Origin of the sequence: Halomonas dongshanensis (genome assembly GCF_024790395.1) — a bacterium.
In the GTDB taxonomy this organism is placed as follows: domain Bacteria; phylum Pseudomonadota; class Gammaproteobacteria; order Pseudomonadales; family Halomonadaceae; genus Vreelandella; species Vreelandella dongshanensis.
The window spans coordinates 227,542-340,901 of the sequence record NZ_JAJISC010000004.1 but is presented as its reverse complement, the minus strand read 5'-3'; the positions used below and the strand labels follow the sequence as shown (position 1 = coordinate 340,901).

Annotated in this window: 107 protein-coding genes and 1 tRNA gene (2 of these 108 only partly in view); 71 read left to right on the top strand and 37 right to left on the bottom strand. The window is 60.0% G+C overall.

The window, feature by feature from the left end; translation table 11 throughout:
- Positions 1-191: the beginning of an efflux RND transporter periplasmic adaptor subunit gene (locus LLY24_RS10655; protein ID WP_259036270.1), read on the bottom strand. The gene continues 1,036 nt to the left of window position 1, outside the view; 191 of the gene's 1,227 nt are visible here — the first part of the coding sequence; it begins with the start codon at positions 189-191; the stop codon falls past the left edge of the window.
- Between the two features lie 305 nt (positions 192-496).
- Between LLY24_RS10655 and LLY24_RS10650 the strand changes: the two genes are divergently transcribed.
- The 4 genes from LLY24_RS10650 to LLY24_RS10635 all read left to right on the top strand — a co-directional run bounded on the left by LLY24_RS10650 (position 497) and on the right by LLY24_RS10635 (position 5,179).
- Positions 497-1,093, top strand: coding sequence for a TetR/AcrR family transcriptional regulator (locus tag LLY24_RS10650; RefSeq protein ID WP_259036269.1), 597 nt, complete (start codon positions 497-499; stop codon positions 1,091-1,093).
- Between the two features lie 71 nt (positions 1,094-1,164).
- Complete coding sequence (locus LLY24_RS10645; protein WP_259036268.1) at positions 1,165-3,351, top strand: OsmC domain/YcaO domain-containing protein; 2,187 nt, start codon at positions 1,165-1,167, stop codon at positions 3,349-3,351.
- Complete coding sequence (locus LLY24_RS10640) at positions 3,348-4,562, top strand: serine hydrolase domain-containing protein (RefSeq protein ID WP_259036267.1); 1,215 nt, start codon at positions 3,348-3,350, stop codon at positions 4,560-4,562. Before LLY24_RS10645 ends, LLY24_RS10640 begins: the two co-directional genes overlap by 4 nt.
- Positions 4,563-4,600: 38 nt before the next feature.
- Positions 4,601-5,179 (top strand): GNAT family N-acetyltransferase, encoded by a 579-nt coding sequence (locus LLY24_RS10635; RefSeq protein ID WP_259036266.1) that lies wholly within the window; start codon positions 4,601-4,603, stop codon positions 5,177-5,179.
- Positions 5,180-5,241: 62 nt separating this feature from the next.
- Here LLY24_RS10635 and LLY24_RS18395 read toward each other — a convergent pair whose 3' ends face one another.
- Positions 5,242-5,415, bottom strand: a complete 174-nt coding sequence (locus LLY24_RS18395; RefSeq protein WP_427854554.1) for a cysteine hydrolase family protein — start codon at positions 5,413-5,415, stop codon at positions 5,242-5,244.
- 4 nt (positions 5,416-5,419) lie between these two features.
- Complete coding sequence (locus LLY24_RS10630; protein WP_259036265.1) at positions 5,420-6,310, bottom strand: LysR family transcriptional regulator; 891 nt, start codon at positions 6,308-6,310, stop codon at positions 5,420-5,422.
- Between the two features lie 105 nt (positions 6,311-6,415).
- On the opposite strand from LLY24_RS10630, the gene LLY24_RS10625 reads away from it, so the two are divergent.
- The 6 genes from LLY24_RS10625 (at position 6,416) to LLY24_RS10600 (ending at position 12,156) form a co-directional block, all read left to right on the top strand.
- Positions 6,416-7,090 (top strand): RraA family protein, encoded by a 675-nt coding sequence (locus LLY24_RS10625; RefSeq protein ID WP_259036264.1) that lies wholly within the window; start codon positions 6,416-6,418, stop codon positions 7,088-7,090.
- A gap of 71 nt (positions 7,091-7,161) precedes the next feature.
- Positions 7,162-8,139, top strand: a complete 978-nt coding sequence (locus LLY24_RS10620; protein ID WP_259036263.1) for a Bug family tripartite tricarboxylate transporter substrate binding protein — start codon at positions 7,162-7,164, stop codon at positions 8,137-8,139.
- Positions 8,140-8,637, top strand: coding sequence for a tripartite tricarboxylate transporter TctB family protein (locus LLY24_RS10615; protein ID WP_259036262.1), 498 nt, complete (start codon positions 8,140-8,142; stop codon positions 8,635-8,637). It begins immediately after the preceding gene.
- Positions 8,638-8,669: 32 nt separating this feature from the next.
- Entirely contained in the window at positions 8,670-10,193 is a 1,524-nt protein-coding gene (locus LLY24_RS10610) for a tripartite tricarboxylate transporter permease (RefSeq protein ID WP_259036261.1), read from the top strand.
- Positions 10,190-11,089: an NAD(P)-dependent oxidoreductase gene (locus LLY24_RS10605; protein WP_259036260.1), complete on the top strand. Its 900-nt coding sequence runs from the start codon at positions 10,190-10,192 to the stop codon at positions 11,087-11,089. The genes LLY24_RS10610 and LLY24_RS10605 overlap by 4 nt, the downstream gene beginning before the upstream one ends.
- Positions 11,086-12,156 carry an Ldh family oxidoreductase gene (locus LLY24_RS10600; protein ID WP_259036259.1) on the top strand — a complete coding sequence of 357 codons (1,071 nt, stop codon included), beginning with the start codon at positions 11,086-11,088 and terminating at the stop codon, positions 12,154-12,156. Before LLY24_RS10605 ends, LLY24_RS10600 begins: the two co-directional genes overlap by 4 nt.
- Before the next feature lie 117 nt (positions 12,157-12,273).
- Here LLY24_RS10600 and LLY24_RS10595 read toward each other — a convergent pair whose 3' ends face one another.
- The 4 genes from LLY24_RS10595 to LLY24_RS10580 all read right to left on the bottom strand — a co-directional run bounded on the left by LLY24_RS10595 (position 12,274) and on the right by LLY24_RS10580 (position 15,599).
- Positions 12,274-12,819 (bottom strand): cysteine hydrolase family protein, encoded by a 546-nt coding sequence (locus LLY24_RS10595; RefSeq protein WP_259036258.1) that lies wholly within the window; start codon positions 12,817-12,819, stop codon positions 12,274-12,276.
- A 42-nt stretch (positions 12,820-12,861) separates the two neighbouring features.
- Positions 12,862-13,788, bottom strand: a complete 927-nt coding sequence (locus tag LLY24_RS10590) for a LysO family transporter (RefSeq protein ID WP_259036257.1) — start codon at positions 13,786-13,788, stop codon at positions 12,862-12,864.
- Positions 13,789-13,885: 97 nt separating this feature from the next.
- Positions 13,886-14,593, bottom strand: coding sequence for a hypothetical protein (locus LLY24_RS10585; protein WP_259036256.1), 708 nt, complete (start codon positions 14,591-14,593; stop codon positions 13,886-13,888).
- 70 nt (positions 14,594-14,663) lie between these two features.
- Complete coding sequence (locus tag LLY24_RS10580; RefSeq protein WP_259036255.1) at positions 14,664-15,599, bottom strand: 2-hydroxyacid dehydrogenase; 936 nt, start codon at positions 15,597-15,599, stop codon at positions 14,664-14,666.
- A 149-nt stretch (positions 15,600-15,748) separates the two neighbouring features.
- On the opposite strand from LLY24_RS10580, the gene LLY24_RS10575 reads away from it, so the two are divergent.
- The 6 genes from LLY24_RS10575 (at position 15,749) to LLY24_RS10550 (ending at position 22,897) form a co-directional block, all read left to right on the top strand.
- On the top strand, positions 15,749-16,759 hold the full coding sequence (locus tag LLY24_RS10575; protein ID WP_259036254.1) for a DNA topoisomerase IB: 1,011 nt from the start codon (positions 15,749-15,751) through the stop codon (positions 16,757-16,759).
- A 190-nt stretch (positions 16,760-16,949) separates the two neighbouring features.
- On the top strand, positions 16,950-18,149 hold the full coding sequence (doeA, locus tag LLY24_RS10570) for an ectoine hydrolase DoeA (protein WP_259036253.1): 1,200 nt from the start codon (positions 16,950-16,952) through the stop codon (positions 18,147-18,149).
- Positions 18,150-18,180: 31 nt separating this feature from the next.
- A complete protein-coding gene (gene doeB, locus LLY24_RS10565; RefSeq protein ID WP_259036252.1) occupies positions 18,181-19,197 on the top strand; it encodes a N(2)-acetyl-L-2,4-diaminobutanoate deacetylase DoeB in 1,017 nt (338 codons plus the stop codon).
- A 32-nt stretch (positions 19,198-19,229) separates the two neighbouring features.
- Positions 19,230-19,703 carry an Lrp/AsnC family transcriptional regulator gene (locus LLY24_RS10560; RefSeq protein WP_259036251.1) on the top strand — a complete coding sequence of 158 codons (474 nt, stop codon included), beginning with the start codon at positions 19,230-19,232 and terminating at the stop codon, positions 19,701-19,703.
- A gap of 194 nt (positions 19,704-19,897) precedes the next feature.
- Entirely contained in the window at positions 19,898-21,394 is a 1,497-nt protein-coding gene (locus LLY24_RS10555) for an NAD-dependent succinate-semialdehyde dehydrogenase (protein WP_259036250.1), read from the top strand.
- Positions 21,395-21,463: 69 nt separating this feature from the next.
- Positions 21,464-22,897, top strand: coding sequence for an aminotransferase (locus LLY24_RS10550; protein ID WP_259036249.1), 1,434 nt, complete (start codon positions 21,464-21,466; stop codon positions 22,895-22,897).
- A 23-nt stretch (positions 22,898-22,920) separates the two neighbouring features.
- Here LLY24_RS10550 and LLY24_RS10545 read toward each other — a convergent pair whose 3' ends face one another.
- A complete protein-coding gene (locus tag LLY24_RS10545; protein ID WP_259036248.1) occupies positions 22,921-23,565 on the bottom strand; it encodes a DUF1826 domain-containing protein in 645 nt (214 codons plus the stop codon).
- 216 nt (positions 23,566-23,781) lie between these two features.
- On the opposite strand from LLY24_RS10545, the gene dksA reads away from it, so the two are divergent.
- The 3 genes from dksA to LLY24_RS10530 all read left to right on the top strand — a co-directional run bounded on the left by dksA (position 23,782) and on the right by LLY24_RS10530 (position 26,080).
- Positions 23,782-24,267 carry an RNA polymerase-binding protein DksA gene (dksA, locus tag LLY24_RS10540; protein WP_259036247.1) on the top strand — a complete coding sequence of 162 codons (486 nt, stop codon included), beginning with the start codon at positions 23,782-23,784 and terminating at the stop codon, positions 24,265-24,267.
- Positions 24,264-25,307 carry a CobW family GTP-binding protein gene (locus LLY24_RS10535; protein WP_259036246.1) on the top strand — a complete coding sequence of 348 codons (1,044 nt, stop codon included), beginning with the start codon at positions 24,264-24,266 and terminating at the stop codon, positions 25,305-25,307. The genes dksA and LLY24_RS10535 overlap by 4 nt, the downstream gene beginning before the upstream one ends.
- Before the next feature lie 122 nt (positions 25,308-25,429).
- The gene (locus LLY24_RS10530) at positions 25,430-26,080 is read left to right on the top strand and encodes a peroxiredoxin (protein WP_259036245.1); all 651 of its coding nucleotides are present in this window, start codon (positions 25,430-25,432) and stop codon (positions 26,078-26,080) included.
- A gap of 76 nt (positions 26,081-26,156) precedes the next feature.
- Here the strand turns inward: LLY24_RS10530 and LLY24_RS10525 are convergent, their stop codons facing one another.
- A complete protein-coding gene (locus LLY24_RS10525; RefSeq protein WP_259036244.1) occupies positions 26,157-27,425 on the bottom strand; it encodes a methyl-accepting chemotaxis protein in 1,269 nt (422 codons plus the stop codon).
- A gap of 351 nt (positions 27,426-27,776) precedes the next feature.
- Here LLY24_RS10525 and LLY24_RS10520 point away from each other — a divergent pair, with 351 nt between their 5' ends.
- The 3 genes from LLY24_RS10520 to LLY24_RS10510 all read left to right on the top strand — a co-directional run bounded on the left by LLY24_RS10520 (position 27,777) and on the right by LLY24_RS10510 (position 32,755).
- Positions 27,777-29,951, top strand: a complete 2,175-nt coding sequence (locus LLY24_RS10520; protein ID WP_259036243.1) for a TonB-dependent receptor — start codon at positions 27,777-27,779, stop codon at positions 29,949-29,951.
- 298 nt (positions 29,952-30,249) lie between these two features.
- Positions 30,250-31,728, top strand: coding sequence for a SulP family inorganic anion transporter (locus LLY24_RS10515; protein ID WP_259036242.1), 1,479 nt, complete (start codon positions 30,250-30,252; stop codon positions 31,726-31,728).
- Positions 31,729-31,738: 10 nt separating this feature from the next.
- Positions 31,739-32,755: an arsenic resistance protein gene (locus tag LLY24_RS10510; protein WP_259036241.1), complete on the top strand. Its 1,017-nt coding sequence runs from the start codon at positions 31,739-31,741 to the stop codon at positions 32,753-32,755.
- Here LLY24_RS10510 and cfa read toward each other — a convergent pair.
- From cfa to LLY24_RS10490, 4 genes are all read right to left on the bottom strand, one after another.
- Positions 32,752-33,912, bottom strand: a complete 1,161-nt coding sequence (cfa, locus tag LLY24_RS10505) for a cyclopropane fatty acyl phospholipid synthase (RefSeq protein ID WP_259036240.1) — start codon at positions 33,910-33,912, stop codon at positions 32,752-32,754. The two genes, LLY24_RS10510 and cfa, sit on opposite strands and share 4 nt — an antisense overlap.
- Before the next feature lie 218 nt (positions 33,913-34,130).
- Positions 34,131-34,541: a fluoride efflux transporter FluC gene (locus tag LLY24_RS10500; RefSeq protein WP_259036239.1), complete on the bottom strand. Its 411-nt coding sequence runs from the start codon at positions 34,539-34,541 to the stop codon at positions 34,131-34,133.
- Positions 34,538-34,915: a fluoride efflux transporter FluC gene (locus LLY24_RS10495; protein WP_267135280.1), complete on the bottom strand. Its 378-nt coding sequence runs from the start codon at positions 34,913-34,915 to the stop codon at positions 34,538-34,540. The genes LLY24_RS10500 and LLY24_RS10495 overlap by 4 nt, the downstream gene beginning before the upstream one ends.
- Positions 34,916-34,926: 11 nt before the next feature.
- The gene (locus LLY24_RS10490) at positions 34,927-36,612 is read right to left on the bottom strand and encodes a 2-isopropylmalate synthase (protein ID WP_259036238.1); all 1,686 of its coding nucleotides are present in this window, start codon (positions 36,610-36,612) and stop codon (positions 34,927-34,929) included.
- Between the two features lie 221 nt (positions 36,613-36,833).
- Here LLY24_RS10490 and LLY24_RS10485 point away from each other — a divergent pair, with 221 nt between their 5' ends.
- Entirely contained in the window at positions 36,834-37,313 is a 480-nt protein-coding gene (locus LLY24_RS10485) for an Lrp/AsnC family transcriptional regulator (protein WP_259036237.1), read from the top strand.
- A 119-nt stretch (positions 37,314-37,432) separates the two neighbouring features.
- Entirely contained in the window at positions 37,433-37,789 is a 357-nt protein-coding gene (locus tag LLY24_RS10480) for a RidA family protein (RefSeq protein WP_259036236.1), read from the top strand.
- A 30-nt stretch (positions 37,790-37,819) separates the two neighbouring features.
- Here LLY24_RS10480 and hexR read toward each other — a convergent pair whose 3' ends face one another.
- Genes hexR through LLY24_RS10465 form a run of 3 tightly spaced genes read right to left on the bottom strand, consistent with a single transcriptional unit; the run spans position 37,820 to position 43,171 of the window.
- Positions 37,820-38,761 carry a transcriptional regulator HexR gene (gene hexR, locus LLY24_RS10475; RefSeq protein WP_282563387.1) on the bottom strand — a complete coding sequence of 314 codons (942 nt, stop codon included), beginning with the start codon at positions 38,759-38,761 and terminating at the stop codon, positions 37,820-37,822.
- Positions 38,761-40,566 carry an EAL domain-containing response regulator gene (locus LLY24_RS10470; protein WP_259036235.1) on the bottom strand — a complete coding sequence of 602 codons (1,806 nt, stop codon included), beginning with the start codon at positions 40,564-40,566 and terminating at the stop codon, positions 38,761-38,763. Before LLY24_RS10470 ends, hexR begins: the two co-directional genes overlap by 1 nt.
- 4 nt (positions 40,567-40,570) lie before the next feature.
- Positions 40,571-43,171: a GAF domain-containing protein gene (locus LLY24_RS10465; protein WP_259036234.1), complete on the bottom strand. Its 2,601-nt coding sequence runs from the start codon at positions 43,169-43,171 to the stop codon at positions 40,571-40,573.
- A gap of 95 nt (positions 43,172-43,266) precedes the next feature.
- Here LLY24_RS10465 and LLY24_RS10460 point away from each other — a divergent pair, with 95 nt between their 5' ends.
- The 12 genes from LLY24_RS10460 to lpxL all read left to right on the top strand — a co-directional run bounded on the left by LLY24_RS10460 (position 43,267) and on the right by lpxL (position 54,127).
- Positions 43,267-44,424 (top strand): GNAT family N-acetyltransferase, encoded by a 1,158-nt coding sequence (locus LLY24_RS10460; RefSeq protein WP_259036233.1) that lies wholly within the window; start codon positions 43,267-43,269, stop codon positions 44,422-44,424.
- A 72-nt stretch (positions 44,425-44,496) separates the two neighbouring features.
- Positions 44,497-44,838 (top strand): cell division protein FtsB, encoded by a 342-nt coding sequence (gene ftsB, locus LLY24_RS10455; RefSeq protein WP_259036232.1) that lies wholly within the window; start codon positions 44,497-44,499, stop codon positions 44,836-44,838.
- Complete coding sequence (ispD, locus tag LLY24_RS10450; RefSeq protein WP_259036231.1) at positions 44,835-45,578, top strand: 2-C-methyl-D-erythritol 4-phosphate cytidylyltransferase; 744 nt, start codon at positions 44,835-44,837, stop codon at positions 45,576-45,578. Before ftsB ends, ispD begins: the two co-directional genes overlap by 4 nt.
- Before the next feature lie 27 nt (positions 45,579-45,605).
- Entirely contained in the window at positions 45,606-46,079 is a 474-nt protein-coding gene (gene ispF, locus LLY24_RS10445) for a 2-C-methyl-D-erythritol 2,4-cyclodiphosphate synthase (protein WP_259036230.1), read from the top strand.
- A complete protein-coding gene (gene truD / locus LLY24_RS10440; protein WP_259036229.1) occupies positions 46,070-47,155 on the top strand; it encodes a tRNA pseudouridine(13) synthase TruD in 1,086 nt (361 codons plus the stop codon). The genes ispF and truD overlap by 10 nt, the downstream gene beginning before the upstream one ends.
- An 18-nt stretch (positions 47,156-47,173) precedes the next feature.
- Positions 47,174-47,920 carry a 5'/3'-nucleotidase SurE gene (gene surE / locus LLY24_RS10435; RefSeq protein ID WP_259036228.1) on the top strand — a complete coding sequence of 249 codons (747 nt, stop codon included), beginning with the start codon at positions 47,174-47,176 and terminating at the stop codon, positions 47,918-47,920.
- Positions 47,907-48,584, top strand: a complete 678-nt coding sequence (locus LLY24_RS10430) for a protein-L-isoaspartate(D-aspartate) O-methyltransferase (RefSeq protein ID WP_259036227.1) — start codon at positions 47,907-47,909, stop codon at positions 48,582-48,584. The genes surE and LLY24_RS10430 overlap by 14 nt, the downstream gene beginning before the upstream one ends.
- Positions 48,581-49,576, top strand: coding sequence for a DUF368 domain-containing protein (locus LLY24_RS10425; RefSeq protein ID WP_259036226.1), 996 nt, complete (start codon positions 48,581-48,583; stop codon positions 49,574-49,576). The genes LLY24_RS10430 and LLY24_RS10425 overlap by 4 nt, the downstream gene beginning before the upstream one ends.
- A gap of 127 nt (positions 49,577-49,703) precedes the next feature.
- Positions 49,704-50,813 carry a peptidoglycan DD-metalloendopeptidase family protein gene (locus LLY24_RS10420; protein WP_259036225.1) on the top strand — a complete coding sequence of 370 codons (1,110 nt, stop codon included), beginning with the start codon at positions 49,704-49,706 and terminating at the stop codon, positions 50,811-50,813.
- Between the two features lie 172 nt (positions 50,814-50,985).
- Entirely contained in the window at positions 50,986-51,963 is a 978-nt protein-coding gene (gene rpoS, locus LLY24_RS10415; RefSeq protein ID WP_259036224.1) for an RNA polymerase sigma factor RpoS, read from the top strand.
- 132 nt (positions 51,964-52,095) lie between these two features.
- Positions 52,096-53,199 (top strand): alanine racemase, encoded by a 1,104-nt coding sequence (alr, locus tag LLY24_RS10410; protein WP_259036223.1) that lies wholly within the window; start codon positions 52,096-52,098, stop codon positions 53,197-53,199.
- A gap of 13 nt (positions 53,200-53,212) precedes the next feature.
- On the top strand, positions 53,213-54,127 hold the full coding sequence (lpxL, locus tag LLY24_RS10405) for an LpxL/LpxP family Kdo(2)-lipid IV(A) lauroyl/palmitoleoyl acyltransferase (RefSeq protein WP_259036222.1): 915 nt from the start codon (positions 53,213-53,215) through the stop codon (positions 54,125-54,127).
- Positions 54,128-54,186: 59 nt separating this feature from the next.
- Here lpxL and speD read toward each other — a convergent pair whose 3' ends face one another.
- The 4 genes from speD to LLY24_RS10385 form a co-directional block, all read right to left on the bottom strand.
- Positions 54,187-54,981: an adenosylmethionine decarboxylase gene (speD, locus tag LLY24_RS10400; RefSeq protein WP_259036221.1), complete on the bottom strand. Its 795-nt coding sequence runs from the start codon at positions 54,979-54,981 to the stop codon at positions 54,187-54,189.
- A gap of 230 nt (positions 54,982-55,211) precedes the next feature.
- A complete protein-coding gene (locus LLY24_RS10395; protein ID WP_259036220.1) occupies positions 55,212-55,631 on the bottom strand; it encodes an OsmC family protein in 420 nt (139 codons plus the stop codon).
- 165 nt (positions 55,632-55,796) lie between these two features.
- Complete coding sequence (gene murU, locus LLY24_RS10390; protein ID WP_259036219.1) at positions 55,797-56,471, bottom strand: N-acetylmuramate alpha-1-phosphate uridylyltransferase MurU; 675 nt, start codon at positions 56,469-56,471, stop codon at positions 55,797-55,799.
- A complete protein-coding gene (locus tag LLY24_RS10385) occupies positions 56,468-57,484 on the bottom strand; it encodes an aminoglycoside phosphotransferase family protein (RefSeq protein ID WP_259036218.1) in 1,017 nt (338 codons plus the stop codon). Before LLY24_RS10385 ends, murU begins: the two co-directional genes overlap by 4 nt.
- A 70-nt stretch (positions 57,485-57,554) precedes the next feature.
- Here LLY24_RS10385 and LLY24_RS10380 point away from each other — a divergent pair, with 70 nt between their 5' ends.
- The 7 genes from LLY24_RS10380 to LLY24_RS10350 all read left to right on the top strand — a co-directional run bounded on the left by LLY24_RS10380 (position 57,555) and on the right by LLY24_RS10350 (position 65,425).
- Entirely contained in the window at positions 57,555-60,005 is a 2,451-nt protein-coding gene (locus LLY24_RS10380) for an LPS-assembly protein LptD (RefSeq protein ID WP_259036217.1), read from the top strand.
- 37 nt (positions 60,006-60,042) lie between these two features.
- Positions 60,043-61,059 carry a peptidylprolyl isomerase gene (locus LLY24_RS10375; RefSeq protein WP_259036216.1) on the top strand — a complete coding sequence of 339 codons (1,017 nt, stop codon included), beginning with the start codon at positions 60,043-60,045 and terminating at the stop codon, positions 61,057-61,059.
- Entirely contained in the window at positions 61,059-62,114 is a 1,056-nt protein-coding gene (gene pdxA / locus LLY24_RS10370; protein ID WP_259036215.1) for a 4-hydroxythreonine-4-phosphate dehydrogenase PdxA, read from the top strand. Before LLY24_RS10375 ends, pdxA begins: the two co-directional genes overlap by 1 nt.
- 49 nt (positions 62,115-62,163) lie before the next feature.
- The gene (gene rsmA, locus LLY24_RS10365; protein ID WP_259036214.1) at positions 62,164-63,015 is read left to right on the top strand and encodes a 16S rRNA (adenine(1518)-N(6)/adenine(1519)-N(6))-dimethyltransferase RsmA; all 852 of its coding nucleotides are present in this window, start codon (positions 62,164-62,166) and stop codon (positions 63,013-63,015) included.
- Positions 62,969-63,385: a Co2+/Mg2+ efflux protein ApaG gene (apaG, locus tag LLY24_RS10360; protein WP_427854553.1), complete on the top strand. Its 417-nt coding sequence runs from the start codon at positions 62,969-62,971 to the stop codon at positions 63,383-63,385. The genes rsmA and apaG overlap by 47 nt, the downstream gene beginning before the upstream one ends.
- A 66-nt stretch (positions 63,386-63,451) precedes the next feature.
- Positions 63,452-64,264, top strand: a complete 813-nt coding sequence (locus tag LLY24_RS10355) for a symmetrical bis(5'-nucleosyl)-tetraphosphatase (protein WP_259036213.1) — start codon at positions 63,452-63,454, stop codon at positions 64,262-64,264.
- A gap of 27 nt (positions 64,265-64,291) precedes the next feature.
- Positions 64,292-65,425: a tRNA nucleotidyltransferase/poly(A) polymerase-related protein gene (locus LLY24_RS10350; RefSeq protein WP_259036212.1), complete on the top strand. Its 1,134-nt coding sequence runs from the start codon at positions 64,292-64,294 to the stop codon at positions 65,423-65,425.
- A 17-nt stretch (positions 65,426-65,442) separates the two neighbouring features.
- On the opposite strand, the gene folK is transcribed toward LLY24_RS10350, so the two are convergent.
- On the bottom strand, positions 65,443-65,955 hold the full coding sequence (gene folK, locus LLY24_RS10345; protein ID WP_259036211.1) for a 2-amino-4-hydroxy-6-hydroxymethyldihydropteridine diphosphokinase: 513 nt from the start codon (positions 65,953-65,955) through the stop codon (positions 65,443-65,445).
- A complete protein-coding gene (gene folB, locus LLY24_RS10340; RefSeq protein WP_259036210.1) occupies positions 65,955-66,320 on the bottom strand; it encodes a dihydroneopterin aldolase in 366 nt (121 codons plus the stop codon). Before folB ends, folK begins: the two co-directional genes overlap by 1 nt.
- 73 nt (positions 66,321-66,393) lie before the next feature.
- On the opposite strand from folB, the gene plsY reads away from it, so the two are divergent.
- Positions 66,394-67,008, top strand: coding sequence for a glycerol-3-phosphate 1-O-acyltransferase PlsY (gene plsY, locus LLY24_RS10335; RefSeq protein ID WP_267135279.1), 615 nt, complete (start codon positions 66,394-66,396; stop codon positions 67,006-67,008).
- Between the two features lie 11 nt (positions 67,009-67,019).
- On the opposite strand, the gene tsaD is transcribed toward plsY, so the two are convergent.
- Entirely contained in the window at positions 67,020-68,063 is a 1,044-nt protein-coding gene (gene tsaD, locus LLY24_RS10330) for a tRNA (adenosine(37)-N6)-threonylcarbamoyltransferase complex transferase subunit TsaD (protein ID WP_259036209.1), read from the bottom strand.
- A 205-nt stretch (positions 68,064-68,268) separates the two neighbouring features.
- On the opposite strand from tsaD, the gene LLY24_RS10325 reads away from it, so the two are divergent.
- From LLY24_RS10325 to rpoD, 4 genes are all read left to right on the top strand, one after another.
- A complete protein-coding gene (locus LLY24_RS10325) occupies positions 68,269-69,714 on the top strand; it encodes an amidohydrolase family protein (protein WP_259036208.1) in 1,446 nt (481 codons plus the stop codon).
- 193 nt (positions 69,715-69,907) lie between these two features.
- A complete protein-coding gene (gene rpsU, locus LLY24_RS10320; protein ID WP_259036207.1) occupies positions 69,908-70,123 on the top strand; it encodes a 30S ribosomal protein S21 in 216 nt (71 codons plus the stop codon).
- Between the two features lie 173 nt (positions 70,124-70,296).
- Positions 70,297-72,126: a DNA primase gene (gene dnaG, locus LLY24_RS10315; protein ID WP_259036206.1), complete on the top strand. Its 1,830-nt coding sequence runs from the start codon at positions 70,297-70,299 to the stop codon at positions 72,124-72,126.
- A gap of 263 nt (positions 72,127-72,389) precedes the next feature.
- Complete coding sequence (gene rpoD, locus LLY24_RS10310) at positions 72,390-74,249, top strand: RNA polymerase sigma factor RpoD (RefSeq protein ID WP_259036205.1); 1,860 nt, start codon at positions 72,390-72,392, stop codon at positions 74,247-74,249.
- A gap of 136 nt (positions 74,250-74,385) precedes the next feature.
- Here the strand turns inward: rpoD and LLY24_RS10305 are convergent, their stop codons facing one another.
- Together LLY24_RS10305 and LLY24_RS10300 are read right to left on the bottom strand one after the other, a co-directional pair.
- Complete coding sequence (locus LLY24_RS10305) at positions 74,386-75,957, bottom strand: AbgT family transporter (RefSeq protein WP_259036204.1); 1,572 nt, start codon at positions 75,955-75,957, stop codon at positions 74,386-74,388.
- Positions 75,958-76,142: 185 nt separating this feature from the next.
- Positions 76,143-76,796: a hypothetical protein gene (locus tag LLY24_RS10300; RefSeq protein WP_259036203.1), complete on the bottom strand. Its 654-nt coding sequence runs from the start codon at positions 76,794-76,796 to the stop codon at positions 76,143-76,145.
- A 282-nt stretch (positions 76,797-77,078) separates the two neighbouring features.
- On the opposite strand from LLY24_RS10300, the gene LLY24_RS10295 reads away from it, so the two are divergent.
- A complete protein-coding gene (locus LLY24_RS10295; RefSeq protein ID WP_259036202.1) occupies positions 77,079-78,446 on the top strand; it encodes an L-serine ammonia-lyase in 1,368 nt (455 codons plus the stop codon).
- Here the strand turns inward: LLY24_RS10295 and LLY24_RS10290 are convergent.
- Positions 78,443-79,336, bottom strand: coding sequence for a LysR family transcriptional regulator (locus tag LLY24_RS10290; RefSeq protein WP_259036201.1), 894 nt, complete (start codon positions 79,334-79,336; stop codon positions 78,443-78,445). The two genes, LLY24_RS10295 and LLY24_RS10290, sit on opposite strands and share 4 nt — an antisense overlap.
- 129 nt (positions 79,337-79,465) lie before the next feature.
- Here LLY24_RS10290 and LLY24_RS10285 point away from each other — a divergent pair, with 129 nt between their 5' ends.
- The 6 genes from LLY24_RS10285 (at position 79,466) to LLY24_RS10260 (ending at position 85,671) form a co-directional block, all read left to right on the top strand.
- The gene (locus tag LLY24_RS10285) at positions 79,466-80,575 is read left to right on the top strand and encodes an S-(hydroxymethyl)glutathione dehydrogenase/class III alcohol dehydrogenase (RefSeq protein ID WP_259036200.1); all 1,110 of its coding nucleotides are present in this window, start codon (positions 79,466-79,468) and stop codon (positions 80,573-80,575) included.
- A 118-nt stretch (positions 80,576-80,693) separates the two neighbouring features.
- Complete coding sequence (gene fghA / locus LLY24_RS10280) at positions 80,694-81,548, top strand: S-formylglutathione hydrolase (RefSeq protein WP_259036199.1); 855 nt, start codon at positions 80,694-80,696, stop codon at positions 81,546-81,548.
- Between the two features lie 11 nt (positions 81,549-81,559).
- Positions 81,560-82,279, top strand: a complete 720-nt coding sequence (mtgA, locus tag LLY24_RS10275; RefSeq protein WP_259036198.1) for a monofunctional biosynthetic peptidoglycan transglycosylase — start codon at positions 81,560-81,562, stop codon at positions 82,277-82,279.
- Positions 82,280-82,380: 101 nt separating this feature from the next.
- Positions 82,381-82,770 (top strand): DUF4168 domain-containing protein, encoded by a 390-nt coding sequence (locus LLY24_RS10270; RefSeq protein ID WP_259036197.1) that lies wholly within the window; start codon positions 82,381-82,383, stop codon positions 82,768-82,770.
- 263 nt (positions 82,771-83,033) lie between these two features.
- On the top strand, positions 83,034-84,944 hold the full coding sequence (locus tag LLY24_RS10265; RefSeq protein ID WP_259036196.1) for a DUF294 nucleotidyltransferase-like domain-containing protein: 1,911 nt from the start codon (positions 83,034-83,036) through the stop codon (positions 84,942-84,944).
- A gap of 1 nt (position 84,945) precedes the next feature.
- Entirely contained in the window at positions 84,946-85,671 is a 726-nt protein-coding gene (locus LLY24_RS10260) for a 3'-5' exonuclease (protein ID WP_259036195.1), read from the top strand.
- A gap of 70 nt (positions 85,672-85,741) precedes the next feature.
- Here LLY24_RS10260 and LLY24_RS10255 read toward each other — a convergent pair whose 3' ends face one another.
- The 4 genes from LLY24_RS10255 to LLY24_RS10240 all read right to left on the bottom strand — a co-directional run bounded on the left by LLY24_RS10255 (position 85,742) and on the right by LLY24_RS10240 (position 90,631).
- Positions 85,742-87,385 (bottom strand): BCCT family transporter, encoded by a 1,644-nt coding sequence (locus LLY24_RS10255; RefSeq protein ID WP_259036194.1) that lies wholly within the window; start codon positions 87,383-87,385, stop codon positions 85,742-85,744.
- 229 nt (positions 87,386-87,614) lie between these two features.
- The gene (locus tag LLY24_RS10250; protein ID WP_259036193.1) at positions 87,615-88,487 is read right to left on the bottom strand and encodes a glycine betaine ABC transporter substrate-binding protein; all 873 of its coding nucleotides are present in this window, start codon (positions 88,485-88,487) and stop codon (positions 87,615-87,617) included.
- 114 nt (positions 88,488-88,601) lie between these two features.
- The gene (locus LLY24_RS10245; protein WP_259036192.1) at positions 88,602-89,429 is read right to left on the bottom strand and encodes an ABC transporter permease; all 828 of its coding nucleotides are present in this window, start codon (positions 89,427-89,429) and stop codon (positions 88,602-88,604) included.
- Entirely contained in the window at positions 89,429-90,631 is a 1,203-nt protein-coding gene (locus LLY24_RS10240; protein ID WP_259036191.1) for a quaternary amine ABC transporter ATP-binding protein, read from the bottom strand. The genes LLY24_RS10245 and LLY24_RS10240 overlap by 1 nt, the downstream gene beginning before the upstream one ends.
- 383 nt (positions 90,632-91,014) lie before the next feature.
- Here LLY24_RS10240 and LLY24_RS10235 point away from each other — a divergent pair, with 383 nt between their 5' ends.
- Positions 91,015-91,467 carry a hypothetical protein gene (locus LLY24_RS10235; protein WP_259036190.1) on the top strand — a complete coding sequence of 151 codons (453 nt, stop codon included), beginning with the start codon at positions 91,015-91,017 and terminating at the stop codon, positions 91,465-91,467.
- Between the two features lie 392 nt (positions 91,468-91,859).
- Positions 91,860-92,060, top strand: coding sequence for a hypothetical protein (locus LLY24_RS10230; protein WP_259036189.1), 201 nt, complete (start codon positions 91,860-91,862; stop codon positions 92,058-92,060).
- A 70-nt stretch (positions 92,061-92,130) separates the two neighbouring features.
- On the opposite strand, the gene LLY24_RS10225 is transcribed toward LLY24_RS10230, so the two are convergent.
- From LLY24_RS10225 to LLY24_RS10205, 5 genes are all read right to left on the bottom strand, one after another.
- Positions 92,131-93,531, bottom strand: coding sequence for a sigma-54-dependent transcriptional regulator (locus tag LLY24_RS10225; protein WP_259036188.1), 1,401 nt, complete (start codon positions 93,529-93,531; stop codon positions 92,131-92,133).
- Positions 93,532-93,535: 4 nt separating this feature from the next.
- The gene (locus tag LLY24_RS10220) at positions 93,536-94,993 is read right to left on the bottom strand and encodes an ATP-binding protein (protein ID WP_259036187.1); all 1,458 of its coding nucleotides are present in this window, start codon (positions 94,991-94,993) and stop codon (positions 93,536-93,538) included.
- Between the two features lie 32 nt (positions 94,994-95,025).
- Positions 95,026-96,222, bottom strand: coding sequence for a PQQ-dependent sugar dehydrogenase (locus LLY24_RS10215; protein WP_259036186.1), 1,197 nt, complete (start codon positions 96,220-96,222; stop codon positions 95,026-95,028).
- Between the two features lie 80 nt (positions 96,223-96,302).
- The gene (locus LLY24_RS10210; RefSeq protein WP_259036185.1) at positions 96,303-97,184 is read right to left on the bottom strand and encodes an AEC family transporter; all 882 of its coding nucleotides are present in this window, start codon (positions 97,182-97,184) and stop codon (positions 96,303-96,305) included.
- Between the two features lie 78 nt (positions 97,185-97,262).
- Positions 97,263-98,168 (bottom strand): LysR family transcriptional regulator, encoded by a 906-nt coding sequence (locus tag LLY24_RS10205; protein WP_259036184.1) that lies wholly within the window; start codon positions 98,166-98,168, stop codon positions 97,263-97,265.
- A gap of 241 nt (positions 98,169-98,409) precedes the next feature.
- Between LLY24_RS10205 and LLY24_RS10200 the strand changes: the two genes are divergently transcribed.
- Positions 98,410-100,365, top strand: a complete 1,956-nt coding sequence (locus LLY24_RS10200; protein WP_259036183.1) for a ligand-gated channel protein — start codon at positions 98,410-98,412, stop codon at positions 100,363-100,365.
- A gap of 81 nt (positions 100,366-100,446) precedes the next feature.
- On the opposite strand, the gene LLY24_RS10195 is transcribed toward LLY24_RS10200, so the two are convergent.
- On the bottom strand, positions 100,447-102,666 hold the full coding sequence (locus tag LLY24_RS10195; protein WP_259036182.1) for a TonB-dependent receptor domain-containing protein: 2,220 nt from the start codon (positions 102,664-102,666) through the stop codon (positions 100,447-100,449).
- 322 nt (positions 102,667-102,988) lie between these two features.
- Between LLY24_RS10195 and LLY24_RS10190 the strand changes: the two genes are divergently transcribed.
- The 4 genes from LLY24_RS10190 to LLY24_RS10175 all read left to right on the top strand — a co-directional run bounded on the left by LLY24_RS10190 (position 102,989) and on the right by LLY24_RS10175 (position 106,903).
- Positions 102,989-103,912 carry an ABC transporter substrate-binding protein gene (locus LLY24_RS10190; RefSeq protein ID WP_259036181.1) on the top strand — a complete coding sequence of 308 codons (924 nt, stop codon included), beginning with the start codon at positions 102,989-102,991 and terminating at the stop codon, positions 103,910-103,912.
- 41 nt (positions 103,913-103,953) lie between these two features.
- Positions 103,954-104,922: a FecCD family ABC transporter permease gene (locus LLY24_RS10185; RefSeq protein ID WP_427854560.1), complete on the top strand. Its 969-nt coding sequence runs from the start codon at positions 103,954-103,956 to the stop codon at positions 104,920-104,922.
- 104 nt (positions 104,923-105,026) lie between these two features.
- The gene (locus LLY24_RS10180) at positions 105,027-106,091 is read left to right on the top strand and encodes a FecCD family ABC transporter permease (RefSeq protein WP_427854559.1); all 1,065 of its coding nucleotides are present in this window, start codon (positions 105,027-105,029) and stop codon (positions 106,089-106,091) included.
- Positions 106,088-106,903, top strand: a complete 816-nt coding sequence (locus tag LLY24_RS10175; RefSeq protein ID WP_259036179.1) for an ABC transporter ATP-binding protein — start codon at positions 106,088-106,090, stop codon at positions 106,901-106,903. The genes LLY24_RS10180 and LLY24_RS10175 overlap by 4 nt, the downstream gene beginning before the upstream one ends.
- A 22-nt stretch (positions 106,904-106,925) precedes the next feature.
- Here LLY24_RS10175 and LLY24_RS10170 read toward each other — a convergent pair whose 3' ends face one another.
- Positions 106,926-107,495, bottom strand: coding sequence for a hypothetical protein (locus LLY24_RS10170; protein WP_259036368.1), 570 nt, complete (start codon positions 107,493-107,495; stop codon positions 106,926-106,928).
- A gap of 211 nt (positions 107,496-107,706) precedes the next feature.
- On the opposite strand from LLY24_RS10170, the gene LLY24_RS10165 reads away from it, so the two are divergent.
- From LLY24_RS10165 to traI, 9 genes are all read left to right on the top strand, one after another.
- Positions 107,707-107,783: transfer RNA gene (locus LLY24_RS10165), tRNA-Ile, on the top strand.
- Between the two features lie 97 nt (positions 107,784-107,880).
- Positions 107,881-108,942: a tyrosine-type recombinase/integrase gene (locus LLY24_RS10160; RefSeq protein ID WP_259036178.1), complete on the top strand. Its 1,062-nt coding sequence runs from the start codon at positions 107,881-107,883 to the stop codon at positions 108,940-108,942.
- 112 nt (positions 108,943-109,054) lie between these two features.
- Positions 109,055-109,969 (top strand): DUF2806 domain-containing protein, encoded by a 915-nt coding sequence (locus LLY24_RS10155; protein WP_259036177.1) that lies wholly within the window; start codon positions 109,055-109,057, stop codon positions 109,967-109,969.
- A 75-nt stretch (positions 109,970-110,044) separates the two neighbouring features.
- The gene (locus LLY24_RS10150) at positions 110,045-110,563 is read left to right on the top strand and encodes a hypothetical protein (RefSeq protein WP_259036176.1); all 519 of its coding nucleotides are present in this window, start codon (positions 110,045-110,047) and stop codon (positions 110,561-110,563) included.
- 643 nt (positions 110,564-111,206) lie between these two features.
- A complete protein-coding gene (locus tag LLY24_RS10145) occupies positions 111,207-111,419 on the top strand; it encodes a DNA-binding protein (protein ID WP_222515911.1) in 213 nt (70 codons plus the stop codon).
- Positions 111,420-111,429: 10 nt separating this feature from the next.
- Positions 111,430-111,807 carry a hypothetical protein gene (locus LLY24_RS10140; protein ID WP_259036175.1) on the top strand — a complete coding sequence of 126 codons (378 nt, stop codon included), beginning with the start codon at positions 111,430-111,432 and terminating at the stop codon, positions 111,805-111,807.
- 287 nt (positions 111,808-112,094) lie between these two features.
- Complete coding sequence (locus LLY24_RS10135; RefSeq protein WP_259036174.1) at positions 112,095-112,301, top strand: hypothetical protein; 207 nt, start codon at positions 112,095-112,097, stop codon at positions 112,299-112,301.
- A 112-nt stretch (positions 112,302-112,413) separates the two neighbouring features.
- Positions 112,414-112,785, top strand: a complete 372-nt coding sequence (traJ, locus tag LLY24_RS10130; protein WP_259036173.1) for a conjugal transfer transcriptional regulator TraJ — start codon at positions 112,414-112,416, stop codon at positions 112,783-112,785.
- 34 nt (positions 112,786-112,819) lie between these two features.
- Positions 112,820-113,360 carry the beginning of a TraI/MobA(P) family conjugative relaxase gene (traI, locus tag LLY24_RS10125; RefSeq protein ID WP_259036172.1) on the top strand. It continues 1,241 nt past the right edge of the window, so the window shows 541 of its 1,782 coding nt (coding positions 1-541); the start codon lies at positions 112,820-112,822; the stop codon falls past the right edge of the window.

The window sequence follows — 113,360 nt, the reverse complement described above, 5'->3', positions numbered from 1 at the left end:
AAACCGTAGAGGCTCGGCGCCAGCGAACCCTGGGTCGTGGTGATGACATCGACCACCGGCGGCGGCGTAGGCAGCACCGGGCGCCGCTCGATACGCGGCGGCTGAGTGAGAATCCACCACGCCAGCGCCAGCCCGCCGAACAGCACCGCGAGGCCAAGCAGCAAGCCGAGACGAATCCGGCCAGCCTGCATGGCGCCTGCAACGGTGGCTTCAGCAGGTGAAGCGCCATCTTTAGAAGGCGACGCTTGAGAGCAAGGCGCTTGAGGGCAGGGCTCCTGCGAGGTAGATAAGGAAGAGCGAGGCAGTGTCATACGTGGGGCATATCCGTTTGATGGCGCGTCGATTCCGCAGAGATCGGTATGATGCTAGCATCTCACTACGGACGCGCAGCGATTGGGAACGCATTGTGCAATGAATGTGCAACCTCGCCCGCTCGCGGATCACGCAGTGAGCGAACGCGAGCAGGGCGGTGAACGGGCAAATGGGTTTACACAAGGTGAGTACGACAAAAAACAGCGCAACGCGCGACAAGCTGATCGACACCGGGGCTCGCCTGTTCGGCCAGCAGGGCTATAACGCGACCGGCATCAATGCGGTGCTAAACGGCTGCGGTGTGCCCAAGGGCTCTTTCTATCACTACTTCGCCAGCAAAGAGCTCTTTGGCTTGGCGGTGATCGAATGCTTTGCCGCCCACTACGAAAAGAACATGATTGCCCAGCTCGACGACACCACGCGCCCACCGTTGGAGCGCCTTGAGTGCTACTTTGCCGCCGGGCGCGCCGATATGCAGAAGTGCGATCATACCCAGGGCTGTTTGATTGGCAACCTTGGCCAGGAGCTTTCCGGCCAGAGTGACAGCTTCCGCGATGCCCTGGACGATGTCTTCAAACGCTGGGAAGGACACTTCGTCACCTGTTTGGCTGCCGCTCGCGACAGCGGCGATATCGCAGACGATCTCGATCTCGACGATCTGGCAAGCTTCATTCTCGCGGGCTGGCAGGGCGCCATGCTGCGCGCCAAGACGCTGAAATCGGTCAGGCCCATGGAGCAGTTCGAACGGCTTTTGTTTCAGCGCGTACTGGCGTCGCCTTAAGGGGGTAAAAGCTGGATAATGGCGGCCATGCGCCTTTGGCCGCCACATTCATCTATACCCGGACGCCGTTCATGGAAATCAAGGTCAACTACCTCGACAACCTTCGCCTCGAGGCGAAGTTCGACGACTTCACGGTCATCTCCGATCAGCCGATTCGCTACAAAGGCGACGGCTCTGCTCCCGGCCCCTTCGACTACTTCCTGGCGTCCTCCGCCATGTGCGCGGCCTACTTCGTCAAGGTGTACTGCAACGCGCGGGACATCCCCACTGAGAACATCCGGCTCTCCCAGAACAACATCGTCGACCCGGAAGATCGCTATAAGCAGATCTTCAAGATTCAGGTCGAGCTGCCCGAGGACATCTCAGAGAAGGATCGCCAGGGCATCCTGCGCTCCATCGACCGCTGCACGGTGAAGAAGGTCGTGCAGACGGGCCCGGAGTTTCAGATCGAGGTGGTCGAAAACATCGATGAGGATGCCCAGGCGCTGCTGATGGGCGCGCCTACGGGTAGCCAAACGTTTATCGAAGGCAAGGATGCGCCGCTGGAGCAGACCATCGCCAACATGAGCGCGATACTGGCCGGGCTCGGCATGAAGATCGAGATCGCCTCCTGGCGCAACATCGTGCCCCACGTGTGGTCGCTGCACATTCGCGACGCCGCCTCACCCATGTGCTTCACCAACGGTAAGGGCGCGACCAAAGAGAGCGCGCTCTGCTCGGCGCTGGGCGAGTTCATCGAGCGTCTTTCCTGCAACTTCTTCTATAACGATCAGTTCTTCGGCGAAGCGATCGGCGCCGCCGAGTTCGTCCACTACCCCAACGAAAAGTGGTTTCAGCCGGGGCCCAATGACGAGCTGCCCGAAGAGATCCTCGACGAGCACTGCCTCTCCCTCTACAACCCGGAGGGCGAACTCAAGGGCTCGCACCTTTTCGACACCAACTCAGGACGCCCCGATCGCGGTATCGTCTCGCTGCCGTTCGTGCGTCAACGTGATGGTGAGACGGTCTACTTCCCGTCGAATCTGATCGAGAACCTCTTTTTGAGCAATGGCATGAGCGCGGGCAATACGCTGGTAGAAGCCCAGGTGCAGTGCCTTTCCGAGATATTCGAGCGCGCGGTGAAGCGCGAGATTCTCGAGCAGGAGCTCACGCTTCCGGACGTGCCTCTGGAGGTGCTGGCGCAGTATCCCAACATCCAGGAAGGCATTGCCGCGCTCGAAGCCCAGGGCTTTCCGGTGCTGGTCAAGGACGCGTCTCTCGGCGGGCAGTTCCCGGTGATGTGCGTGACCCTAATGAACCCGCGCACCGGTGGTGTTTTTGCCTCCTTCGGCGCCCACCCGAGCTTTGAGGTGGCGCTTGAGCGCAGCCTGACTGAACTGCTACAGGGGCGTAGCTTTGAGGGCTTGAACGATCTGCCGCTGCCGACCTTCAACTCGCAAACCGTCTCCGAGCCCAATAACTTCGTCGAGCACTTCATCGACTCCGTGGGCGTGGTGTCTTGGCGCTTCTTTAGCGCCACACCTGACTTCGACTTCGTCGAGTGGGATTTCTCCGGCAGCAACGAGGAGGAGGTCGAGACCCTGATGGGCATCTTCGAGGAGCTCGACGCCGAGGTCTACATGGCGGTTCACGAGGATCTCGGTGCGCCGGTGTGCCGCATTCTGGTGCCGGGCTACTCCGAGGTCTACCCGATCGAGGATCTGGTGTGGGACAACACCAACAAGGCCCTCGACTACCGCGAGGAGATCCTCAATCTGCACCGGCTTGACGACGAGCAGCTGCTCGATTTGGTCGAACGCCTGGACGACAGTCAGATGGACGACCATACCGATATCATCACCTTGATCGGTATCGAGTTCGACGAGAACACTGTTTGGGGGCAGTTGACCATTCTCGAACTCAAGCTGTTGATCGATTTGGCGCTCGGTCGGCTCGAAGAGGCGCTGGAGCGCGTCGAGATATTCCTGCAGTACAACGACAACACCGTCGAGCGCGGACTCTTCTATCGTGCGGTCAACGCGGTGTTGGAGATCGCCCTGGACGACGATCTCGAACTCGACGACTATTTGACCAACTTCACCCGTATGTTCGGGGAGACGACCATGGCCGCGGTGGTGGGCTCCGTCGAGGGCACGGTACGTTTTCACGGCCTCACGCCGACGAGCCTTGGGCTCGAAGGGCTGGAGCGTCATCAGCGCCTGATCGAAAGCTATACGAAACTCCACGCCGCCCGTGCTGCCAAGGCGGGACTCGCTTGACCCATTCGGACGCAAACGACATGACACCAACGCTATTTCGCACCTCACTGATCGCCACTGCGCTGGCCTTCGCTCCCTACGCGCTGGCGCAAAGCTCCGAAGAGAGTCAGCGCGACGTGCGCAAGCTCTACAGCGGCCGCATGATGCCCGACGAGCAGGTCGAGCTCTCGCGCCATATCGACCGGCTCTTTCCGACCCGCACGGTCGAGGCGGCGGCCGAGCCGCATCAGTTTGGCCAGCGCGACGCCTCGCTCGAGGATTTTTCGCTGACTCACGACGGCGTCACCTACGACATTTATGACTTCATGGCGCTCAATCGCGTCAGCGGACTCATCGCGGTGCACGCAAACGACGTGGTGTTCGAGCAGTACGCGCTGGGTAACACCCCAGAGACGCCTTGGATGTCGATGTCGATCGCCAAGTCGATCTCATCGACGCTAATAGGTGCGGCGCTCAACGATGGCTATATCGATAGCCTCGATGACCCGGTCACCCGCTACGTGCCTGCGCTGACGGGCAGCGTCTACGATGACGTCACCGTCGAGCAGATTCTGCGTATGGCCTCCGGCGTGGCCTGGGACGAGACCTACGAAGACCCTAACTCCCAGCGTCGCCAGATGCTCGAGATCCAGCTCGACCAGCGCCCCGGTGCGCTGCTCGACTTCATGGGCGGGCTTGAGCGCGCCGCCGAGCCGGGCACGGTATGGAACTACAGCACCGGCGAAACCCAGCTTTTGTCGGCCATCGTCAACGGTGCGGTGGGCAAGAGCGCTTCTGAGTACCTCTCGGAGAAGATCTGGTCGGGCTATGGCATGGCGCACGATGCCCAGTGGTGGCTCGACAGCGAAGAGGGCCAGGAGATTGGCGGCAGCGGTCTGCTCGTGACGCTCAGGGACTACGCGCGTTTTGGTCAATTCGCGCTCGATGAGTACCATGCGCCCAACGTGCTGCCCGAAGGCTGGATGCAGGAGGCGGGCCGCCCCCACGAGATTGGCGGTGAGGAGGTCGAGTACGGCTACTCCTGGTGGCCCGAGGGCGATGGCGCTTTCTCGGCGGTAGGCATCTTCGGTCAGTGGGTGTTCATCGACCCCGTCAACGATATGGTCATTGCCATGACCGGCGCCCAGCCCAAAGCCGAAGCCTTCGAAATCGTCCCGGTCACCCAGTTCTTCCACGCCCTGAGCGATCATCTGGCCGCTCAGGCGCAGTGAGATCACGACAAGCTAAATAGAGAACGAGGAGGCCGCCGATGTTGATTAAGGAGCAGTGCTTGGAGGGGCGCCATGTGGCGCTCGAACACCTGCATGCAGGCCATATCGAGCCGCTCGAACGCGCCGTCGAAGAGGGGCAGGCGTGGAAGCTCTGGTACGCAAACGTGCCTAAGCCTGCCGACATGGCCGCCTACGTAGAGCGTGCCATGGAGGCGGCCAAGACGGGTGATGTGGCCTACGCCGTACGCCATAAGGCCAGCGGCGACATCGTCGGCACCACGCGGTTCTATCAGGTAGATGCTCCCAACCGCCGGGCGCTTCTCGGCTACACCTGGTACGCTCAAAGCGTACGCCGCACGGCAGTGAACACCGAGTGTAAGTTGCTGATGCTCTCGAACCTGTTCGAAGCCTCCCACGCCGTCGCCTGCGAGTTACGTACTCACTTCTTCAATCATGCCTCACGAGCTGCCATCGAACGTCTGGGCGCCAAGCAGGACGGCATTTTACGCTCTCACATGATCCTACCCGACGGCTCGCTGCGCGACACCGTGGTCTACTCGATCATCGCCTCCGAATGGCCTGCGGTGCGTATGAACTTGCAGAGCAAGCTGGCGTAGTTTGGAGACCTATGGCAGTAGCGTGCCAATAGTGTGGCGGCGCAGTTCTCGTTGAGAGCTGGTCACATCACGCTCGCGCCCAGCACGTTTTTAAAGTGCGAGAGCGCCCAGGCGTGGCTGTTTGGGTCGCAGCTTGCCACGGCGTTCTGGTGAACGACGATCCGAAAGCCCTTGTTGTAGGCATCCACGGCAGTGTGCAGTACGCAGATATCGGTGCATTCACCCGCCAGATGCACTCAGCTAATGGCTAGGAAAAAGCGAAGCCGCGCATTCACGAAAAGCGCGGAGAATGGAAGATTCATCCGAGCGTCGCCACGCAAGAGCGACTTGTACCGGAGGTGGGGCATTCTCTATTTCCAGACAGCTGACTTCCGGCATGTTCAAGTTACGTGCAACGCTTGGAACAATCGAAATACCCATGTTGGCACTGATTAACCCCATGACCGTATGAATTTGTGTTGCCTGTTGCGCCACGCGAGGAACGAATCCGGCTCTCTCGCACATGGCAATAATACGGGAGTAAAACAGCGGGCTCATATGTTGTGAAAAGAGAATGAATCTTTCCTCCTTCAACTTTTCAAGTGCGACAATGCCATGTTCTGCCAAAGGGTGGCTGGCCGGGACGGCTAGAATGAACGTTTCATCGCAAAGGGTATGCGTTTGCAAACGAATATCAGAAATGGGCGGGCGTAAAATACCCACGTCCAGTTTCTCGGCTTGTAATCCTGCGATTTGATCGGCAATGGTCATTTCCGACAGATCCAATTCCACCTCGGGGTAGCGATCTCTAAAAAGGCGCAACACCTTGGGCGTGATACCGTAAGTCGAAGAGTGAATGAAGCCTACCGATAAAAGCCCCGCCTCTCCTGCGTTGACACGTTTCACTTCGCTTGCCGCGTAATGTATATCAGCAATAATTTGGCAGGCGCGCGTATAAAAGTGCCGCCCGGCCGAGGTAAGTATCACTTTCCGCTGGGTGCGTTCCAACAGTACCACTCCGAGTTTTTCTTCCAACTGTTTGATCTGACGGGTCAATGCGGGCTGAGCGATATGCAATCGCAGAGCGGCGCGGCCAAAGTGCAGCTCTTCGGCAACGCAGATGAAGGATTTGAGTAGCCGGGTTTCGATCATGAGTATTGATGCCTATAGAGCATTAATAACAAGCAAATAAGATATTGGATGAATCAAAGTAACGCCAGCTAGCCTTGAAAAACGATAACAAGACAGGATAAAACAGTGGCTCTAGGATTCAGAGTACTCAAGGGACACCAGCGCAGCGATCAGTCGTTGGTCGAGGCTTTCTCAAAGATACCGACCGCGATCATCAGCGATAATCTCAATCGCATGGTTGCTGCTGGACCGCGAATCAAGCCTTTGCACACAGGGGGTGGTTTGGCCGGTACTGCCGTCACGGTCAAGACACGCCCAGGCGACAATCTAATGATCCACAAGGCTGCCGATATCGCGGAGCCAGGAGATGTTTTGGTCGTTGATGGTGGTGAGGATTTGACCAACGCCCTCATCGGGGAATTGATCGTGACTCATGCCCGCTCCCGCGGTGTCGTGGGGTTTGTCATCAATGGTGCCGCACGTGATATCGACGTTATCGGTACCGATGTATTTCCGGTTTATGCCGGAGGCATCAGCCATCGCGGCCCTTATAAAGATGGCCCCGGTGAAGTTAACGTACCGATAGCATTGGATGGCATGATCATCGAGCCCGGTGACATCGTTATCGGCGATCTCGATGGCGTCGTCTCTATCCCCCGGCTGCAGGCCGATACGGTTCTAAAGGCTTGTCTGCAACAGGTAGAGAAGGAAACCGGTATTCTTCAAGCCATTCATGGGGAGGGGTGGGATCGGCGCTGGGTAGACGAAATACTCAAGGCAAAAGGATGTGAAGGTGTTTAAATCTCTTCACTTATAAGAATAGTTGTAAATGCACGCGCGAATATTCAATAACAATTATTTCGGAGCGAACAGTGAATATAAAAACCGGATTGATACTGGTCTTTGGACTTGCCACTACGTTGGGTACGGCGTCTGTGCAGGCAGATTGGGAGCCGCAAAAACCTATTCAAATCATGGTCGGCTTTGCCCCCGGCGGTGGAACGGACCAAACGGCGCGCTTGATCGCTTCAGCCGCTCAAGAGTTATTTCCCGTACCGCTGAACGTGGTCAATCGGCCAGGGGCGTCGGGAACGCTGGCCGCTGAGCTGGTCGCCAATGCCGAGCCGGATGGTTATACCCTGCTGGTCGCGGGAGGAAGCGAGAGCACCTCGGTCCCCAATCACATGGAAACTGGTTATAGACTCGATGATTTTCGCGGCGTGGTGCGAGTCAATCGCGAGCATATGGTGATCGTCAGTAACGCCGGGGGAGAGCTCGATAGTATCGATGCCGTTGTGGATTACGCAAAAGATCATCCAGGAGAACTGGTTTACGCCTCTTCCGGTCCTGCAGGAATTTTACACTCGGCCTTTTTGGTGTTTGAACAGCAGGCCGGCATCAACATGAAGCACGTGCCTTACCAGGGCGGTTCTCCCTCACTTTCGGCGCTATTGGGCAACCATGTGGATTTAGCCATTATCACGCCGGGGGATGCGGCTTCTCAGGTCGAGGCCGGAAATGTAAATGCCTTGGCCACCACATCTGATACTGCCGAGCAGTTGCCTGATGTGCCTTCGCTCACCGAGCTGGGCTATAACGTTAATCTGGAAAACATGAAAGGCCTCGTCGTACCCGCTGACACGCCTGATGAAGTGGTTGCGTACCTTGAAGCCCGCTTCACTCAAGCGATGGAGTCGGACGCGTTCAAAACCCTGGCCGAGCGCGGCAATATCACACCGGGCTATTTATCAGGCGAGGCGTTTCATCAGTCGATGACCGATATGTCGTCCTCTATTCGTAATGCGCTGAACAGCAACGAAAGAGCAGGTAGTAACGAGCAGGTGAATTAAATGGACAAGGCGCGTCTTCTCGGTGCTTGCTTCTTCGTGGCGTCTATTCTGTTTTTACTAGTGCTGGTACCTCAAATCGATGCCAACCGTGCAAGCGGTGTAAGTGGCCTCTCTTTTTATTCGGTCGGGCCCTCGGCACTGCCCTATTTTTCTGGCGCTTTGGTGCTGTTGTTCAGCTTCGCCGTGATGGTCAGTCCAGAGACGGTTAAACAAACGTCTCTGGACGAAGAAGACAGCGAGATAACGGATGTGGCGGAGCAAAGCGCGAGTACCTGGCGGGGGGGGCTCTTTGCCGTACTCATGTTCATTTACTCGATGAGCATGTTTACCCTGGGGTTTCAGCTGGCTTCAATCGCCTTTTTAGCCGTGGTCTTTGCTATCTACCGGCCAGGTTCCTGGAAGATAGCGCTGGCCGTGACATTGCTCGTGCCGTTCAGTGTAGACCTATTGCTACGCGAAGCTTTTCGCATTCCCTTGCCCTCCGGAATACTGTTTTAGGGTGGTTCCGGTAAAGCACTTGTGAGGTCATCATGGATCCCATGCTGCAGGCTTTTTATGGCCTTGTAGAGCCCATCACGTTTTTAACTCTACTGCTCTCCGTCATCATCGGCCTTATCATCGGTGCGATACCCGGTCTATCGGTCAATATTGCTGTCGCTTTGGCCGTGCCTTTGACCATTTTCATGCCGACCAGCCAAGCGCTAGTGACATTGATCGGTTTGTACGGTGCGGGTGTTTTCGGTGGTTCCATCTCGGCCATTCTCCTCAATGCTCCCGGCACGCCTGCCTCGGCAGCCACTATTTTCGATGGTTTCCCATTGGCCAACCAGGGACTTGCTACCAAGGCACTGCGCATCGCGCTGGTGGCCTCGGTCTTCGGTGCGGTGTTTAGCATCATCGTGCTAATGCTGCTGGCGCCTCAATTGGCCAATTTTGCCCTTCGCTTTGGCCCTATTGAGATCGCATCGTTGCTTTTTTTCACTTTTCTTATCATCGGTGTTTTGTCCGGTGGGTCGATGTTGAAGGGCCTGCTCTCTGCCTCCATCGGTATGGTGCTAGCCATGGTAGGGTCCGATCCAATGCTCGGTACACCGCGTTTCACGTTTGGCTCTATCTCGTTGATGGATGGGTTGACCTATGTGCCGCTGTTGGTCGGGCTTTTTGCGCTTGCCGAAATTATCGATGAAGGTACGCGTGGTTTTTCACGTTTGAAGCAAAAGATCGATTTACGCCGAGAAGATACCAAGGCGAATCATGTTTCATTGGTTGATTTACGGCATATAAGTTTTCCTATGCTAAGGGCATCGTCGATCGGTTCCAGTATTGGCATATTGCCGGGCATTGGTGCGACGATCGCCTCCTTCATTGCTTATGCAGACGTGAAACGCTCCAGCCGTGATACCAGCAAGTTCGGTAAGGGGGATATACGCGGCGTCGCCGCCTCGGAAAGTGCTAACAATGCGGTCGTAGGCGCGACGTTTGTTCCTACGTTAGCGTTGGGGATCCCCGGTGACGCGGTCACCGCAATTTTACTGGGGGCCTTGATTCTTCAAGGTGTAACGCCCGGGCCACTGATTTTCGTCAACTCCCCCGACATCGTTTACACCATTTATTTTGCGCTACTTGCCTCGACACTACTGATGGCCGTCTTTGGCTATTTCGCGGTACGCCCGCTTTCTAAAACGCTGCACATACCCAAAGTCTACCTCATGCCCTGCGTCGCGCTCATCTGTGTGGCAGGTAGCTATGTCGCGCGTAACAACATCATCGATGTATATGTCATGTTGGGTGCCGGCGTGCTGGGTTTCGTATTTAACCGTACGGCCGTGCCTGTTGCCCCCTTGCTGATCACTTTCATCATCACTCCCCCTTTCGAGCAAGCGCTACGCCAAGCGCTGACACGTTCGGAAGGCTCCTTCATACCTTTCTTGACCAATCCCGTCTCATTGACGCTCTTGGTAGCCGCTGTGTTGCTGTTGGCACTGTCCTTTCGTCGCGAACGGCGCGAGCGTCATTCAACCCCTTCTAAAAACAAGCGAGGAATCGATAAATGAACAAGGCAGTCGGCTTTATCGGCCTGGGCGTCATGGGTGCAGGTATGGCACGGAATATCATCGAAGCGGGTATTCCCTTAACGATAACCACCTCGTCTGACGCAAAAGCGGATCAATTTCGTCAACTCGGTGCCAGTGTCGTCGCAACGCCTCGTGAGGTAGCGGCTCGCGCGAAACTGATCGTCACCTGTGTCCCGGACGCCGCTTCTTTACGTGCGATTATCGCAGGACCCGAAGGTATTGCCACCACGCGATGGCAGGACGGGCTGCTGCTCGACTGTAGCACCATAGCACCTTTCGAAGCCGAGGAAATGGCCGAACGGCTCGAGGCGGTGGGCGGTCAACTGATGGATGCGCCCGTCAGCGGCGGACGAAAAGGGGCTGAAAGCGGCACACTGACCATCATGTGCGGCGGGGAAGCGAGTTTGATCGAGCGAGCACGCCATATTCTCGAGGCGATGGGTAAGAATATCCACCATGTCGGCCCACTCGGTGCAGGTCAGGCCGTAAAAGCCTGCAATCAGCTAATGGTGGCCATCAATTTGATGGGGGTATGCGAAGCCATTGCCTTGGCTCGCTCGGCTGGGGTGGATCCCAAATTGATGCAGCAAGTGCTATCGACCGGCGCCGCTCGCAGTGGCGTTCTGGAAGCGCACGGACAGCGCTACATCGATCATCAGCTCGAGGGCGGTTTTCGTTCGGATTTAATGAAAAAGGATCTTGGTATTGCCGCTGCCGTAGGCGCTCATTATCAGCGCACCCAGCCGGCCACAGCACTGGCGCATCAGCTCATGCAGGTCTCATGCAATGCGGGGTTCGCTCATCTCGATAGCGCGGCTCTAGGACTGCTTTATGACAAGCTCAATGGTTCTGGTTCAAGGAGTGACAGCGAATGACCGATACTTTTTCAGTGACACGGTTACGGGCGTTCTCGACGCGTGTTTTCCAGGCCGTCGGCTTGAACCTGCAGGACGCAGAGACGGTGACGGACGTGCTCATTCACGCGGACCTTCGTGGTCATGCCTCACACGGTCTGACGCGTATCCCGATCTATGCCGAGCGGATCCACGCCGGGGTCGTCAACGCGCATCCCGATATTCAGGTACATCGGCCTTCACCGGCGTTTCTCATGGTCGATGCCGATAACGCTCCGGGCCCCGTGGCCAGCTTGGCGGCCGTTGAGGCAGCCATCGAGACGGCCAAAAAGCAGGGCGTGTGTGCCTGCGTAGTCGCCCATAGCAATCATAACGGCCCCGGTTCTTATTACGCCGAAAAAGCCATTGAGGCGAACTGTATTTTCATCGGCATGACCAATGCGCCGCCTTCCATGGCGGTATTCGGTGGGCGAGAAGCCGTGATTGGAACCAACCCTTTTACGTTTGGCTCGCCCGTCCAAAACGCACCCGCTTTAGTGCTCGATATGGCGACCTCCGTGGTGGCGCGAGGCAAGATCGTTGAAAGCGCCAAGCGTAAGGAGTCTATCCCCGACGGTTGGGCGCTGGATCGTGAAGGCAAACCCACAACGGATGCCCAAGCCGCTGAACAAGGTGTCGTACTGCCCTTTGGTGGCCCCAAGGGGTCTGCGATGGCGATTATGGGTGAGACGCTATGTGGCGTGCTGGCGGGTGGGCGTTTTGCCGGTTCGATGGGGAATCTCTACAGCGATTTTGAAAGGCCCCAAGATATCGGACATTTCTTTTTGATTATCGATACTTCGCGCACTCACTTGGACTCGGACTATGCCAAGCGCGTGTCTCAACTGCGCGATGAGCTGAAAACGAGTGCCCCGGCAGACGGGGTCTCGCAAATCAAAATGCCCGGTGAAGTCGAGTACGAGCGTTCGATACACGCAAGCGAGCGTGGCATCCTACTACCGCCCAATGTCGTCACTGACCTCGATGACATTGCTCAACGTTTGAATGTGCCGAATCTGAGTGATTTTATCGATGAGCCTATAAGATAATCGCTAAATAAAGTAGCCGATGGCTGAACGTCAAGCAGAGCGGCATGAGGCTACGTTAAATGATCGCGCCTGATCACTGGTTGGCCGACGTCTCAAGGCTAGAGCGAGCGTCCCGGATCAGATCACGCGCGCCCCCAGTACGTTCTCGAAGTGCGAAAGCGCCCAGGCGTGGCCGTTTGGGTCGAAGCTTGCCACGGCGTTCTGGTGAACGACGATCCGAAAGCCCTTGTTGTAGGCATCCACGGCGGTGTGCAGGACGCAGATGTCGGTGCAGACGCCTGCTAGATGAATCTCGGTGATGCCACGCTCGCGTAGCCTGGTTTCGAGGTCGGTGCCGTGAAAGGCGCTGTAGCGACTTTTATCCAGGGTGTGGACATTGGGCGCGCTCTGAATGGCGTGGTGATAAGGTTCGAACTCGCCATAAAGCGCCCGCCCTGGGGTGTGCTCGATATTGTGGGGCGGGAAGAGTGCGGTTTCCGGGTGGTAGGGGTCGTTCGAGGTGTGTCGATCAATGGCAAACACGACGAAATCACCGGCATCAAAAAACGCCTTGGTCAGTGCCAGCAGCGCATCATGGATGTTCTGCCCCGGCTCGCCGCAGGTCAGACTGCCGCTGTCGGCGACGAAGTCGTTCGTGTAGTCGATATTGATCAGTGCTTTCATGCGTTACCCCGGGCTCGCGTCGTCGTGGTTGGCACAAAGTATCTAAAGCGAGAGAAAGAAAAGAATCAAGGGTGGCGATAACAACGAAAGAACGAACCCGCTCACCACGGCGATGGGCACGCAGGCAACGCCACCGTGTTGTTGGATCACCGGCAGGGTGAAGTCCATCGAGGTGGCGCCGCCATAGCCGATGGCCAGCGCCGCGTGGCGGTGGATCACCAGCGGAATCAAGACGAAGGCGAGAAGCTCGCGGGCGAGATCGTTGAAAAACGCCACCCCTCCAAGCAAGGGGCCGAGCTGATCGCCGATTAGAATTGCTGAGAGTGAATACCAGCCAAAGCCTGCGGCCATGGCGAGTCCTTCGTTCCAGGGCAGGCCCATGAAAGGAGCGGCAACCAGCCCGGCGAGCAGAGAGCTTGCCGCCAGCGTCAAAGCAATGACCAAACCCAAGCGATTGAGCAGAATTTGGCGTAACGCCATGCCGGAGTTACGCAGCTGACAGCCAATCAGTGCAAGCAGCGCGTAAAGAATCCATTCGGCGATCGTATCGGCGGCGTCGAACAGAACGGCTCCCGCCCAGGGCTTGGCGATGAGACCCATGCCCACCCCCAACGCGACCACCGCGACGAGCAAAAGCGAGCCACGCATGGCGGCGAGCTTGCTGGTGGGCGCGTTTTCCACCACCGGCGAATGGCCTGCGGTGAACGTGAGGCGACGCGAGAGAAGGCCAAGAGCGGCAAGGTTGAGCACCGCGGTGATGACGAAGAGTAGAAGCGCCTGCCCGCCCAAGCGCGAGAGCTGGGCGGTCAACTGATCGAGACCGGCAAGCCCCAGGCCCATGAAGAAGAGAATCAAGTAGACCGAAAGATTGACGGCGCGGTTGACCCAGGCAAGCAAAGTAGCGGAGCGAAGCGGTACGAGATAGCCCAGTACCAAGGGCAAGAGAACGATCAGTAAACCAGCCAGCATCTTTCAGGGAGCGCTTATTCTAAAGGGTGAGTGTGCGGAGCAGTTCTGGGGCGGTTTTAAAGAGGGTTGCTTTAAAGGCCGTTTTTCACGGCCAATATCAACGACTAGAGGCGCCATTGAACTGCGTCATGGTCAAGCGCGTATCGCGACGGCCATCCTTGACGTATTCGGCCGCCAGTATGAGGCCTGGCCAGTCGGGATGGAAGTCGATGGTCAAATGGCGGTCGGGCTTTTCGGGGTCGAGCAGTACCACCTGATGGGTGGGAAACTCACCGGCGGGCACACTGACGCGCGTAGCGTCAGTGAGGTAGTAGCGAAAATGATCGTCGCGGCCGCGATGGTCGAGGTAATGAAGGTCGCACGGCTCGCTTTCGCTGCACGCTTCGTGCCCGGCACGGCGAGAAAGATCGAAGAGGGCGGTCTGGCGGTCCGGCTCGGTTAGTTGGGATTCACTCAGCTGATAGCCGCTGCCCACGCCCAGCAGTGAGTAGTCACTGCTATAGAGCAGGGCGTGGGAGTCGCCGTCGCCGACCTGGAAGCGGCTGCGCTCTTCACCGCGGGCAATGGCGACCGAAAAGCGCATGTCGCTCATCCAGTGGGCGCCTTCGTTGGCCAAGCGGTGGGTAATGGTGGCGTTGGGCCAGCCGCGCACGTTGAGCCGGTACTGCGCCTCGAAGGGTTGCGGCGACGTCAGCGCCGCATCAGATACTGGCTCGGCGATAGCGAACGCACTATTCAGCGTGAGGGCACCCACGCCCAGAGCGAGCAGGGTGCGGCGTGCCAGGCGCGTGAAGGGCGTCAACAAGGGCTTCTCCTCAGGAGTTTAGTCAGTGCTCACTGTGAGTCGACGGGCGGGGCTTGGTTCCCTTTGGGGCTCAATAGCCCGCCTGAGGATCGACGGTAGTAAGCGCTTCCCCCGCCTCGAAGGCGCGCAGGTAGGCAATGACCTGATCGATGGCATCGTTTAGTGGCGTGGGTGCGGCCATGTGCGGCGTCACCATGACCCGAGGGTGATGCCACAGCGGATGATCGGCGGGCAGTGGCTCTTCGGCGAACACGTCAAGCACGGCACCGCGCAGCCGCCCCTTACCCTCTGGCGCACCTAGCGCATCGAGCAAAGCGGCTTCATCGATTAGGTTGCCGCGCCCTGGGTTGATAATACTCGCGCCCTCGGGCAGCAGCGCCAAGCGCTCGGCGTTGAGCAGATGATGGGTTTCGACGGTATCGGGCAGAATGGTGACCAACGACTGCACGTTCGCCAGCAGGGTACGCAACCCTTCTTCGCCGTGATGGCAGGTGATGCCGTCGATCTGCTTGGGCGAACGGCTCCAACCGTAGACCGGAAAGCCTGCCTCGCGCAGCGTCAGCGCCACGTGGCGCCCAATGGCGCCCAGGCCGAGAACGCCGACTGGCCAATCGGTCTTGTCGACCACATCATGCGGCTGCCAGGCGGCGTTTTGCTGCTGAACGGCATAGCGATCCAGGCTGCGATAGTAGTGCTGGACGCCGTAGAGCACGTAATCGGCCATCAGCTCGCCCATGCCAGCATCGCGTAGCTTGACGATGGGGACGTCGCGGGGAAGCCCTGGTGTCTTGAGCAGATGATCCACCCCGGCCCCCAAGTTGACGATGCCCTTGAGCCGAGTCTGCTCTTGAATCAGTGTCGCTGGAGCTTTCCATACGGCTAGATAGTCGGCGCCTCGGCGCTCCTCTTCAGACGCAGCGCTGGTCAAAATGGTGGCATGGGGAAGGGCGGCGGCGAGCGCTTCTTGCCACTGATCGGCATTGCCGGTGTGTACGACGACTTTCATGGGTGGTGTGTCCTGTCTGCCAACGCGCCTTTAGAGCGCGTTTAGAATGAAAAATTGTGTTTTTATCATGGGTGAGGAGCTCTCCTGACTGCAAGCGCTGTGCATTCGCCTACGCTGAACGAAGACGCTCAGGGTAAAGGGAGTTTGCCATGACCAAGACGGCACCACGTAAGGTGACGCGCCATCGCTGTGGTAAAGGTTTCACCTACAAAACCTCGCGAGGGGCGACGTTCAAGGACGCACGCTGGCGCAAGTGGATAGCTTCACTGGCGATTCCGCCTGCCTGGCAGGAGGTCGAGATCACGCTCGATCGGCGCCACCACATCCATGCCGTAGGCCGCGACGCCGCCGGGCGCAAGCAGTACATCTACAACCCCGAGTGGCGCGAAGAGCGCGAGATAATGAAGTTCGATCGCATCATCGACTTCGCCCAGCGCTTGACCACCATGCGCCGGATTACCGGCCAGCACCTCATTCTCGATGGATTACCGCGTGAAAAAGTGCTCGCCTGCATGGTGCGACTGATCGACAGCGCCTACTTTCGCCCTGGAAGTGAACGCTATCGCCAGGAGAACGACTCCTACGGCCTGACCACGATGCGCTCCAAGCACCTCACCATCGACGGCGACGAGTTGATCTTCGACTATCGGGGCAAGAGCGGTCAGCAGCAGCACCGGGTGGTGGAGGATGCCCGTCTAGCCGCCGTCGTCGCCGAGCTCGACGACATGCCGGGCTATGAAATCTTCAAATACCTCGACGCCGATGGTCACAAGGTGCGGGTGGATAGCGCCGATCTCAACGACTACATCCATGAGGTGATGGGGGAGGCCTTCAGCGCCAAGGATTTTCGCACCTGGGCGGGCACTTCCATCGCCGCGCTGGCGCTCGAAGAGCTAGGCGTGGGTGACGACGATAAAGCAAGTCAGAAGAACGTGCGTCAGGCCATCGAGCGGGTAGCGACTTCACTGGGCAACACGCCAAGCATTGCGAAGGCGAGCTATATCGACCCCCGCGTGGTCGAGAGCTACCTGGATGGCCGAACGCTCGAGCATTTTCGCAAGCTCGTCGAACGCGAGCTGGAAAACGATGAGTGGTTCGGCGCCGACGAGCGCGCGGTATTGAAGCTATTGCAAAGCCGCCTGCGCGACAAAGCCTCTTGACCACAGCCCCTTAACCAAAACCTCTTAACCAAAGGCAACACCGGGCGGCTGCATAAAGGCTTTGACCCGCGCCCGCAGGGTGGTGCTAGTATCGAGCCAAGACGACATTGGCGTGCCGCAGTGGCCAGGTCGATCTTGGCCCGACGCCCTTCGGCGCCGGTTCTTGGTGATCTTTGATGGCGAGTTGCCGATGACTGAGGTTTCCCTGCCTTTCACTCGCGAAGAGTATGCCAACCGCCTGTGGAAGGTGCGTGCCGAGATGGCCGTTCGTGGTATCGACGTATTGATCGTAAGTGACCCCTCCAATATGGCGTGGCTGACCGGCTACGACGGCTGGTCGTTCTACGTGCATCAGTGCGTGCTGGTGGGGCTCGAAGGCGAGCCGGTCTGGTTTGGGCGGCGCATGGACGCCAACGGCGCGCTGCGCACCTGTTGGATTTCGCCCGACAATATCACCTATTACCCCGACTACTACGTCCAAAACCCTGACATGCACCCGATGGACTATCTGGCGCAGTCGATCATGCCCGATCGCGGCTGGCACACTGGGGTCGTGGGTATGGAAATGGACAACTACTACTTCTCCGCCAAGGCCTACCAGAGCCTGTTGCGCGAACTGCCCCACGCCCGCTTCATGGACGCCAACGCCCTAGTCAACTGGTGCCGAGCGATCAAATCCCCCCAGGAAATCAACTACATGCGCACGGCCGCCAAGATCGTCGAAGGCATGCACTCGCGTATTTTGGAGGTGATCGAACCGGGCCTGCCCAAGAGCAAGCTGGTTTCCGAGATCTACCGCGTGGGGATCGAAGGCTTCGTCGATGAAAACGGCCAAGTGTTCGGCGGTGATTATCCCGCCATCGTGCCTATGCTGCCTACCGGTAAGGACGCCGCCGCGCCGCACCTGACCTGGGACGACACTCCTTTTCGTCAAGGCGAAGGGACCTTTTTCGAGATCGCCGGGGTGTTCAAGCGCTACCACGCGCCCATGTCGCGCACGGTGTTTTTGGGGCGCCCGCCGATCGACTTCATTCGCGCCGAATCCGCGCTGCTGGAAGGCATCGAAGGCGGGCTTGCGGTTGCAAAGCCGGGTAACTGCACCGCCGATATTGCCATGGCCTTGGGCGCGGCCATGGATAAGTATGGCTTCGACCGGGGCGGGGCGCGCTGCGGCTACTCCATCGGCCTCTCATACCCGCCGGACTGGGGCGAGCGCACCATGAGTCTGCGCCCCTCGGACGAGACGATTCTACAGCCGGGCATGACCTTCCATTTCATGCCGGGGCTCTGGGTCGAGGACTGGGGGCTCGAGATCACCGAGAGCATTCTGATCACTGAGACGGGCTGCGAGACTCTCGCTAACTTTCCGCGCCAGCTATTCGTCAAATAGCTGCTGATCCATTACCCATGAAGGAGGGACCATGACGCTGCGACCAAGCCCGATCTCCGCCACCGTCGACTTTGACGCCGACGGCGTTCAGCACGGCTTTTTAAAGCTGCCGATCTCCACCGATGTCTCCGCCTGGGGCGCGGTGATGATTCCGATTACCGTGGTGAAAAACGGTGAGGGCCCCACGGCGCTGTTGACCGGCGGCAACCACGGCGACGAGTACGAGGGCATCACGGCGCTGCTAAAACTCGCGAATACGCTCACAGCCGAAGACGTGACCGGCCGGGTGATCATCGTGCCCTGCATGAACACCCCAGCGGTGATGGCGGGTACACGTACCTCGCCGATGGACAAGGGCAACCTCAACCGCAGCTTCCCCGGCGACCCCAACGGCTCCGTTACCGTCCAGATCGCCGACTACTTCACCCGCGTACTGGTACCCATGAGCGACGTGGTGCTCGATCTGCACTCCGGCGGGCGTACGCTGGATATCTTGCCCTTTGCTGCCTCCCACGTGCTCGACGATAAACGCCAGCAGCGCGCCGCGCTGGAGGGTGCCAAAGCCTTTGGTGCGCCCTACGCCATGGTGATGTTCGAGCTCGACGCCGAGAAGCTCTTCGACACCGCCTGCGAGCGCCAGGGCAAGGTGTTCGTGGCCACCGAACTGGGCGGCGGCGGTACCTCGACGCCTTCGAGCATGGCGATTAGCGAGCAGGGCGTACGCAATTTCCTGATCCACTACGGCCTAGTGGCGGGCGAAGTGGTCATGCCTCAGGGCGGCCAGATCTACCTCGACATGCCCGATGCCCGCTGCTACGTGCAGAGCGAACACGTGGGCGTGCTGGAGCTGACCGTGGCGCTGGGCGATGCCGTCACCCAAGGCCAGACGATTGCCTACGTGCACGACATGACCCGCACCGGTAGCCAACCGGTGGCTTACATTGCCGAGCGCGACGGCGTGCTGATGGCGCGCCGCGCCCCGGCGCTGGTCAACATGGGCGATACCATCGCGGTGATCGCCGACGTGGTCGACTCGCTCGATGCCTGAATAAGCATAACTATTTATCGCTGTGGGATGCCATGAAGCTCGACCGTTACGACCTCAAGATCCTCGATATCCTTTCGCGGGATGGGCGGATCACCAAGTCCAAGCTCGCCGAGGCGATCAACCTCTCGGTGAGCCCCTGCTGGGAGCGGGTCAAGCGCCTGGAAAAAGCGGGCGTCATCCAAGGCTATAGCGCGTGTATCGATGCCCAGGTGCTGGTGCCGCGCAATCCTGTTTGGGTGCAGATCGAGCTCAAGGCCCATAACGCCGAAAGCTTTGCCCGCTTCGAAGCGCTGGTACAAACGACCCCCGAGGCCACCGAGTGCGTGGCGGTCGGCGGAGGGGTGGATTATCTGGTCAAGTTCGAAGCGCGCTCGATCGACAGCTACCAGCGGCTGATGGATCGCTGGCTGGTAAGCGATGTCGGTATCGAGCGCTACTTCACCTATATCGTCACAAAGACGGTCAAGTACGCACCGCTGGCGATCGATACCGACGCGCTACTCTAGCCTCGCTAGCGTACGCCGAAAAACCAGCACGCAGAAAAAAACGCACGCCTTTGGCCCAACGACAAAAAAAACCGACGTTCCCGCTGCGTGGTTCAAAAACTCTTCGTCGTCGACTTCCCTTACCCTGAGGGCAGTTCCCACCTATCTATCGCCGGTGGGTGCACTGCCCTAAGAGTGCCCCGAAGGAGGTACCCATGACGACGCTATCGACCACTCTCGCCAAACGGCTTAACGACCCGCGCTTGCTCCGCCAGTATGCCTACGTCAACGGCAAATGGACCCACGGTAGCGAAGGCCGCGAAGAGGCAGTGATCGACCCCGCCACGGGTGAATCGATTGGCCATATTCCCCTGCTCGAAGCCGAGCAGATCAAAGCGGCGGTGGATGCCGCCGAGGCGGCGTTTACTCAGTGGCGCGCGCTGCGTGCCGACGAGCGCTGCGAGCGCTTACTTGCCTGGTACGACCTGATTCAGGCCCATCGCGAAGACCTGGCGCTGGTGATGACGTTAGAGCAGGGCAAGCCGCTGCCCGATGCGCGCGGTGAGGTAGAGTACGGTGCCAGCTTCGTGCGCTGGTTCGCCGAGGAGGGTAAACGCACCTACGGCGAGACCATCCCAAGCCATATTCCCAACGCTGCGCTGGGAACGCTCAAAGAGCCCGTGGGCATTGCTGCACTAATCACGCCGTGGAATTTTCCGCTGGCGATGATCACCCGTAAAGCCGCCGCTGCCCTGGCCGCAGGCTGCCCGGTGATCGTCAAGCCGGCCAATGAAACGCCTTATTCGGCGCTGGCGCTTGCCGAACTCGCCGAGCGTGCGGGCATTCCCGCCGGTATCTTTAACGTCGTGCTGGGCGAGGCCGCCGAAGTCTCGCGGATCCTCTGCGCCGAGCCGCGAGTCAAGGCGCTGTCGTTCACGGGTTCGACCCGCGTCGGTCGGCTGCTGATGGAGCAGTGCGCGGGCACCGTTAAGCGGCTCTCGCTCGAACTTGGCGGTAACGCGCCCTTCATCGTCGGCCCGGATATGGACCCGCGCGAAGCGGCCCTTGCTGCCGTTGCGGCGAAATTTCAAACGGCAGGGCAGGACTGTCTGGCGGCCAACCGGATTTTGGTTCACGTCTCCATTCATGACGCCTTCGTCGAACACTTTGCCGCGCGTATGGCAGCACTCACCGTGGGCAATGGTCTGCACGGCGAGACCGATCTCGGCCCCCTGATTCACCGCCAGGCGGTGGAGAAGGCCGCCGCCATTGTCGATGACGCCATTTCGCGTGGCGCTACCTTAGTGGCCGGCGAGCAGCGCGACGCGCCGGGCGAGAATTTCTTCATGCCGGTCCTGCTGACCGGGGTCACACCGGAGATGAAGGTGTGGCGCGAGGAGAACTTCGCGCCCGTGGCGGGCATTACCGCCTACCACGACGATGACGAGGTCATCGCCATGGCCAACGACACCGAATACGGCTTGGCAGCCTACGTCTATACCTACGACATTCGGCGCATTTGGAAGCTCATGCGCGCGCTCGAGTACGGCATGGTCAGCGTCAACTCGGTCAAGATGACCGGCCCGCCCGTGCCCTTTGGCGGCGTGAAACAGTCCGGCCTTGGCCGCGAAGGCGGTGCCTGCGGCATCGACGAGTACCTGGAAACCAAGTATTACTGCCTCGGCGCCCTGGGCTCCGTATCGGGCAGCTGAGTTTCGCCTTGCATCTTTTTATCGAGTCGCCCGAAGCCGGGCGCCTCTCGCTATCAGAGTGAGAATCTTATGAGCCTGCATCAAGAGCTGATCGAGCGCGATCGCAAAGTGACGTTCCACGCCTCCACCCACCTGCGCGACTTCGCCCACGGCGATGCGCCGGGCCGCGTCATCACCGGCGGCAAGGGCATCCATATCGTCGATAAGGACGGCCGCGAGCTGATGGACGGCTTCGCTGGCCTCTACTGCGTCAACGTTGGCTATGGGCGAACCGAGATCGCCGAGGCGATCTACCAGCAGGCGCTTGAGCTCTCCTACTACCACACCTACGTGGGCCACTCCAACGAGCCGCAGATCGCGCTCTCCGAGCGCATTTTGAAGATCGCGGGCATGAACATGTCCAAGGTCTACTACGGTATGTCGGGGAGTGATGCCAACGAAACCCAGCTCAAACTCGTGCGCTATTACAACAACGTGTTGGGGCGGCCGCAGAAGAAAAAGGTCATCTCGCGCATGCGTGGCTACCACGGCTCGGGCATTGCCTCGGGCTCGCTCACCGGGCTCAAGGCGTTTCACGACCACTTCGATCTGCCCATCGATACCATTCGCCATACTGAGGCGCCGCATTACTACCTGCGCGCGGCCGAGCAGCACGGTATGAGCGAGCGTGAGTTTTCGGCCTTCTGCGCCGAAAAACTCGAAGCGATGATTCTCGAAGAGGGACCGGATACCGTCGCCGCCTTCATCGGCGAGCCCGTTCTGGGCACGGGCGGTATCGTGCCGCCGCCGGAAGGCTACTGGGACGAGATCCAAGCGGTGTTGGAAAAGTACGACGTGCTGCTCATCGCCGACGAAGTAGTGTGTGGCTTTGGCCGCACCGGCTCCGACTTTGGCAGCCACCACTACGGCATGCGACCGGACTTGGTGACCATCGCCAAGGGGCTGACCAGCGCGTATCAGCCGCTGTCGGGCGTTATCGTGGGTGAGAAAGTATGGAAGGTGCTGGAAGAGGGCACCGGTGAGTACGGCCCCATCGGCCACGGCTGGACCTACTCGGGCCACGTGCTAGGCTGCGCGGCGGGTATCGCCAACCTCGACATCATCGAGCGCGAAAACCTGGTGGGCAACGCCGCCGAAACCGGAAGCTACTTCCAAAACCGCCTGAAAGCGACCTTCGAGGGCCATCCGCTACTCGGCGACGTGCGCGGCGTGGGCCTAATGGCCGCACTCGAGTTCTCCCCCGATGCGCGTCAGCGGCGGCACTTCGACCCCGCGCTCAAGGTCGGGCCGCGAGTCGCGATGGCGGCGCTGGAGGAGAACCTGATCGCGCGTGCGATGCCTCAGGGCGACATTCTCGGCTTCGCCCCGCCGCTGGTGATCAACCGTGACGAAGTAGACGACATGATCGCCCGTGCCAAACGCGCCATCGACCGCGTTACCGATGAGCTCGTGCGCTCGGGCGATCTGAAAAAGGGCAACCAAGAGGCCGCCCTGACGCTATAAGCGCGCCGTCCTTCTGCTTGCCCTCAGGCGGGGTCGATGGTCAACAGCAGGCGTTTGTCGCCTGCGGCCATCGGCGGGCTGCGATGCACCAAGCCGCGTGTTTCGCAGCCCTCCCAGCCGCTGCCTTTAATTAACGCCACATCGCCTAGCTGCAAGCGCTGGATGGCGCTGGCATCGGTCAGCGCCTCGGGGCGCCCCGGTATCGGCGCGCCTAAGCCTGCGCGATCGACCGCCGTGTCGGGAAGCCATTCACTGCCAGGGCCAAGATAGGTCGTAAGCAAGCGCACGGGAAGGTTGTCGCAGTGAAAGCGCGGGCACATGGTCTGGTCGAGATGGCGCAGGCGAATGCCGACCGTCTCGGTATCGAACAGGTAGGCGACGGCTTCGGCAAGAGTTTGTACGTCCTCGATCAGCGCATCGGCGGCATCCGGTGAGGGCAGGCGCAAACGCAGATCCTTGTGCATGGTTTCATCTGGCGAGCCGAGCCAGGAGAACTGCCACGCGCGGGTGCACTGAGCCTGAGCGCTCATGACGATATCGGCGGGCAGGGTGCGCGTCATGATGGCAATGGTGATCTCGTCTTCGAAGATGCGGGGCAGCACGCTAATGTCGGCATCGCTGGCCGCGTGATCGATGGCGAGCGAAGCGGGAAGGGCGGATGGCGGCATGAGACTCCTCGACGCAGTAGTGAATGGGAAATGCCAACAGGTGAACGGGCGACGTATCGCAACAGCATAAGTGATATGTTATAACATTTTTAATGAGCGCGTCGGTAACCGGCACGTAGCGATATCTGAACGAGAGGCGAGAACGCGATGGCCCAAGAGAGTTCGGCGACGGAATCCGTGAAGGCAACGGAGTCCCCAAATACCCATTCCGCGAGTATGGAACATAAGAGAGCGGAAAGTGGCAGTGTACACAGTGGCGATGGTCTAAGTAGAGATAGCATCAAAGCGCGCGAAGACGCGCTACTGGCCATGCCGAGCGACGCCTATATGAACGGTGAGCAGCTCCACTTCTTTCGCCAGCGGCTCGAAGCCGAGCGCAGCGACGTCGAAGCGCATCTCCGCGAGGTGAAGGGCGATATCGCCTTTCACGAGCGCGGCAGCGACGAGTCTGATCAAGCCTCCACCGAAGAGGCGCTGCGTTTGGCGCTGCGCCAAGCAGATAGAGAGACGCGCCTTTTGCACAATATCGAGGCCGCCATCAAACGCATCGATAGCGGCGACTACGGCTACTGCGAAGAGACCGGCGAGCCCATCGGCATCGCTCGCTTGCTGTTTCGCCCCACGGCCAAGCTCTGCATCGAGGCCAAGGAGCGCCAAGAGCAGAAAGAACACCACTACCGTAAGGCAAGACGCGAGGTATGAGCGATACGCTAATCCCGGTCAATTTATTGACCGGCTTTCTAGGTAGCGGCAAGACCACGCTGCTCAACCGCTGGGTTCGCCAGCCCTCCATGCGCCACACCCTCGTGGTGATCAACGAGTTCGGTGAGGTCGGGTTGGATCACCGCCTCGTCACCCAAAGCGACGAGCAAGCGGTGGTCGAGATGAGCAGCGGCTGTCTTTGCTGCACGCTGCGAGGGGATTTGAGTCGCACGCTATCCGAGGCGTTGAGCTCGCTTGAGGAAGCTAGCAAGCCGCTGCCCGAGCGCGTCGTGATCGAAACCACGGGCCTTGCCGATCCGGGGCCGCTGCTTCAATTGATGATGACCGACCATTTCCTGGCGCACCGTTTTCGGCTCGATAGCGTCGTCTGCTGCGTCGATAGCGCGGTGGGCGAGGCTACGCTTCAGCGCCACGAAGAGTCACAGCGCCAGGTGGCCCTGGCCGACCGCCTGCTGCTCACCAAGACCGATTTGGCGGATGAAACGCGGGTCTCGCGCTTGGCCAATCAGCTTGCCAAGCTCAACCCGGCCGCGGAGCAGTGGCAGATCGTCGAGGGCAAGGTCGATTCGCAGCTTCTAGTAGGCGCAGGTCTTTATCACGGCAAAACGCAGCGCTACCAGCCTGCGCATTGGCTCAAAGCCGAGCGCTACGTATTCGATGCTCCGCCAAGCGGTGCCGCGCTACTCAACCCTAGCGCGACGGCTAGCGCTCCTACGCTGCATAGCGATATCTCTACTTTCTCCTTTGAGGTGGCAACGCCCATTGCCCCTGAGGCGCTGGAGAACTGGCTGGATCTGCTCATGAGCTTCATGGGTGAAAAAATTCTGCGCATGAAAGCCATCGTCTATTTGAGCGATCGCGACGCGCCGGTAGCGCTGCACGGCGTGCAGCACATCTTCCACCCACCCACGACGCTACCTGCCGAAACCGTCGCCAGCGCCGCGTCGCAGTTCGTGTTCATCACTAAAGGGGTCGAGAAAGAGACTGTAGCCGAGCTGTTTCGATTTTTTAATAGCTAAAAATTATAAAAATTTTTGGGTAATAACCTATTTAAATCCGGCGTTATCATCCCAACTCCTTTATAGTGAAGGCTCGAAACGATAATGCTTCTACACTTTCTACCCATGAAGAGGAGCGCGTAATGTCACTGCGTATCAACGCCACCGTACCCGATTTCGATGCTCAGACCAGCCAAGGGACCATTCGCTTTCACGACTGGATTGGTGATAGCTGGGCGATTTTGTTTTCCCATCCCAAGGACTTCACACCGGTATGCACCACCGAGTTTGGTGCCGTGGCCACGCTTTCCGATGAGTGGAAAAAGCGCGGCACCAAGGTGATCGGGGTCTCCGTCGATGGCGTCGAGGACCACAAGCGCTGGGCAGGCGACATCGCGCAGTACAGCGGCAGCCAAGTCGATTTCCCCATCATCGCCGATGAGGGGCTCGAAGTGTCCAAGCTCTTCGATATGCTGCCCGAAGACGCCTACCTGCCGGATGGACGCACGCCGGCCGATAGCGCCACGGTGCGTTCGGTGTTCATCATCGGCCCGGATAAGAAGCTCAAGCTCTCTATGACCTACCCGATGACTGTAGGACGTAACTTCGCCGAGATCCTGCGCGCGCTGGATGCCCTGCAGGCTACGGTACAGCACGGTATCGCGACTCCCGCCGACTGGACCGTGGGTCAGGATGTGATCATTCCGCCGAGCGTCTCCGACGATGATGCCAAGGCCAAATTCGGCGATTTTGACGCCGTATTGCCTTACCTGCGTAAGACATCGCTAAAATGACCGTCACCCAATGACGCTGTTTATAATCGATGCCTGACCGACGGCCTGCTTTGCGGGCCGTCGTCGTTTGTAAGGCTCAATGGGTGGGCAGTGCCAACTGATCGACGGAGCTCGATACCCCGCGTGCGCCGGTGAGGATCTCGTTGACGATGATTTCGATCTCGCCAACGCTTGCCTGGCTGCTTTTACCCTGGGCCACCACCTCGGCGACGGCTTGGCTCGTGCGCTCGACCAGTTCGCTGTTCTCCTTCAGCACCCGAGTGATCTCATCGACCGCCTCGCTCGACCCGCGCGCCAGTTGGCGTACTTCGTTGGCTACCACGGCAAAGCCGCGCCCTTGCTCCCCGGCCCGGGCAGCCTCGACGGCGGCGTTCAAAGAGAGCAGATTGGTCTGGTTGGCGATCTTGGCAATCGACGCGGTGATGCTGTTGATGGTCTGCGCCTGTTGGTTGAGCGCGGCCATTAGCTTTTGAGCGTTTTCGAGCGTCTGTGCTGCCTGGCGTGACTCTTCGAGCACGCGTTGAAGGTGGGCAAGGCCGTTTTGAGCGATCTGTTCGGTCTGAGTCGAGGTGCTCTGGGCGGTTAGCACCGCCTGCTTGGCTGCCTCGTTCTCCGCCATGGCCTGGGTGATATCGGTGGCAAATTTGACAACCTTGATGACGTTGCCGCGCTCGTCGTATACCGGGTTATAGGTCGCTTCTAGCCATACGCTGTGCCCCAGGGCGTTTACGCGCTCGAACTTACCCTGCTTCAAATGTCCTTGGGCGAGCTCTTGCCAGAAAAGCCCCAACCGATCGTCGAGGTGCTGAGGACAAAACATACGGTGATGTTGGCCAATGATCGATACGTTGCGATAGCCCATGGTGCGCTCGAAATTGGCGTTGGCGTTGAGCACCGTACCGTCGGGTGAGAATTCGATCACCGCCATGGAGCTATCCAGTGCTTTCAGCACGGCGCTCTGGCTTTGCGCTGCCTTATGCTTGAGCGAAATGTCGCTGGCGATTTTAATGATATGTGTAACCCGGTGGCGGCGATTGCTCACGGGAAGGTAGATCGCCTCGAGCCAGAGCTCGCTACCGTCGGCATGCAGGCGGCGGTAGCTGCCCTGCTGCGCCTCACCGCTGGCAAGCGCCAGCCAGAAGCGCCGGTAATCGGGTGCTGCGATCTCTTCGGGAGCGCACAAAATGCTGTGGTGCTGCCCTACGATTTGATCGAGCGAGTAGCCTACTTTGTCGAGAAACAGGGGGCTCGCGTTCTTGATCACGCCTTCGGGCGTGAAGTGGATCGTGGCGGTATGTGCCTGAAGCGCCTGGGGCAGGGCGGCGTGTCGGTTGAACGAAAGCATGGGGGGCCTCAAAAAGGGCAATAGGCGATCTATGGCGTAAACGATAGCAGGAAATGATTTTTCTGTTGAGCTTTTGTACTGCTTTTGTACAAATACTTTTTTGTAAGAATTAAAGGGCGTTTGAAAGGCAGCGGTGGCTTTACAGGTAACCGAATGTAAGGTTTATGGAATTTAGTTTGCGTAATTTATTTTTGCCAGCAAATAAAATCGAACGGTCGTTCCTTTTGGTGCTAAAGCGTCTCATTGTGTTTATCATTGTTGTCAACGCAGAGGCTGGATAGAATGCCGCAAATAGCCTTTAGCGTTATCGGCGTTTGAGCGCCTCCTAAAAATTACTCGCGGATCGAACTCATGTCGTTAGGGAACACTTCCGGTCAACTGGCTGCGCGCCGTAAAGCGCGGCTTTCTCGCGTGCTGACGCTCCTGGCATTGGGCATTGCGCCCGTAACCTCCTGGGCGCAGACAAACGCCGATGCGCAGGCGCTGGATACCGTCACCGTCATGGGCGCCATCCCCACCTACGGCGATACGCCGCCGCCGCCTTACGTCGGCGGCCAAGTCGCCGCCGGTGGCCGGTTGGGTCTGCTGGGTGAAAAGGATGCCATGGACGTCCCCTTTAACGTCATCAGTTACACCAGCGAATTGATCGAGAACCAGCAGTCCCAGACGCTGGGCGATACGCTGCAGAACGACGCTTCGGTATCGGTGGGGCAGGGCTTCGGAATTTACGGTGAAGCGTTCAAGGTGCGCGGTTTTAACCTGACCGGCGACGACGTGGCCTATGGCGGCCTTTACGGTGTACTGCCGCGCCAAATCATCAATAGCGATCTCGCCGAGCGTATCGAGGTATTCAAGGGTGCCAGCGCCTTTACCTCGGGCATTCCCATTGGTGGCAGTGGCGGCATCGGTGGCACCATCAATATCGAGCCCAAGCACGCCGGTGACGAGCCGATGCTCAAGTTCTCAAGCGGCTATCGCTCGGACAGCTACGGCGAAGTAGGGGTGGATGCCAGCCAGCGCTTCGGCGACCAGCAAGAGTGGGGCGCGCGGGTCAGCGCCGTGCGTGGGCGCGGCGATACCGCCATCGACGCCGAAAGCCAGCGCGATACCTCGGTCGTCGTCGGGCTCGACTATCGCGGTGAGCGGGGCCGCGTGCTGTTCGATTTTGGCCATCAAAAGTTCACCCTCGATGGCGGCCGCTCCAGCGTTAGAACCAACGTTGCAACCCGAGTGCCCGCTGTGCCGGATTCCTCCCTAAACTATACGCCTTCTTTTGGTGGTACCGACCTAGAAACCAACTTCGGTATGGTTCGGGGTGAATATGACCTCACCGACGCCTGGACTGCTTTCGCCGCTGTGGGAGGAAATCGCACACTCGAAGGCATCGTATCAGCGACTCCGCGGCTTATCGATGATGTGGGTAATGCCAGTGTCAGTGACTTCGAAACGCGCAATCATATCGATAACTTTGCCAGCCAGGCCGGACTTCGTGGCTATATTGTAACGGGGCCAGTGAGCCATGATGTGACCTTCGGCTACTCGAGTGCCTATCGTAACTTCGATACCGACTGGAGCTCCCTGGCGGCTGGGGCGACCAATATTTACGATCCTGTCGATCTAACACGGCCGGATGGCGTGCCGTTCTACGGAGGCAGCGTAACCCGTACCCGCTCCCAAGGCGTCACCTTGAGCGATACGCTCGGCTTCTGGGACGATCGGGTACTGCTTACCCTGGGAGCACGCTATCAGGAGCTCGAAATCGACGAGCGTCCCAACGCTGGCGGTAGCAATCGCTATGCCGATCGTCGTGTGACGCCTGCCGTGGGGGTGCTCTTCAAGGCCAACCCGAACGTTTCGCTCTACGCTAACTACGTCGAAGCGCTGCAGGATGGCGGTACGGTTAGCGATACGACCGCTACGAACTTTGGCCAGCATCTAGGTATTGCCCACGCCGAGCAGCATGAACTTGGCGCCAAGTTCGATTACGGCCAGCTGGGCGGCGGTATCAGTCTGTTTCAAATCGAGCTCCCGACCGCGAGCGTCATTGACGGCGTTGGCGGCCTCAATAACGAACAGCGCAACCGCGGTATCGAGCTGAGCCTTCACGGTGAGCCGAGCGAAGGTGTGCGCCTTTACAGCAGTGCAGCCTGGATCGATGCCGAGCTGACCAAAACCCAGGATGGCAGCCAAGGCAACGATGCTACCGGTGTGCCCGATTATCGCTTCGTATTCGGCGGCGAGTGGGATACGCCCTTCGTCGAGCGCCTAACGGCCACCGGACGCGTCGTGCACACCGGCTCGCAGTATGCCGACGTCGCCAATAATCTGGAGCTGGATTCCTGGACGCGCCTCGATCTCGGTCTGCGCTACACAACGCCGATCGGCGGTGCCGATTGGGTCTGGCGTGCAGGGATCGACAACGTCACCGACGAAGATTACTGGGCGGGCGCTTCCACGGCCTTTGCTGGTTATCTGATCCAAGGCGAGCCGCGTACCTTCAAACTCTCGGCCACCGTCGAGTTTTAAACCACACGCCACTGCTTGGCTGATCAAACGCGGGCGCTTTTCAAAAGCGCCCGCGTTCTTTGTAGTGTATTTGCTGGTATACTCGCGGCTCGCTTGAATGATGATACCCACTCTAACGACGCTCCCTGCCATGCACGCTTCGACACATTTGAGTCCACCCTAGGTTTTTGCCTTCCCCTCTTCGCGTGACGGCGTTCGTGCGCTGCGTTCGGCTGCGCGCGCGCTTTTCTGTTTTCCGACAGTTTTCTCCATAACGTTATCAACGACACGTTATCAACGACACATTCTGGATCTTGCCATGGCTCTGTTTGATCGACACGAGTGGTTTTCTAATATCAAAGGCGACACCCTTTCGGGGATCGTCGTGGCGCTGGCGCTGATTCCCGAAGCCATCGCGTTCTCCATCATTGCGGGGGTCGACCCTAAGGTCGGGCTTTACGCCTCGTTCTGCATCGCGGTGATCATCGCCTTCGCCGGTGGACGACCGGGTATGATCTCGGCAGCCACGGGGGCCATGGCGCTCTTGATGGTGACGCTGGTGCGCGAGCACGGCCTCGAGTATCTCTTCGCCGCCACGCTCTTGACCGGCGTCGTGCAAATCGCGGTAGGCTACTTGAAGCTTGCCGAGCTGATGCGCTTCGTTTCGCGCTCGGTGGTGACCGGCTTCGTTAACGCGCTGGCGATTCTTATCTTTATGGCCCAGCTACCCGAGCTCACCGGCGTCACCTGGCACGTCTACGCCATGACGGCGGCGGGCCTGGGTATCATCTATCTGTTTCCCTACCTGCCGCTGGTGGGCAAGTCGTTGCCGTCACCTCTGGTGTGCATCGTGGTGCTGACCATCGTCTATCTGGTAAGCGGCATGGAGATTCGCACCGTGGGCGATATGGGCGCGCTGCCAGATACGCTGCCGGTGTTCCTCTGGCCCGACGTCCCTCTCAACCTGGAAACGCTGTCGATCATCCTGCCTTACGCCTTGATGCTGGCGGTGGTGGGGTTGCTCGAGTCGATGATGACGGCGACCATCGTCGACGACATGACCGATACGCCCAGCGACAAGAACCGCGAGTGCAAGGGTCAAGGGCTTGCCAACATTGGCGCGGGCTTAATGGGCGGCATGGCGGGGTGCGCCATGATCGGTCAGTCGGTGATCAACGTGACCTCCGGTGGGCGTGGGCGTCTGTCGACCTTCATTGCGGGCGCGCTTTTGCTGGTCATGGTGGTGTTTCTCTCCGATTGGGTGTCGCAGATTCCCATGGCGGCACTGGTGGCGGTAATGATCATGGTGTCGATCGGTACCTTCGACTGGGGGTCGATCCGCAATCTTAAAAGCCATCCGCTAAGTACCAACGCGGTGATGCTGGCAACCGTAGCGGTGACCGTGGGGACGCATAACCTGGCCCTCGGGGTCTTTGCCGGTGTGCTACTGGCGGCGGTGTTCTTCGCCAACAAGGTGAGTAAGCTCTTGGTGGTCGAGAGCGAACGCGATGAAGCGAGTGGCGTGCGCCGCTATCGGGTGAGCGGACAGATATTCTTCGTCTCTACCCAGCGTTTCATTGCGGCGTTTGACTTCAAAGAGGGATGCGAGCACGTGGTGATCGATCTTACTCAGGCCCATTTCTGGGACATCACTGCCGTACAGGCGCTCGATCGCGCGGTTGCCAAGTTCCGCCTCGCCGGTACTCAGGTCGAGGTCGTTGGCCTCAACGCCGCCAGCGCTACGATCATCGATCGCTTCGCCAATCCTGACGCCGCGAGCGCGTCGGGTGGCCACTAGACACCCGTCGATGAGTGCGCAAACGGCAGCAGGCAAAGAGGTGCTCGAACGCTATCAGGTAGCGCTCTATCTTCTCGCCATTGCCCTGGGCGCTGCACTCGGTTGGGCCTCTCCCACGCTTGGCGAGGCGCTTGAGCTCTGGCTTTGGCCGGTGCTGGCGGGGCTGCTGTACGCCACCTTTACTCAGGTGCCATTCGCAAACGTTACTCGTGCGCTGCGCGATATCCGCTTCGTGATGGCGCTGATGGTGGGCAACTTCGTCATCATGCCCGCCGTCGTCTGGGGGCTGGTGCAGCTCGTGCCCCTTGGCCCGGCCGCAACGCTTGGGGTGCTGTTGGTATTGCTGATGCCCTGCACCGACTGGTTCATTGGCTTTGCTCACTTGGGGCGCGGCGACGGGGCCCGCGCGGTGGCCGTGGCGCCACTGCTGCTGGGGCTGCAGCTACCGCTGTTGCCGCTCTATTTGCACGTCATGCTCGGCGAGCGTTTGGCCCTCGCGCCGCTTATCACGTCGCTTCTGCCTGGCCTTGGCGTAATTTTTCTGCCCTTGGCGCTGGCGGCCCTCAGCGAAAAGCTGTCAGCGGGTAAGGTGACGGGGCAGAGGGGCGCCGCGCGTAAAGGCGCGCTCGCTATATGGATGGCGGCGATGGGCTGGCTGCCCGTACCGCTGCTGGCGGTGGTGGTCTTTCTCATTGCCTGTGCGCAGGTGCAGATCATCGGCGAGATCGGTGGCGCCTTTTGGCAGCTACTGACAATCTTCATTGCCTATCTTGCGGCGGCGGCGCTCGTGGGTAAAGCGCTGAGCACGGCGCTGGCGCCAAGGGCAGGGCGTACGCTCACCTTTAGCCTCGGTACGCGTAACTCTTTTCTCGTGCTGCCTCTAGCGCTCTCGCTCCCCAGCGGTTTTGAAGCGGCGGCCATCGTCATCGTCTTCCAGTCGCTGGTGGAGCTTTTCGGCATGCTCGTTTACGTGAGCTTGGTGCCCCGGCTCATTGGCGAGCCTGACGTTTCGCTGCGCGAACCTTAGCTGATACGGTGGTAGCCGTCGGCGACGCCACGCTTGCTGAGCACGAACTGCCAAAGCTGAATATGCCGGGCGCGAAACGCCCCCGCGCAGCTCAGCAGGTAGTAGCGCCACATCCGATAGAAGGCGTCGCCGAACTGATCGCGAAAGCGCGGCCAAGCGGCCTCGAAGTTGGCGTACCAGGCCATCAGCGTGCGGTCGTAGTCGGCGCCGAAGTTATGCATGTCTTCGGTGATGAAAAGGCCATCGGTGGCCTCGCTTACGTGAGTTAGCGAGGGCAGCTCACCGTTGGGGAAAATATACTTGTCGATCCATGGATCGGGCAGGGTATCGCGAACGTTCTTGCCGATGGTGTGGAGCAGAAAGAGACCATCCTCGGTCAGGCAGCGGTGGGCCATCGCCATGAAGTCGCGGTAGTTTTTATGCCCCACGTGCTCGAACATGCCGATGCTGACGATCCGGTCGAACTGCTCGCTCTCCAGGCGGTAGTCCTGCAGCCGAAATTCGACCGGTAGGCCCTTGTGTATCAGCGTCTTGCCATACTCTGCCTGTTCGCGCGAAATCGTCAGTCCCACGCACTCCACGCCGTAGTGCTCGGCGGCATAGGCCATGAAGCTGCCCCAACCACAGCCGATATCGAGCACGCGCATACCGGGCTCAAGGCCGATCTTGCGGCATATCAAGTCGAGCTTGGCCTCTTGCGCGGCGTCTAGCGTCGTCGCCTCGCGCCAGTAGCCGCAAGTGTAGGTCATGCGTCGATCAAGCATGGCGGCGTAGAAGTCGTTGCCCAGGTCGTAATGAGCTTCACCCACGCGCCAAGCGCGTTTGAGGCTCTGACGGTTGAGCAGGCGCGTGGCAAGCGCGTGGTAAATCAGCTTTCCGGTATTTACCTGCTCGGGCAGGCGCGCGTTCAAAAGACGATAGAAAAAGTCGTCGAGCCGTTCGGCCTCCCAGTGGCCTTCGATATAGCTCTCGCCGAGGCCGAGGTTTCCTCGCGCCAGAGCATTTTCGATAACGCCCGGGGCCATCAACTGAATATCCCAGGCGCGTTCGCCGTCGATCTGAATATCTGCCTTGGCTAGCAGATCGGCAATGAAGCGATAAGAAGAGGAGTGCTCGTCGAAGAAGCGATGGTGATGTGACAGCGCTGTGTTTTCCAAGCCAGTTACCTCCGTTGTGCCTGCTCTGTGGGTTCACGAGCCGTCGACGGTGGCATGGGAAAAACCCAGGGTACCGTTAGGACTCGCCGGGCACGCATGAGACGTTTACGTGTCAGAAAATATATTAGCAGGCTATCAAGTTTTTAAAAGGTGACGACTTGAAACAATGCCGATGTCAACGGGCGTGGGCAGATACGAGTCCGTGAGAAGGCGTCTACCTAAGAGCGCCGAGCCACCTGCGCGCCCCAAGCGGCAAAGGCAAGCCAAAGCGGTGGGGTAAGAAGAAAGTAGGCCAGAGCGGTAAGGGGTGCGTGGGTCTGGAGCAGCGTAAGACTCTCCAGGCTAAACAGCGAAAAGGTCGTGAAGCCGCCGCAGAAACCGGCGACCACGAAGCTCTGCCAGCGTTGGATAAACCCGCCGGGCGTGGCACTGGCGCGCGTTGCCCACCAGGCGATCAGCCAGGAGCCGAGCAAATTCACGCCAAGCGTGGCCCAGGGAAAGCCGCTGCCGACAAAGGCCAAGCAGGCAAGCGAGACGCCGTAGCGCAGCACGCTTCCCAGCGCGCTACCGGCTGCCACGGCAGCATAGTGATTGAGCTGGCCTCCCAAAGCGCGATTCACCCCCTTCATGGCGTTAATCCACCAAAAAGCGCTGCCCCCAAGGCGGCGGCCAGTAGACCGCCGTAGAGCGTTGCAACCCCATTGCAAAGCGCTTTGACGCCTTTGCCCTGCTGCCATAGTGCGAGCGTTTGCAGGCTGAACGAGGAGACCGTGGTGTAGCCGCCAAGCAGCCCACCCACGACCAGCAGCCAAGCAAGGTCAGCCTCCCCCTGAGGGAGACCGTGATGGCCAAGCCAAGCGCCCGCGACGAAGGCGCCGCTTAAATTGACTACCAGCGTGCCCCAGGGAAAGGGCGGCGGAAACCGGCGCGCGACGGCGTTTGACAGGGCAACACGCAAAACGCCGCCGAGGGCTCCCCCGGCGGCGACTAACAGCAGTGGCAAAATAGCGTGGATCAGACCGTTACCTCGGTGGCTGTCTGCTTGGCGCCGATATGGGCGCCGGACTGGTTGATGCCCGAGATCAGCGCCTTCAGTGAGGCGCTAACGGTGTCGCTATCCTCGGCCACGGAGCAGATGCGCTGGCCGTCGATGTTGAGCTGGACGAAGGCGATGGCATTGGCATCGCTATCGCCGCCAAGCGAATGCTCACTGTAGTCGAGAATACTGATGCTACGCCCCGAGTGGCGCGCCCAGGCTTGGGTAAAGGCCGACATGGCGCCGTTTCCGCTGCCGCTTAGGCGCAGAGTTTCATCGTTATGGCGCAGGGTGATCTCGAGGGTCTCACCGGTGCCCTTGGCCAAGCGGTAGTCGGTAAGCGTCAGCGGCGCCTCGACGGTAAAGCGCTCGAAGAGCACGTCGCGCACGACGGCGCTGCTCAATTCGCTTGCGCGCTTTTCGCTCTCCTGCTGCACGTGGGGCGCGAGGGCGAGCATCATCCAGCGCGGCAGATTGATGCCGTAATCGCGCTCCAGCAAGAACGCCATGCCGCCCTTGCCGGATTGGCTATTGACGCGAATAACCGCTTGGTAATCGCGGCCGATGTCGTGCGGGTCGATGGGCAGGTAAGCGACCTGCCAGGGCTCGTCGGGGCGCTGCTTTTTGAGCGACTTGCGAATGGCGTCCTGGTGGCTGCCGGAGAAGGCGGTGTAGACCATCTCGCCGATCCACGGATGACGCGGATGAATGGCGATCCCGGTGCAGTCGTTGACCACCTGAATGATCTCGTCGGGCTGGGAGAGATCGAGTTCGGGATCGATCCCTTGGCTGTAGAGGTTCATCGCCAGGGTGACGATATCCATGTTGCCGGTACGCTCGCCGTTACCCAAGAGCGTGCCCTCGACGCGCTCGGCACCGGCCAGCAGCGCCAGCTCCGCCGAGGCCACCGCGCCGCCGCGGTCGTTGTGGGTATGCACCGAGATGATCACGCTGTCGCGATTTTTGATGTGCTGGCAGAAGTACTCGATCTGATCGGCGTGATGATGCGGGCCTGCCACCTCCACCGTGGTTGGCAGGTTGAGAATGCACTTGTTCTCGGGCGTCGGCTGCCAGACGTCCATCACCGCCTCGCAGATGGCGATCGAAAAGTCGATCTCGGTGCTGGAGAAGCTTTCGGGCGAGTATTGGAAACGCCAGGCCACGTCTGGATAGCGCTCGGCGTAGGTCTTGACCCAGGTCGCGCCCTGAACGGCGATATCGGTGATACCGGCGCGATCCATCTCGAAGACGCGCTCGCGCTGAATCGTCGAGGTGGAGTTGTAGAGGTGGATGATTGCACGCTTCACCCCCACCAGAGACTCGAAGGTCTTTTCGATCAGGTGTTCGCGACACTGCACCAGCACGGCAATAGTGACGTCGTCGGGGATTTGATCCTCTTCGATCAGCCAGCGAACGAAATCGTAGTCGGGTTGGCTCGCGGAGGGAAAGCCAACCATGACCTCTTTGATACCGACCTTGATGATCTGATGCCAAAAGCGCTGCTTCTGCGCCACGGTCATCGGTTCAAGTAGCGCCTGGTTGCCATCGCGTAGGTCCTCGCTCACCCAGATAGGAGCGTGGTCGAGGTCGCGGTCCGGCCATTGGCGGTCGAAGGCGGGAACGCGCGGCGCGGGGCGGTACTTGCGATGATCAAAGGCAGCCATGTCGATATCCTGAAAGTCAGCGGTAATCGGGAAAGGTCTCGACGGGTAGCGAAACCGGTCAACCAGACGCGGCGGGATGTGCCGCTCAAGGTTCGTCTGCTTTTGGCAGTGTAGCCAGTGTACGCCGAACGCCGTGGCAGATGGTTGCGAAAAACGGCTACTTTGGCGATGATTTGGAAGATAGTGCCGACCGATTGAAATTTTTTAGCAGGAACTGCGCAATGGCGACCGACGTACTGACGCTGGATCGATTTGACCGCCACATTCTCACCATCCTCCAGCAGGAGGGGCGGATCAGCAACCAAGAGTTGGCTGACCGCATTGGGCTTTCCCCTTCGCCCTGCCTGCGCCGGGTGCGTGCTCTAGAGGAGCACGGCTTGATTCTCGGCTATCGCGCCGATGTCGACTCACGCCCCTTGGGCTATCAGCTGATGGCGCTATTGCATATCGCCATGGACCAGCATACGCCCGAGCGTTTCGATAACTTCGAGCGCCACGTGCGCGAGATTCCCAACGTCATCGAGTGCTTGATCATCACCGGCCAGTCGGCGGATTTTCAACTCAAGATTCTGGTCAGGGACATGGACGACTATCAGCACCTGCTGCTGCACGTGATCAACCGGATCGAGGGCGTGACCGGCGCGCACACGAGTTTCGTACTACGCCGGGTGTTCGAGCGCCGCCCCATCCCTGTAGAGTAAGTCCGGTCGAGTAAGCCGGTGAAGTAAGCGGGCGTGGCGCCTTGTTTCGCAACGCCATATGGTCAGCGCTAAGGCAGGCGTTTACACTGCCTTTTTTCCTAAAACCAGTGAGGTTTGCCATGACCATTCAGCGCCACGATACCAAAGCCCGCATGAGCCGCGCCGTGATTCACCAGGGCGTGGCCTATCTGTGCGGCCAGGTCGCCGGGCCCGAGGCGCGCCAGGGCGATATCACCGCGCAAACCGAGAGCATGCTGGCGCGCGTCGATGCGCTGCTCGAAGAGATCGGCTCTAGCCGCGAGCAGCTGCTTAGCGCCACTATCTATCTCAGCCATGGTGAAGACTTCGCCGCCATGAACGCCGTATGGGACGCCTGGGTGCCCGAAGGTCATGCGCCCGCACGTACCTGCGTGTGCGCCCCCATGCCCGCCAGCGAGCTCAAGGTCGAGATCACCGTCACCACTGCGGTGAACTAATCGACGACCATCCAGTTCGCTTTGCCGCCCTTAGTGGGCGGCTTTTCCTGCCCCACGCTTGCGCTGTGTGATTTTCTTTTGCGCGCCCTTTTGGCTTGCATCGCTGCTCGCTTTGTTTGCCGTTTCGGGCGGAAAGCGAGTATCGCGCAAACTCTCTTTGATCGTCTTGAGATGAGGTAGGAAATCCTCTCCACGGCGCAATGTGACGCCGGTAGCCAGGGCGTCGATCAGCGTTAGCTGAACCATTCTCGAGGTCATTGGCATGTAGTGGTCGGTATCTTCCGGCGTATCGACGGCAAGCGTTGCCGTGCACTCGCGGGCGATGGGCGAGTCGGGCGCGGTGATACCGAGCACCACTGCCCCTGCTTGGCGGGCAAGGCGTGCTATATCGACCAACTCTCGGGTGCGCCCGGTGTAGGAGATCACCACGACCACGTCACCGGTATGGCAGGCGGCGGCAACCATGCGCTGCATCAAAACGTCGATGTAGACGCTGACCGGCAGGTTGAAGCGAAAGAACTTGTGCTGGGCGTCCTGAGCCACGGCGCCTGACGTGCCGAGGCCGAAAAAGTGAATCTGTTTGGCCTGGGCAAGGTAGTCGACCATACGCTCGACGGCTGCGATATCGACCTGGCGCTGAGCTTCGTCGAGAGCGGCAATGGTGGCACCGAAGATCTTGCTGGTGTACTGCGCGGCGTTATCGCCGGGCTCGACGTTACGAGTGACGTAGGGCGTACCGCCCGCCAGGCTCTGCGCCAGCTTGATCTTGAAATCGGGGTAGCCCTTGGCGCCAAAGTTGCGGCAAAAGCGATTGACCGTGGGCTCGCTGACGCTGGCGGCATTGGCCAGGTTGGCGATGCTAAGGCTAGTGGCAGCCGCAGGGTCGGCGAGGATTACATCGGCGACCTTGCGCTCGGAGCGGTTGAGCTCCTCCAGGCGTTCGCGCAGGCGTTCGAGCAGGTCGTGCGCCATTAGGGGGTCTCCGGGGTCGAAAGGTGATCAGAAGGCGTCCACGTCTCGCACCACTGTGTGAACGCATCGGCGGGCAGGGGCCTGGCATACAGAAAGCCTTGGGCCATTTCGCAGCCGATCGAGCGCAGGTAGTTGGCTTGGGCATCGGTTTCGATGCCTTCGGCCACGACGTCACGCCCCACGCTATGGGCGAGTTGGACGATGGTGCGCGCCAGTTGGCGATCAATGTCGTTCTCTTCGAGATCTTTGACGAAGAAACGGTCGATCTTGAGCGTCGAAAACGGCAGCGTTTTCAAATAGGCAAGTGAAGAGTGCCCTGTGCCGAAGTCGTCGATCGCCACGGCGATACACGTCTCGGAAAGCAGGGTAAGCTGCTGGATGGCATTTTTCATGTCGCCCATAAGCCCTGACTCGGTGACCTCAAGCGCCAAATAGCGCGGCGGAATGTTGCGCTGGCTAAGGCGGGCGAGTAGGTCTTCGGCAAAGGTTCGCCGTGCCAACTGACGCGCCGCGACGTTGACGGCGATATGGAAATCGTCGCCCAGTAGCCCCTGAGCGCGCCAGCGTTGGATATGCGCGAGGGCCTCGTCGATGACCCACTCGCCAATGGCGAGAATGTCGCCGCTGGCTTCGGCCAGAGGAATAAACAGCCCCGGTGAGACGCTGCCCAGCGTCGGATGGTCCCAGCGCAGCAACGCTTCGGCACCAATAATGCGGTGCGTTCGCATGCACAGCTTGGGCTGGAAGGCGAGCCACATTTCACCGCGCAGGTGAGCATCGCGTAGCGCTTGTTGCAAGCGCAGACGCTCGAGACGCTGTTCGGCTAGGGGTTCGCTATAGCGTTGAATAGCGTTCTCGGCTTGCTGGGGGAGAGCCAGTGCCGCTTGATGCACGAGGCGCTCGGCGTCACATGCCGTTTGCGCTTCATCGACGTGCCAACTGATACCGATCCGCGCTTTGATGGGTAGCAGCAAGTCGTCTAGCGCCTGGTCGTGCTCGAAGTGGCCTAGCACCTGCTCGGCAAGTTCATCGAGCTCGGCCAAGGCGCTACAGGGGGCAACGACGAGAAATTCGCTGCCGCCCCATAGCCCCAGCGTAGGTGCTTCGGTTGGCCGTTGTTGGGCGTGCTCGGCAAGCGCCAGGGACAGTCGAGCGCCGAGCTGCTGCATCAACGATTCGGTGACGCGATAGCCGTGTAGGCGAATGGTGTCATCCAGGCCATCGAGGGCAATGAACAGCAAGCCCAAATAGCCTGCTCGCGGCGCTTGTTCGATCTGCTGAATCAACCCCCGGCGGTTGGGTAGCTGAGTGACGGGGTCGGTACGCGACTGACGATCGAGCTCGCGGGTGCGTTCGGTGACTACCTGGGCAAGCGTGACGGCTTCTTCATCGCGCTGGCGAAAGCGCTGCTCGACGTTGAGCGTATTGCGGATGCGCTGCAGGACTTCGTCATGCTTCAGCGGCTTGGTCAAAAAGTCGCGCACACCCATCTTCAGCGCGCGATGGCGCGTCTCGTCATCGATCTGTGCGGTAAGCACGATGATCGGCGGCGCCTTGTCACCGAGAAGGCTCTGTAACTGTTCGATGACCGCGTAGCCATCCATGATCGGCATGCGAATGTCGAGCAGGATCAGGTCGGGTAGCCGTATCAGGCAATGGGGCATTACCTGGCAAGGGTCGTTGATACCAATGACGTCTTCGAAGCCGTGATCGTCGAGCAGGTCGAGCATTAGCTCGACGTTGGCGGCGTTGTCATCGACGACGAGTAGGTGTGGCTCGGTCATGTCCATTGCGGTCACATCCATGTCGTTATCTCGAAGGTGCGGGCAAAAAGTGGCGCAGGGTAGCCAGCAGTTGGGCCATGTCGAGCGGCTTGGTGAGGTAGGCATCGAAGCCTGCCGCGACGCCTTGCTTGATATCACTCTCCATGGCGTTGGCCGAAAGCGCAACGATGGGGAGCGCTTGGCGGCTATATTCGCGACGAATGGCGGTAAGGGCGCGAAAGCCGTCCATGCCGGGCAGATGAATGTCCATCAAGACCAGATCGGGCGTTTGGTGGCGCAATATTTCAAGGCCCATTTCGGCGCTGGCGGCGACGCTTAAGGTATAGCCATCGAACTCGTCGATGATGTCCTGCATCAGCCGTTGGTTGGCCGGATTATCTTCGATATAGAGCAACGTACGCCGCTGCGTTGGCGCCGCAAACGTGTCATCGGCGGTGGCTTGCCAGCCACGGCTGGCCGCAGAGTTGGAGGCTTCTGGCAGGGTGAAATAGAACCTAGACCCTTGGCCCACGCGGCTTTCGACGCCGATCTCGCCGCCCATCCGTTCGATCAGCTCGCGAGTGATGGCGAGCCCGATGCCCGTGCCCTCGATGTGCCCGTGTTCGGCGTCCAGGCGATTGAACGGCTCGAACAGCGCATTCAAGTGGCGCGCATCGATGCCCATGCCGGTGTCGCTGACGCTGATACATAGCCGCTCGCCCTGGCGTTCGGCGCGCAGGTCGATGTGCCCCTGCGGGCGGTTGTACTTGATCGCGTTGGAGAGCAGGTTGAGCAGCACCTGCTTGGTACGGGTGTAGTCGGCCTCAATCATCCACTCCTGGGGTGGCGCGTGGCAGGTGAGGGTGATACCCGCCGCGTCAGCGGTGGCTTCGAGCGTGGCGCAGGCGTCGTCGAAGACGTTGGCCAGCGACAGCGGCTCGATGGAGAGCGAAAGCCGCCCGGCTTCGATCTTGGCCAGATCGAGGACTTCGTTGATCAAGCTCAGCAGGTGCTGGCCGCTTTTTTCGATCTGAGCGACCTGGCGCTGCTGTTTTTCGGCCAAAGGGTAACGCTTGGCGTTGCCCAGCAGCTGGGAGAAACCGAGGATGGCGTTGAGCGGGGTGCGCAGCTCGTGGCTCATCGAGGAGAGAAACTCGCTTTTAGCGCGGTTGGCGGCTTCGGCTTGGTCGCGGGCGTGCTCGAGCGCGCGGGCGGCCTCTTCCCGCTCGGCCATTTGGCGATAGAGATTGATCAACAGGGCGCATGTGTCGGTAAATGGCTGTAGCCAGTCGATTAGCGCCTGATTTAGAGGCTGGCGGCAGTTGGCAATGGCGTACATGCCGATCAGCCGCGCGCCGCTATAGATGGGGACGCCCAAATAGTTGTTCAGGCGCGGATGACCGGGCGGAAAACCGCCGCGATACTGGTGCCCGTAGACGTCGTCGGTCATCACCACTTCGCCGTGGGCATAGACGCGTCCGAGCAGGGTGTTCTCGCTGGTCAGGGTCATGTCGCCGCTACGTAGCTGCTCCATTAGCTGGCGCGACTCTTCGTTCCAAGAGAGATCGGTGATGGCGTGGATCTTGAGCGCATTGTGCTCGGGTGTGGTAATGACTTCACCAATCAGGGCGTAGTCGCTATCGGTCAGTTCGCGTAGAGCTTCCATCATGAAGGTCCAAAGCCCGGCACCGGACATCAACGCCTGGTAGTCGGTAATGCCTTGGTGCAGCACCTTGAGTAGGCTTTGCTCCTTCTGCATTCGGCGCTGAGCGGCGTAGACGTCGGTCAAATCGGTGATGACGCCGAGAAACTCCATCACCTCACCCTGATCGTTATGAATGGCGTTGAGCGTCAGATGCACCGGAATGCGCCGCCCGTCGCGATGTTGGACTTCGATTTCGCGGCGCTGATCGATGGCGCGGACCTTGTGGCCTGAGAGGTAGGCGCTGATGACCTCGTGATAGAGCGACGCGTATTCGGGCGGTGCAAGCGTCGTCGCGCTTTGCCCCGTGAGCTCCTCGGTGGCATACCCCAGCAGGTTGAGCGCAAAAGGGTTGATGGCAATGATGTTGCCCCTGCGATCGATACGGACCTTACCGGTAGCGCTTTTGATGAACAGTGCCTCGAAGCGCTGGGCCGTCGTGGTAAGCTCGGCCTCGACCTTATGATGGTGCAAAAGTGCTTCGGCCTGACCTGCCAGGCCCGCGAGCAGGCGTCTTTCACGCGCATCGAAGGTACGTGGCTGGGTATCGATCACGCAGAGAGCACCGACCATCACGCCATCGTCGAGCACCAGCGGGTGACCGGCGTAGAAGCGCATGTGGGGCTTGTCGGTGACTAAGGGATTGGCTGTGAAGCGCTCGTCTTCGAGGGTGTTTTCGACCACTAGGGTGTCGCCGTGCGCCAGGGTATAGGCGCAGAACGAGCTCTCACGAGCCGTTTCGCGAACGCCGAGCCCGGCGTGGGATTTGAACCACTGGCGATGCTCGTCGAGCAGTGAGATCAGCGCAATGGGCGCATCGAAAAGCTCGCAGGCAAGTTGGGTCAACTGGTCGAAGACCGCTTCGCTCGGCGTATCGAGGATTGCAAGCTCCCGCAGCGCGGCGAGGCGTTCGGCTTCCTGGTCGGGCGTTACGTCAGCATGCATTCACAAGAGTCTCGAAAGAGCGGTAGTGACAACATACCATAGAGGCTGTGTTTCAAAACGTTAATTAAGCCGCATCCCATTGCCCAGGAGGCGCTATGCCCACACCCTTGCCGCTGAGGCTTGTCACCCTGGCGGCCATTGAGGCCATCGACGCGCGCCAGTGGGATACGCTGGTGAGTAGCGAGCAGCCCTTCCTGCGCCATGCCTTTCTCCACGCCCTGGAAGCCAGCGGCTCGGTGAGTGTGGAGACCGGCTGGGAGCCTTGCCATCTCTGCGTGTGGCAGGGGGATATGCTGGTGGGGGCGCTACCGCGTTACCGCAAGCACCACTCTTATGGGGAGTACGTCTTCGACTGGGCCTGGGCCGACGCCCTGGAAGGCGCCGGTGGGCGCTACTACCCCAAGGCGTTGAGCGCCGTTCCTTTTACGCCGGTGCCTAGCGCCCGTACGTTGGTTGCTTCTGACGCCGATGGCGAACGGGTGCGCGCGGCGCTGGCCCAGGGCTGGCGCGAACAGTGCCACAAGGAGGGCCTGTCGAGCTGGCACTTGCTGTTTTCCGATACCCATGACGTAGATGCCTGGAAAGCGCTCTGCCCTGAGCTCATTGTGCGCGAGGGCGTGCAGTTTCAGTGGCGCGACCGTGGCTTTGGTGACTTCGATGGCTTTTTGGCAGCGCTGACCTCCAAACGGCGCAAGATGATCAAGCGTGAACGGCGCCTGGTCGCCGAGCAAGGCTTCACGCTTAAGCGTCGCGCTGGTCGCGAGATCGATGAAGAGGCGCTACGCCACTTCTATACCTGCTACACCATCACCTATCACGAGCGCGGGCGGCCGCCCTATTTGAACTACGCCTTCTTCGAGCGACTATGGCAGCAGGCGCCTGAATCGCTGATGCTGGTGCAGGCCTGCCTGGAGGGGCGCCCGGTGGCAGCGGCGCTCTATCTTGTTGGTGCGCACTCGCTCTATGGCCGCTACTGGGGTAGCGAAGTGCACGCCGACTGCCTGCATTTCGAGGCCTGCTACTACCAGGGCATCGCCTTCTGCCTGGAGCAAGGGCTTAGCTTGTTCGACCCGGGTACTCAAGGCGAGCACAAGTTGATTCGTGGCTTTGCCCCCGAGCCCGTGCGCTCGCTACACTACTTGGCCCACCCCGGTTTGGCCGCAGGCGTGGCGCAGTTTTGTGCCGAAGAGGGACGCCAAGTGCGGGCCTATCGCCAAGCCGCCCAGGCCGCGCTGCCGTTTCGCGCCGACTGACTCGCTGGTCAGGCGCCTTGATGGCATAATGCCCAGCGGCTGCGCAGGGCGACGATTCAGGGAGAGGACGACATGCATAAATGGCTGGGGCTGATACTGCTGCTGGCGCTTGGCCTATTGCAGTACCACCTATGGTTGGGCAACGGCGGCTGGCGTGATTTCAAACAGCTCGAAGCGCGGGTTGCGGATCAGGAAGAGCTTAACGTGCCCCTGCGCGAGCGAAATGCTCGCTTGGCGGCTGAGATCACCGACCTCAAGACGGGGCTCGATGCCATTGAGGAGCGCGCGCGCAGCGACATGGGCATGGTGCGCACCGATGAGCAGTTCTTCTGGGTGCCGGGCGTTGCCATTGAAGGTGAGCTGGTCGGCCTCAATGCAGGCGCGCTCAACCATCGTGGGAGGCAGTCGCCGTGACGCCGACGCCTTGGCTAGTGGTGCCAGCGGCGGGACAGGGCAAGCGTATGGGCGCCGACCGCCCAAAACAGTACCTCGACCTTGCCGGTGAGCCGCTCTTGCGCCACACCCTACGCCGCCTGCACGCCGCCTTTCCCGAGGCCCGCTGCGTGATTTGCCTGGACGACGACGACCGCTGGTTTCGCAACGCCTGGATGCCTTTTGCCCACTGGCAACGCGTCAGCGGTGGTGCCGAGCGTATGGACAGCGTGCTCAACGGTTTGCACGCCATGGCTGCCGACGCCAATGACCCCGTGCTGGTACACGATGTTGCCCGCCCCTGCGTGATGCCAAACGACCTACAGGCGCTCTATCAGGCCACGCTGGAGAGTGCCAGCGGCGCTCTGCTGGCGATGCCGGTGGCCGATACCATGAAGCGTGATAATGGCGATGGCGCAAGTTTTCGCACCGAATGCCGCGATGGCTTATGGCACGCCTTGACCCCACAGGGGTTTCGCCATGGGCTACTGTTGCGCGCGCTAACCCAGGCCCAGCGCAGCGGCGCTTTAGTGACTGACGAAGCGTCGGCAATCGAGGCGCTGGGATTGGCGCCGCGTCTGGTGAGCGCCCGCCGCGACAATATCAAGGTTACCCACCCTGGCGATCTTGGTCTTGCCGCCGCCATCCTGTCGGCCCAGGCGGGCGAGATACATAAGGCCGAAAGTGGCCACGAGATCGCCCTGGCCGCTACGCGCAGTTAAGCCAGCAAGTGCTTTAAGGAGAACACCATGCGAATTGGCCACGGTTTTGACGTTCACCGCTTCGGCCCCGGCAACCAGCTAATGATCGGCGGCGTTGCCATCCCCTTCGAGCAAGGCTTCGTTGCGCACTCCGACGGCGACGTGCTGCTGCACGCCATTAGTGATGCGCTGCTCGGCGCCTGTGCGCTGGGTGATATCGGCCGCCATTTTCCCGATACCGATCCGACCTACGCCGGGGCCGACAGTCGCGCTCTGCTGCGCCATGTCGTTGGTCTTGTCCGCACCGAGGGCTACCAGATAGTCAACCTCGATGCCACCTTGATGGCGCAGCTACCCAAGATGTCGCCGCATATCGATGCCATGCGCGAGGTCATCGCCGCCGATCTGCAGGTGGCGCTGAATCAGGTCAATGTCAAAGCCACCACCACCGAGCGTTTAGGCTTTACCGGCCGCGGTGAAGGAATCGCCGCCGAAGCCGTGGTGCTGCTGCAATGCCTTTGAACGCGAGCGACTGGCCGCGCTGGCGGCGGCTACTGGACGAGCATTTCGGCGCCCCTTTACCGGGGAGCTACCGCGGCGTTGCCGAAGATTTCGTCGTCGAGGAGCTTTTGGATTTCACCCCCGAAGGTCAGGGTGAACATCTTTGGCTCTTTATCGAAAAGCGCGGCCAGACCACGCTCGATGTAGTACGCGCGCTTGGGCGTCTGTGTAAGACCGGCCCGCGCGAGATCGGCTATTCGGGCATGAAGGATCGCATCGCCATCACCCGGCAGTGGCTCAGCGTTCAGCTTCCCGGACGCGAGCCACCGGAGGGGTTAGAAACGGCTCTCGCCGAAAGCGGCATTCAGGTACTTCAGTGCCACCGCCACCCGCGCAAACTCAAGCGCGGCGTGCACCGCCGTAATCGCTTCACTCTGCGTTTGAGCGGTCCGGCAATGGCTGAGGAGGCGCTCACGCCGCGCTGGCAGCACCTCTGCGAGCAGGGCGTGCCAAACTATTTCGGACCTCAGCGCTTCGGTCCCGAGGGACGCAACCTGTTTCGCGCCGAGGCGCTTCTGGCCAAAGGTTGGCGCAAGCGCGACGATCGCCACGGCATGCTGCTGTCCAGTGCGCGCAGCTTTTTGTTCAATACCTTGCTGAGCGCGCGTATCGAGGAGGGCAGCTGGGCCACGCCGTGCCCCGCCGATACGCTGATGCTCGACGGCACTCAGAGTCTTTTTGCCATCGACGAGGTGGACGAGACGCTTTACGCGCGTGCAGGGCGACTCGACGTTCACCCCACCGCACCGCTGTGGGGCAAGGGCGTGGAAGAGCAGGGCGCCATGGCAGCGCACGCGCAGACGCTTGAAAAGACCTACCCAACGCTTTGCGCTGGGCTCGAGCGCAGCGGTGTGGCTGTTTCACGTCGGGCGCTGCGCATGCGCTTGAGCGAACCTCGGCTTGAGCGTGAGGCCCCGGATCGCGTGGTGCTGAGCTTCGAGCTGCCCAAGGGCAGCTTCGCGACTGCCGTGATCAGTGAACTGATCGCTCACCCCGACTTCGAGCCGGTGAGGCCCGGCGCTGCGCTTTCACCCTGATCGAGCGAGGAGATCTTCATGCGACGACTGCTGCTTTCCAACGACGATGGCGTTCACGCGCCTGGTTTGAAGGCCCTGAGCGATGCGTTGGCGGCCTATGCCCAACTGCGCGTGGTGGCGCCGGATCGCGACCGTAGCGGTGCGAGTAATTCGCTGACGCTGTCGCGCCCCTTGGCGCTGACGGCGCTGGATAACGGCTTCTACAGCGTCGACGGAACGCCAGCGGACTGCGTCTATCTGGGCGTCAATGGCATCTGGGACGAACGCCCAGATCTGGTCATCTCGGGTATCAATCACGGCAGCAACTTGGGTGACGACGTGCTCTATTCGGGCACCGTGGCGGCGGCCATGGAGGGGCGCAATCTGGGTATGACGGCCATCGCCATGTCGCTGTGCGGCCAGCAATACTTCGATACCGCTGCGCGAGTAGCCGCAACGCTGATCGGTGCCGCCGACCAACTGTCGCTGCCGCCGCGCTCGCTGCTCAACGTCAACGTGCCCGATGTGCCCTGGGAGGCGCTGCGCGGCTTTCGCGTCACCCGGTTGGGCTATCGCGGCCCGGCCGAGCGCCCGGTGGCGGTAGAAGACCCGCGCGGGCGCACGCGCTACTGGATCGCGCCGGTAGCGGCCAACGCCGATGATGGCGAAGATACCGACTTTGCCGCCATTGAGGCGGGGTACGTGTCGATTACACCGCTACAGACGGATCTTACCCGTCACGCCGCGCGCGATGACGTTCAAGGCTGGCTCGATGCCTTTGCCTGAACTGTCGCCCGAGGCGCTGCGCGGTCGCGGTATGACCTCACAGCGCACGCGCGACCGCATGATCGAGCGGCTGCAGCAGGGGGGCATCAGCGATGCGCGCGTGCTCGAAGTGATGGCACGCGAGCCGCGCCATCTGTTCGTCGATGAGGCATTGGCGCACCGCGCCTACGAAGACACCTCGCTGCCCATCGGCTTTGGTCAGACGCTGTCGCAGCCGCTGACCGTGGCGCGGATGACCGAACTTGTACTGCGTGCGTCGCCGCGCCGGGTGTTGGAGCTGGGCACGGGATCAGGCTATCAAACCTTGATCTTGTCGCGTCTGGTGGAGGAGCTCTACTCCATCGAACGTATTCAGGCGCTACACGCCCGCGCGGCCGAGCGGCTGTGGTATCTGGAGGCCGATCCGGCCCTTGCCGTCGCCGATGGCGCCGAGGGGTGGCCGGAGGCGGCGCCTTTCGATGTCATCTTGCTCACCGCCTGCGCCCAGACGCTGCCCCCGGCGCTGATGCATCAATTAAAAGAGGGAGGCTTGCTGATCGCGCCGCTCGAAGAAGCCGATGGCAGCCAGTGGTTAACCCAGGTGAAGCGGATTGGCGCGGCGTTCGAAAAACGCCGCTTGGAGCCGGTTCGCTTCGTGCCTTTTTTGCAAGGAGTGGTGGAGTGAAGCGTCGATCGATAGGCACCTTTTTCAAAGGTGCAGGCATGGGGGCGGCCGATGCCGTTCCTGGCGTCTCGGGAGGGACCATTGCCTTTATCACCGGCATCTACGAGGAGTTGATCGATACCATTCGACGCTTTGGTCCCGGTGTTTGGGGCGTATGGCGCCGGGGCGGCGTGGCCGGTCTTTGGCGCTATCTGAACATGGCGTTTTTGATACCGCTTTTGGCCGGGGTCGGAGTGAGCCTGTTCTCGGTGGCGCATTTGGCCGTATGGCTGATGGAGCAGCATCCGCTGCTGCTCAATGGGTTTTTCTTTGGTTTGGTGGCGGCCTCTACGCTGGTGGTTAGCAGCGCCAGCCGTCGGTGGAAGTGGCGCTACGTCTTTGCTCTACTGGCGGGGCTCTTGCTCGCCAACATGCTGCCGGCGCTCATGCCTTTGGTACTGCTGCTTGGCAATGAGGCCGCGGTGATCATGGTGGCGGGAGCCATTGCCATCAGTGCCATGCTGCTGCCGGGCGTTTCGGGCAGCTTTCTATTGCTCACCATGGGACTCTACGGCACCATCATGCAGGCAATACGTGGGCTCGATATCGTCGTCATTGGGCTTTTTGGGGTAGGCTGCGCGGTAGGGCTGGCGCTCTCTTCGCGGCTGTTGGCTTGGCTTTTGCGCCGCTATCACGACGCCACGCTTCAGTTGCTACTGGGATTCATCGTTGGGTCGCTGCCGGTTCTCTGGCCGTGGCGCGAGCTGTTAAGCTACCAGTTGGGGCCAAACGAGCAAATGGTACCGCTGAGCTACCGCTACCTGATGCCCGACGACTACGCCATGCTGACCGGCAACTCGGCACAGGTGGTGGGCGTAGTCGCACTGATGCTGCTGGGGGTTGTGCTGGTCGTTGCGCTCAACCGCCAGGCGAGCCATCGTCGGCCTGCACCGCTGGAGCCGCGCATCGCACCAGAAGATACGCCGCGTAAAGGCCACTCCGATAAGGCGTGAGTTTGGATATATTGGCCAGGGCAGGGTGGCCGAGGCCAACGGATCAGGGCATCTGGCCAAGACATGCTGGCCAAGACATGCTGGTCAAGACATGGTGGTCCAAGACATAGACAGGAGTAAGGTTTGCATGCGTAAGGTCTTCATGCATAAAGTTTTTGCCGTTTCCGCTTTGGCGCTGGCGGTAGCGGGTTGCGCCAACCAGCAAGGTGGGGCGCCTCAGGTGCGTGACTTGAGCGAAGCGAGCCGCGCCGTCGAGCGCACGCCCCAGTACACCGTCAAACCCGGCGACACGCTTTATGGCATCGCCTGGCAGCACAACCTCGACTACCGCGACTTGGCAGCACTCAATAACATCTCGCCGCCTTACCAGATTCAGCCCGGCCAAAGCATTGCGCTGCGTCAAGGCGCAGGTGCAGGTGCGCCCGCTGCCGCCAGCGCTCAGCCGTCGCGGGGAGCGGTTGCTACCGGGCTCAATAATCAATCCGGCGGCGCTCAGGTGGCTGTTGCATCGAACACGCCAAGCGCGAACCAGGGGCAGGCACAAAGTGGCCAGAGCGACCAAGAGCTCGACTGGCTCTTGCCGGATGAGTCAGCCATGGCGCGTAACCGCCGCCAAGCCGACGAGCGCGACGTCGAGAATGACGATATCGCCTCTTCGTCTTCGACGAGTGCCCAGCGAGAAGAGCCAAGCCGCCAAGAGAGCGCGCCTTCTCAGCCGGTGCCGACAGAAAGTGTCGGCGTCACCATCGAGCCAGAACCTGCACCCGAACAGCAAGCCGAGCCAGAGTCCGAACCGACGCCGCAGCAGGCTGCGCCCTCGTCCTCAGCGCCCGATCGCTCGTCGCGGACCTACACGCCTGCGGAAAATATTGCTTGGCAGTGGCCGGCTGATGGCCGCGTGGTTGGTGAGTTCGGCCAGGGGGGTACCATTACCGCTGGGATTGATATTGCTGCAGAAAAGGGGCAACCTGTAAAAGCAGCGGGGCCGGGTATCGTAGTCTATGCCGGTAGTGGGGTTCGGGGGTATGGCAACCTCATCCTGCTCAAGCACAACGATCAATACCTGAGTGCCTACGCGCACAACGACAGCTTGCGGGTCAGTGAGAACGACGTGGTCGAGGCTGGTGAGGTCATCGCCACGGTGGGAGACAGCGACGCCGAAAGCCCACGACTGCACTTCGAAGTGCGTCGCGATGGCCAGCCGCAAAACCCGCTGGACTATCTCCCCTCCCGTTAAGCGTCTATGGGCGGCGTCGACCATGGAACCAGGTTCGCCGCCCAGGTGACACCCGAACGTGAAATACGCGTCATATAAAATAGCGGCATACAAGAAGCTAGACCGCGCCTTTTCGGCGCTTCCTTTCTTAATTTTTTAAATGGCGGGGTAGGCTCAACCGGGGGTAAGCGCAATGACGATGCTAGAGAGGGATCTACAGGAAGTGGATACAGACGCAATGGAACCAGCAGTCGAAGAGGTTGATGAGGACCTCTCTACCGAAAGCGAAGACGATGCCTTCGAAAAAGCATTGGGCCGCGAAGAGCGACAGTATCAAAGCTTGGATGCGACCCAGATATACCTTAACGAAATCGGCTTCTCGCCGCTGCTGACGCCCGAAGAAGAGGTGCATTACGGCCGCTTGGCGCGTAAGGGCGACGCGCTCGGCCGTTCGCGGATGATCGAGTCCAACCTTCGCTTGGTGGTCAAGATCGCAAGGCGCTATCTCAACCGTGGGCTGACGCTGCTCGATCTGATCGAGGAGGGTAACTTAGGGCTGATTCGGGCGGTGGAGAAGTTCGATCCCGAGCGCGGGTTTCGTTTCTCCACCTATGCCACTTGGTGGATTCGCCAGACCATCGAGCGCGCGTTGATGAACCAAACACGCACGATCCGGCTACCGATCCACGTGGTCAAGGAGCTCAACATCTACCTGCGTGCGGCGCGTGAGCTGACCCAAAAGCTCGACCACGAAGCCACCGCCGAAGAGATTGCCGAACACCTCGACAAGCCAGTGGAAACGGTCAAGAAGATGTTGGGTCTGAACGAGCGTGTCTCCTCCGTCGACTACCCGATGGGCGGCGAAAGTGACAAGCCGTTGATCGACACTCTGGCCGACGAAGAGGAGCAGGGGCCTGAGGAAACCTTGGTGGATGGCGACGTCAAAGCGCACGTCGATCATTGGCTAGACGAGCTTTCCGAGAAGCAGCGCGAAGTGGTGGTACGTCGCTTCGGTCTGCGCGGACATGAGTCGGCCACGCTCGAGGAAGTCGGCGCCGAGATCGGCCTCACCCGCGAACGCGTTCGCCAGATTCAGGTGGAAGCGTTAAAGAAGCTACGCCGCGCGCTGGAGAAACAGGGGCTTTCCATGGAAGCCATTTTCGAAAGCTAGGGCAAGTCGCGGCTGCTACTGCTTGGCAGCGGTGGCAGGCCGCGCATTATTACCGACCACGCACCGGCTTTCCGGTGCGTGGTTTTTACTAGGGCAACTACTGCCTTTGACTTCGTTTGAGTGACTACCATCATGCGTCCCCTCGTTGCCGATATCGACCTCGCCGCGCTCTGTCACAATTATCGCCACGCCTGCGCCTGTGCACCCCAAAGCCGTTCGGTAGCGATCATCAAGGCCGATGCCTACGGCCATGGCGCCATCGAATGCGCCAAGGCGCTGGTAGGCGAGGCACCTGCCTTTGGCGTCGCCTGTATCGAAGAGGCGTTAGCGCTTCGCCAAGCGGGCATCGATACGCCTATCGTGCTGCTAGAGGGGATTTTTAGCGCTGATGAGCTCGCGCTGGTCGATGAGCACGGTTTTTGGATCGCCGTGCATAGCGCGTGGCAGGTGGAAGCACTGTTGAGCTTTGCACCGCATCGCCCTATTCCGGTCTGGCTCAAGGTCGACTCGGGCATGCATCGCCTGGGCTTTGCCCCCGAGGAGATCGAAAGCCTCTGGGCGCGTCTGAGTCAAGCGCCTCAGGTGGGCGAACTTGTGCTAATGAGCCACTTCGCCTCGGCGGACGCCAGCGATAGCGGCTATTTCGAGATCCAGCTGCAGCGTATCGTAGCCCTGGCGCATGCGCTCAAAGCGCCGTTGAGCATCGCCAACTCCCCGGCCACGCTGGCCTGGCCCGTTGCCCATGGCGACTGGAACCGCCCCGGCATCATGCTCTATGGCAGCGACCCGTTGGAAGTCGCCAATGCGTCGAGCCGCGACCTGCGTCCGGTCATGACCTTGCGATCACAAGTGATCGCGCTGCGCGATCTGGCAGCGGGCGAGCCCGTGGGATACGCCGGCCGCTGGCGTGCACCGCGCCCAAGCCGAATCGCCGTGGTCGCCGCAGGCTATGGTGATGGCTATGATCGCCACGCTCAGGATGGCACGCCCGTGCTGGTCGACGGTCAGCGCTGCACGATAGCAGGCAAGGTCTCCATGGACATGCTGACCGTCGATGTCACCGACCTACCCGAGGTTCGCATCGGCAGCGAAGTAGTGCTTTGGGGACGAGCCGCCAACGGCACCGTACTCAGCGTCGACGAGGTCGCCAACGGCTGCGATACCATTAGCTACACCCTGCTGACCGGCATTTTGCCCCGCGTACCGCGGCGCTATTTAAGCAACGATCAGGCTTGAGACACGATTAGGCATGGCCAAGACCCCATACCCCCGCTCCTTTGCCCATCCGCGCTACTGGCCCACCTGGATCGCCATTGGTGCTATGTACCTAGCCGCTTGGCTGCCCTGGCGGCTGCGGCTTGCCGTAGGTAAAGCGCTGGGCCTTCTGGCCTGGCGCTTCGCGCGTCGGCGTCGGCGCATTACCGAGACCAACCTTGCGCTCTGTTTTCCCGAAAAGGGGCCAGACGAGCAGAAGCGCCTGGTGCGCGAGACCTTCATTGCCAACGGCATCGGCTTGGTCGAAACCGCTACCGGCTGGTGCCGCGACGCCGAGGGGCTTCGCCACCGCGTGGCTTACCACGGCCAGGAGCACCTAGCGCGGGCCAAGGCCGAAGGCAAGGGCGTACTGGTGGTAGGCATTCACTTTTCGACCCTAGACTTAGGTGGCGCGCTGCACTCACTGTTCTTCCCCGCCGACGTGGTCTACCGCCCGCACAACAACCCGCTGTTCGAGCGCTTCATGACCCGCGCGCGTTCGCGCATCTTCGGCCAGGCGATCGATCGGCACGATCTGCGCGGCGTGGTACGGCGCATCAAAGCTGGGCATATCGTGTGGTATTCGCCCGACCAGGACTTCGGTCGTGAGGCCAGCGTTTTCGCACCGTTTTTCGGCCATCAGGCGGCTACTATTCGCCTTACCGCCAAGATCGCCCGCATGACCGGCGCACCGGTAGTGCCGCTGATGTTTCACCGCAACCCCGATAACCGCAGCTACACCATCGAGTGTTTGCCCGCTTTCGATAATTTCCCCAGCGGTGACGAGGTGGCCGACGCCACCCGCGTCAACCAGTTCATCGAGCGCGCCATCCGCAAGCATCCCGAGCAGTATCTCTGGCTGCACCGCCGCTTCAAGACGCGCCCGGAAGGCGAAGCAGGGTTCTACTAACCGCTATTACGCAAAAAGCCGATATGACGTCGGCTTTTTGCGTTCTTCGTTCTACACGCTCAATCGAGGTTGCGGGAGTAGAAGATCTCCAGCATCTCTTTGCGCAGGCGGCTTTCGATGTCGCGCGCTTCTTCGAAGGTGATGTCGCGCCGTGAGGTGCCGAACAGGTAGTTATCCAGCTCGAAATCCTTGAGCAGCATCTTGGTGTGGAACATGTTGTCCTGATAGACGTTCACGTCGATCATCTGGTAGGCCTGCTTGGTATCGTCGGCCAGGTAGTCCTGAATCGAGGTGATGTCGTGGTCGATGAACAGCTTCTTGCCATCGACGTCGCGGGTAAAGCCGCGCACCCGGTAATCCATGGTCACGATATCGGAATCGAAGCTATGGATCAGGTAGTTCAGCGCCTTTAGCGGGCTGATATGGCCACAGGTGGAGACGTCTATATCCAGGCGAAAGGTGCTGATGCCGTTGTCCGGGTGGGACTCAGGGTAGCTATGCACCGTCACATGACTCTTGTCCAGGTGGGCAACCACCGTCTCGGGCAGCGGACCGGGGCCGGGTTCGGTTTGGGCCGGTACGCTATCTTCCAGCTCGTGCTCGGCGATCAGGATGGTCACGCTGGCGCCGTGGGGCTCGTAATCCTGACGGGCGATATTGAGCACATGCGCCCCAATGATGTTGGTCACATCCTTGAGGATCTGGGTCAGCCGCTCGGCGTTGTAAAGCTCATCGATATAGTCGATATAAGCCGCACGCTGCTCTTCGGTCTTGGCGTAACAGATGTCGTAAATATTGAAGCTCAACGAACTGGTCAAGTTGTTGAACCCATGGAGTCGGAGATTATCTGACACGTCCGAACCTCCCTATGGCAGATGAAGACACCCCGACGAGCCTGCGCCGGAACCGATCTACGTTGGATGACGCTGGGTCTGATGCGTCGCTCGCTGCCGCCCCTGGAATACCCATGAGGGGGTAACGAGCGCGCGTATTATGCCCGCCCGGGACGCGGTATGCATCCAGGCAGGCATTTTTTTTCGTTGGGAGAAGGAGAACGTCGCTTCGCGGTCGCGAGCGTAGCGGCTCAGCCCTCAACGATGTCGAAGGAGTGGGTAATCTCCACGCCGCCGTTGACCAGCATGATCGAAGCGCTGCAGTACTTCTCGGCGGAAAGCTCCACCGCGCGCTGCACCTGCTTTTCCTTGAGGTTACGTCCGGTCACGGTGAAGTGAACATGGATCTTGGTGAATACCGCAGGCGTGGTCTCGGCGCGTTCGGCCTGAATGTCGGCCACGCAGTTGGTCACCTCGGCGCGCGCCTTATCGAGAATGTTGAGTACGTCGAAGGTGGTGCAGCCGCCCATGCCCATCAGCAGCATCTCCATCGGGCGCGGTCCGGTATTGCGCCCGCCGTGCTCGGGAGAGCCATCCAGTACCACGCTGTGGCCGCTGCCGGATTCGGCGACGAACTGCCGACCATCCGTCCATTTGATGCGTGTTTTCATCGCTATTGTCTCGTCAACGTTGATGCGTAAAGGTCGAAAAAGTACCGAGAAGAGTACTGAAGAAAGACCCTAAAGGAGGCGCAGCATAGCACTTATCGACGCCGCTATCGTTGGCTTGGTCGTTGCTCCTATCGCGGCACTTAGTCACTAAAACGCGTGGCGTCATCAACACGCGTGACCGTCGTGACGCAGCAGGGCATCCAACGCCTCGAGGCGTTCGGGGGTGCCGACATCGACCCAGGGGGGCGTCAAGCGCTCGCCGCTGACGCGCTCGGCCGCCATAGCGGCGCGTAAAAGTGGCGCCAGGGCGAAGGCGCCGGGCGTACAGTCGGCAAAAAGCGCTGGGTGCAGCACGCTCATACCCGCAAAGGTTAGCTTTGCGGGACCACTGGCATGAACGCGGCCCTCGCTCAGGGCGAAATCGCCTTCGGGGTGGTGGGAGGGGTTGTCGACCAGCGCCAGATGGGCCACATCCTTCTCGCCAAGGGCGGTCAGCGAGGGCAGCGCATCGCACCAGACGTCACCATTGACCAGCAGGAACGGCTGCTCGCCCAAGAGCGGTAGCGCCTGAAAAATGCCGCCGCCGGTTTCAAGCGGCGTAGCCTCCAGGCTATAGGCGATGTCGACCCCGAAGCGGCTCCCGTCGCCCAGCGCCTCGATGATCTGCTCGGCCCGGTAGCTTACGTTAATCACCACCTCATCAATGCCCGCTTTGGCCAGGCGCGACAGGTGATGGACGATCAAGGGTTTGCCTGCGACCGGTAGCAAGGGTTTGGGGCAGTGATCGGTGAGCGGGCGCATGCGTTTGCCCAAGCCCGCCGCCAGGATCATCGCCTTCATTCTGCGATCTCCAACGCGCTGAGCCGAGCGGTAAGGACAGGGCGTAGCTGGGTCTCTAGCCAATTCATGAAGTTGGCGTGAGCGGGGAGAGCGGCAAGGCTATCCGTCAGGTGGTCGAGAAAGTGCGGCAAGCGCTCGAGATAGCCGTGTTTACCGTCGCGCAGGGTCAAGCGGCAGAAAATGCCCAGCACCTTCAGCGAGCGCTGCGCCGCCATGGCATGGCACTGGGTGAGAAAGGCCTCTGCGCTCAGCGTGCCCGTCAGACGGCCATCGCGTCGCGCCTCGCGATAGAAGTGCTCGACCAAGGCCGCGTAGGTGGCTGCATCAAAGCGGCGGTAGCGGCCGCTCAAGAGCGAAATCACATCGTAGCTCAGCGGCCCCGCTACGGCGTCTTGGAAATCGATCATATAGAGATGATCGCCTTTCACCATCAGGTTCATGGCGTCGAAGTCGCGGTGCACGCTCACCACGCGCTGTTCAAGCGCTGCATCGATTAGCGCCTGACGCAGCGCGGGCCATTCAGGCGGCGTGGGAAGATCGAGAAAGCGCGTTAAACACCACTCGGGAAAAAGATCGAGCTCGCGGCCGAGCAGGGCTGCATCATAAGCAGGCAATGCTTCGGGGCTGGCGCGATTTTGCAGGGCAGCGATCAGCGCCATGGCGCGGTGTAGGTAGGGTAGCGTCGTGGCGCTATCGCCAAAGCGCGCCTGCAGCGGCGTATCGCCGAGATCGTCGAGGAGCAAAAAACCTGCGTCCAGGTCGGCGGCGTGGACCTGGGGAACCGGCAGGTTGGCGGCGTGCCAGCGCCGGGCGATGGCGAGAAAGGGGGCCGAGTCCTCTTGCGCCGGAGGGGCGTCCATGACCATCTGGGTCGCGCCATTTGGCAGGGTGAGGCGAAAATAGCGCCGAAAGCTGGCATCGCCACCGGCCGGTGCCAGGCGGATCTCATCGCTTCTTAGGCCGTGCTGCGCGGCCGTCCAAGCGCTGAGGTCGGAAAATCGAGAAGAGGACATGCAAGCTCCTTGCTGGTCGGGCATCATGCGGACTGTATAATACCGATTCTCGATGCCAAGGATAACGAACATGGGCAAGCGATTGACGCGCACCTTGCCAACCGCACAGACGCTGGTCGGCAGCCTGCTGGCGAGCGCCTCCTTCACCGCGCTGGCGCAGGGCGAACCCCTGGCGCCAGAAGCCCTGGATTGGCAACCCTGGGACCGCGCCGCTGCAGCGGGGCAGCTCTGTCGTGGGCGCTATGTGATGCCTGCCTACCGGCTGCCCGAAGAGGAGAATCCGGAAACGCTGTCACTGGAGGCGAGCGAAGCCGACTACGCCGCCAACGGCGAAGCCATGCTGCGCGGCGACGTCGTACTGCGTCGCGGCGTGGCCGAGCTTGAGGCCGATGAAGTCTTCGTACCCAGCGACCGCCAGCAGGTCGACGCCCAGGGTCGGCTCGCCCTGCGCGACGGCCGGGCGCTGGTGCGCGGCGACAGTGCCACGCTGATGCTCAACGAAGACCGCGCCTCGCTACGCAATAGCCACTACGTGCTCTACGACCAGCACTTGCGTGGCCAAGCCGACCAGCTCGAACAGGTGGGCGAAGACCTGTACCGCTTGCAGGATGCCACCTTCACCACCTGTGACCCGGGAGAGAACACCTGGCATCTTGTGGGCAGCGATATTTTGCTCGACCAGGCCAGCGGCTTTGGCACCGCGCGCAACGCCCGCTTGATGGTCAAGGACGTGCCGGTGTTCTACTGGCCGTGGCTGCGTTTTCCCATCGACGACCGCCGCCACACGGGGCTGCTCTGGCCCGCTTTCAGCTTCTCCGGCGACGGCCTGGATTACGCTCAGCCGTTTTACTGGAACATCGCGCCCAACCAGGACGCCACCATCACGCCGCGCTGGATCACCGATCGCGGCCTGCTACTCAACGGCGAGTACCGCTACCTACTGCCCAACGCCCAGGGCACCGTGGAGGGCGGCTACCTCAGCAGCGACGACGGTGGCTCCAGCGGTGATAGCGATCGCTACCGGGGGATGGACCGCTGGTACATCGAAGCCCAGCACAGTGGACGGATCAATCCGCGCAGCGGTTACGAGCTGCGCTATGGCTCGGCGAGCGACGGTCGCTACTTCGATGATTTTGGTGGCGAGTTCGGCAGCAGTGACCGCGTGAGTCTGGATCGCTTGGCGCAGATCGACTACCGCGGCGATATCTGGCAGCTCGACGCCCGCGCCCAGGGCTATCAGCGCCTGGAAGACCCCCTGGCCGATAGTGACAAGCCGTTCTACCAGTTGCCGAGCCTGACCGCCAACGCCCGCGTGCCGCTGGGCGAGGGCTTTTACGGTGAGTGGAACGCTAACGCCACCTACTTCTGGCGCGATATCGACGAGAACCTGGTGCCCGAGCGCGAAGCGATGACCGGTAGCCGCGTGCACCTGACCCCGGCTTTGGGCTGGCGGTTCGAGGCGCCTTGGGGCTATTTGGAGCCGCGTAGCGAGCTGTGGTACACCACCTACGATCTCGACTACGGCAGCCGTGAGACCGAGCGCAGCGATACGCCTACTCGCAGCACCGCGATCACCTCCGTGGATGCCGGGCTCGTCTTCGAGCGCGAGCTCGATCTTGGCCAGCGCGGCTACCGCCAGACGCTGGAGCCACGCTTGAACTACGCCTATGTGCCGCGCGAAGATCAGCGCCAACTGCCGGACTTCGACAGCTACGAGCGCGCCTTCTCCTGGGATCAATTGTGGTCGCCGCACCGCTTCTCGGGCGCTGACCGCGTGGGTGATCTTAACCGTCTCTCGGTAGGACTCGAGTCGCGCCTGCTCGAAGACGCCTCTGGGCGTGAGCGCCTGCGCGCCGGGATCGGCCAGAGTTACTACTTCTCCGAGCGACGCATCGATCGCGACGGTAACCCGGATACGCTACCGGCGCGTCCCGAAGATGACCCCAGTGTCAATCCACTCAGCCGCTACCAAGCGACCCGCGATCGTTCACCGGTGGTCTCGCGGCTCGACTGGCAAATCGACGAACGCTGGAGTACGGGTGTCGAGTGGCTTTACGACGACGAACGCGAACGCACCGAGAGCTCGACCCTCGATCTACGCTATCGTCATCCGGCAGGCCACATAGTGAACCTTGGCTACCGTTGGGAGATCGAAGGGTTCGATCCCGACATCGTGCCCGGCGACGACGGCTTTCGTAACTACAACCGTGAAGAGTGGGATCTCTCCTTTGCCTGGAAAGCGACCCCTCAGATTGATTTGATCGGCCGTTACCTGCACGATCAGACCAATGATCGTTCGCTCGAACAGCTCGCCGGAGTACAGTGGAACGACTGCTGCTACGGCGTGCAGGTAGTGTGGCGCGAATGGGTCGATGACAACGACACTGCCTTCATCGACGACGACTTCACCGATCGCGGCATCTTCCTGCGTTTCGTGTTCCGTGGACTCGGCGGTGTAGGTCAGCAGGCCGACAGCTACTTTGAGCGCACCATTCCCGGCTATCGCCCTACGGTCCTGTAAGGCAAGGACGAAAGAGCCAACTGATGAGACGTTTGCTATGAAAATGAGAAAGACCCTGCTTGCCCGTGCCAAGACGCTCTCGCTGAGTGGCGTATTCATCGTTGCGGGTGTAGCGGTATTGCCTCTCGCCGCCCAGGCGCAGAGCTTCCAGTCCTCGGTCGAGCGCCAGTCGCTCAATCGCGTGGTAGCGGTGGTCAACGATGGCGTGATTCTGCAAAGCGAGCTCGACGATCGCATCGCCCAGATCGAGCAGCAGGCCCAAGCGCAGGGCAGCTCGCTGCCGCCGCGCCAGCAGTTCGCCTCCCAGGTGCTCGAACGCATGATCCTCGAAGAGATTCAGCTGCAGATGGCTGAAAATGCCAACCTGAGCATCGACGACACCGAGCTCAACCGGCAGGTGCGCGGCGTGGCCGAGTCCAATGGCATGACCCTGGATCAGTTCGCCGACGCCATCGAGGCCGATGGCATGACCATGGCGCAGGTGCGTAACGACATTCGTCGCGAAATGCTGATGCGCCAAGTGCAGCAAAGCCAGGTTGGCCAACGCGTGTCGATCAGCGACCGCGACGTCGACCGTCTGCTCAACCAGCAAAGCGGTGGCGGTCAGCAGGCGTTTATCGAAGAGACGCGCGCGCGCCATATTCTGGTAAGCCTCACCCCGACCCGCGACGAAGCTCAAGCCCGTTCCCGGGCCGAGCAGGCCATTAGCCGCCTGCGTCAGGGCGAAGATTTTGCCAGCGTCGCTCGCGAATACAGCGACGATAGCGGCAGCGCCTTGAACGGCGGCGAGCTTGGCTGGGTGCGCCCAGGGCAGACCGTTCCCGCCTTCGAAGAGGCGCTGACGGCGCTGGCGCCGGGCCAAATCTCCGCGCCCGTGCGCTCGCAGTTTGGCTACCACATTATCGAAGTGGAGGAGCGCCGCCGCCAGGACGTGACCCAGGAGAGCCAGCGCGAGCAGGTGCGGCAGGCCATCTTCCAGCGTCGTGCCAACGAAGAGCTCGACGTCTGGCTCGATGAGATTCGCTCGCAAGCCTTCGTCGATATTCGCCTCTAATGAGCGCCAACGCGACCTCGCTGCCGCTGGCTATCACCACCGGTGAGCCAGCGGGCATTGGCCCTGACCTCACGTTGATGCTGGCCGCCAGCGGTCAGCTTCCCGAGGGCTGCGTGGCGATCGGTGATCCTGCGCTTTTACGCCAGCGGGCGCAGCAGTTGGGGCTCGATGTTCCTGTTGTCGAGTGCGCACCGGGTGAGCCCCTTTCCATGGCGCAGGCAACGCTTCCCGTCTGGCCGGTCGCGCTCGCAGCCCCGGTGACGCCTGGCGTGCTCGATTCCGCCAACGCTGCCTACGTCATCAAGACGCTGGAGGTGGCCGTTGCGGCGTGCCAGCAGGGGCTGGCGGCGGCCATGGTCACGGCGCCGCTGCACAAGGGCGTAATCATCGAGGGTGGATTTAGCGGTTTCACCGGCCATACCGAGTGGCTACGCGATGCCTGCGGCGTGCCCGAGGTGGTGATGATGCTGGCTACTGACGTCGCCCTGCACGCCCGTGGGCCCGAGTGGCAGGGCGAGCGGGGCCTGCGCGTGGCGTTGGCGACCACGCATCTGCCGCTGCGCGACGTGGCCGATGCGATCACTCCCGAACGGCTCACCCGAGTGACACGTCTGCTCGATGCGGACCTGCGTGGTCAATTCGGCATCGCGGCGCCGCGTATCGCTGTTTGTGGGCTCAACCCTCACGCCGGTGAGGGCGGGCATTTAGGCTTCGAGGAGCGCGATATCATCGAGCCCACGCTTACCACGCTGCGTGCCCAAGGCATCGACGTGCGCGGCCCCTATCCCGCCGATACGCTGTTCACCCCGCGCCATCTGCGTGAGGTCGACGCGGTGCTGGCGATGTATCACGACCAGGGCCTGGCCGTGCTCAAGTACGCAGGCTTTGGACAGGCGGCCAATATCACCCTAGGCTTGCCGCTCGTACGCACCTCGGTAGATCACGGCACCGCGCTGGATCTTGCCGGTCGCGGCACCGCCGACCCGGGCAGTCTCGGCGTCGCCTTGCGCTTGGCGCGCCAGCTGAGCCAACGCCAGAAAACGAATGAACGCTAGAAAAAGTAGCTAGCCACCGTCAGTCAGCATTTCCAAGGAACTCCTTTCGATGTCTCAAGTGCCGCAGCAGCATCGCGCTCGCAAACGCTTTGGTCAGAACTTTCTTCGCGACCCGGGCATCATCTCGCGTATCGTCCGCGCCATCGGGCCGCGCGAGGGCGACCGGCTGGTGGAGATCGGTCCGGGGCAGGGTGCGCTGACCCAGCCGCTGCTGGAGGCCGCAGGCAAGCTCGAGGTCATCGAGCTCGACCGCGACCTGATTCCCGGCCTGCGGGTGCAGTTTTTCAACTACCCCGAGTTCGTCATTCACGAGGGCGATGCGCTGAAGTTCGACTTCGCCGAGCTCAAGGGTGATGGGGCGCCGCTGCGCGTCGTGGGCAACCTGCCCTATAACATCTCCACGCCGCTGATCATTCATCTGCTCGACGCCGGGGCGGCGGTGGCCGACATGCACTTCATGCTGCAAAAAGAAGTGGTCGAGCGCCTAGCGGCGGCTCCCGACACGGCCGACTGGGGGCGCCTTTCGGTCATGGCGCAGTACTACTGCCAGGTGGAGCAGCTCTTCATCGTGCCGCCGGAGGCCTTCGTGCCGCGTCCCAAGGTGGACTCGGCCATCGTGCGGCTCACCCCCCACGCGACGCTACCCGTTGTCGCCCACGACCCGGCGCTGATGTTCGATCTGGTGCGCCAGGCCTTTGGCCAGCGGCGCAAGACGCTGCGCAACAACCTCAAAGGGCGCATCGACGCCGATGCCATGGCGGCACTGGGTATCGACCCTGGTCGCCGCCCACAGACGCTCAGCGTCGCCGAGTTCGTTACCCTGGCCAACTGGGTGAGCGATCAGGACGCAAGTGGTGGAGAACATACTGAAGAGCGTGCTGGAGAACGTACTGGTGAGTGAGGCCGACATCGTCGTCAGCGTAACGCCCAACTACCGTGGCGGCGAATCCAGCGCCCTGGAAGGGCGCTACGTATTCAGCTATACCGTCACCGTACACAACCAGGGCGATCACAGCGTGCAGCTGATGGCACGCTACTGGAAGATCACTCAAGGCAGCGGTGAGTGCCAAGAGGTGCGCGGCAAGGGCGTGGTCGGCCAGCAGCCACTGATCGGTCCCGGTCAGCGCTTTCGCTACACCAGTCGGGCGATACTACAGACCCCGGTGGGGGTCATGGAGGGCGCCTATACGCTGCTCGATATTGCTCACCAGCGCGCCTTCGAGCAGCCTATCGCTCCGTTTCGGCTGGCGGTACCGCACCAGCTACACTGAGGGCGCGGAGGGCGTTCGCTCATCTCGCTCATACATCGACTGACAACCTCGCGTTAAGGCTTGGCAATGCGCACCTACGTCATCGGGGATCTGCACGGCTGTTACGCCGAATTCGTCGCCCTATTGGAAAAGCTTGCTTTCGACCCGCGCGCCGATCGGCTCTGGCTGGTGGGTGATCTGGTCAATCGCGGCCCCGGGTCGCTTGATTGCCTGCGCGAGATTAAGGCGCTGGGAAGCGCCGCGCGCTGCGTGCTGGGCAATCATGATCTGCATTTGCTCGTCGCTGCGCGCGGCGGCGGTCGGCTGCACCGACGCGATACCCTATATGACATTCTGGCCGCGCCGGATCGCGAGGCACTGCTCGATTGGCTTCAGGCGCAGCCGCTGATGGTGCGTGAAGGCGAGGTGGTCATGGCTCACGCCGGGCTTTTGCCCCAGTGGCGCGTCGAGCGCGCCGAAGCGCTGGCAGGGGAGGTTACGGATACCCTCGGCGGCGAGCATGCCGGGCGCTTTCTTACTCGTCTTTTCGGCAACCAGCCCGAGCGCTGGCATGATGAGCTTGAGGGCGACGACCGTCTGCGCTTCATCGTCAATGCCTTCACCCGCATGCGCTTTATCGATGCCAACGGGCAGCTCGACTTCAGCGCCAAGGAGGGCCTCGATAGCGCCCCGGCGGGTTTTCGGCCCTGGTTTCAGTTTCCCCGCGCTGACGACCCGCAGCTACTCTTCGGCCACTGGGCCGCGCTTGAAGGCAAAACGCCCCAGGCGGCCGTACGCGTAACTGGCCTGGATACCGGCTGCGTCTGGGGCGGCGCCATGACCGCGCTGACGCTGGAAACGGGCGCGCTCACCCAGGTAGCGAGCCAGCAGCGCCCATGAGTACTCATCAGGCAGCAGGAGGGCGGTATGCAGAAGAACGATGATAACGTGCTGCAGGGGCTCGAGGTGTACCGCGTGGGCGGCGCCGTGCGCGATCATTTGCTGGGCTGGCCGGTTTACGACAACGACTGGGTCGTCGTCGGTGCCACACCGGAGGCGATGCGCGCGCGCGGTTTCCAGCCGGTCGGTCGCGATTTCCCCGTGTTCTTGCATCCGCGCACTCACGAGGAGTACGCCTTGGCGCGTACCGAGCGCAAGAGCGGCCACGGCTACGCCGGGTTCGAGGTGCACGCAAGCCCTGAGGTGACGCTCGAGGAAGATCTCGAACGGCGCGATCTGACCCTCAACGCCATCGCCGAAGCCGACGATGGGCGCCTCATCGACCCCTACGGCGGTGAGGCGGATTTGCGAGCACGTCTGCTACGCCACGTTTCGCCCGCGTTCAGTGAAGACCCGCTACGCGTGCTGCGCACGGCGCGCTTTCTAGCCCGTTACTCAGGGCTTGGCTTTCGCATTGCCGAGGCGACGCTTGCGCTGATGGAGGAGGTCAGCCGTAGCGGCGAGCTCGAACACCTCGCCGCCGAGCGTGTGTGGGTCGAGACCGAGAAAGCCCTGGGCGAGCCGCACCCCGATGCCTACTTTCAGGCGCTGGCTCAGTGCCAGGCGCTGCGCACGTGGTTTGCCGAGCTTGCTGAACGGTTGGAAGCGGCGCTGTTCGCCATGGCGCAGGTGCCTTGTGATACCCAGGACGTGCCGCTGGCCCATTGGCGTTACGCCAGGCTCGTCAGCGTGCTCGATGACGCCGAGCGAGAGGCGCTTGCCACGCGCCTGCGCCTGCCCAACGCCGTGGCCAAGCTTGCGCGCCAAAGCGCGCTGACCACGAGGCTGCTCGATGGGCTGCCCTCGGCTGAGCGCGTTGGCGCATGGCTCGATGGGCTCGACGCTTGGCGGCGCCCTGAGCACGTCGAGCGGCAACTAGCGCTGGTCGACTGTCTTGCCCGCGAGTGGGTCGCGCCCATGCAGCAGGCCTGGCAGGCGGCCCAGCGCGTGAGTCCGCAGGATCTGATCGCTCAGGGTTTCAAAGGGGCGGCGTTAGGCCAGGCGCTACGCGACGCTCGCCGCGATACCATTGAGCAGGCGCTGGCAAACACCGGGCCTTGAGAGCGTAGAACTTGGCGTTAGCCGTCGGCGCGCGAGATCTGTCGACCGCGCCAGAAAAAATCTACCGGCCAGAGGCGCTGATGCGCCTTGTGCTCGAAGCACTGCCATAGCGCGGCATAAGAGAGTGCGAGCACGGGGTGGTGCGTGTCGGGTTCGAGCTCGGCCAGAGGGCGCAAGACGAAAGCGTGGCGGGTGATATCGTCGCGTGGCAGCGTTATGCCCGCAATACGGCCGTGCAGTTCACCGACGCTGAGTAGGTCGATATCCAGCGCCTTGGGGCGCGTTAGCCCCTGCGCCACCGACTGCTCGACCGTTTTGAGGGCGCCATGCAGCGCCTCGACGCCCTCGATGCTGTCGAAGGCGACCACGAGGTTATAGAAATTGTGCGCATCATGGATGCCCACCGGCTCGCTTTCGTAAACCGAGGAGAGGCTAAGCGGCCCAAAGCGCTGTGTTAACGCATCGAGGCCAAGAGCCAAGTGGTGCTCGGGGGCACGGTTGCTGCCAAGGCTAAGGATGACGCGGTGCATCAGCGCGTGGGCGAGCGCTCGCCGCGCTCGATCTCGAGGCCAACGCTGCGGGCATTGGGCACTGCGCCGGGCTTACGCAGACGCAGACGCAGCCAAGTAATGGCGAACTCTTCGCGTAGACAAGCCGCCAGACGCTCGGCAAAGGTCTCGACCAGGGCGAACTGATGCGCCTCGGCAAAGCACTGGATTCGCGCGCTGATCGCGGCATAATCAAGCGTTAGCTGCAGATCGTCGCTGGCCGCAGCGGGGCGGATGTCGGTGGCTAGGGTGAGGTCGAGCTCCAGCGTCTGGGTGATGGTGCGCTCCCAGTCGTAGACGCCGATCACCGTGTCGACCCTGAGCCCTTCGATCAAAATATGGTCCATGTCGCGTTTCTCAGCGGCAAAAGAGCGGCATTGTACGCCAGCCGCGCACCAGGCGACAGCCACTAGGGAGGGGATGCCCATCGCCATGATATTTGATGCGCTGCCGCTGGAGAGCGTGGCGTGGCTGATCGTAGGCTATCTCAGCGGTAGCTGGCTCGCCGCCCTCAGCGTTTGCCGCTTGGCGGGTGTGGCCGATCCACGCGAAGACGGGTCACGCAATCCAGGCTTCTCCAACGTGCTGCGTCTTTATGGGCCGCGTCTGGCCGTGGCGACACTCTGCTTGGACGCGCTAAAAGGGATGCCCTGCCTGCTGCTGCTCAAGAGTCTCGATGCTGCGCTTTGGCTTCAGGGAGCCGTCGGACTTGCGGTGCTTTTGGGGCATAGCTATCCGGTTTGGCACCGCTTCAAAGGCGGCAAGGCTGTGGCCAGCGCGCTGGGCGTACTTCTGGTGCTGGTGCCTTGGGTCGCCCTGGTGAGCGCTGCGCTATGGAGCCTGATTGCCTGGCGTGGGCGCAGCGCCGCCTTTGCCTCGCTCATCAGCGCGCTGGCGGCGCCGCTTTTGTGCCTTGGGCTGGCGCCGGACTATGCACCGCTCGTTGCTCTGTTTGGCCTGCTTGTCATTGGGCGCCACTGGCTCAATATCGTGCGCTTGAGGCGCGGCGAGGAGCCGCCCTTGGGGCGCGATTGAGCTAGCCGCCATTAACCCGGCGTACTCAAACGCTCCAAGGGCCAACGCGGGGTTGCCTGCATTTCGCCGGGTACGTCGCGCTCGCCTGCCGCAAGGCGTTGGGCGCCGACGTAGGCGATCATCGCGCCATTGTCGGTGCAAAAGCGCCCGCGCGGGTAGAACGCCTCGGCGCCGCGCTTTTGCGTCTCGACGGCCAGGCGTTCGCGCAGGCGGGTATTGGCGCTCACGCCGCCCGCCATGACGATGCGCTTGAGCCCGGTTTGATCCAGCGCTCGGCGACACTTGATCACCAACGTATCCACCACTGCCTCTTCGAACGCGCGGGTGATGTCGGCGCGGGTTTGGGCATCCAGCGTTCCTGCCTCTTCGTGCTGGCGCAGCGTGGTGAGGGTGTGGGTCTTGAGCCCCGAGAAGCTGAAGTCGAGCCCAGGGCGGTCGGTCATTGGGCGTGGGAAGCGAAAGCGCTTGGGGTCGCCGGTTTCGGCCAAGCGAGCGACCTCGGGGCCGCCAGGGTAGGCGAGCCCCAGCATCTTGGCGGCCTTGTCGAAGGCTTCGCCCGCAGCGTCGTCCACCGATTCGCCGAGCAGGGTGTACTCCCCAAGCCCCTGAACCGCCACGAGTTGGGTGTGTCCGCCCGATACCAGCAGCGCAACGAAGGGGAATGCGGGCGCCTTCTCTTCGAGCATGGGGGCGAGCAGATGCCCCTCCATGTGGTGCACGCCGAGTACTGGAATGTCCAGGGCGCGGGCCATGCCGTGTGCCGTGCTGGCGCCGACCATGAGCGCACCAACGAGCCCTGGGCCTGCGGTGTAGGCGATGCCTTCTAGCTCGGCGCGGGTCATCTTGGCCTCGGCCAATACCTGCTCGATCAGCGGTAACAGCTTGCGCGTGTGGTCACGCGATGCAAGCTCCGGCACCACACCGCCATACTCGGCGTGCATGCTGACTTGGCTGTAAAGCGCATCGGCCAGCAGGCCGTCACCGCCCTGGCGCGAAGTGTCGTAGATGGCGACGCCGGTTTCGTCGCAGGAGGTTTCGATGCCAAGAACACGCATAGGAAAGACTCTACCCAAAAGGGCTCGGGGCCAGACGTAAAGGAAGGCGCGCAGTCTACCATTTTGTACCCGTGCGTGCGTACGCGCGTGGTTTAAAGGAGGCATGTGTAGCAGCAGTAATGCAATGCTGCGTCGCAATATGAGTTGACCCTGTTGTAGGCTCGACTAGGGTTAGGTCGAGGGAGGGGCCCACCAAGGAGTCATCATGATCGATCATCTGAGTTTTTCTCGTCGCCAGCTGCTGGGCGGCATGGCCGTTGCAACAGGTACCAGCCTATTGCCTGGCGCCTATGCGCATGCTGCTACCCGCGCTGCCTCGAGCAGCGCTACCGCCTCGGCCAGCGCAAGTGAACAGCCCCAGCGCTTTTGCATTCGCAATGCCACCGTCCTGACCATGGAGCCAGGGCAGACGGCGATGGAAAACACCGATGTCTGGGTGGTCGATGGGCGTATCGAAGCGGTAGGGCAAGGGCTTGCTGCCGAAGGAGCGGAAAGCATCGATGGTCGGGGCTGCATCGTCATGCCGGGGCTTGTGGATACCCACAACCATATGTGGCAAACCCAGATGCGTGGCATGTTCGCTCAGCGCGAAGGTGCACTCTTCTTTCCTCTCACCAACCGGCTGGCCGAACACTTTCGCCCCGAAGATACCTGGGTAGGCGAATACCTTGCGGCAATGGAGAACGTGAGCGCTGGCATCACTACCAGTAACGACTTCTTCGATAACAACCGCAATCCCGAGCACTCGGCTGCCGCGCTCGAGGCGTTGGCGCACTCGCCCCTGCGAGCGCGCTTATTGCTGGGGAACGAGAGCAAGACCGCCAAAAACGGCATCGATCTAGAGCGCCTACGCGAACTCAATCGGGGCTGGGAAGGGCACAGTGAAAATGGCCGTCTTTCGCTGGGGCTGGCGTGGCGTTTGCCCGAAGACCTCGATGACCTTGAGGCAATGGCGATGAAGCGCCGTGAGTACGACACAGCGCGTGAGCTCGAACTGCCGATCGCCGTGCACGTTAGCGGCGAGGCGCACCACGCCATGTTCGCGCGCTTGGTTGAGGGTGAGTTTCTGCATCCTAGCGTGCAGGTCGTGCACGCAACCGACGCCAGAGGCGAACATCTCGACGCGCTCAATGCCGCAGGGGCAAGCGTAGCACTAACGCCGATCACCGAGCATCGCGTGGCCTATGGGCTGACGCGACTTTCTCACTTTGCCGCCGTCGAGCGTTTGGGGCTGGGTATCGATGGCAATGCCTTGGCGGGAAGCGCAGACATGTTTGCCGTTATGCGCACGGCGGCACTGACCGAGATTGCCGCCAGCGGCGACCAAACCGCTGTGGACTGCCAGGCGCTGCTGGCGCTGGCGACCTCGCGCGCCGCCGAGTCGATTGGCTTGGGTGATCAGATTGGCACGCTGACGCCGGGCAAACAGGCCGATGTGATCATGCTCGATACCCGCGCGCTGAACCTGGGTATGCTGCCAAGCGATCCTGCCGCGCTACTGGTATTTGCGGCAACGCCCGCCAACGTTTCGCTGGTGGCGGTTCAGGGGCGTATCGCCAAGCGCGATGGTCACATGGTGGGGCTCGATAGTGACGAACTGCAGGCGCGAGTGACGGACTCCTTGGACCATCTTCGCCAGTATCTTGCTTGAAAAAGAGGCCAAGAGCGCGTTTCTATCTTTTTGTAGTCGCCACATCACGCTGGTTTGCAAACGCCTCGCGCGAGGTCTAGACTACTGTGCGCTGTAAAACTGGGCCGGAAAAGTGGCAGGTCTTTCGACCAGCGCCTGAACTTTTTTCGTCCTTCTCTGAACTCAAATCTCCTTTAAGGTAGGTGAGTGCTTAATGCCTTCTGTAAAAGTACGTGATAACGAGCCGTTTGACGTCGCTCTGCGTCGTTTCAAGCGCGGCTGCGAAAAAGCTGGCGTTCTGTCTGAAGTACGTCGTCGTGAGCATTACGAAAAGCCGACGGCCGAACGCAAGCGTAAGGCGGCGGCTGCCGTCAAGCGTCATGCGAAGAAGCTTCAGCGTGAGCGTAAGCGTTTCGAACGGCTCTATTGATCCGTACCGGGGAGAACCGGGCTAGTCACGGTTTTTCCCAGGTGTGTTCGTAAGCTGTCTAATAGCCGTCGAACGACACCAAGAGGGATGCCAAGCGGCCGCCGTCAGGTGGCCGCTTGTTTTTCGCCAGATCGTATCGCCCACCCAGGCGTCAATGAGGTGCCACACACTGCATGGCCGGCCAGATTCCCCAGCGTTTCATCGATGATCTGCTAAGCCGCGTCGACGTGGTGGAAGTGGTGGGCGAGCGCGTTCAGCTCAAGAAGGCTGGACGCAACTATTCGGGGCTGTGCCCGTTTCATCAGGAAAAGACGCCGTCGTTCACCGTCAGCGCCGATAAGCAGTTCTATCACTGTTTTGGCTGTGGCGCCCATGGAAATGCACTACGCTTTCTCATGGAGTACGACAAGCTACCCTTTCCCGAGGCCGTCGAGCAGCTGGCCGGGCGCCTAGGGCTCGACGTACCGCGCGAGGGCGGCAACGACCCTCAGCGCCAGGTGCGTGAGCAAAAGCGTAAAGAGGGCGTCAACCTACTTGAGCTTGCGGCGAGTTTTTATCGCGAGCGCCTCAAGATGCAGGAGGGCCAGGCGGCCCAGCGCTACCTCACCGAGCGCGGACTCTCGGTCGATATCGTCAAACAGTACGGCATCGGTTTTGCACCCCAGGGGTGGGAAGCGCTCAAGAGTCATCTGAGCGAGCGGGGCATTGGTGAGCCGGTGCAGGTCGAGTATGGGCTGTTGATCCACCGCGAAGATAGCGGGCGCACCTACGACCGCTTTCGTGATCGGGTGATGTTCCCCATTCGCGATCTGCGTGGGCGCACCATCGCCTTTGGCGGTCGCGTACTTGGGGATGCCAAGCCCAAGTACCTCAACTCGCCCGAGACGCCCGTGTTTCATAAAGGGCGCGAGCTCTACGGTCTTTATGAGGCGCGCCAGGCCACGGCGCAGCTCGAACAAGTGGTGATGGTCGAAGGCTATATGGACGTTGTGGCGCTGGCGCAGTTCGGTATCCACAACGCCGTAGCGACCCTGGGAACGGCGACCACCGAGGATCACCTGACGCGCCTGTTTCGCTTGGTGAGTCGGGTGGTGTTCTGTTTCGATGGCGACCGCGCTGGGCGCCAAGCCGCTAGCCGGGCGCTGGAGACGGCGCTGCCGCAGATGATCGATGGCCGCGAAGCGCGCTTTTTGTTTCTGCCTGAAGGCGACGATCCAGACACCCTGGTGCGCCGTGAGGGCGCCGACGCCTTTCGTGACCGCATGACCTGTGCCATGCCGCTATCGGAGTTTCTCTTCGAGCAGGCAGCCCAGGGGCGCGACATGAACACCGTGGAAGGGCGCGAGCGCTTTGCTAGTCATGTCTTGGCGGCGCTCAATAAAGTGCCAGAGGGCATGCTCAAATCGCTGCTGCTCGAGACGCTTGCCAAGCGCAGCGGCCTGCGCGAGGCGCAGCTCGAAGCACTGATGGCGCCGCGCGAAGCGCCTGGCGCCTCGGCGCCCGAGGCGTTCTTCGAGGCGCCGCCGCAGGCGCACAGTGTGCGACATGCGCCGCCCTCGCAGCGTAAGGCGCCGTTGAGCACGCTTTCGCCGGTGGGGCGCATTCTCCAGTTGCTGGTTCATGAGCCAACGCTGGTGGGTGATCTGCCCGAGCTCGATCAGTGGCTGCCGGAGGATGAGCAGGCACCGCTGTGTCGCGAACTCGTCGCGCTCCTGCGTGCGGGAAACTATCGCAGCCCGCAGGTGGTCTTGGCGCATTTTCAGGGTAGCGCCGAGGGGCAGACGCTTGCTCAGCTCGCCCGGCGCGAGCTGTTGATTCCGCGCGCGGCGCGCCAGGCGGAGCTCGCCAGTTGGGTCGAGCATCTGCAGGCGCATCAGCGTAAGCGTTCTCCTGAGGAGGAGTATGCCGCGCTACTTGCCCACGAGCGCGCCGGGCACAAGCTCGATAAGGCGCAGCGCCAGCGTTTGGCCGAGCTCGTGGTGGAACTCGCCCCACGGCGCTGAGGTCACGATACGGATATATAGGATGGCAAAGACAGAGGGGTGGTGGCGCTGGCGGTTGTAATCGCGCGTTTCGTCACCATATAAACAGTCAGTGAAGGAATGCTGACATAGGTATAACCGGATAAGCTAACACACCTGAGTGACCGCGCAAATACATCGCGGTGGAAAAAATACTCGACTACGCGCTATAATGTTCGGCTTGTTGAGTTTAATCGATTCAGCGCTCCAGGTGTTTCATTCTTCTTCGTCGAGATAGGGTTTCTATGGCTGGAAATGCGCAGCAGCAGTCACGTCTGAAGGAGTTGATCGCGCGCGGCAAGGAGCAGGGCTACCTGACCTATGCCGAGGTCAACGACCATCTACCCGAGGATATCGCCGACCCGGATCAAGTGGAAGACATCATTGGCATGATCAACGACATGGGTATCCGTGTCGCCGAGGAAGCCCCTGATGCCGATACTTTGATGATGTCGGATCACTCTACGGACGAGTCCGCTGCGGAAGAAGCCGTAGCGGCGCTGGCGGCCGTCGAGAGCGATGTCGGTCGAACGACCGACCCCGTTCGCATGTACATGCGTGAAATGGGCACCGTCGAGCTCCTCACCCGCGAAGGCGAAATCGAAATCGCCAAGCGTATCGAAGAGGGCACGCGTGAGGTCATGTCGTCTTTGGCCTACTTGCCGGGCGCGGTTGCCTCTATTCTCGAAGCGTTCGACGCCACTCAGGACGAAGAAGCGCCTGGACGGCTCTCCGATCTGTTTTCTGGCTTCATCGATCCCGATGAGGGCATTCCAGGCGTTGCCGAAGCCGACGCCCCTGAGCCCGAGGTCGACACCGATATCAGCGATGATGACGGTGACGGGGATGGCGACGAGGATGACGACGACGGTGACTCTTCGGCCAACGAGGGCGGTCCCGATCCGGAAGAGGCGCGTGCGCGCTTCGAGCAGATCCGCGAGCAGAACGCCGTGGTCGAGGCCATCCTCGCCAAGCATGGACGTGGAAGCCCTGAGGTGAAAGAAGAGCAGGCGCGTTTGGCCGAGCTCTTCTCGCCGATCAAGCTGGTGCCCAAGCATTTCGAGCGTCTGGTAGGCCAGGTGCGTATCAGCGTTGATCAGGTGCGCGCCCAGGAAAAGGCGGTAATGCAGCTCTGCGTCAAAAAGGCCAAGATGCCGCGTAAGACGTTCATCAAGTCTTTCCCTGGCAACGAGTCCAATAGCGGCTGGCTCGATGCTTTTCAAGCGGAAAACGCCAAGTACGCCGACCGCCTCGAGCCGCTGCGCGCCGATATCGCCCGTGCTCAGCGCAAGATCGCCTTCGAAGAGGACATGGTGCAGCTTAGCGTCGCCGATCTCAAAGAGGTCAACCGCAAGCTCTCCATCGGTGAAGCCAAGGCGCGTCGGGCGAAGAAAGAGATGGTCGAGGCCAACCTGCGTCTGGTTATCTCGATCGCCAAGAAGTACACCAACCGTGGTTTGCAGTTCCTGGATCTGATCCAGGAGGGCAACATCGGTTTGATGAAGGCGGTCGATAAGTTCGAATACCGCCGCGGCTACAAGTTCTCGACCTACGCCACCTGGTGGATTCGTCAGGCGATCACGCGCTCGATTGCCGACCAGGCGCGCACCATCCGTATTCCGGTGCATATGATCGAGACGATCAACAAGCTCAACCGCGTATCGCGCCAAATGCTCCAAGAGATGGGCCGTGAACCGACGCCGGAAGAGCTGGGCGAGCGTCTGGAAATGCCGGAAGACAAGGTACGCAAGGTGCTCAAGATCGCCAAAGAGCCGATCTCCATGGAGACGCCCATTGGCGACGACGACGATTCGCACCTGGGTGACTTCATCGAAGACAGCACTATGCTGCTGCCCATCGATATGGCCACCGGCGAAGGGCTGATCGAGGCCACGCGTAACGTTCTTGGCGGTTTGACCGCGCGCGAAGCCAAGGTGCTGCGTATGCGTTTCGGCATCGATATGAACACCGACCATACACTAGAAGAGGTAGGTAAGCAGTTCGATGTCACCCGCGAGCGTATCCGTCAGATCGAAGCCAAGGCGCTGCGCAAGCTGCGCCACCCGAGCCGCTCGGAGCCGTTGCGTTCATTCCTCGATGAGTGAGAAGCGACTGCGTCGTGAAGACTGAGTCGCTAAATCTGAGTGGTGAAGCGTAAGTCGTAAAAAAGCCCGCCGTTAAAACGGCGGGCTTTTTCGTGGGTATCCTATTCACAGGTGCTTACATATTACACGCCGTGAGTTACATGGAATAGTACGTGGCGGAGCCGGGGCCAACCGGCAGGCCTAGGACGAAGACCCAGAGGAAGAAGAGCAAACTCCAGCCGATCAGTAGGATCAGCGTATAGGGTAGCATCAGGGCTACCAGAGTGCCGATGCCCAGATTCTTTTGATAGCGTGCGGCGACGGCCATGATCAGACCGAAGTAGCTCATCATCGGCGTGATTAGGTTGGTCACCGAGTCACCGATCCGGTAGGCCGCCTGGATCACTTCGGGCGCGTAGCCCATTAGCATCAACATGGGCACGAAAATCGGTGCGGTAACCGCCCACTGTGCCGATGCGCTGCCCAGGGAGAGGTTGATGAAGGCGCACATGAGAATGAACAGGACGAAAAGACCGGGCCCGCCCAAGCCCAACGCTTGAAGTAGGTCGGCGCCTGCCACGGCGGTCACGGTGCCGAAGTTGCTCCAGTTGAACAGCGCGACGAACTGCGCGGCAAAGAACACCAGGACGATATAGAGACCAAGACTGCTCATACTCTTGGCCATGGCGTCGACCACGTCACGATCACCTTGCATGGTGCCCGCCAGGCGGCCATAGACGAAGCCGAGAAGGGTGAAGGAGACAGCAACGATCACGACGATGCCGTTCAAGAAGGGTGAGCCGCTGATCAGCCCTGTCTCTTGATGGCGCAAAATGCCGTTGGCGGGCACGACCAGTAGGGCGAGAACCGCAACGATGACCAAGGTAGCAATCCCGGTGCCTTTCAGCGCGCGCTTCTCGTTGGGTGCCAGGGTCGCCATCTGTTCCTGCTCGATGTCGCTTTCGGCCTCGTCGGCGTCGAAGCGGCCAAGCTTAGGCTCGACGATCTTCTCGGTCACCAGACCCCCGATCAGCGTCACCACGAAGGTGCTGGCGATCATGAAGAACCAGTTGGCCTCGGCGCCGACGGTATAGCCGTCGTCGAGTAGCCGCGCGGCTTCCTGAGTAATGCCTGATAGCAGTGGATCGACCGTGCCGATCAAGAGGTTGGCGCTGTAGCCACCTGAAACCCCACAGAACGCCGCCGCAAGGCCTGCGAGCGGATGACGGCCCAGCGAATGGAAGATCATCGCTGCCAGCGGAATGAGCACCACATAGCCAAGCTCGGCAGCCATGTTGGACATGATGCCGGCGAACACCACTGCGTAGGTAACGATCCAGGGGGCGCGGTTGAGTACCAGCGCGCGCATGCTGGCGGAGAGCAGCCCCGAGTGTTCGGCCACGCCCACGCCGAGCATCGCCACCAGCACGGTACCTAGCGGTGCAAAGCCGGTGAAATTGGTCACCACGTTGGAGATCAGAAGGCGCAGGCCGTCGGCGTTGAGCAGTGAGTTGACCGCGATCCATTCACCTTCATTGGCCGGGCGTGGATCGGCGACCGATACTCCCAGCGCCCCGGCGATGCCGCTGGCAACTACCACCAGAACGCAGAGAATGGCAAACAGCGTGACAGGGTGGGGAAGCAGGTTGCCTAGCCACTCGACGCTATCGAGAAAGCGTGAGAACAGGCCTCTGTTCAGACGATCTTCTCGTTGATGGAGTTTATTCATAATATTTGTGCCGTTAATGGGTTTTTTTTAGAAAAAATAGAAGGTAACCCGCGACACTACGGTCATCGCCTCAGCGTGGCAAATGGCTTTTTCGTATGAGGGTATTGGAAAAATGAAACGCCGCCCGAAGGCGGCGCAAGCATGCAAAAGAAAGAGAGAAGAGCGGCGGGGGGAGAAAGCAGAGCTTAGCTGTGTGCTTCGAGCTGCCGGGCGCGATGAATTCGCCGTGCCAGTAGCAAAAGCTCGATAGTAGCGAACAAAATCAGGCTATAGCCCAAAAGCTCGACCACCTCTTCGGCGGCATCCTTGAAGACACGCACATACTCATCTTCGAGTATGGCACGCCAGAAGATTTGGCGGCCATAAAGGCGTGAGAAGACATAGGTCGTCAGAAAGCCCGCAGCGAACAGGCCAAAGGCGCAGGTGTTGCTGTAGTGGACGAATTCCTGCAGGAAATGCCGTCGCTTGACCCACACCCATGCAAGCGAAGGAATGATCACCATTGCGACCAATATCTTCCAGGTATGTCTAGCGACGAAGGTGTCGAGGAAATAATCCTGCTCGCGAATCAGTGAAGCTGTGATAAAAGCAAAGAGCAGCAGCGCCACCGTAGGAAATACCTTCAACGCATGGCGAATGTACAGCAGCATGATCGAGCAGCTGGCGAGAATGAGCGTTTGCATTGGCTCGCTAAAGCCATATTCACTGAAGCGTACCTCGGGCATGTAGACTGCCTCAAGGTAGGTGCCTTGCGTGATGGCTCCAATGAAAAGTATATACAGCGTTGCCCGAAGCGCGATGCTACGTATGTCGATCGGCCAGGCTGGGGGTTGAGGCATTGGAATTCCTTGGGTGGAAGCGGGACGGCAAACGCCCCGCCTTAGCGGCGGGGCGTGTCTTCATACCTACAGGTGTGAATGTTCATTATATCGTCACCTTTTTATGCCTGCACGCGAGAATTCATTTTCCTCTCTTGTCATGCTCTCACCAATGGATAAAGTCGCATTCGTGGTAGGGTGTCATAACCGGACGTTATATAAGGGCGTCGATGACGATGGGCTTACCCAAGGAACTGATAGGATGATCGCCCGCCCTATGAGGGCGGGCACGAGGAGCTAGGCATGGCCATCAGCGTATTTGATCTTTTTCGTATCGGTGTCGGGCCGTCGAGTTCGCATACCGTCGGCCCCATGCGCGCAGCGCGCGACTTCGTCTTGGCGCTCGACGCCGCTGCGGTTACTCGGCTCGTGGTGCGCCTGCATGGCTCGCTGGCGGCAACGGGCGTGGGGCACGCCACCGACCAAGCGGTGCTCTTGGGGCTAATGGGCGAAGCGCCCGATACGCTCGACCCCGACGCTGCGCGTGAGCGCCTAGAGGCCGATATCGCGCAGGGCACCCTGTGCCTAGCCGGTAGCCAACGCATCGCTTTCGACCCCAAACGCGACATCGAGTGGGACGAGAGCTGCCTGCCTTTTCATCCTAATGCCATGGTGCTGACGGCCTACCAGGAGGAGGCGGTGCTGGCTACCAACACCTACTACTCGCTGGGCGGCGGTTTCTATATCGACGAAGAGCAGGCAAGCCGGGGAGGGCTTGATGAGGATACCACCGTCCTCGATTACCCCTTCGATACCGCCGAAGAGCTTCTGCACCTGTGCCAAACCCATGAACTGCGTATCAGCGAGCTGATGCTGGCTAACGAGCTTGCCTGGCGCAGCGAGGCCGAGGTTCGCCGCCAGCTCGTTGATATCTGGCATGCCATGCGCGACTGCATCGATAGCGGCCTGGCGGCCACGGGGCATCTGCCCGGCGGGCTCAATGTGCGCCGCCGTGCGCGTCAGCTTCATCAGCAGCTCAATCACCCGGCCAAGGATCAAAAACTGATCGTATCGAGCTTCTCAGCCATGGATTGGGTCAATCTCTTCGCCTTGGCTGTCAACGAAGAGAACGCCGCCGGTCGGCGTATGGTGACCGCGCCTACCAATGGTGCGGCGGGCATCGTCCCTGCTGTGCTGGCCTACTACCTAAAGTTCGAGCCTGAGGCGAGCGACGCGGACGTAGTCGACTTTCTCCTTGCGGCGGCGGCAATAGGCATTCTATGCAAGAAGAACGCGTCGATCTCCGGCGCCGAGGTGGGCTGCCAAGGGGAGGTCGGGTCGGCCTGCGCCATGGCAGCAGCAGGGCTTGCCGAAGTGCTGGGTGGCTCCCCCCGCCAAGTCGAGAATGCTGCCGAGATCGGCCTGGAGCACAATTTGGGGCTCACCTGTGACCCCGTAGCGGGCCTTGTGCAGGTGCCGTGCATCGAGCGTAACGCCATCGCCTCGGTGAAGGCGATCAACGCCGCGCGAATGGCGCTACATGGTGATGGCGAGCACTTCATCTCACTCGATAAGGTGATTCGTACCATGCGCGATACCGGCCGCGATATGCAGGACAAGTACAAAGAAACCTCGAAAGGCGGGCTCGCGGTCAACGCTATCGAGTGCTAAATGCCGCCCTCGGACAGCATACGGTGGATATGTTCGACCAAGTAATCGACCAGTTGGCGAATTTTGGGCGAGAGGTGGCGGTGGCGCGGGTAGACGGCCCACACGGCGGTATCGTGGTGTTGAAAAGGCTCGAGTACCGCGATCAGCTCGCCGCTGGCAAGGTAAGGGGCCACGTAGTAGTCAGGCAGCTGGGCAAGACCTAGCCCCTTACGTGCGGCGTCCAGCAGGGCCGGGCCCGAATTGCCGTGCCAACAGCTTTCCACTTTTATTTCGCGGCGCTGGCCGTGGGACTCGAACAGCCAATATGGGCGTGAACCCACTAGGCAGCGGTGTTGACCCAGTTCTGTCAGCGTATGCGGCGGCGGGGTCTGGCGGAAATAGTCACGCGAGCCCACTATGTATTCACGCCGTTCGCATAGCCGCCGAGCGATCAAACTCGAATCCTTGAGCACCCCCATGCGAATGGCGATGTCGTAACCCTCTTCGATCAATTCGACAGCGCGATTGGTGAAGTGCATATGCACATCGAGTTGAGGGTGCATGACCTGAAATTCGTTGACCAGTGGGGCAATGAAGCGCTCGCCGAAAGTGGTGGCCGAGGTAAGCCGGAGCGTGCCGTGGGGCTTGGACTGAAGCTCGCTGATCGCTTGCTCGGCATCGCGCAAACCGTCGAAAAGGTGGCGGCAGTGGGTCACGTAAAGCTCTCCGGCATCGGTAAGACGGATTTGACGCGTGGTGCGGTAGAGAAGCTGTACGCCTAGCTGGCTTTCGAGCTGACTGACCAAGCGACTTACATGGGAGGTCGAGACTTGCAAATGGCGTGCGGCCGCCGAAAAGGTGCCTAGGCGCACTACTTCGACAAAGGCTTCGATACGGTCCCAGCGCTGCATGGCTAATTCCTCACTGTTGCGACACGGCAATAATCTTATGAGTATATCCCTACTTATCACCAGTTCGGGCCTCACCTACACTGCGTACCAGGCATTTAGTCCTCGTAAACATCATCTTTGGAGGTAGTCATGAAATCACGCGCCGCGATCGCATTGGAGGCAGGCAAGCCACTTAGCCTCGTCGAGATCGACGTTGAAGGCCCCAAAGCGGGCGAAGTACTGGTCAAGATGGTCGCCACTAGCGTATGTCATACCGATGCCTACACGCTCTCGGGGGCTGATCCTGAGGGTCTTTTTCCTTCGGTACTAGGACACGAAGGAGCGGGTATCGTCCAGGAAGTGGGTGAGGGCGTCACCAGCGTCAAGCCAGGCGATCACGTGATTCCTCTCTATACCGCCGAGTGCGGTAAGTGCAAGTTCTGCCTCTCGGGTAAAACCAACCTTTGCGGTAGCGTACGCGCCACTCAGGGGAAGGGGCTAATGCCCGACGGCACCTCGCGCTTCTCGCTCGAAGGCAAGATGCTGCACCACTACATGGGCACGTCGACCTTTAGCGAATACACGGTACTGCCCGAAGTGTCGTTGGCGGTGGTCTCCAAAGAAGCGCCGATGGACAAGATCTGCCTGCTCGGCTGTGGCGTTACCACCGGCATTGGTGCGGTCCTCAATACGGCCAAGGTCGAGCCAGGTTCGACAGTCGCGATCTTCGGTCTCGGCGCAATTGGCTTGGCAGCTATCCAGGGGGCGGTAATGGCCAAGGCGGCGCGTATCATTGCCATCGACGTCAACCCCGACAAGTTCACTCTGGCCAAGCAGTTTGGTGCGACCGATTTCGTCAATCCCAAGGAGTACACTGACCCGATCCAGCAGGTCATCGTCGACATGACCGACGGCGGCGTCGACTACTCTTTCGAGTGTATCGGCAACGTCAACGTCATGCGCTCGGCGCTGGAGTGCTGCCATAAGGGCTGGGGCGAGTCGATCGTCATCGGCGTGGCGGGCGCTGGTGAAGAGATCTCAACACGTCCTTTCCAACTGGTGACCGGGCGCGTCTGGAAAGGCTCCGCCTTCGGTGGAGTCAGAGGGCGCAGCGAACTGCCGGGTTACGTCGAGCGCTACATGAACGGCGAGATCAACATCGACGACTTCATCACCCATGACATGCCGTTCGAGAAGATCAACGAAGCGTTTGATTTGCTGCACGAAGGCAAGAGCATTCGTACCGTATTGCATTACTGAGTATCATTTGGCCAGCAGGACAGAGTACGGTCCATTGAGCCTACTGAAACTGAAAGCGCGGCGTAAGGCCGCGCTTTTTGTCAGCAACGTTTAAAGGCTAGCGCCTAAGGAGCACGCCATGAGCATGAGTGAAACCTTGGAACTGGTATCGGCCAATCGTAGCTTCGACGGCTGGCACAAGCGTTATCGTCACTATTCACGGGCGCTGGACTGCAACATGGAGTTCGCCGTCTATCTCCCGCCCCAAGCGGAGAACGACCGCGTACCCATGCTGTGGTGGCTCTCGGGGCTCACTTGCACCGACGAGAACTTCATGCAGAAAGCCGGTGCCCACCGTATTGCGGCAGAGCTGGGTATCGCCATCGTGTGCCCCGATACCAGCCCGCGCGGCAGCGACCTTCCCGGCGAGCATGAGAGCTATGACTTGGGCTCTGGTGCTGGCTTTTACGTCAACGCTACCGAGGCGCCCTGGAAAACTCACTACCGCATGTACGACTACATCATCGAAGAGCTGCCTTCGGTGGTGCGTCAGCACTTTCCGGTCAACGGGCGAGAATCGATCAGCGGCCACTCCATGGGCGGCCACGGCGCGCTGATCATGGCGCTGCGCCATCCTGGTCGTTTTCGTTCGGTGTCGGCCTTCGCACCCATCGTCAACCCCATGGCATGCCCTTGGGGGCAGAAGGCCTTTACCGCTTATCTTGGCGAGGACGTCACCCGCTGGCGCCAGTACGACGCCTGCGAGCTAGTGGCCAACGGCGCTTCGCGCCAGCGTCTGTTCATCGATCAGGGCGAGGCGGATCAATTCCTCAGCGACCAGCTCATGCCCGAGCGCTTGGAAGCCGTATGTGCCGAGCACGATCATCCGCTAACGCTGCGTCGTCAGCCGGGCTACGACCATAGCTACTTCTTCATTGCCTCGTTCATCGAGGAGCATCTGCGCTATCATGCCGAGCATCTGCTCAAGCGTTGAGGAACCCGCCGATGAATCGCATGCTGCGTCGCACTACCGCTCTTCTCTGGCGCATCGTATGGCGTGGCGTGCTGGTCTTCGTGGCGGTCTCGGTTCTGCTCGTGCTGCTGTTCAAGGTGGTGCCGCCGCCTGGCTCCATGGTCATGCTCGAGCGCAAGGTGCAAAGCTGGGTCAATAGCGAACCGATCCGTATTCAGCGTGAGTGGCGTAGCTGGAGCGAGCTCTCAAGCAACGCCAAGCTGGCGGTGATCGCCGCCGAGGATCAGCGTTTTCCCATTCACCGCGGGTTCGATGTCGTCGAGCTGCGTCGTGCCTGGGAGGCCAGCCGCGATGGCTCGCGGCTGCGCGGTGCTAGCACCTTAAGTCAGCAAACCGCCAAGAACGTCTTTTTGTGGAGCGGGCGTAGCTGGTTTCGCAAAGGCTTGGAGGCCTGGTTCACCCTGCTGATCGAAACGTTCTGGGGCAAGGAGCGGATTCTTGAGGTTTACTTGAACGTAGCCGAGTGGGATACCGGGGTATTTGGCCTGGAAGCGGCGGCAGAGCACTATTTCGGCGCCTCCGGCAGTGCCCTGACCGAGCGCCAAGCGAGCCTGCTGGCAGCGATTTTACCCAGCCCGCGTACCCGCAGTGCGTCGCGCCCGGATGCTCAGGTAGAGCGGCGTAGTCAGTGGGTTCGGCAGCAAATGCGCAATCTCGGCGGTGTGGGCTATTTGGAGCGGCTCGATCGGTGACACTTGCAAAGTGTTACTAACTTTTACACAAAAAGTTGAACCTGCCCGCAAACCACGCGTCACATGCACCACATTCATAACGCGCCAATGAGGTTTATTCTATGAAACGTATGACGGCTTTGTTCTCCGCTGCCCTGCTCTCCACTGGCCTGATGGCAGGCGTTGCCAACGCGCAAGAAGCGCAAGCGCCCGCTCAGGACCCGATGGCGACCCAGCAGGCACCGGCGCAAGACTTTTCCGATCAGCAGCTTCAGCAGTTCGCCGATGCGTCTCAAGAGATCGCCGTGATCTCCCAAGAGTACACCGAGCGTCTGCACGCCGCTGACGATGAAGCCGCCCAGCAGGAAGTTCGCACCGAAGCGAATGATCGTATGATCGAAGTCGTCGAAAACAGCGGTCTAGATGTCGATACCTTCAACGCCATCGGTCAGGCCATCCAGCAGGATCCTGAAATGATGCAGCGCGTTCAAGAGATGGCGAGCCAGTCTTAAGCTCGGCCTCAATACCGCTCAAACGCTAGTACCCAACCCCGGCTTCGCGCCGGGGTTTTTCGTGGGACAAAGAAAAGTCTTGGCGCGCCGCCCCCGTCGATCCGTAAGCTGGGATAGGGTTTACCCTTGTCGGCAATCACGCCAAACTGACAACTGCGTAGCGCTAGTTCGTCGTTAAGCCGGTTTGCGTATCAGCTAGCCGTACCCGAACGACGTCCGCATGTGCCGTCGCTTTCCTTCCAACGCGCTGAGAGGATGTTTACATGGATGTCGAGCTGTTGGAAATACGCCAGCACATGGCCCAGTTCCCCCCCTTTGAAGGGTTGTCGGACGATCTGCTCGATGCCATCGCCGCCGAGATCGAGGTCAAATACTTCAAGACGGGCAGCGATATCTTGCTGCTCAACCAAACCCTGGATGAGCTTTGCTATATTCGCAGCGGTGCGGTCGAGGTCTATCGTCGTCAGGGCGAGCTCTACAACCGTCTGGGCGAGGGCGACATCTTTGGCCACTTCAGTTTACTGCGTAACCATAAGGTGCGTTTTCCCGCCAAGGCGATCGAAGACACCCTGATCTACTTCATCCCCGACGCCGTGTTCCAGCGCCTGTGCGAAGAGGACGACGACTTCGCTGACTTCGTCGAGCTCGAGCGTCCACGGCTAGAGAGCGTGGCCGAGCAGCAGAAGAAGTCCAACGACATGATGGTCACGCGGATTCGCAAGCTGCTTTCACGATACCCGGTGATGGTCGATATCCAAACCACGGTACAGCAGGCAGCGAGGCAAGTGAGCGAGGCTCAAGCCTCGTCGGTGCTGGTGCTCAAGGAGGGGAGCGACAACCCGCGCTATAGCTTCGAGGATAGCGAAGGGCGGGTATGGCAGATGTGCGGTATCCTCACCGATAGCGACTTTCGTACCCGCGTGGTGGCCGAAGGTCTGAGCCCCGAAACGCCGGTAGGCCACGTCATTTCGGAAAAGCTGATTACGGTGCAGTCGGATGCCTCGGTGTACGAGGCCATGCTGATCATGCTGCGCAACAACGTTCACCACTTACCGGTGCTCTACCGCCAGCGCCCGGTGGGGGTGGTGCACCTCTCGGACATCATTCGCTACGAAACGCAAAGCGGGCTCTACCTGGTCAGTAATATCTTCAACCAGTCGAGCGCGCAGGGGCTTGCGCGCCTGCTTACCGACGTGCGCGACGCCTTCGTGCGTATGGTGCAGGAAGGGGCCAACTCGCAGATGGTCGGCAGTGCGTTGTCTACCATTGGGCGCAGCTTCACGCGCCGCTTGATCGAACTTGCCGAGGCCGAACTCGGCCCGCCGCCGGTGCCTTACTGCTTCATGGTCAACGGCTCCATGGCGCGTAACGAGCAGAGCATCGTCACCGACCAGGACAACGCCCTGATCCTTTCCGACGACTTCGACCCTGAGCTTCACGATGACTACTTCTACCAGCTGGCGAAGATCGTCTCCGATGGCCTGGACGCTTGCGGTTACACCTACTGCAAGGGCGACGTCATGGCCACCAACCGTGAGTGGCGTCAGCCGCTTAACGTGTGGAAAGGCTACTTCAACGACTGGATCGATGACCCCGTACCCAAGAAGCTGCTACACAGCTCGATCTTCTTCGACCTGGATAGCATTTATGGTGAAGAGGTCTATGTCGAAGCGCTGCAGGATTTGATCGCCGAGAAGGCGCCGCACTCGCCGCTGTTTTTGGCCGCTATGGCGCGCAACGCGCTCAACCGCACGCCGCCTTTGGGTTTCTTTCGCACTTTCGTGATGGAGAAGGATGGCAAGCACAACAATTCGATCAACCTCAAGCGGCGCGGTACCGCGCCCATGGTCGATTTGGTGCGGGTGCACGCCATGGCCTGTGGATCGAGTGCGCAGAACACCTTCCAGCGCCTGGATGATATCGGCAAGACCCAACTGCTGGCGACCGGAGTGAGCGACAAGCTGCGCTACGCCTTCGAGTTTCTCTGCATGTCGCGGCTGCGCCATCAGATGATCGACCTGCAAGAAGAGCGCACCCCGGATAACAACATCGAGCCCGAAAACGTGGAGGATAGCGAGCGCCACACGCTGAAGGATGCCTTCCAAGTGCTAAGCAACGCGCAGAAGTTTCTCAAGTTCCGCTACCCGGTGCCCGCGCACCGTTCGGGGCGTTGAGATGCACGGCCTTCGCCCCCGCGCCAAGACCAAGCAAGCCGATTGGCCCGGCTATTTTCGTGCCCGTGCCGAAAAGGCCCAAGACGCTGCGCTTAGCGCCTATTTCCAGGTGCCGCTGCCCGCGCCCGAAACACCCATTGGCGAGGTACCCATGGTGGCGTTGGACATGGAGACCACAGGACTCGACGAGCGACGTCATGCCATCGTCAGCATCGGGCTCGTGCCCTTTACGCTAGAGCGCATCCGCCTCGCCGAGCGGCGCTACTGGGTGGTGAAGCCGCCGCGCCCGCTATCTGAGAGTTCGATTGCCTACCATCACATCACTCACTCGGAGGTCGAGTGCGCACCGGATCTCGATGCCGTTCTCGACGAACTATTGGCGCGGCTGGCGGGCAAGATCGTGGTGGTCCACTTTCGCCACATCGAGCGGCCCTTTTTGGATGCCGCCATCAAAGCGCGGCGGGGCGAAGGCGCGCTCTTTCCCATGATCGATACCATGTCGTTAGAAGCACGGCTGTACCGACAGTCGCTGTGGTCGCGTTTTCGCCGCTGGCTGGGGCGCCCGCCGGTGTCGATTCGTCTCGATGCCAGCCGCCAGCGCCATGGCCTACCGAGCTATCAAAGTCACCATGCGCTCACCGACGCACTGGCCACAGCCGAACTCTTCCAAGCGCAGGTCGCTAGCCGCTATACGCCGGAAACGCCGGTGAGTGCGCTATGGACGTAAAACGGGCAGCCTGAGGCTGCCCGTTTGGTCTTGCATCGTGGTGGTTCGACGCCTTTGGCGTCAAACGCTCCTACACGGCTCTGGGTTCGCTCATTAGGCCCTTGACGATGGCGTAGCATGCCGCGAGCAGAATGAAGGTGAAGGGCAGACCGGTAGAAACCGCCATGGTTTGCAGCGCGGTCAAGCCGCCGCCGAGCAGCAGGGCGATGGCGATAGCACCTTCGATGATGGCCCAGAACACGCGCTGAGGCTTGGGCGCATCCACTTTGCCGCCAGCGGTGATCGAGTCGATGACTAGCGACCCCGAGTCGGACGACGTGACGAAGAAGACGACCACCAGCACGATGCCGATAAAGGCTGTGATTTGCGACAGCGGCAACTGCTGCAGCATCAGGTAGAGCTGGAGATCCATATTGGCTTCGACAACGCTATCGATGCCTCGGCTAACGACTTGGTCGATGGCAGTGCCACCGAAGGTGGTCATCCACAATATGGACACCAGCATCGGAATGATCAGCACCGAGATCAAAAACTCACGCACGGTGCGGCCACGTGACACGCGAGCGATGAACATGCCGACGTAGGGTGACCAGGAGATCCACCAGGCCCAGTAGAAAGCGGTCCAGCCATGGGTAAAGCCAGTGTCTTCACGCCCGAAAGGGTTGGCTAAGGCGGGTAGATGAACGAGGTAGCTCATCATGTTTTCGAAAAAGCCCGTCGCGATCAGGAGCGTCGGACCCACGCCGATGACAAAGAAGAGTAACGCTGCCGCCAGGGCGATATTGATCTTCGAAAGTACTTGCACACCCTTATCGACGCCGGCCATGACAGAGGCGATGGCGACGATGGTGATACCAATGATCAACAAGACCATGGTGACATCGCTTTCCGGCGCGCCGAAAAGATACGAAAGCCCAGCGGAGGCCTGTGCGGCCCCTATACCGAGAGAGGTCGCCAAACCAAAGAGCGAGGCAAAAACGGCAAGAATGTCGATCACGTGCCCGGGCCAGCCCCATACGCGCTCACCCAAGAGGGGATAGAACACCGAGCGCATGGACAACGGTAGACCTTTATTGAAGGCAAACAGGGCCAGCGACAAGCCCACGATGGCATAGATCGCCCAGGGGTGCAGGCCCCAGTGGTAGATCGTTGCTGCCATGGCAAGGGAAGCCGATTGCGACGCATCGCCTGCTGCCCCCATTAGCGGCGCATCGCTGCCGCCCGCCATTGATGTAGAGAAGTGGCTAAGGGGCTCGTTGACACCATAGAACATGAGTCCGATGCCCATACCGGCTGCAAACAGCATGGAGAACCAGCCGGTATAGGTGTAGTCGGGCTTGGCCTCTGCGCCGCCCAGGCGTACTTTGCCCAACGGCGAGAAGATCAAGGCAATACATAGGATGACGAAGATGTTCGCCGCCAACATGAAAAACCAAGCGAGGTTGCCGGTCAGAAAGCCAAAAATAGCGTCATAGATCGGCGAGATCGTATCCTGAAGCGCCAGGGTCAGGATCACGAACAGGGTGACGATCAGCGCTGAAATGGTGAAGACCTTACCGTGAAGATCGAGATTGATCCCCATGGTTTTGGTGGTGATGTTGTCCTGACCGATGACGTAATCGGTATCGATCAGATTGGCCGCGCCTTCAGGAGCGGGAATGCCCTCTGGGCTTGCTGGCTCCTCGGGGGAGCGATTGGGTTCAGAGTTATCCACTACTGACTCTCCATGTTAGGCAGGGGTGGTCGATGGGACGATGATACGCACGGTAACATTATACGTTAACAAGTGTTATATCACCTTGTCCAAGGCGTTATTTTCTGTCCAATAACGTCGTTCTTAATAATGTCGGTTTCAATCACATCGCTCTTTGCTGGCTAGCGCAGTGGCTAAAACGCAAAACGCCGACCGCGGCGCACACCGCGGCCGGCGCTGGATCAATCGATCAGTTATCCAGCCACTGAGCGACGACGTCCTGGTTCTCTTCGACCCATTTATGGGCGTTCTCGGCGGGATCGCTACCCTCTTCCTGGTTCATTAGCATGACTTCACCCATTTGGTCGGGCGTCCACTCGAAGGCATCTAAAATGGCGTAGGCATCGGGCATATCGTCTTCCAGGCCGTTACGCACCACGGTATGGATCTGCTCGGCACCGCCATAGGCGTTTTCCGGATCTTCGAGGTACTTCAGATCCCAACGCGCAAACATCCAGTGCGGTGTCCAGCTAGTGATGACGATGTCTTCCTCGTTGGTGATGGCGTTACTCAGTGCCGCCACCATGGTGGCATCGCTGCCGCTGCGCAGGCGCAGGTCGAGGTCATAGGTATCCACGGCCTCTTCGGTCAAGGCCATGAGGCCCGCACCGGGGTCGATACCGATGATCTCGTTGTTGAAGCGATCGGCGTTGTCGTTGAGCTCGGCGATCGAGTCGACGTCAGTATAGGCGGGCACCACCAGGCCAAGTTTGGTGCCGTCGAGGTTGGGGCCGAGGTCTTCGACCTGATCACCGATGCGCTCCATGTAGTCGGCGTGCGTCGTGGGCAGCCAAGCCGCGACGATGGCATCGGCATCGCCGCTGGCCAGGGCCTGGAACATGGCTGCCGCCGAAAGCGAGGTGAGCTCAACGTTGTAACCTGCCTGCTCGAGTACGGCGGCCACGACGTTGGTGGACGCCACTTCGGAGGACCACTCGACGTAGGCAAGCTTGATGGTGTCCTGCTCTTGGGCTTGAGCGAGGCTACCGGTGGCAAGGCCTGCGCCGGCAATCAGGCCAAGTGAGGCGAGGCGGATATGCTGAGTCAAGTTGATACGTTTCATTCACTAGCTCCCTGGTTGGAATAGGAAATTAACTTTCGTTTGCTTTATGAGCCGCGCTCTAAGCGTGGTTGGCGTTGACTAAGGGCGCAAGCCGCTGCGTCAACGCAGCTGTCGTCAGCGCGATTTGCGCAGCGACTGGGTCAGACGGTCGAGCAGCATGGCAAGAATCACCACGGCGATCCCGGCCTCGAAGCCATCGCCCGGGCGCAGACGCTGAATGGCCCGCCAAACTTCGCTACCCAGCCCTTCGGCGCCGATCATGGCGGCGATTACCACCATGGAGAGTGCCAGCATGATGGTTTGGTTGATACCAGCCATTACCGTGGGGAGCGACAGCGGCAACTGCACCTTGACCAGCTTTTGCGTACGGGTGGCGCCATAGGCGTCCGCGGCTTCGATCAAGTCGCCGGGTACTTGGCGAATGCCCAAAATGGTGAAACGAATGGCGGGCGGCATCGAGAAGATCACCGTCGCGAAGATGGCCGAGACGGCACCGATACCGAAGAAAGGGATCGCCGGGATGAGGTAGACGAAGGCAGGCATGGTCTGCATAAAATCGAGCACCGGCATGACTAGGCGATAAAGTCGCTCGGAGAGTGCTGCTGCGATACCCACGGGAAGCGCAATGACCACGGCAACCAAGGTGGCGATCACCACCAGCGTTAGCGTTTCGACCATGGGCGTCCAGAGTCCTAGATTCCAGATCAACGCGAGCCCAGCCATTGCGCCAATCGCCAGTCGAACACCCGAAAGCCGCCAGCAGGCAAGCGCCATCAAGGCCATTAGCGCCCACTCGGGGAGCCACAGAAGGGCATCGTTGAGGTGGTCGATATTGGCCTGGGTGAAACTTGCGATCTGACGGGTTACGCCGGAGTATTCGCTGGTTAGCCACTGAAGCCCGCTCTCGATCCAGTGGCCGAGCGGAATGCGCATGATGTCCATTATTCGTCTCCTGCTCGTGCCAATTCGTCGAGTACTGCGCCTTTGACCACCACGCCGACTAGGCGCTTCTGGTCATCGACCACGGCAATGGGGAAGCTCTTTTCGCTGAACATGGCAAACAAGTTATGCAGCGGCTCCTCCGGCCCTACCTGACGGAAGTCCTGGGTGAGGTAGTCGGTGATGTGCTCGGCTCCCTCGGTGATCGCTTGGCTAGCGCTTTCGGCTTCGAGTAGGCCCAGCAGCCGCTGGTCGCGGTCGAGCACGTAGATCGAATCCAGCGCATGGTCACGCATGCGGTGCAGCGCCGTACGCGGGCCATCGCTTGCCCGTGCGGTCGAGCGTACCGGGCGCATGGCGCTCTCAGCGGTAAGAATGCGTGCCTTATCGACGCCTTCGATGAAGCGGCGTACGTAATCATTGGCCGGCTGGGTGAGGATTTCCTCGGGCGTACCGATCTGCACCACTTCGCCATCCTTGAGCAGCACGATGCGATCACCGATGTTGAGTGCTTCGTCGAGGTCGTGGGTGATGAACACGGTGGTTTTCTGCATCTTATGCTGCAGCTGTAAAAGCTCCTGCTGCATGTCCTTACGGATCAGCGGGTCGAGGGCCGAGAACGCCTCATCCATCAGCAAGACGCTGGCGTCGTTGGCCAGCGCCCGCGCGAGGCCCACGCGCTGCTGCATACCGCCAGAAAGTTGGCGCGGGTAGGCGTCTTCCCAGCCCGCGAGACCTACCTGTTTTAGCGCGGTAAGCGCGGTTTCCCGACGCTTTGCTTTTTCCACGCCGCGCACCTCGAGGCCGAACTCGGTGTTCTGCACCACAGTGCGGTGGGGGAAGAGGGCGAAGTTCTGGAACACCATAGAGAAGTGACGTCGGCGGCAGGCAAGCAGTGCCTTCTCTCCCAACGAGGGAATGTTTTCGCCATCGATGACGATGTCGCCTTCGGTGGTCTCGATCAGTCGATTCAAACAGCGAATCAGTGTCGACTTACCCGAGCCAGAAAGCCCCATGATGACCAGAAGTTCGCCTTCATAGACATCGAAGGAGATATTGGAAAGCCCGAGGGTTTGCCCAGTTTTTTCCAATATTTCAGGGCGCTTGAGCCCTTGGTCGCGCAGTTCTAGCGCCCTTTTGGGGTGCTTGCCAAAGACCTTGCTAAGGCCACGCACCTTGATCTTGACCGAACGTGTTTCGTTCATCGGCATCGCCCTTGCAAAGAACAGGTTAAGGAGAATCGTGATTGTATAATAAAAACGCTATATTTTTTGGCATTAGTATTATTTCGCATTATACATAGGTCCAAGGTCTGTGTCACAACACCACACTTGACTGAAATCAAACGCTACATGTGTCATTTTTAACCCGCCTATGACCGCGACCCTAAGCTAATGTTGCGTCTTATTTTTTGTATTTAAGTTATTGTTTTTTTGTATTTTTTATTTGCTTTTATGCGAAATTGGCTCAGTTCGTGAATAGGTTGTTCAACCGTTCAGTTACGATGCAACGAAGAAATAGGTAATTGAGTAGGTAGTAATAGGTAAATAGTTGTCGTAAAAGAAAACGAGCTATGGGGAGACGAGCTATGGATAAGCTGAATCAGTCGAAGACCAAACGCCCAATGTGGATGACGCTGGCCATGGCGGCCACTGCCGCTAGCGCCTTGGCACTTGCAGGCTGCGGTGATGACGATACGCCCGAAACGCCAGCAGATCCGCCTGCGCAAAGTGAGCAGGGTATGACCAACGATGCGCCTGCCATGGATGCTACGCCTGCAGACGAACCTGCGGCACCGGCCAACGCCACTACTGGTGATCCGGGCCTCGACAGCCAAGCTCAGTCGACCCAAGAGCCCATGCAAGAACCGGCTCAAGAGCCTATGGGCGCCGATGCAGTAGGCGATGAAGACTCAAGTTTTGGCACGGGTACCGATCCGATGCCGGGTGAAGATACGTCGAACGATGATGCTGCCATGAGCGACGATGGCGCCACCGAAGATGACATGACCAATCAGGACGAAGAGCAACAGACGCAGTAAGCCTGCGCCTACCGAAGGGAATCGGTAGAGTGTCCAGGACGGATAAAACGAGTAAGAAAACACGGAGAACGCGTTAGCCCGGTCGACGCCGCATGGATTGCGAAATGACCGGGCAACCGAACTAGGTGTTATGAGATTAACGGTTATAGGTACTTGACCCAACCGATCAGGTCAAGCCACTGCTCCCTACGATGGTAAATCGAACCAGCTGTTCGTTCCCTGCGGCTGCTCCACACCGATTTACCATCCCCTTCACCCCCACGCCCGTGGGGGTTTTTTTATGCGTTGAAAACTGTTTTTAAAAGCTGCCTCCAAAAGCAGCCTGAGGCTTTGGCATCCCGCTTCCCAGCGTCTATCTTGTAAACGTCATTGGTCAAACAAGGAGAGTGACGATGCCTATGCAACAAGCGGGTAAAACTACGATGCGCAGCTGGCTACTGGCGACGAGCGTCGTGATGGGATTAGCGGTGCTTAGCGGCTGCGAGCAAGAAGTCGAGCCTACGCCTGAACCTGAAGCTCAAGAACCCATGGACCACGGCCCCATGGCCGATGAAGGCCAAGCGACCGAAGAGACCTTGAACGACGACCTATGATGCGGCAGGGCTTGCCGAGTCTATAGTAAACAGGCAGCCGCTGATTCGAGGGCTGCCTGTTTTGGCGCTCTTACTCTTCGTTCTCTTCCAGGCGGCGGTAAAGCGTACGCCTAGCGATGCCCAATACTTCAGCAGTACGGCGCTTGTTACCGCCAGTGGCTTCCAACACCTTGTGAATATAGCGCTTTTCCACCTCCTCCAGGCTCGGCCAGCGCGTTGGCGTGGGGGTAGGAAGTTGGCTGCCGGAAAGGATTTCGCCGGTAAGGGTGGGCGTCATCTGGCTTGCCTTATCCGGCGTTGCCTGCTCACGCAAACGCTCGGGCAGGTCCTGATGGCGTAGGGTGCCGTCTTCGCTCAAGGTCACCGCGCGCATCACCGCGTTTTCCAGCTCACGTACGTTGCCGGGATAGGTATAGTGCAGCAGGCAGTGCAGCGCATCGGGCTCGATATGCTCGATCTGCTTGCCTTGGGGTTCGCTATGCTTGTCGATAAGAGCAAATATGAGGTGTTCGATGTCGCTGCCGCGCTCACGCAGCGCCGGAATGCGCAGCGAGAAGGTCTCTAGGCGATAGAAGAGGTCGCTGCGAAAATTCTCCTGTTCGATCTCTTTTTCCAGGTTGCGATGGGTGGCAGCAATGATGCGCACATCCACCGGCTCTTCACGCTCACCGCCCACGGGGCGCACGGTTTTCTCCTGGAGAGCACGTAGTAGCTTGGCCTGCAAGTTGATCGGCATTTCACCTATCTCATCGAGAAACAGGCTGCCGCCCTGGGCGCTCTGAAAAAGCCCCTTGCGCGCCTCGTTGGCACCGGTAAAGGCACCTTTCACATGGCCGAAGAACTCGCTCTCCATGAGCTCGGAGGGGATGCTGGCGCAGTTGACTGGAACGAACGGAGCGTCATGGCGCGGGCTCTCCAGGTGTATAGCGCGCGCCAAGAGCTCTTTGCCGGTGCCGCTTTCGCCCAGAATGAGAATGGGCGCATCGCTTTTGGCCAAGCGCGAGGCGTTGTGGAAAAGCCCCTGCATGGCATCGCTTTTGCCCACGATACCGTGGAAGTGACTCAGCTCAGACGTTGGCGAGAGCGCTAAGCGCTGGCGCTCGAGCACGCGGAATACCGCTTCGCGAATGGCGTCGAGATCCAGCGGTTTGGTAAGAAAATCATCGGCGCCGAGTTTGAGCGCCTCGACCGCCTGGTCGATGGTGCCGAAGGCAGTGATCACGATGATGCCGACATCGCTACCCTCTTGGCGCAGCTGCTGAAGTAGCTGAATCCCAGTCATGCCGGGCAGTCGCACGTCGGTGATGATCAGTGACACCTGGGTGTGGCTCAACAGCGCAATGCCCTCTTCGGCGCTAGCCACGCCCTGGGTCTGATAGCCCGCATCCTGCAGCTCCTCTTCCAGAAGCTCGCGAATGGCGGGATCGTCTTCCACCACCAGGATGGGGAGTAGGGGGTCCTGTTGTGTCACAAAGCTAATCCTCACGCGGATGAATGTCGCTGGTAGGTAGGCTTATCTCGAAGCCTGCGCCTCCCAGGACACTGTCGAACACGCCGATCGTACCGCCGTGATCGTTGATGATGCGGTGTACCATGGACAGCCCCAGCCCGCTGCCCTGACCGACCGGCTTGGTAGTGAAAAAGGGATCGAAGACCTGCTGGTGATGGGTCTTGGCGATGCCGGGGCCGTCGTCTTCGACCCACAGGTGCAGCTCCTTGGCATCTTCGCTCTGCTCGGCGCGTAGACGAATCACGCTAACGTCGCCGGCTTGGGCGGCATTACGCATCAAGTTGGTCAGCACCTGAACGATCTGCTGACCGTTGGCCAAGAGCGTTGGCGAAGGTGTCGGGAGGTCGATCTCGAGGCGAATGTTGCGCGGTTCGAGCTCCTCTTCGACCAGTGCTCGGGCGTTCTCGATCAACAGATCCAGCGCTTGGCTATCCTTTTCGACATTGTGTTGGCGTCCAAGCTCCATGAGTTGACGCACGATCTTGACGATTCGTTCCACCTCGCCGCGAATTCGGCCCAGGCGCGCGCGCTCGTCGTCGCCGATGACGTTGCGTCGCGCCAAGCGCTGGGCTTGGCCGTTGATTACTGTGAGCGGTGCGCCGATCTCATGGGCGACACCGGCAGCCAACACGCCGAGCTCGGCAAGTTTCTTGGATTTGCGCAAGCGCTTCTCCAGCTCCATCTCACGGCGCTGGCGCACCTCGATATCGGTATCCTTCTCGGCCATGGCGTCGAGCATCTGGTTGAGCCCCGATGCCAGGCGTTTGTATTCGCGCGGGCCTTCGAGCGCGGCGCGCTGGCTGCGGTCGCCGTCTTCGACCAGCATCATGACGCGCAAAAGACGATTGAGCGGGCGCTCGATGAAGCGCCGAAAGCCCCACCAAATGCTGAACACGATGCCACCTGCGCCAATCACGAATACCAGCAGCGCCACTACGCTGATGAAGCCGGTGTAGTTCTCGATCCCGGTATTCAAGCGGTTGACCTGAAGCACGCCGCGCACGGTATTGTCGGGTGTGCGCAGGGGAATCAGCGCCGAGTAGTAGTTCCAGCCATCGTACTGACGATAGTTGCTGTAGAGATCGTCGCGCTCGATGACCTGCTGGATCTCCTCCTGGGTGAACAGATCCTTGCCGAGCCCCAAACCATAGACTTCGCGCCCGCGAGTATCGAACACGTAGGCGCCGTAGATGCGGTGAAAGGAGAAGGCAGACTGTAGCGCCTCCTCCAAGGGCGTGCCGCTATCACTGCTGATGGCGTAGCCCAAGGAGGTGCTCATTGCCCGAGTGATGATCTCCACCTCGGTTTGCAGCTTAGAGCGCACGTTGTCTTCCAATGACTTGATGGCCACCAAGCTGAACACCACCAATACGATGAACAGCGGAACGATGACGGTGAGAATGATGAGGTTGCGTAAGCGCATGATCCATCCGTGGTAAGCGAGAAAACCGCCGCTCAGTCGGCGGCGGCAAGACGATAGAGCGCGCCTTCTGCCGCGTCCGTTAGCAGGTAGATGGCGCCATCGGGGCCTTGGCGTACGTCGCGCACCCGGCCGATATCACCGTTCAAGATAACCTCCGTGTGGGTGATATTGCCCTCCTCGGGGCGCAGGCGCACGAGCTGTTCGCTGGCAAGCCCACCGGCAAGCAAGTCGCCCTGCCAGGCCTCGAGGTCTGATGCACTCTCACTGACCTCGGCAAGCCCAGAGGGGGCAAAGCGCCCCTCGAAGACGTAAGCGGCTTCTTCCATGCCATCGAGCGATCTAACCCCGATCGGCTCGTTGGTGGCGTAGTCGTTGCCCTGGCTGACCTCGGGCCAGCCGTAGTTGGCCCCGGGCGTAAGGGGGTTGAGTTCGTCGCCGCCGAGCGGGCCGTGCTGAGTGATCCAGGGAGTGCCGTCGTGGCGCACCGTCATGCCTTGCACGTTGCGATTACCCAGGGTGTAGATTTCATCCAGAGTATCGGGATCATCGACGAAGGGGTTGTCATCGGGTACGCCGCCGGTATCGGTCAGACGCAGGATCGAGCCGGCGTGATCGCCGCGGTCTTGCGCGCGGGCAGGTTCACTGCCGCGATCACCTACGCTCATCAAGAGCGTGCCGTCGGGCAAAAATGCCAAGCGCGAGCCGTAGTGGCGACCCGGTTGCGAGGCGCGATCCTGCTCGAACAGGTGCTCGACCTCAGTAATTTCTCCCTCATCCCAGCGCAGGCGCGACAGCGCCGCCCGGCTGCCATCGGCTTCTGGCTTGCTCCAGGTGAGGTAGAGCCAATCGTGCTCGCCGTCGCCAAATTGAGGGTGCAGAGCGAGATCGAGCAGCCCGCCCTGACCTTCGGTGCTCACCTCGAAGAGCCCTTCGATGGGCGTTACCGTGCCCTCGGCGTCGATGCTAAGAAGCCGCCCGCCGCGCTCGCTGACCAAATAGCCCCCGTCGGGTAGAAACGCCAAAGCCCAGGGGTGCGCCAACCCCTCGGCCACGCGCTCTAGCGAAAGCGTATGCTCTTCGGTGGCGATAGCCTCCTCGATCATCTCCGCATGAGCGGCGGTGGCGGCGAGTAGGGCGGTGGCGCCAACGCCAAAAAGGGCCGCGTTGAGTGCATAGGGTCCGATGAAGCGGGCGTGCGTGGCACGCGTGGACGTCGCGCGAGTAGGCATGGCAGATCTCCTCGGGTAGCTGGTAAACGCTTTCATTCTAGCAAGCTCCGCCCGCCCGTGGGCGGCGCGGGCGTTGGGTATCAACGCGGCATCAACCAAGCCAGCAGAGCGGGGAGATAAAAGAGCGCTAAAAACGTCGAGCAGAAGACCAGGCTCGCCACATAAGCGGGCTCACGCTGGGCGCGTTGGGCAAAAAGGTAGTTGAACACCGCCACCGGCATACACATCTGCAGTACCAGAATGCTCTGGGCAATGGGCGGAAGGCCGATCCACTCGGCGATGAGCCAAGCCGCTGCCGCTGCCAAGGGGATGCGCACGAGGCTAAAGCCCAGGCCCGATTTCAGGTTCTTGACCTGGATGTTGGCCAGCGAAACGCCGAGGGTAATCAGCATCAGCGGCACGGTGAAGCCCGACATTAGCTCGACGCTGTTGCCAAGCCAGAGGGGAAGGGCGGTATCGGTCAACAGCAGCGCCATGGCGATGCCAATGGCATAGACCGTCGGCGTCTTGATCAGCGCCATGAAGGGGTTGCCACGACTCGACAAAAGCGTACCCAGGGAGAACTGGAACAGCGATACCGTGACCATGATGGTGATGCCGTAGGTGAACCCTGCACTGCCAAAAGCGTAGAGCACCACCGGCAGGCCCATGTTGCCGGTATTGGGGTACATCATCGGGGCGATCAGCACCTTCCAGCTACGCCCAAGCAGCATCGCCACGCCAAAGGTCGCAACGCCCATAAGAAGAATGACCAGCGCCGTCGCCATCATGGTCAGGCCAAAGGTATGAGCATCGATCTCGGCGCCGGACAAAGATGCCAGGACCAGCGACGGGGTACCGATGTTGAAGACCAAGCGGGTAATGAAGTCGACGGGGTAGGGGTTGCCCAGGCGCACCCAGAAATAGCCGAGCCCAGCGCCCGCCAGTACGGGCGCCATCACGGCAAAGAGTTCAGCAAACATTGCAAATCCTTGGCGGCAGTGGCCAAGTATTGTCGTCAATCCGGCGCGCGGCTGGCAAGCGCTTGGCGCCGCGCGACTTCAGGGTGCCACCTTCCACTCCTCGGGAATACGCGCGCGCAGAAAATCGAGCAGTGCGCGTACGCGACGAGGTTGATGGCCGTAAGCGAACAGCAAGGTAATGGGTACGGCGGGAGGTGACCAGGCGGGCAAGCAGGGAATGAGCTCACCTGGATGATAGCGCTCGCGGCTTTCGACCAGCCAATGCGAAAGTACGCCAATACCTTGCCCCTTGGCGATGGCTTCCATCTGCAGTAGGGCGACATCGACGTGCAGGCGTGTACGCGGCGGGCGAAAGGTTTGGGTCGTGCCATCGGTATGGTGCAGCGGCAACTCGTGCTGGGCGGTGCCGAGCAAATCGACCCAGTCGTGCTGGTAGAGCTCGTCGGGGTGCTGGGGGAGGCCAGCACTATCACGGTAGCCGGGGCTGGCATAGAGACCAAAGCGTAGCTCGCCGACCGCTTCCTGGTGCAGCCCGCATTCGGTGGTGTCGCCCAGCCATAAATGCACGCAGTGGCTGTCGGGGGAGTGGGGCAGGGCATGCAGGGTTTGCAGGGTTAGCTCGACGTGAGAGTAGCGGCGCACGAAGTCGTTCATCACATCGCTGGCCCAGCTGCGCATCAGCGAATTGTGCACTTTGAGCGTGAGCTGACCGCTGATCTCCTCCTTCAACTCCGAGAGCGCCTCCTGGCTGGTCCTAGCCAGTTCGAGCAGCTCCAAGCAGTAGGTGTGGAACAAAAGCCCGGCTTCGGTGGGAATTAGCCGGTTGGCTTGGCGGCGCATGAGTGGTTGGTTGAGATGCACCTCCAACTGGCTGATACGGCGGCTTAGGGTCGATTTGGCTACGCCCATATCACGCGCACTTCGGGTAAGGCTGCCCGTTGCCATAACGTGAGCAAAAGCGTTGAGTTCGTCGAAATCGTACATGGAAACGGCACATCACTCCTGCTGGGTCTAAGAATACGTTGGTAAAGAATGCTGAGGTTCGAAAAAGCTAAAGCCAACCTGGGTAACGCATAGAGAATAAAAATAATTGATATTTAGGTTGCGGTTAATCGAACACACTGTAGCGCGCATTTGAGGAACTTTGAAGATAGCATGCCGATGCTACTAATTATCATTTAGACGATTGTCTCTCGCTAACGGCATTTCTCAATAGGTATTTTGCATGCGTGGTCGCTTCCAAAAAACTCTTCTCGTTACAGCTATTGCCTCCTTAGCTGCTTCTCATGCCTCAGCGCAAGAGGCGCAGGCAATGAACGATATCGTCGTTACCGCAGCGGGTTTCGAACAGCAGGTGACCGATGCGCCCGCCTCGATCAGCGTACTCACGCGAGAGGATATCGAGCGCGGCTACTACCGTAATATTACCGACGCCCTGCGTGACGTGCCTGGCGTTATCGTGACCGGAGGGGGCAGTGGAGACAACGGCTATGATATTTCCATTCGCGGAATGCCGGCGGATTACACTTTGATTCTGATCGATGGGCGCCCACAGAACTCGCGCCAGACGCGCCCCAACGGCAGCGCCGGTTTCGAGCAGGATTGGCTGCCACCGCTGCAGGCCATCGAGCGTATCGAAGTAGTTCGGGGGCCCATGTCGACGCTCTACGGCTCCAATGCCATTGGTGGCGTCATCAACGTCATTACCCGCCGAGTGGCCCAAGAGTGGCACGGTAACGTTCAGCTCGATACCACGCTGCAGCAGGATAGCGACTCAGGCGACAGCCGTCAGGCCAACTTCTATCTCAGCGGGCCGTTGATCGAAGACCAGTTGGGTCTGCAAGTCTACGGCCGCATGAGTCAGCGCGATGAGGACGATATCCTCAACGGCTACGAAGACAAGAGCGTGCAGAGCATCACCGGTCGTTTGACCTGGACGCCCACCGAGGCGCACGACATTGCGCTCGAAGCGGGTATCACCGAGCAGGAGCGGGAAGCGCACATGGGCCGCTCAGCGCCTTCGGAAGGCTGCCGGGGTGATTGTACCGACAGCTACGGCGAGTACATCAACCGTCATGTGGCACTGACTCACAACGGCCGCTTCGATATCGGCACCACCGAAACGTTCGTGCAGCGCGATACGAGTGAAAACCGCGCGCGGGATATCGAAATCGTCAACACCAATGCCAAGACCAGCCTGGTGATGCCGCTGGATGCGCACATGGTGACCGTCGGCGCGAGCTATCAACGTGAAGAGCTGAACGACTCGTCGACCAACACCATTTCTGATCGCACCAACATCACCCAGAGTCAGTGGGCGCTGTTCATCGAGGACGAGTGGTTCTTGACCGACACCTGGGCGCTCACTGGCGGCCTGCGCATGGACGACTCCGACCGCTACGGTACGCACGTAAGCCCGCGCCTCTACAGCGTCTGGGGCTTCATGCCCAACTGGACGCTCAAGGGCGGTGTCTCTACGGGTTACCGCTCGCCTTCGCTGCGCGAATCGGCACCCGACTGGGGCCAGGTCAGCCGCGGTGGCGACATTTACGGTAACGCGGATCTCAAACCTGAAACCTCGCTCAATAAGGAGCTGGCGCTGCTCTACACCGGCGATCGTATCAACGGCAGCCTGACCGTGTTCCACAACGACTTCGACGACAAGATCACCCGTATTGAGTGTCCTGTAGGCGTGTGTGCTGAAGGGGCCAACCAGTTTGGTGCCGATCCTACGTACTGGGTCAACGTCGATGAGGCGGTCACCCAAGGCGTCGAGGTGAGCTTGGGCGCTGATATCACCGAAAGCCTGAGTTTGAGCAGCAGCTATACCTTCACCGACTCCGAGCAGAAAAGCGGTGACTACGCTGGTCAGCCGTTGACCAAACTGCCGCGCCACCAGATTTCGGCGACGCTGGATTGGCAGGCTACACCCGAGCTCAACCAGTGGACGCGCGTTACCTACCGCGGTAAAGAGAGCCAGCCCACCGGTGGCCAATCCTCCAGCACGCTGGTCGCGCCGTCTTACACCTTCGTCGATGCCGGTATCGGTTACGCACTGAACGCCAATACCACGCTCAACGCGGGTATCTACAACCTTTTCGATGAAGACGTCACCTACGACGAGTACGGCTACGTCGAAGATGGCCGCCGCCTCTGGCTGGGCATCAACGTCGAGTTCTAAAATACAAAAGCCTCTAAAACGCAAGAGCCCCAGCTGATGCTGGGGCTCTTGCGTGAGGGGATGCTTCAGCCGCTAGGCTACTCAGAATTCGTAGGTGGCCGAGACCCAGAAGCTGCGGCCATCGAGCGCTACGCCGTCGGTGGCACGGCCGGTTTGGCTGTAGCGGTAGGCCACGTAGGTATCGCCATCGAATTCATAGGTGTCGTGCTCTGAGAAGTCCTTGTCGAAGAGGTTATAGACGGTACCGGTCAAGCGCACGCTATCGGAGAAGCGATAGGTGGTGCGCAGGTTGAACAGCTCATAACTATCCAGGCGGTTACCCAACTGCTCGACCAGTGCCGCTGAGCTGCCCGTGACGCTTTCGCTGAAACGCTCGCGGGAGGCGTAGTATTCGCCTTCGAGACTAGTGGTCCAGCGGTCGTTGATCGCCCAGGTCAGGTCGGCGGTGAGCTTGTGTTTGGGCGCGTTGGTCAGCGCTTGGCCTTCGTTGTCGCCCGAAGTGATCTCGGTGTCGGTGAAGGTGTAGCCGCCGCTGATCGTCCAGGCGGGGGCAAACTGGTAGCTAGACGTCAGCTCGATGCCGCGAGTCTCGGCGCGGTCGATGTTGATCGACTGCCCAAAGCTGGTCTGCTGGGTGAAGTTACCCACGCTGATACAGTTGGCGGCGTTGGCGAAGGGGCGGTCGCCGTTGCTATCGATGTATTGGCAGTTGGGGAGTTCATCGCCGCTGGCGATACGATCACGGAACTGGGTAAAGAAGGCCGTAGCGCCCACCGAGAATCCGTCCAGGTTGTCGTAGATGGCGCCGATCTCGTAGTTGGTGCTCTTTTCGGGCTCGAGATCCGGTGAGCCAATACTGACCGATTGCCCCTGGTTACCGAAGCCGTTAACGCCATCGTGCAGTTGGTTCAGCGTCGGCGTCTTGTAGCCTTGGCTGACGCCCCCTTTCAGCGTCCAGTAGTCGTCGGCGTTCCACACCAGGTAGCCGCGTGGGCTGAAGTGGCCGCCGAAAGCGTTATGGTGCTCGTAGCGTCCGCCTAGCGTCAGCGCCAGATCATCGTGCAGGAACCACTCGTCTTCGAGGAACACCGCCCAACTCGACTGGGAGAAGGTTTCGTTTCCAGCGGTGCCGTCGCGCAGCTGTGAGTCGATGTACTGGCCGCCCAGGGTCACCATGTGGCTGTCCAGCGGGGCAACGAATTTGGTATCGAAGGTAATGTCGCGGTTTTCCAACAGGCGCGGCTCGCCGCCTTCGGCTTCGTAGCCGTATTCAGGGGCGCTGCCCGCCGGTAAGGTACGGCCGACGTTTTCGGTGAAGTTGCGGGTCAAGCTGCTGTCCCAGGTGCCTGCCGCGAATCGTCCCGTATGGCCAATGGCAATTTGGTCGCGGTTGAAGCGCAACTCGTCTTCATAGCCAAAGAAGGCATTGGCTTGTGGGGTAGCGCAGTCGTTGCGGCGCAGGCCATCTAGGCTCCCCAGGCGGCAGTCACTGTTATCGTAGACCTGGCGCGAACGCTCGATGTCGAGCCAGAACTCGTTGGTGTCGTCTGGGGTCAGGTTGAGCCGACCGCCAAGGGAGTAGATGCGTGCCTCGCCGGGGCGTGGGTCGCGGCCGATGCCTTCAACCAGCCGCTCGGAGCTATCGCGGTCGTAAACGCGCCCGCGCAGCTGCACACCCAGGGTGTCTTCGATCAGCGGACCCGAGGCGTAGAGATTGATCGCCGAACTATTGCCCGCGTCACGATCCTCTTGGAAGGTGTTTTCCACCGTCACCGAGCCTGTCCACTCGCTGCTCACGCGACGGGTGATGATGTTAATGACCCCGCCCATGGCGTCCGAGCCGTAGAGCGTGGACATCGGGCCGCGGATGACTTCGATTCGCTCGATGGCCGAAAGCGGCGGAATGAAGCTGGTCGAGGTTTCGCCAAAGCCGTTGGGGGTGACGTCGCCGGAAGCGTTTTGACGGCGGCCATCGATCAAGATCAAGGTGTACTGGCTGGGCATGCCACGCATGGAGATGTTGAAACCGCCGGTTTTGCCGGTGCCTGCGCGTACATCGACGCCAGGAATGTCGGCGATCGCTTCGGCAATACTCGAAAACTGGCGCTGCTCGAGTTCATCGCGTGTGACTACAGAAATGCTCGCAGGCGCACTGTTGAGCGCCTGCTCGTAGCCTGCAGCGGTGACGACGATATCGTTGAGCGCGCCATTCGTCTGGGCGCTGGCGCTAGTGGCACCGATGACGGCAACCCCAGCTAGAGCAATGGCGCTGGCAAGCGCGGTACGGTTGAAACTAGGCATGGCCCCCCCTTGAGGAAAGTAGTGAGTTAAAATTGATTTCTTAGCTAATTAAAATTATTATCATTGGCGTTTGCGATTCTATGGCGAAAAGTTCCGCGTGCAACGCTTTATTTTTGGAACGATTAGTTCCTTAATGCCGAACATTGGATTTGCCAAGCTGCTGTGCGTTGCAAATTTAGGAACACAAGGTTCGTCATAATTGGCGTGCAAGTGTTTTTGAGAATACTTACTATTCAGCGCAAATTTAATCTGTTACCGTCATCACGGTTTTTAACGACGGTTTAGCGACCTTTTCTTACTCAGCGTTTCAAGAGGGTTAACGATGCTGCGTTCCGTACTGCGTTTTGGTTTGGCGAGTGTAGTGATTAGTGGACTAGTGGCGAATGCCCAGGCCCGCGAAGTAAATACCGCATTCGGCGAGGTGGACGTACCCGATGCGCCCGAACGCATCGTTACTCTTTATGAAGGCGCGCTGGATGCCTCGCTTGCCGTTGGCGTTACGCCGCTGGGCGCGATTACCTCGCGCGGTGTGGATACCGTCGCCGACTACTTCGGCGAGCATACCGACCTAAGCGAGCTGCAAATCGTCGGTGTGCCGCGCGAGACCAACCTTGAGGCCGTACTGCGCTTGGAGCCAGATCTGATCCTCGCGCCCGCTGAGCTACCGAACGAGCAGTACCAACTGTTGTCGCGTATCGCCCCTACCGTCGTGCCCGATACCAACCCGCTGACCCAGGATGGCTGGCGCGAAGAGTCGCGTTTCTACGCCTCGGTGCTGGGCAAAGAGGATGAGATCGAACGCGTGCTCGCCGAGCTCGACGAGCGTGCCGCCGACATCAAATCACGCATCGAAGAGGCAGGCGAGGGCGGCAACGCCTATGTCGTGCGCTGGATGCCGGGCGGCCCGATGATCATGTCCTCCCAGCTCTTCGCGACCGGCGTACTCGCGGCAACCGGCATCGAAGCCGAAGATGGCGGCCTGGTCGCCGAAGGGCGCCCGCACAGTGACGTACTGAGCCTTGAAAACCTGTCGCAGATCGACGGCGACTGGCTCTTCCTCGCCACGCTCAACGAAGACGGCGAACAAGCGTTAGAGGCGGCGCGTCAAAGCAGCGCCTTCGAGCGCCTGAACGTGGTCCAGGCTGGGCACGTAGTGCCGGTGGATGGCCAGGTATGGAGCAGCACCTCCGGCCCGTTGGCAGCGAACGTCATTCTGGATGATGTCGAACAAGCGCTGTTGCCGTGAAGGCACTGACGCTTACACGGCGTGTCGATACCCGAACGCTGATCGTCTCTCTACTCACCGCCCTTGTGGCGGTGAGTGTCGTTAGTCTGCTCATCGGGGCAGGCAGCGTTTCCCCTTCGCGGGTCGTGGCCATGCTGCTCGGCGCTGACGACGCCGATGCCCGCTTCGTGGTGTGGGAGCTGCGCGCGCCTCGCACCTTGATTGGCCTCGCCGTGGGCATGGCCTTGGGCGTTTCTGGGGCGCTGTTGCAGGCTGTGACGCGTAATCCGCTGGCGGAACCTGGACTTTTAGGCGTGAGCGCCGGGGCGGCCTTTGCCGTCGCGCTGGCGCTGGTATTAGGCGCCAGTGCGGCCACGCTACGCATCCCGGTGGCCCAGATGGGCGCCTTGGCGGGGTGCTTATGCGTGCTGGGCGTTGCCCGCTGGCGCGGCGTGGGCAACGATCCGGTGCGCCTAGTGCTCGCCGGCGCCGCCTTCTCGGCGCTTTTAGGGGCGCTCACCTCGTTGATTCTGTTTTTCGATCAGCGCTCCGCCGATGAAATTCGCTTCTGGGTCATCGGCAGCCTAGCCGGGCGTCGCCTTGACGATCTTCTTGCGGTATTGCCCACCATTGTCGTTAGCGGTGTACTGATTGCGCTATTGGCGCGGCCGCTGGCGGCGTTGGCGCTGGGCGAACGAATGGCCAGCGGGTTGGGGCATCATCCGCGGCTCATCCGTGCGCTGATCATTCTGTGCGTGGCACTCTTGGTCGGGGCGGCCACGGCGATTGCCGGGCCCATCGCCTTCGTCGGTCTCGTGGTGCCCTTTGTCGCCCGCGCCTTCGTCGGGCCGGACATTCGCCGTACCCTGTGGGTTAGCTTACCCACCGGGCCTTTGATCGTGCTGGTAGCCGATATCGTCTCGCGCGTCGTGGTGGCGCCTTCCGAGCTTCCGCTGGGCGTACTGACGGCGCTCTTTGGTGCCCCGGTGCTGGTAGCGGTGGTGCGAGCGCGGCGACTGCCGATGCTATAAAACGAGTCCCGAGTGGCCTTGCATGTGGTTTTCCGAGTTGAACAAAGATGTTAAAGCAAGATAACGCGTCGCTGGCGCCCAAGAAGGCCATGTTTAACGGCGCAATGCCCGCGGCGTCGCCCCTGCGCGCGCCCGACGGCTATTGGCGCCTGGGCGACCGCGACGGCACTGGCTTAAGCCTTTTGATCGAGAAGCGCAGCGTCGGCGTCAATATGCTTTTGGCGGTCGCATTGCTGCTGGCAAGCGTTGCCTATCTGAGCCTTGGCACGACGGCTCTCGACCCGCGCGCGGTGATCCAGGCGCTGGCGGGCCAAGGCGACATGATGACGGTCTTCATGGTGCAGGAGCTGCGCTTGCCGCGCTTGGTGGCGGGCTGCTTGACCGGCGGCGCCTTCGCTCTGGCGGGTATTTTGATGCAGACCCTGGCGCGCAACCGCCTGGCGACTCCCGGCATCATCGGTATCGATAACGGCGCTACGGCGTTTGCCGTGGCCTCGGTGGTGGGCATGGGCGTGTCGCTTGCGCCGTCGGCCATGGCGCTGACCGGGGCCGTCACCGCCGCCGTCCTCACCTTCGGTTTGGCGACCGGCAGCGGCACCCAAGGCTATCGCTTCATCATCGCCGGTATTGGCGTGGGCGCGGTGTTTGGCGCGGTCACCCAGCTAATGCTTGCTCGCGTCGGCATCGATACCGCTAACGCCGCCTACCCCTGGACGGTGGGGTCGCTCAACGCCCGCTCAGGCGGTTCGGTACAGCTACTTGGCATTGGTCTAGCGGTTGGGTTCGTGCTGGCGTTCGGGCTTGCCCGCTCGCTCACCATTTTGCGCTTCAGCGAAGCGACCGCGCGCGGACTAGGCGTTAGCGTCAACGCTCGGCGCTTTCAGATTCTCATGCTCTCGGTGGTGCTTACGGCCTTGGCCGTGGCCGTAGCGGGGCCGGTGGGTATGGTCGGGCTGATCGGCCCCGAGATCGCCCGGGCGCTCTCTACGCCGCGCCATGTGCCGGTGCTGGCCGCCACGCTCTCCGGCGCCTTGGTGATGGTGCTGGCCGATCTACTTGGGCGTACCATGATGGCGCCGATCGAGCTGCCGGTCGGGATCATCACCGCCATCGTCGGTGGCCCCTGGCTTCTATGGATTTTGATGCGCCCGCAACGGAGTCGCCCATGAAGGAAGTGTATAACCCGCCAACGCTCGCAACGAAGGCGCTCGGCATGAGCTATGGGCCGCGCCGGGTGATTCACGGGCTGGATGTCGAGCTACCCACCGGTAAGGTAACCGCCATCGTGGGCCCCAACGGCTGCGGTAAATCGACATTGCTTGCCGGTCTTGCCAGGCTGCACAAACCCGACGACGGCACGGTGCTGCTCGACGGCGCCGACATCCAAAACCTGCCCTCGCGCAAGCTCGCGACCCAGTTGGCGCTGCTGCCACAAGAGGCCGTCGCTCCGGAAGGATTGACGGTGACCGAACTGATTCGTTTTGGCCGCCAGCCGCATCAGGGTTGGCTGCGCCAGTGGTCGGCGGAGGATCAGCGGGTCGTGCAACACGCGCTGGGAGCGGCGGGGCTCAAGAATCTCGCCGAGCGCCCCATCGATGCGCTCTCCGGCGGCCAGCGCCAACGTGCCTGGATCGCCATGACCATCGCGCAGCAAACGCCGCTTCTACTGCTCGACGAGCCCACCTCGGCGCTCGACCTGGGCCATCAGATCGAGGTGTTCGAGCTGGTGCGCCATCTGGCCTGCGATCATGGTCGCACCGTGGTCATGGTGTTGCACGATTTGGCTAGCGCCTGCCGCTACGCCGACCATATCATCGCCATGTGCGATGGGCAGATCGTCGATCAGGGCGCGCCGGAAGACGTGGTGACCCCGGCGCTGGTGCGTAAGCTCTACCAAGTGGAGTGCACGCTGCTCACTGACCCTGATACCGGAAGCCCCTTGCTTGCCAACGTGCGGCGTGCAGCGCCCGAGCCCGCCTAAGGCGGGCGTTGATTACGTAAAGTCAGCGATTGATCAGCAGGGCATTCAGCGTGACCGGCACCTCATCGCCGATCTCCTGGAAGCCCAGCATATTCAGCAGCGTGCGCACGGTGCTATTGGCCATCAGTGTACGACCATCCAGCGCCATGGGCTCGGCGTGGGTCACGCGGACCTCATTGAGTCCTTCGCGAGTGAAGCGTAGCGGGACGGGTTCCTGCTGATTCACCCCATCCATCTGCACGCGGAACGTAAGCGTCTCGACCAGCGATTCACCTACGTCCAACGCATCCAAACGCGCCGGAGGCATCTGCGCTGTCAGCGTTACCAGCGTGGTGTTGGCCAATAGGCTCACCCAGGTGGGTAGGGTGCCGAACTGATCGAGAATGTCCGTTTGGCTTAGCCGTAGCGGCAAGCGCAAGGCGCCATCTGGGCCAATTTCCCCCTGCAAATCTCGTAGCTGATAGTGATGCGCCTCGGGCGCGCCAGCCCCCAACTGCGTAATGGTTGCCTGCACCTGCGAACGGCTCGGCTCCAACTGCCAGTCTGCCTGCGCGACCGCCCCCCAAAACAGAGACGCCACCGCCAACCACATACCCACAGCGCGTTTTCGTACCGCGCTTCCCCGCATCCAAGCTCTTTGCATCAGACTCTCCACATGACATCAAAGCTCATCAGCAGACACGGCCCAGAGCAAAAAGTGCCCTTCCACCCAGCGGCTGACACACGCCACACCAAAACCCCCGACAAAACACCCCCAGGACTAGCCCCGCCCCCCGACATTCGCTATCATACGGCTCGCGAAAGGGCCTATAGCTCAGTTGGTTAGAGCAGGGGACTCATAATCCCTTGGTCGTAGGTTCAAGTCCTACTGGGCCCACCATCAAAATCAGCGACTTACGATTTCTCTCTGGTGAGTCCCATAGTCCAAGGGTACAGTTTCGGTACAGTGCCGATCCTTCAGTCCCCTGGAGACTTTCATGGCCACCATCGTCAAGACCCCAGCCGGTAGTTGGAAAGCCGTCATCCGCAAGACCGGCTGGCCTGCCACCGCCAAGACCTTCCGCACCAAGCGTGACGCTCAAGATTGGGCACGCCGCACCGAAGACGAAATGGTGCGTGGCGTCTTTATCCAGCGCAGCGCCTCGGAGCGTATGACGCTCGAAGCTGCGCTCAAGCGCTACCTCGCTGACGTTACCCCTACGAAGAAGCCCAGCACCCAAAAGAGCGAACGCCACAAGGCCAACACGCTGATTGAGCATCTGGGCAAGTATTCCCTTGCGGCCCTGACGCCGGAGCTGATTGCCAACTTCCGTGATACCCGCCTGAACAGCATTGGTCATCGGGGCCAGCCCATCAGCGCCAATACCGTGCGCCTGGAGCTTGCCCTGCTCGGCCATCTCTACACCGTAGCCATCCAGGAATGGGGCCTGGGCTTGTCCTACAACCCCGTCCAGAACATCCGCAAGCCTACCCCTGGAGAAGGGCGCGACCGGCGCTTGAGCGCAGACGAGGAGAAGCGCCTGTTTGCCGTGCTGAGGCAGCACAGCAACCCCATGCTGGCCTGGATCGCCAGAATCGCCCTGGAGACGGGCATGCGCTCGTCTGAGATTCTGACCCTCACTCGGTTCCAGGTCGACGTGAAACGCCGTGTGGTGCGTCTCACCGACACCAAGAACAACGAAGCCCGCTTGGTACCGCTGACCCAGGCGGCCACCGAGGTGTTCAAGCAGGCAGTGAATAACCCGGTGCGTCCCCTCGATTGCGACCTAGTGTTCTTCGGTGAACCTGGTCGAGACGGCAAGCGCGGCCCCTATGCCTATACCAAGCTCTGGAACCAGGCGAAGAAGCAGGCCAGGCTCGATGACTTTCGCTTTCATGATCTACGCCATGAGGCCGTCAGCCGATTAGTAGAAGCAGGGCTATCTGACCAGGAGGTCGCCGCGATCAGCGGTCACAAGTCCATGCAGATGCTAAGGCGGTATACGCACCTGAGGGCGGAGGATTTGGTTGCAAAGCTGGACAAAATTAGTGTTTTTTAAGGTTGTTGTAAATGTGACTTCATTCTCCGCGGAGTGTAAGTCGCGATTAAATATAAGTTTTTTAAATTAGGATGGTAGGTGGTCTACCTTTCCGAGATTTAAGGGAAGATTCATGGAAGATTTTGCCGGTGTTGGGAAGAGTGTTGAAAAGGTTCTTGAGGTTTTTGCAAGAGCGACAGGAATACTTTATGAACCAACAAGAATAAGGCGAAAAGCAGAGGCGGAAGTGTATAAGATCGGTCTTTTGGCGGATGCTGAAGCTAAAAAAAATAAAGTGATGATTCAGTCAGAAATTGAAGGAAAGTTGATTGCTGAGAAGGCAAAAGAAAGTCTCTCTGAGAGAGCAGAGCAGCGTAAGCTTTACAAAGAAAAATTGAAGCAGAATAATATAGAAAATGTGATTCGTTATGCAATATTAGCGCCGCCAAAGAAAATCTCTGATGAATCTGTTGATCCAGAATGGTTGGACGCCTTTGTTGATAATGCAGAGACTGTTTCTTCTGAAGTTATGCAAAAGCTCTGGGCTAAAGTTTTTGTTAAGGAGATAGAAGAGCCTGGGCGTTTCTCTTTAAAAAGTCTTGAATTTTTAAAGAAGCTTACGCGGCATGAGGCTGAGATTTTCTCTAAATTTTGTAGATACGTTACTCCTAAACCAGACAATGACGGGTTTTTAGTGATATCAGGTGTCAATAAAGTTGGTGGTGTTTCCACGTTGCTTACTGTCTACGAAGATCAGATCTTTCCCAAAGAAAGCGAGGTTGATCTGACCGAATGGATGATCCTTAAAAACCTGGGGCTTGTGCATGAAGATGGTTTGCTTTGGAAGTCTCTCCCCAAAGGTGCTGTAATCGATTTAAAGAAAATAAAGTTTGTGACTAAGAAAAATAAAGTGGCTATCCACTTTTATTGCTTGACACCCCTTGGTAATGAGCTTGCCAAGTTGGTGGATTCCCCATTGGATGATGATTATATTGTTTTGTTGAAGAGAAAGTACAGTGATTTGGTGAGTGTTGATTGTTTTGGCTAGCTTTAAAAACATTGATTATTATTGACGATAGCTTTGAGATAAAGGCAGATAAGAGCTTACTGATAAGGAGAAGTAGTGAAGATTCTCGATGAAATAGAAACTGAGGCTTGGCACATTCTGACATCAATCTACACCTATCAGCGACTGATGGAAGGACTAACAAATAGCGCCACAAGATTTGAGTTGGCAAATCAACTTGTAGCTCTCAATGCACTGTTGGAAATGTTGGTGATACGCATAGCTCGCCTCGCGGACAAACGAAAAGATTCAAGGTCTGTATCAATGCTTGTGAAGCGAGGCTCGTTTCCAACACCGGTAGCGACAGTGGAAGTAGCGGCAGATAATTTTATTTTACTTGCTGACCCTGTTGTGAAAATACGGCATGAGCGAGTTGCGCATATGAAACCGGGAGTGCTAAGCAGCTATGAGCCTCAATATCTTCCAGCTGAAGTTCTACGCGCAGCAGAATCCCTCATCAACCTTTTAGATATTACTAGAGGGAAGTCAATTTCATATAAGTACAAGGTCGGCTCCATGGAACCGGTCATTGACTTGCGAGAATCTTTAACAGCTGGAAAGTTAGTCTCGGCATAGCCAGTCACTTAACATGATGCACTCGGCACCGGACGCAGCAAAACTGCGCCGGTATTGAAGCGTTAGGAAAATCATCAATGATCGATTCTGGCCGGTGCCGGCTCTTTATTTTTCGAATGCCGTGTAGCGTGTAGTATGTTGTAGTAGCGTACAACATACTACATCGCCTGAAGGGTAGCCATCCCTCAGCTAAACTGAGGAAAAATTTAGCGGCTAAAATTTCTTCTGCCTTTGTGGTTTGGCCTCAGTGGTGCGCTACTCAATGCCATCCTATCCTACCTAGCATCCCTCATGCTGGACACATTTTTCCATGTGCTCATGCGCCTGAGGGATTGTGGTTATAAAAGTTCCCCTCAAGTGTCAATGAAATAAAGTGCATTGACCAATACCGTGCGCAAGGTGATCAACTCAAGCTGTTTGTTGTCATTTGAGGGGCAGGGTCGCTTTGGTTGTTGTTTGAGTTTTATATGCGGAGTTTGTGGTTCTTCTGTTTTACGCAAGGTGCTGTTGGAAAAGTATAGTTAAACTTTGGGTAGGCGTATAGCTATACTTTTTCAACCATAAAATCAAAGTGTTGAAAGTTTTCTCAAGATGACGTAAATATTGAAAGTGAAGTCTTTGTTTGCGTTATCTGGAGATGTTTATGACAACCGAAGAGCAGTTGCTTGAGCGTTATGGTCCTCTACTTTCCCTAACCGATTTATCGGAATTGTTGAAGCGTAGCCCCGATGGACTCCGAATATCTTTGCAGAGCCAATCAGACTTTGCTTTGAAATGGAATGCCGCCAAGAGGAAGGTTGGAAGGCGTGTCTATTTCCGTGCAACTGATGTTGCTGGACTGATTGACGAGTCCTGAGGGGGCAACTGTGGACGATACCGCCATCATCCGTCGCCGGGTGCGCTCAAATTTCACGACGCTCAACAATGAGTTGATACGAGATCGACGAATTTCCTGGAAAGCCTTGGGCATTCTGGTGTTCGTGCTTTCTCTGCCCGATAACTGGCAGCTTAGGCTATCCCACCTTTCAAAAGAGAAGGAGGTTGGCTCTGGTCGAGATGCTACGAGAGCGGGGCTGAAGGAACTTCAACAGGCGGGGTATCTGTGCATTCAGCGAGAGCGCGGTGAATGTGGAAAGTTCGTGCGCACTACATGGTTAGTCACTGACCGACCAGGCGACTTTGAGCTTGATTCACCACGTTCGGATTTTCCGAATACGGGTAATCCAACTCTGGATAGTCCGTAGGCGGAAAATCCAACACTATTAAGTAAAGAAGCTAGAAAGTACTAAGCCTAGTAAGTACTTAGGTAGTAAGTAGATGAACGGCATTCGCCGTGTTTTGCACGCCAAGAAAGAAAGGCCAACCACGTCAATTGACACGCAGTAAGCCAGTGAGGTTGAAGAAATGGTCTGCGTGGCAGCGATGTTGACACTTGAGGGGCAGCGCTTCTGATTCATTGACATTTGAGGGGCAGTGCGGAAACCGCGTGGAAAGCTGTGTATTTGAATGTGGAAAGCGCAAGGGCGCCGCTATGGGGAAATCGCTGTTAGATCGCTGTTTTACCGCTTCTGGAGTGCTGCATTATCGCCGCAAGTATCGACTTCATCAGAGTTCGGGGCTGTTTGTCACGGATGCACAGGAAAAAACAGATCCGTGCAACGAAATGCAGAGAAATAGCGATGCTTTGCACATGGCGTACATACAAAAATCAACGCTGAAGTGCGGGCAGGATGTGTGAAGTAGTCCCACCCCGCAAGCGTGGTGTTCCTCTTCACTGGTCCTTATTCGCACCTGCGGTGCTCAACGGAAATCCTGCTCTGCAAGGCATGGCATCTGAGATAGGAGCTGGCATGAGTGAGAAGCAAAGAGTGACACGGAAGAACAGCACGCCGCTCAAGGTGTACTGCCTTCCGGAAGAGAGAGAGATGATTGAATCCAATGCCAAGCAGGCAGGGCTAAGCGTTGCCTGTTATCTGCGGGAAGTGGGGCAGGGCTATCAGGTCAATGGTGTTATGGACTACGAGTATGTCCGCGAGCTGGTTCGTGTCAATGGTGACTTGGGCCGTTTGGGTGGATTACTGAAGCTCTGGCTGACAGATGACGTGAGAACAGCTCACTTCGGGACGGCTACCATCCTTAGCCTGCTCGGAAGGATCGAATCCACTCAGGAGGAAATGAGTCAGGTGTTGAAATCCGTGGTGCAGCCGAGGGCCAGGTCGTGATTTTTTTAGCCGCTAAAATGTGGGGCTGGCACTCATGATCGCCAAACACGTCCCCATGCGCTCCCTGGGCAAGTCAGACTTTGCTGGTCTGGTGAACTACATCACCGACGAGCAGAGCAAGGAGCACCGTCTTGGCGCGGTGCGGCTGACCAACTGCGAGGCCTATTCGGTCCAGGATGCCATTAGTGAAGTATTGGCGACCCAGTTCGCCAATACCCGAGCGAAGAGCGACAAGACCTATCACTTGATTGTCAGCTTCCGGGTCGGGGAACAGATTGAGGCCGATACCCTGGTGTCCATCGAGGACCGTATTTGCAAGGGGCTGGGCTTTGGAGAGCATCAGCGCATCAGTGCCGTTCACAACGATACCGACAATCTGCATATCCATATCGCTGTCAACAAGATCCACCCGACTCGCAACACCATCCACGAACCCTACTACCCACACCAGACCCTGGCCGAGCTGTGCGAGGTCATGGAACGGGACTATGGGTTGCAGCAGGACAACCACATTCCGCGCCGACGCGGCGCCGAGTCGCGAGCCACCGACATGGAACGTCATGCCGGTATTGAAA

Excerpts from the sequence above, each read along its gene's own strand:
- LLY24_RS10325 (WP_259036208.1), top strand. The coding sequence starts at position 68,269 with ATGATCGATCATCTGAGTTTTTCTCGTCGCCAGCTGCTGGGCGGCATG.
- LLY24_RS10230 (WP_259036189.1), top strand. The coding sequence starts at position 91,860 with ATGCCTATGCAACAAGCGGGTAAAACTACGATGCGCAGCTGGCTACTG.
- LLY24_RS10245 (WP_259036192.1), bottom strand. The coding sequence starts at position 89,429 with ATGGACATCATGCGCATTCCGCTCGGCCACTGGATCGAGAGCGGGCTT.
- murU (WP_259036219.1), bottom strand. The coding sequence starts at position 56,471 with ATGAAGGCGATGATCCTGGCGGCGGGCTTGGGCAAACGCATGCGCCCG.
- LLY24_RS10535 (WP_259036246.1), top strand. The coding sequence starts at position 24,264 with ATGAGCGATACGCTAATCCCGGTCAATTTATTGACCGGCTTTCTAGGT.
- LLY24_RS10615 (WP_259036262.1), top strand. The coding sequence starts at position 8,140 with ATGGACAAGGCGCGTCTTCTCGGTGCTTGCTTCTTCGTGGCGTCTATT.
- LLY24_RS10575 (WP_259036254.1), top strand. The coding sequence starts at position 15,749 with ATGACCAAGACGGCACCACGTAAGGTGACGCGCCATCGCTGTGGTAAA.
- LLY24_RS10430 (WP_259036227.1), top strand. The coding sequence starts at position 47,907 with ATGCCTTTGCCTGAACTGTCGCCCGAGGCGCTGCGCGGTCGCGGTATG.
- LLY24_RS10525 (WP_259036244.1), bottom strand. The coding sequence starts at position 27,425 with ATGCTTTCGTTCAACCGACACGCCGCCCTGCCCCAGGCGCTTCAGGCA.
- LLY24_RS10490 (WP_259036238.1), bottom strand. The coding sequence starts at position 36,612 with ATGGCTGCCTTTGATCATCGCAAGTACCGCCCCGCGCCGCGCGTTCCC.
- plsY (WP_267135279.1), top strand. The coding sequence starts at position 66,394 with ATGCCCATCGCCATGATATTTGATGCGCTGCCGCTGGAGAGCGTGGCG.
- LLY24_RS10460 (WP_259036233.1), top strand. The coding sequence starts at position 43,267 with ATGCCCACACCCTTGCCGCTGAGGCTTGTCACCCTGGCGGCCATTGAG.
- mtgA (WP_259036198.1), top strand. The coding sequence starts at position 81,560 with ATGAATCGCATGCTGCGTCGCACTACCGCTCTTCTCTGGCGCATCGTA.
- rpoD (WP_259036205.1), top strand. The coding sequence starts at position 72,390 with ATGGCTGGAAATGCGCAGCAGCAGTCACGTCTGAAGGAGTTGATCGCG.
- LLY24_RS10500 (WP_259036239.1), bottom strand. The coding sequence starts at position 34,541 with ATGAAGGGGGTGAATCGCGCTTTGGGAGGCCAGCTCAATCACTATGCT.
- ispF (WP_259036230.1), top strand. The coding sequence starts at position 45,606 with ATGCGAATTGGCCACGGTTTTGACGTTCACCGCTTCGGCCCCGGCAAC.
- doeB (WP_259036252.1), top strand. The coding sequence starts at position 18,181 with ATGACGCTGCGACCAAGCCCGATCTCCGCCACCGTCGACTTTGACGCC.
- LLY24_RS10515 (WP_259036242.1), top strand. The coding sequence starts at position 30,250 with ATGGCTCTGTTTGATCGACACGAGTGGTTTTCTAATATCAAAGGCGAC.
- dnaG (WP_259036206.1), top strand. The coding sequence starts at position 70,297 with ATGGCCGGCCAGATTCCCCAGCGTTTCATCGATGATCTGCTAAGCCGC.
- LLY24_RS10530 (WP_259036245.1), top strand. The coding sequence starts at position 25,430 with ATGTCACTGCGTATCAACGCCACCGTACCCGATTTCGATGCTCAGACC.
- LLY24_RS10155 (WP_259036177.1), top strand. The coding sequence starts at position 109,055 with ATGGAAGATTTTGCCGGTGTTGGGAAGAGTGTTGAAAAGGTTCTTGAG.
- LLY24_RS10220 (WP_259036187.1), bottom strand. The coding sequence starts at position 94,993 with ATGCGCTTACGCAACCTCATCATTCTCACCGTCATCGTTCCGCTGTTC.
- LLY24_RS10235 (WP_259036190.1), top strand. The coding sequence starts at position 91,015 with ATGGATAAGCTGAATCAGTCGAAGACCAAACGCCCAATGTGGATGACG.
- LLY24_RS10195 (WP_259036182.1), bottom strand. The coding sequence starts at position 102,666 with ATGCCTAGTTTCAACCGTACCGCGCTTGCCAGCGCCATTGCTCTAGCT.
- traJ (WP_259036173.1), top strand. The coding sequence starts at position 112,414 with ATGAGTGAGAAGCAAAGAGTGACACGGAAGAACAGCACGCCGCTCAAG.
- LLY24_RS10555 (WP_259036250.1), top strand. The coding sequence starts at position 19,898 with ATGACGACGCTATCGACCACTCTCGCCAAACGGCTTAACGACCCGCGC.
- LLY24_RS10550 (WP_259036249.1), top strand. The coding sequence starts at position 21,464 with ATGAGCCTGCATCAAGAGCTGATCGAGCGCGATCGCAAAGTGACGTTC.
- LLY24_RS10170 (WP_259036368.1), bottom strand. The coding sequence starts at position 107,495 with ATGTGGTTGGCGGTGGCGTCTCTGTTTTGGGGGGCGGTCGCGCAGGCA.
- LLY24_RS10510 (WP_259036241.1), top strand. The coding sequence starts at position 31,739 with ATGAGTGCGCAAACGGCAGCAGGCAAAGAGGTGCTCGAACGCTATCAG.
- LLY24_RS10560 (WP_259036251.1), top strand. The coding sequence starts at position 19,230 with ATGAAGCTCGACCGTTACGACCTCAAGATCCTCGATATCCTTTCGCGG.
- LLY24_RS10595 (WP_259036258.1), bottom strand. The coding sequence starts at position 12,819 with ATGAAAGCACTGATCAATATCGACTACACGAACGACTTCGTCGCCGAC.
- LLY24_RS10580 (WP_259036255.1), bottom strand. The coding sequence starts at position 15,599 with ATGAAAGTCGTCGTACACACCGGCAATGCCGATCAGTGGCAAGAAGCG.
- LLY24_RS10380 (WP_259036217.1), top strand. The coding sequence starts at position 57,555 with ATGGGCAAGCGATTGACGCGCACCTTGCCAACCGCACAGACGCTGGTC.
- LLY24_RS10160 (WP_259036178.1), top strand. The coding sequence starts at position 107,881 with ATGGCCACCATCGTCAAGACCCCAGCCGGTAGTTGGAAAGCCGTCATC.
- LLY24_RS10215 (WP_259036186.1), bottom strand. The coding sequence starts at position 96,222 with ATGCCTACTCGCGCGACGTCCACGCGTGCCACGCACGCCCGCTTCATC.
- doeA (WP_259036253.1), top strand. The coding sequence starts at position 16,950 with ATGACTGAGGTTTCCCTGCCTTTCACTCGCGAAGAGTATGCCAACCGC.
- LLY24_RS10260 (WP_259036195.1), top strand. The coding sequence starts at position 84,946 with ATGCACGGCCTTCGCCCCCGCGCCAAGACCAAGCAAGCCGATTGGCCC.
- LLY24_RS10420 (WP_259036225.1), top strand. The coding sequence starts at position 49,704 with ATGCGTAAGGTCTTCATGCATAAAGTTTTTGCCGTTTCCGCTTTGGCG.
- LLY24_RS10305 (WP_259036204.1), bottom strand. The coding sequence starts at position 75,957 with ATGAATAAACTCCATCAACGAGAAGATCGTCTGAACAGAGGCCTGTTC.
- rpoS (WP_259036224.1), top strand. The coding sequence starts at position 50,986 with ATGACGATGCTAGAGAGGGATCTACAGGAAGTGGATACAGACGCAATG.
- LLY24_RS10480 (WP_259036236.1), top strand. The coding sequence starts at position 37,433 with ATGACCATTCAGCGCCACGATACCAAAGCCCGCATGAGCCGCGCCGTG.
- LLY24_RS10210 (WP_259036185.1), bottom strand. The coding sequence starts at position 97,184 with ATGTTTGCTGAACTCTTTGCCGTGATGGCGCCCGTACTGGCGGGCGCT.
- LLY24_RS10545 (WP_259036248.1), bottom strand. The coding sequence starts at position 23,565 with ATGCCGCCATCCGCCCTTCCCGCTTCGCTCGCCATCGATCACGCGGCC.
- folK (WP_259036211.1), bottom strand. The coding sequence starts at position 65,955 with ATGCACCGCGTCATCCTTAGCCTTGGCAGCAACCGTGCCCCCGAGCAC.
- tsaD (WP_259036209.1), bottom strand. The coding sequence starts at position 68,063 with ATGCGTGTTCTTGGCATCGAAACCTCCTGCGACGAAACCGGCGTCGCC.
- LLY24_RS10465 (WP_259036234.1), bottom strand. The coding sequence starts at position 43,171 with ATGCATGCTGACGTAACGCCCGACCAGGAAGCCGAACGCCTCGCCGCG.
- LLY24_RS10240 (WP_259036191.1), bottom strand. The coding sequence starts at position 90,631 with ATGAACGAAACACGTTCGGTCAAGATCAAGGTGCGTGGCCTTAGCAAG.
- LLY24_RS10645 (WP_259036268.1), top strand. The coding sequence starts at position 1,165 with ATGGAAATCAAGGTCAACTACCTCGACAACCTTCGCCTCGAGGCGAAG.
- LLY24_RS10180 (WP_427854559.1), top strand. The coding sequence starts at position 105,027 with ATGCCCGCGGCGTCGCCCCTGCGCGCGCCCGACGGCTATTGGCGCCTG.
- LLY24_RS10600 (WP_259036259.1), top strand. The coding sequence starts at position 11,086 with ATGACCGATACTTTTTCAGTGACACGGTTACGGGCGTTCTCGACGCGT.
- LLY24_RS10300 (WP_259036203.1), bottom strand. The coding sequence starts at position 76,796 with ATGCCTCAACCCCCAGCCTGGCCGATCGACATACGTAGCATCGCGCTT.
- LLY24_RS10355 (WP_259036213.1), top strand. The coding sequence starts at position 63,452 with ATGCGCACCTACGTCATCGGGGATCTGCACGGCTGTTACGCCGAATTC.
- LLY24_RS10485 (WP_259036237.1), top strand. The coding sequence starts at position 36,834 with ATGGCGACCGACGTACTGACGCTGGATCGATTTGACCGCCACATTCTC.
- LLY24_RS10200 (WP_259036183.1), top strand. The coding sequence starts at position 98,410 with ATGCGTGGTCGCTTCCAAAAAACTCTTCTCGTTACAGCTATTGCCTCC.
- folB (WP_259036210.1), bottom strand. The coding sequence starts at position 66,320 with ATGGACCATATTTTGATCGAAGGGCTCAGGGTCGACACGGTGATCGGC.
- LLY24_RS10395 (WP_259036220.1), bottom strand. The coding sequence starts at position 55,631 with ATGAAAACACGCATCAAATGGACGGATGGTCGGCAGTTCGTCGCCGAA.
- LLY24_RS10250 (WP_259036193.1), bottom strand. The coding sequence starts at position 88,487 with ATGAAACGTATCAACTTGACTCAGCATATCCGCCTCGCCTCACTTGGC.
- surE (WP_259036228.1), top strand. The coding sequence starts at position 47,174 with ATGCGACGACTGCTGCTTTCCAACGACGATGGCGTTCACGCGCCTGGT.
- LLY24_RS10270 (WP_259036197.1), top strand. The coding sequence starts at position 82,381 with ATGAAACGTATGACGGCTTTGTTCTCCGCTGCCCTGCTCTCCACTGGC.
- LLY24_RS10605 (WP_259036260.1), top strand. The coding sequence starts at position 10,190 with ATGAACAAGGCAGTCGGCTTTATCGGCCTGGGCGTCATGGGTGCAGGT.
- LLY24_RS10610 (WP_259036261.1), top strand. The coding sequence starts at position 8,670 with ATGGATCCCATGCTGCAGGCTTTTTATGGCCTTGTAGAGCCCATCACG.
- fghA (WP_259036199.1), top strand. The coding sequence starts at position 80,694 with ATGAGCATGAGTGAAACCTTGGAACTGGTATCGGCCAATCGTAGCTTC.
- LLY24_RS10385 (WP_259036218.1), bottom strand. The coding sequence starts at position 57,484 with ATGTCCTCTTCTCGATTTTCCGACCTCAGCGCTTGGACGGCCGCGCAG.
- hexR (WP_282563387.1), bottom strand. The coding sequence starts at position 38,761 with ATGGCGCACGACCTGCTCGAACGCCTGCGCGAACGCCTGGAGGAGCTC.
- LLY24_RS10375 (WP_259036216.1), top strand. The coding sequence starts at position 60,043 with ATGAAAATGAGAAAGACCCTGCTTGCCCGTGCCAAGACGCTCTCGCTG.
- LLY24_RS10135 (WP_259036174.1), top strand. The coding sequence starts at position 112,095 with ATGGGGAAATCGCTGTTAGATCGCTGTTTTACCGCTTCTGGAGTGCTG.
- LLY24_RS10635 (WP_259036266.1), top strand. The coding sequence starts at position 4,601 with ATGTTGATTAAGGAGCAGTGCTTGGAGGGGCGCCATGTGGCGCTCGAA.
- LLY24_RS10590 (WP_259036257.1), bottom strand. The coding sequence starts at position 13,788 with ATGCTGGCTGGTTTACTGATCGTTCTCTTGCCCTTGGTACTGGGCTAT.
- LLY24_RS10190 (WP_259036181.1), top strand. The coding sequence starts at position 102,989 with ATGCTGCGTTCCGTACTGCGTTTTGGTTTGGCGAGTGTAGTGATTAGT.
- LLY24_RS10285 (WP_259036200.1), top strand. The coding sequence starts at position 79,466 with ATGAAATCACGCGCCGCGATCGCATTGGAGGCAGGCAAGCCACTTAGC.
- LLY24_RS10205 (WP_259036184.1), bottom strand. The coding sequence starts at position 98,168 with ATGTACGATTTCGACGAACTCAACGCTTTTGCTCACGTTATGGCAACG.
- LLY24_RS10350 (WP_259036212.1), top strand. The coding sequence starts at position 64,292 with ATGCAGAAGAACGATGATAACGTGCTGCAGGGGCTCGAGGTGTACCGC.
- truD (WP_259036229.1), top strand. The coding sequence starts at position 46,070 with ATGCCTTTGAACGCGAGCGACTGGCCGCGCTGGCGGCGGCTACTGGAC.
- LLY24_RS10145 (WP_222515911.1), top strand. The coding sequence starts at position 111,207 with ATGACAACCGAAGAGCAGTTGCTTGAGCGTTATGGTCCTCTACTTTCC.
- LLY24_RS10175 (WP_259036179.1), top strand. The coding sequence starts at position 106,088 with ATGAAGGAAGTGTATAACCCGCCAACGCTCGCAACGAAGGCGCTCGGC.
- LLY24_RS10520 (WP_259036243.1), top strand. The coding sequence starts at position 27,777 with ATGTCGTTAGGGAACACTTCCGGTCAACTGGCTGCGCGCCGTAAAGCG.
- LLY24_RS10630 (WP_259036265.1), bottom strand. The coding sequence starts at position 6,310 with ATGATCGAAACCCGGCTACTCAAATCCTTCATCTGCGTTGCCGAAGAG.
- LLY24_RS10295 (WP_259036202.1), top strand. The coding sequence starts at position 77,079 with ATGGCCATCAGCGTATTTGATCTTTTTCGTATCGGTGTCGGGCCGTCG.
- ftsB (WP_259036232.1), top strand. The coding sequence starts at position 44,497 with ATGCATAAATGGCTGGGGCTGATACTGCTGCTGGCGCTTGGCCTATTG.
- rpsU (WP_259036207.1), top strand. The coding sequence starts at position 69,908 with ATGCCTTCTGTAAAAGTACGTGATAACGAGCCGTTTGACGTCGCTCTG.
- alr (WP_259036223.1), top strand. The coding sequence starts at position 52,096 with ATGCGTCCCCTCGTTGCCGATATCGACCTCGCCGCGCTCTGTCACAAT.
- dksA (WP_259036247.1), top strand. The coding sequence starts at position 23,782 with ATGGAACATAAGAGAGCGGAAAGTGGCAGTGTACACAGTGGCGATGGT.
- LLY24_RS10470 (WP_259036235.1), bottom strand. The coding sequence starts at position 40,566 with ATGGATGTGACCGCAATGGACATGACCGAGCCACACCTACTCGTCGTC.
- rsmA (WP_259036214.1), top strand. The coding sequence starts at position 62,164 with ATGTCTCAAGTGCCGCAGCAGCATCGCGCTCGCAAACGCTTTGGTCAG.
- LLY24_RS10265 (WP_259036196.1), top strand. The coding sequence starts at position 83,034 with ATGGATGTCGAGCTGTTGGAAATACGCCAGCACATGGCCCAGTTCCCC.
- pdxA (WP_259036215.1), top strand. The coding sequence starts at position 61,059 with ATGAGCGCCAACGCGACCTCGCTGCCGCTGGCTATCACCACCGGTGAG.
- lpxL (WP_259036222.1), top strand. The coding sequence starts at position 53,213 with ATGGCCAAGACCCCATACCCCCGCTCCTTTGCCCATCCGCGCTACTGG.
- LLY24_RS10290 (WP_259036201.1), bottom strand. The coding sequence starts at position 79,336 with ATGCAGCGCTGGGACCGTATCGAAGCCTTTGTCGAAGTAGTGCGCCTA.